This window comes from Bifidobacterium bohemicum DSM 22767 (assembly GCF_000741525.1).
GTDB classification, from domain to species: domain Bacteria; phylum Actinomycetota; class Actinomycetes; order Actinomycetales; family Bifidobacteriaceae; genus Bifidobacterium; species Bifidobacterium bohemicum.
Window position 1 is genome coordinate 173,015 of record NZ_JGYP01000002.1, and the last position, 115,343, is coordinate 288,357.

At 57.4% G+C, this 115,343-nt stretch carries 94 protein-coding genes, 1 other RNA gene and 4 pseudogenes (2 of these 99 running past the window's edge); 23 read left to right on the forward strand and 76 right to left on the reverse strand.

The window, feature by feature from the left end:
• Both BBOH_RS03000 and miaA read right to left on the reverse strand, forming a co-directional pair.
• Nucleotides 1–1,751 (reverse strand): annotated as a pseudogene (locus BBOH_RS03000) (FtsK/SpoIIIE family DNA translocase) (it extends 1,115 nt beyond the left edge of the window).
• Between the two features lie 136 nt (nucleotides 1,752–1,887).
• Nucleotides 1,888–2,919 (reverse strand): tRNA (adenosine(37)-N6)-dimethylallyltransferase MiaA, encoded by a 1,032-nt coding sequence (gene miaA / locus BBOH_RS03005; protein WP_033521206.1) that lies wholly within the window; start codon nucleotides 2,917–2,919, stop codon nucleotides 1,888–1,890.
• Nucleotides 2,920–3,311: 392 nt separating this feature from the next.
• Here miaA and BBOH_RS03010 point away from each other — a divergent pair, with 392 nt between their 5' ends.
• On the forward strand, nucleotides 3,312–4,097 hold the full coding sequence (locus BBOH_RS03010; protein WP_044098179.1) for a GTP pyrophosphokinase: 786 nt from the start codon (nucleotides 3,312–3,314) through the stop codon (nucleotides 4,095–4,097).
• Between the two features lie 87 nt (nucleotides 4,098–4,184).
• Complete coding sequence (locus tag BBOH_RS03015; RefSeq protein WP_074428466.1) at nucleotides 4,185–5,150, forward strand: Bax inhibitor-1/YccA family protein; 966 nt, start codon at nucleotides 4,185–4,187, stop codon at nucleotides 5,148–5,150.
• A 105-nt stretch (nucleotides 5,151–5,255) separates the two neighbouring features.
• Here BBOH_RS03015 and BBOH_RS09215 read toward each other — a convergent pair whose 3' ends face one another.
• The 31 genes from BBOH_RS09215 to BBOH_RS03175 form a co-directional block, all read right to left on the reverse strand.
• Nucleotides 5,256–5,621, reverse strand: coding sequence for a DUF5067 domain-containing protein (locus BBOH_RS09215; RefSeq protein ID WP_081930303.1), 366 nt, complete (start codon nucleotides 5,619–5,621; stop codon nucleotides 5,256–5,258).
• Between the two features lie 139 nt (nucleotides 5,622–5,760).
• A complete protein-coding gene (locus tag BBOH_RS03020) occupies nucleotides 5,761–8,412 on the reverse strand; it encodes an HAD-IC family P-type ATPase (protein ID WP_033521048.1) in 2,652 nt (883 codons plus the stop codon).
• A gap of 13 nt (nucleotides 8,413–8,425) precedes the next feature.
• On the reverse strand, nucleotides 8,426–9,172 hold the full coding sequence (locus BBOH_RS03025; RefSeq protein WP_033521046.1) for a type 1 periplasmic-binding domain-containing protein: 747 nt from the start codon (nucleotides 9,170–9,172) through the stop codon (nucleotides 8,426–8,428).
• 4 nt (nucleotides 9,173–9,176) lie between these two features.
• The gene (locus BBOH_RS03030; protein ID WP_033521044.1) at nucleotides 9,177–10,475 is read right to left on the reverse strand and encodes a class I SAM-dependent RNA methyltransferase; all 1,299 of its coding nucleotides are present in this window, start codon (nucleotides 10,473–10,475) and stop codon (nucleotides 9,177–9,179) included.
• Nucleotides 10,476–10,849: 374 nt separating this feature from the next.
• Nucleotides 10,850–11,596, reverse strand: a complete 747-nt coding sequence (locus tag BBOH_RS03035; RefSeq protein ID WP_044098095.1) for a DUF3159 domain-containing protein — start codon at nucleotides 11,594–11,596, stop codon at nucleotides 10,850–10,852.
• Between the two features lie 97 nt (nucleotides 11,597–11,693).
• Nucleotides 11,694–12,599, reverse strand: a complete 906-nt coding sequence (locus BBOH_RS03040; protein ID WP_033521042.1) for a DUF3710 domain-containing protein — start codon at nucleotides 12,597–12,599, stop codon at nucleotides 11,694–11,696.
• A gap of 90 nt (nucleotides 12,600–12,689) precedes the next feature.
• Entirely contained in the window at nucleotides 12,690–13,556 is an 867-nt protein-coding gene (locus BBOH_RS03045; RefSeq protein WP_033521200.1) for an exodeoxyribonuclease III, read from the reverse strand.
• Between the two features lie 56 nt (nucleotides 13,557–13,612).
• Nucleotides 13,613–14,926, reverse strand: a complete 1,314-nt coding sequence (locus BBOH_RS03050) for an FHA domain-containing protein (RefSeq protein ID WP_033521040.1) — start codon at nucleotides 14,924–14,926, stop codon at nucleotides 13,613–13,615.
• Between the two features lie 167 nt (nucleotides 14,927–15,093).
• On the reverse strand, nucleotides 15,094–15,378 hold the full coding sequence (locus tag BBOH_RS03055; RefSeq protein ID WP_033521038.1) for a hypothetical protein: 285 nt from the start codon (nucleotides 15,376–15,378) through the stop codon (nucleotides 15,094–15,096).
• Nucleotides 15,379–15,527: 149 nt separating this feature from the next.
• Nucleotides 15,528–15,905 (reverse strand): DUF4176 domain-containing protein, encoded by a 378-nt coding sequence (locus BBOH_RS08510; RefSeq protein ID WP_074428465.1) that lies wholly within the window; start codon nucleotides 15,903–15,905, stop codon nucleotides 15,528–15,530.
• A 98-nt stretch (nucleotides 15,906–16,003) separates the two neighbouring features.
• On the reverse strand, nucleotides 16,004–16,507 hold the full coding sequence (locus BBOH_RS03065; RefSeq protein ID WP_033521036.1) for a hypothetical protein: 504 nt from the start codon (nucleotides 16,505–16,507) through the stop codon (nucleotides 16,004–16,006).
• A 57-nt stretch (nucleotides 16,508–16,564) separates the two neighbouring features.
• Nucleotides 16,565–17,461: a hypothetical protein gene (locus BBOH_RS03070; RefSeq protein WP_044098096.1), complete on the reverse strand. Its 897-nt coding sequence runs from the start codon at nucleotides 17,459–17,461 to the stop codon at nucleotides 16,565–16,567.
• The gene (locus BBOH_RS03075; protein WP_156097522.1) at nucleotides 17,454–18,806 is read right to left on the reverse strand and encodes a hypothetical protein; all 1,353 of its coding nucleotides are present in this window, start codon (nucleotides 18,804–18,806) and stop codon (nucleotides 17,454–17,456) included. The genes BBOH_RS03070 and BBOH_RS03075 overlap by 8 nt, the downstream gene beginning before the upstream one ends.
• A gap of 6 nt (nucleotides 18,807–18,812) precedes the next feature.
• Complete coding sequence (locus BBOH_RS03080) at nucleotides 18,813–19,163, reverse strand: hypothetical protein (RefSeq protein WP_033522630.1); 351 nt, start codon at nucleotides 19,161–19,163, stop codon at nucleotides 18,813–18,815.
• A 180-nt stretch (nucleotides 19,164–19,343) separates the two neighbouring features.
• Nucleotides 19,344–19,979 (reverse strand): hypothetical protein, encoded by a 636-nt coding sequence (locus tag BBOH_RS03085; RefSeq protein ID WP_033522629.1) that lies wholly within the window; start codon nucleotides 19,977–19,979, stop codon nucleotides 19,344–19,346.
• Nucleotides 19,976–20,350 (reverse strand): hypothetical protein, encoded by a 375-nt coding sequence (locus BBOH_RS08750; RefSeq protein ID WP_156097523.1) that lies wholly within the window; start codon nucleotides 20,348–20,350, stop codon nucleotides 19,976–19,978. Before BBOH_RS08750 ends, BBOH_RS03085 begins: the two co-directional genes overlap by 4 nt.
• A gap of 403 nt (nucleotides 20,351–20,753) precedes the next feature.
• Entirely contained in the window at nucleotides 20,754–20,969 is a 216-nt protein-coding gene (locus tag BBOH_RS03095) for a hypothetical protein (protein ID WP_143242530.1), read from the reverse strand.
• Between the two features lie 95 nt (nucleotides 20,970–21,064).
• Entirely contained in the window at nucleotides 21,065–21,916 is an 852-nt protein-coding gene (locus BBOH_RS03100; protein ID WP_044098099.1) for a hypothetical protein, read from the reverse strand.
• A complete protein-coding gene (locus BBOH_RS03105) occupies nucleotides 21,909–23,261 on the reverse strand; it encodes a hypothetical protein (RefSeq protein WP_044098101.1) in 1,353 nt (450 codons plus the stop codon). Before BBOH_RS03105 ends, BBOH_RS03100 begins: the two co-directional genes overlap by 8 nt.
• Nucleotides 23,262–23,267: 6 nt before the next feature.
• Nucleotides 23,268–23,732 carry a hypothetical protein gene (locus BBOH_RS03110; RefSeq protein ID WP_033521262.1) on the reverse strand — a complete coding sequence of 155 codons (465 nt, stop codon included), beginning with the start codon at nucleotides 23,730–23,732 and terminating at the stop codon, nucleotides 23,268–23,270.
• A gap of 118 nt (nucleotides 23,733–23,850) precedes the next feature.
• Complete coding sequence (locus tag BBOH_RS03115) at nucleotides 23,851–24,318, reverse strand: hypothetical protein (protein WP_033521264.1); 468 nt, start codon at nucleotides 24,316–24,318, stop codon at nucleotides 23,851–23,853.
• Between the two features lie 49 nt (nucleotides 24,319–24,367).
• Nucleotides 24,368–25,345: a hypothetical protein gene (locus BBOH_RS03120; protein ID WP_033521265.1), complete on the reverse strand. Its 978-nt coding sequence runs from the start codon at nucleotides 25,343–25,345 to the stop codon at nucleotides 24,368–24,370.
• A gap of 11 nt (nucleotides 25,346–25,356) precedes the next feature.
• Nucleotides 25,357–26,787: a hypothetical protein gene (locus tag BBOH_RS03125; protein WP_033521266.1), complete on the reverse strand. Its 1,431-nt coding sequence runs from the start codon at nucleotides 26,785–26,787 to the stop codon at nucleotides 25,357–25,359.
• Nucleotides 26,788–26,791: 4 nt separating this feature from the next.
• Entirely contained in the window at nucleotides 26,792–27,109 is a 318-nt protein-coding gene (locus tag BBOH_RS03130; RefSeq protein ID WP_152595383.1) for a hypothetical protein, read from the reverse strand.
• A 146-nt stretch (nucleotides 27,110–27,255) separates the two neighbouring features.
• Complete coding sequence (gene essC, locus BBOH_RS03135) at nucleotides 27,256–31,947, reverse strand: type VII secretion protein EssC (protein WP_052118160.1); 4,692 nt, start codon at nucleotides 31,945–31,947, stop codon at nucleotides 27,256–27,258.
• Between the two features lie 172 nt (nucleotides 31,948–32,119).
• Nucleotides 32,120–32,413 (reverse strand): WXG100 family type VII secretion target, encoded by a 294-nt coding sequence (locus BBOH_RS03140; RefSeq protein WP_033521269.1) that lies wholly within the window; start codon nucleotides 32,411–32,413, stop codon nucleotides 32,120–32,122.
• Between the two features lie 1,495 nt (nucleotides 32,414–33,908).
• Nucleotides 33,909–37,631, reverse strand: a complete 3,723-nt coding sequence (locus BBOH_RS08970) for a hypothetical protein (protein WP_052118161.1) — start codon at nucleotides 37,629–37,631, stop codon at nucleotides 33,909–33,911.
• On the reverse strand, nucleotides 37,628–38,224 hold the full coding sequence (locus BBOH_RS03160) for a hypothetical protein (protein WP_033521274.1): 597 nt from the start codon (nucleotides 38,222–38,224) through the stop codon (nucleotides 37,628–37,630). The genes BBOH_RS08970 and BBOH_RS03160 overlap by 4 nt, the downstream gene beginning before the upstream one ends.
• A complete protein-coding gene (locus BBOH_RS03165) occupies nucleotides 38,224–39,945 on the reverse strand; it encodes a serine/threonine-protein kinase (RefSeq protein WP_033521276.1) in 1,722 nt (573 codons plus the stop codon). Before BBOH_RS03165 ends, BBOH_RS03160 begins: the two co-directional genes overlap by 1 nt.
• A 976-nt stretch (nucleotides 39,946–40,921) precedes the next feature.
• The gene (locus BBOH_RS03170) at nucleotides 40,922–41,194 is read right to left on the reverse strand and encodes a hypothetical protein (RefSeq protein ID WP_152595384.1); all 273 of its coding nucleotides are present in this window, start codon (nucleotides 41,192–41,194) and stop codon (nucleotides 40,922–40,924) included.
• Between the two features lie 10 nt (nucleotides 41,195–41,204).
• Nucleotides 41,205–41,684, reverse strand: a complete 480-nt coding sequence (locus BBOH_RS03175) for a hypothetical protein (protein ID WP_143242402.1) — start codon at nucleotides 41,682–41,684, stop codon at nucleotides 41,205–41,207.
• 744 nt (nucleotides 41,685–42,428) lie between these two features.
• Here BBOH_RS03175 and BBOH_RS08975 point away from each other — a divergent pair.
• On the forward strand, nucleotides 42,429–42,584 hold the full coding sequence (locus BBOH_RS08975; RefSeq protein ID WP_161786414.1) for a hypothetical protein: 156 nt from the start codon (nucleotides 42,429–42,431) through the stop codon (nucleotides 42,582–42,584).
• Nucleotides 42,585–42,876: 292 nt separating this feature from the next.
• On the opposite strand, the pseudogene BBOH_RS03185 reads toward BBOH_RS08975, so the two are convergent.
• Nucleotides 42,877–43,945: pseudogene (locus BBOH_RS03185) on the reverse strand (tyrosine recombinase XerC).
• 113 nt (nucleotides 43,946–44,058) lie between these two features.
• Here BBOH_RS03185 and BBOH_RS03190 point away from each other — a divergent pair.
• Nucleotides 44,059–44,313, forward strand: coding sequence for a DUF6725 family protein (locus BBOH_RS03190; RefSeq protein WP_033521282.1), 255 nt, complete (start codon nucleotides 44,059–44,061; stop codon nucleotides 44,311–44,313).
• 79 nt (nucleotides 44,314–44,392) lie between these two features.
• Here BBOH_RS03190 and BBOH_RS03195 read toward each other — a convergent pair whose 3' ends face one another.
• The 7 genes and pseudogenes from BBOH_RS03195 to BBOH_RS03225 all read right to left on the reverse strand — a co-directional run bounded on the left by BBOH_RS03195 (nucleotide 44,393) and on the right by BBOH_RS03225 (nucleotide 52,233).
• Nucleotides 44,393–45,400: a prephenate dehydrogenase gene (locus tag BBOH_RS03195; RefSeq protein WP_033521283.1), complete on the reverse strand. Its 1,008-nt coding sequence runs from the start codon at nucleotides 45,398–45,400 to the stop codon at nucleotides 44,393–44,395.
• Nucleotides 45,385–46,587, reverse strand: a complete 1,203-nt coding sequence (locus tag BBOH_RS03200) for a prephenate dehydratase (RefSeq protein WP_074428529.1) — start codon at nucleotides 46,585–46,587, stop codon at nucleotides 45,385–45,387. Before BBOH_RS03200 ends, BBOH_RS03195 begins: the two co-directional genes overlap by 16 nt.
• 116 nt (nucleotides 46,588–46,703) lie before the next feature.
• A pseudogene (locus BBOH_RS03205) lies at nucleotides 46,704–47,069 on the reverse strand (alcohol dehydrogenase); the annotation flags it as partial.
• 454 nt (nucleotides 47,070–47,523) lie between these two features.
• Nucleotides 47,524–49,455, reverse strand: a complete 1,932-nt coding sequence (gene typA, locus BBOH_RS03210; RefSeq protein WP_033521284.1) for a translational GTPase TypA — start codon at nucleotides 49,453–49,455, stop codon at nucleotides 47,524–47,526.
• A 238-nt stretch (nucleotides 49,456–49,693) separates the two neighbouring features.
• Nucleotides 49,694–50,335 carry an SMC-Scp complex subunit ScpB gene (gene scpB / locus BBOH_RS03215; RefSeq protein ID WP_033521359.1) on the reverse strand — a complete coding sequence of 214 codons (642 nt, stop codon included), beginning with the start codon at nucleotides 50,333–50,335 and terminating at the stop codon, nucleotides 49,694–49,696.
• A gap of 62 nt (nucleotides 50,336–50,397) precedes the next feature.
• Nucleotides 50,398–51,243 (reverse strand): segregation and condensation protein A, encoded by an 846-nt coding sequence (locus tag BBOH_RS03220; RefSeq protein ID WP_033521360.1) that lies wholly within the window; start codon nucleotides 51,241–51,243, stop codon nucleotides 50,398–50,400.
• A 150-nt stretch (nucleotides 51,244–51,393) separates the two neighbouring features.
• Entirely contained in the window at nucleotides 51,394–52,233 is an 840-nt protein-coding gene (locus tag BBOH_RS03225) for a ParA family protein (RefSeq protein ID WP_033521285.1), read from the reverse strand.
• 813 nt (nucleotides 52,234–53,046) lie between these two features.
• Here BBOH_RS03225 and BBOH_RS03230 point away from each other — a divergent pair.
• Nucleotides 53,047–53,400 (forward strand): hypothetical protein, encoded by a 354-nt coding sequence (locus BBOH_RS03230; RefSeq protein WP_033521286.1) that lies wholly within the window; start codon nucleotides 53,047–53,049, stop codon nucleotides 53,398–53,400.
• Nucleotides 53,401–53,530: 130 nt separating this feature from the next.
• Here the strand turns inward: BBOH_RS03230 and xerD are convergent, their stop codons facing one another.
• The 6 genes from xerD to BBOH_RS03260 form a co-directional block, all read right to left on the reverse strand.
• Nucleotides 53,531–54,553 carry a site-specific tyrosine recombinase XerD gene (xerD, locus tag BBOH_RS03235; protein WP_033521287.1) on the reverse strand — a complete coding sequence of 341 codons (1,023 nt, stop codon included), beginning with the start codon at nucleotides 54,551–54,553 and terminating at the stop codon, nucleotides 53,531–53,533.
• A 411-nt stretch (nucleotides 54,554–54,964) separates the two neighbouring features.
• On the reverse strand, nucleotides 54,965–55,348 hold the full coding sequence (gene rplT / locus BBOH_RS03240) for a 50S ribosomal protein L20 (RefSeq protein ID WP_033521288.1): 384 nt from the start codon (nucleotides 55,346–55,348) through the stop codon (nucleotides 54,965–54,967).
• 60 nt (nucleotides 55,349–55,408) lie between these two features.
• A complete protein-coding gene (rpmI, locus tag BBOH_RS03245; protein ID WP_033521289.1) occupies nucleotides 55,409–55,603 on the reverse strand; it encodes a 50S ribosomal protein L35 in 195 nt (64 codons plus the stop codon).
• A 94-nt stretch (nucleotides 55,604–55,697) separates the two neighbouring features.
• The gene (gene infC, locus BBOH_RS03250; protein ID WP_081930304.1) at nucleotides 55,698–56,480 is read right to left on the reverse strand and encodes a translation initiation factor IF-3; all 783 of its coding nucleotides are present in this window, start codon (nucleotides 56,478–56,480) and stop codon (nucleotides 55,698–55,700) included.
• Nucleotides 56,481–57,039: 559 nt separating this feature from the next.
• Nucleotides 57,040–57,549, reverse strand: coding sequence for a GNAT family N-acetyltransferase (locus BBOH_RS03255; protein ID WP_044098104.1), 510 nt, complete (start codon nucleotides 57,547–57,549; stop codon nucleotides 57,040–57,042).
• Nucleotides 57,550–57,623: 74 nt separating this feature from the next.
• Nucleotides 57,624–57,992, reverse strand: a complete 369-nt coding sequence (locus BBOH_RS03260) for a VOC family protein (protein ID WP_033521290.1) — start codon at nucleotides 57,990–57,992, stop codon at nucleotides 57,624–57,626.
• 204 nt (nucleotides 57,993–58,196) lie between these two features.
• On the opposite strand from BBOH_RS03260, the gene BBOH_RS03265 reads away from it, so the two are divergent.
• The 6 genes from BBOH_RS03265 (at nucleotide 58,197) to BBOH_RS09530 (ending at nucleotide 63,106) form a co-directional block, all read left to right on the forward strand.
• On the forward strand, nucleotides 58,197–58,946 hold the full coding sequence (locus tag BBOH_RS03265; protein ID WP_044098106.1) for a thiamine diphosphokinase: 750 nt from the start codon (nucleotides 58,197–58,199) through the stop codon (nucleotides 58,944–58,946).
• 312 nt (nucleotides 58,947–59,258) lie between these two features.
• Nucleotides 59,259–59,657, forward strand: a complete 399-nt coding sequence (locus BBOH_RS03275) for an arsenate reductase family protein (protein WP_033521364.1) — start codon at nucleotides 59,259–59,261, stop codon at nucleotides 59,655–59,657.
• Nucleotides 59,658–59,745: 88 nt separating this feature from the next.
• Complete coding sequence (gene gap, locus BBOH_RS03280; RefSeq protein WP_033521292.1) at nucleotides 59,746–60,801, forward strand: type I glyceraldehyde-3-phosphate dehydrogenase; 1,056 nt, start codon at nucleotides 59,746–59,748, stop codon at nucleotides 60,799–60,801.
• Nucleotides 60,802–61,307: 506 nt separating this feature from the next.
• Nucleotides 61,308–61,817 (forward strand): Cys-tRNA(Pro) deacylase, encoded by a 510-nt coding sequence (gene ybaK, locus BBOH_RS03285; protein ID WP_033521293.1) that lies wholly within the window; start codon nucleotides 61,308–61,310, stop codon nucleotides 61,815–61,817.
• Between the two features lie 93 nt (nucleotides 61,818–61,910).
• The gene (locus BBOH_RS03290) at nucleotides 61,911–62,864 is read left to right on the forward strand and encodes an aldose 1-epimerase family protein (protein WP_033521294.1); all 954 of its coding nucleotides are present in this window, start codon (nucleotides 61,911–61,913) and stop codon (nucleotides 62,862–62,864) included.
• A 167-nt stretch (nucleotides 62,865–63,031) separates the two neighbouring features.
• Nucleotides 63,032–63,106: a 50S ribosomal protein bL37 gene (locus tag BBOH_RS09530; protein ID WP_369803150.1), complete on the forward strand. Its 75-nt coding sequence runs from the start codon at nucleotides 63,032–63,034 to the stop codon at nucleotides 63,104–63,106.
• A 285-nt stretch (nucleotides 63,107–63,391) separates the two neighbouring features.
• Here the strand turns inward: BBOH_RS09530 and BBOH_RS03295 are convergent, their stop codons facing one another.
• Together BBOH_RS03295 and BBOH_RS03300 are read right to left on the reverse strand one after the other, a co-directional pair.
• Nucleotides 63,392–63,688 (reverse strand): hypothetical protein, encoded by a 297-nt coding sequence (locus BBOH_RS03295; RefSeq protein ID WP_074428527.1) that lies wholly within the window; start codon nucleotides 63,686–63,688, stop codon nucleotides 63,392–63,394.
• 50 nt (nucleotides 63,689–63,738) lie between these two features.
• Nucleotides 63,739–64,482 (reverse strand): sigma-70 family RNA polymerase sigma factor, encoded by a 744-nt coding sequence (locus BBOH_RS03300; protein ID WP_044098184.1) that lies wholly within the window; start codon nucleotides 64,480–64,482, stop codon nucleotides 63,739–63,741.
• Nucleotides 64,483–64,653: 171 nt separating this feature from the next.
• Between BBOH_RS03300 and BBOH_RS03305 the strand changes: the two genes are divergently transcribed.
• The 3 genes from BBOH_RS03305 (at nucleotide 64,654) to BBOH_RS03320 (ending at nucleotide 68,791) form a co-directional block, all read left to right on the forward strand.
• Entirely contained in the window at nucleotides 64,654–65,394 is a 741-nt protein-coding gene (locus BBOH_RS03305; protein WP_033521367.1) for an exonuclease domain-containing protein, read from the forward strand.
• A gap of 158 nt (nucleotides 65,395–65,552) precedes the next feature.
• Entirely contained in the window at nucleotides 65,553–67,211 is a 1,659-nt protein-coding gene (locus tag BBOH_RS03310) for a UDP-N-acetylmuramoyl-L-alanyl-D-glutamate--2,6-diaminopimelate ligase (RefSeq protein ID WP_033521295.1), read from the forward strand.
• A gap of 323 nt (nucleotides 67,212–67,534) precedes the next feature.
• Nucleotides 67,535–68,791: a carboxylate--amine ligase gene (locus tag BBOH_RS03320; RefSeq protein WP_044098107.1), complete on the forward strand. Its 1,257-nt coding sequence runs from the start codon at nucleotides 67,535–67,537 to the stop codon at nucleotides 68,789–68,791.
• A 173-nt stretch (nucleotides 68,792–68,964) separates the two neighbouring features.
• Here the strand turns inward: BBOH_RS03320 and asnB are convergent, their stop codons facing one another.
• Entirely contained in the window at nucleotides 68,965–70,926 is a 1,962-nt protein-coding gene (gene asnB / locus BBOH_RS03325; protein ID WP_033521297.1) for an asparagine synthase (glutamine-hydrolyzing), read from the reverse strand.
• Nucleotides 70,927–71,179: 253 nt separating this feature from the next.
• Here asnB and BBOH_RS03330 point away from each other — a divergent pair, with 253 nt between their 5' ends.
• Both BBOH_RS03330 and BBOH_RS03335 read left to right on the forward strand, forming a co-directional pair.
• Nucleotides 71,180–72,574 carry a CHAP domain-containing protein gene (locus BBOH_RS03330; protein ID WP_033521298.1) on the forward strand — a complete coding sequence of 465 codons (1,395 nt, stop codon included), beginning with the start codon at nucleotides 71,180–71,182 and terminating at the stop codon, nucleotides 72,572–72,574.
• A 319-nt stretch (nucleotides 72,575–72,893) separates the two neighbouring features.
• On the forward strand, nucleotides 72,894–73,169 hold the full coding sequence (locus BBOH_RS03335; protein WP_033521299.1) for a helix-turn-helix domain-containing protein: 276 nt from the start codon (nucleotides 72,894–72,896) through the stop codon (nucleotides 73,167–73,169).
• Between the two features lie 3 nt (nucleotides 73,170–73,172).
• On the opposite strand, the pseudogene BBOH_RS03340 reads toward BBOH_RS03335, so the two are convergent.
• Together BBOH_RS03340 and BBOH_RS03345 are read right to left on the reverse strand one after the other, a co-directional pair.
• A pseudogene (locus tag BBOH_RS03340) lies at nucleotides 73,173–77,032 on the reverse strand (AAA family ATPase).
• 538 nt (nucleotides 77,033–77,570) lie between these two features.
• Nucleotides 77,571–79,145, reverse strand: coding sequence for a bifunctional folylpolyglutamate synthase/dihydrofolate synthase (locus BBOH_RS03345; protein ID WP_081930307.1), 1,575 nt, complete (start codon nucleotides 79,143–79,145; stop codon nucleotides 77,571–77,573).
• Nucleotides 79,146–79,919: 774 nt separating this feature from the next.
• On the opposite strand from BBOH_RS03345, the gene BBOH_RS03350 reads away from it, so the two are divergent.
• Together BBOH_RS03350 and BBOH_RS03355 are read left to right on the forward strand one after the other, a co-directional pair.
• On the forward strand, nucleotides 79,920–81,518 hold the full coding sequence (locus BBOH_RS03350; RefSeq protein ID WP_033521301.1) for an aminopeptidase P family protein: 1,599 nt from the start codon (nucleotides 79,920–79,922) through the stop codon (nucleotides 81,516–81,518).
• Between the two features lie 211 nt (nucleotides 81,519–81,729).
• Complete coding sequence (locus tag BBOH_RS03355; RefSeq protein ID WP_033521302.1) at nucleotides 81,730–82,251, forward strand: NUDIX hydrolase; 522 nt, start codon at nucleotides 81,730–81,732, stop codon at nucleotides 82,249–82,251.
• Between the two features lie 17 nt (nucleotides 82,252–82,268).
• On the opposite strand, the gene BBOH_RS03360 is transcribed toward BBOH_RS03355, so the two are convergent.
• Together BBOH_RS03360 and BBOH_RS03365 are read right to left on the reverse strand one after the other, a co-directional pair.
• Nucleotides 82,269–82,880: an ECF transporter S component gene (locus BBOH_RS03360; RefSeq protein WP_033521370.1), complete on the reverse strand. Its 612-nt coding sequence runs from the start codon at nucleotides 82,878–82,880 to the stop codon at nucleotides 82,269–82,271.
• A gap of 455 nt (nucleotides 82,881–83,335) precedes the next feature.
• A complete protein-coding gene (locus tag BBOH_RS03365) occupies nucleotides 83,336–84,556 on the reverse strand; it encodes an ROK family protein (protein WP_033521303.1) in 1,221 nt (406 codons plus the stop codon).
• 161 nt (nucleotides 84,557–84,717) lie between these two features.
• On the opposite strand from BBOH_RS03365, the gene BBOH_RS03370 reads away from it, so the two are divergent.
• A complete protein-coding gene (locus BBOH_RS03370) occupies nucleotides 84,718–86,241 on the forward strand; it encodes a xylulokinase (protein WP_044098186.1) in 1,524 nt (507 codons plus the stop codon).
• Nucleotides 86,242–86,413: 172 nt separating this feature from the next.
• Here the strand turns inward: BBOH_RS03370 and BBOH_RS03375 are convergent, their stop codons facing one another.
• The 4 genes from BBOH_RS03375 to BBOH_RS03390 form a co-directional block, all read right to left on the reverse strand.
• Nucleotides 86,414–87,031 (reverse strand): TetR/AcrR family transcriptional regulator, encoded by a 618-nt coding sequence (locus BBOH_RS03375; RefSeq protein WP_033521372.1) that lies wholly within the window; start codon nucleotides 87,029–87,031, stop codon nucleotides 86,414–86,416.
• Nucleotides 87,032–87,132: 101 nt separating this feature from the next.
• The gene (locus BBOH_RS03380) at nucleotides 87,133–87,963 is read right to left on the reverse strand and encodes a carbohydrate ABC transporter permease (protein ID WP_033521304.1); all 831 of its coding nucleotides are present in this window, start codon (nucleotides 87,961–87,963) and stop codon (nucleotides 87,133–87,135) included.
• Nucleotide 87,964: 1 nt separating this feature from the next.
• Nucleotides 87,965–88,936, reverse strand: a complete 972-nt coding sequence (locus tag BBOH_RS03385; RefSeq protein ID WP_202805398.1) for a carbohydrate ABC transporter permease — start codon at nucleotides 88,934–88,936, stop codon at nucleotides 87,965–87,967.
• A gap of 90 nt (nucleotides 88,937–89,026) precedes the next feature.
• Nucleotides 89,027–90,331 (reverse strand): ABC transporter substrate-binding protein, encoded by a 1,305-nt coding sequence (locus BBOH_RS03390; protein ID WP_033521306.1) that lies wholly within the window; start codon nucleotides 90,329–90,331, stop codon nucleotides 89,027–89,029.
• Nucleotides 90,332–90,537: 206 nt separating this feature from the next.
• Between BBOH_RS03390 and BBOH_RS03395 the strand changes: the two genes are divergently transcribed.
• Nucleotides 90,538–92,490: a right-handed parallel beta-helix repeat-containing protein gene (locus tag BBOH_RS03395; RefSeq protein WP_081930310.1), complete on the forward strand. Its 1,953-nt coding sequence runs from the start codon at nucleotides 90,538–90,540 to the stop codon at nucleotides 92,488–92,490.
• A 223-nt stretch (nucleotides 92,491–92,713) separates the two neighbouring features.
• Here BBOH_RS03395 and BBOH_RS03400 read toward each other — a convergent pair whose 3' ends face one another.
• The 7 genes from BBOH_RS03400 to BBOH_RS03435 all read right to left on the reverse strand — a co-directional run bounded on the left by BBOH_RS03400 (nucleotide 92,714) and on the right by BBOH_RS03435 (nucleotide 100,577).
• The gene (locus BBOH_RS03400) at nucleotides 92,714–93,361 is read right to left on the reverse strand and encodes a sugar O-acetyltransferase (protein ID WP_033521307.1); all 648 of its coding nucleotides are present in this window, start codon (nucleotides 93,359–93,361) and stop codon (nucleotides 92,714–92,716) included.
• Between the two features lie 35 nt (nucleotides 93,362–93,396).
• The gene (locus tag BBOH_RS03405; RefSeq protein ID WP_033521308.1) at nucleotides 93,397–93,690 is read right to left on the reverse strand and encodes a hypothetical protein; all 294 of its coding nucleotides are present in this window, start codon (nucleotides 93,688–93,690) and stop codon (nucleotides 93,397–93,399) included.
• A gap of 218 nt (nucleotides 93,691–93,908) precedes the next feature.
• Nucleotides 93,909–95,144, reverse strand: a complete 1,236-nt coding sequence (mmsB, locus tag BBOH_RS03410) for a multiple monosaccharide ABC transporter permease (RefSeq protein WP_033521309.1) — start codon at nucleotides 95,142–95,144, stop codon at nucleotides 93,909–93,911.
• A gap of 50 nt (nucleotides 95,145–95,194) precedes the next feature.
• The gene (locus BBOH_RS03415; RefSeq protein ID WP_033521374.1) at nucleotides 95,195–96,733 is read right to left on the reverse strand and encodes a sugar ABC transporter ATP-binding protein; all 1,539 of its coding nucleotides are present in this window, start codon (nucleotides 96,731–96,733) and stop codon (nucleotides 95,195–95,197) included.
• Between the two features lie 120 nt (nucleotides 96,734–96,853).
• Nucleotides 96,854–97,960, reverse strand: coding sequence for a substrate-binding domain-containing protein (locus tag BBOH_RS03420; RefSeq protein ID WP_033521310.1), 1,107 nt, complete (start codon nucleotides 97,958–97,960; stop codon nucleotides 96,854–96,856).
• A gap of 288 nt (nucleotides 97,961–98,248) precedes the next feature.
• Nucleotides 98,249–99,592, reverse strand: a complete 1,344-nt coding sequence (gene xylA / locus BBOH_RS03430) for a xylose isomerase (RefSeq protein WP_033521312.1) — start codon at nucleotides 99,590–99,592, stop codon at nucleotides 98,249–98,251.
• A 349-nt stretch (nucleotides 99,593–99,941) separates the two neighbouring features.
• Nucleotides 99,942–100,577 (reverse strand): NAD(P)H-dependent oxidoreductase, encoded by a 636-nt coding sequence (locus tag BBOH_RS03435; protein ID WP_052118163.1) that lies wholly within the window; start codon nucleotides 100,575–100,577, stop codon nucleotides 99,942–99,944.
• 214 nt (nucleotides 100,578–100,791) lie between these two features.
• Between BBOH_RS03435 and BBOH_RS03440 the strand changes: the two genes are divergently transcribed.
• The 3 genes from BBOH_RS03440 (at nucleotide 100,792) to BBOH_RS03450 (ending at nucleotide 102,654) form a co-directional block, all read left to right on the forward strand.
• Nucleotides 100,792–101,967: a hypothetical protein gene (locus tag BBOH_RS03440; protein ID WP_033521313.1), complete on the forward strand. Its 1,176-nt coding sequence runs from the start codon at nucleotides 100,792–100,794 to the stop codon at nucleotides 101,965–101,967.
• A gap of 124 nt (nucleotides 101,968–102,091) precedes the next feature.
• Nucleotides 102,092–102,358, forward strand: a complete 267-nt coding sequence (locus tag BBOH_RS03445) for a hypothetical protein (protein WP_052118164.1) — start codon at nucleotides 102,092–102,094, stop codon at nucleotides 102,356–102,358.
• On the forward strand, nucleotides 102,334–102,654 hold the full coding sequence (locus BBOH_RS03450) for a hypothetical protein (RefSeq protein ID WP_143242400.1): 321 nt from the start codon (nucleotides 102,334–102,336) through the stop codon (nucleotides 102,652–102,654). The genes BBOH_RS03445 and BBOH_RS03450 overlap by 25 nt, the downstream gene beginning before the upstream one ends.
• Here the strand turns inward: BBOH_RS03450 and BBOH_RS03455 are convergent.
• From BBOH_RS03455 to BBOH_RS03500, 11 genes are all read right to left on the reverse strand, one after another.
• Nucleotides 102,651–103,172, reverse strand: a complete 522-nt coding sequence (locus BBOH_RS03455) for a tyrosine-type recombinase/integrase (protein WP_033521315.1) — start codon at nucleotides 103,170–103,172, stop codon at nucleotides 102,651–102,653. The genes BBOH_RS03450 and BBOH_RS03455 overlap by 4 nt on opposite strands.
• The gene (locus BBOH_RS03460; protein WP_081930311.1) at nucleotides 103,141–103,956 is read right to left on the reverse strand and encodes an N-terminal phage integrase SAM-like domain-containing protein; all 816 of its coding nucleotides are present in this window, start codon (nucleotides 103,954–103,956) and stop codon (nucleotides 103,141–103,143) included. The genes BBOH_RS03455 and BBOH_RS03460 overlap by 32 nt, the downstream gene beginning before the upstream one ends.
• A gap of 171 nt (nucleotides 103,957–104,127) precedes the next feature.
• Nucleotides 104,128–104,520, reverse strand: a transfer-messenger RNA (tmRNA) gene (gene ssrA / locus BBOH_RS08515).
• Between the two features lie 303 nt (nucleotides 104,521–104,823).
• Entirely contained in the window at nucleotides 104,824–105,924 is a 1,101-nt protein-coding gene (locus BBOH_RS03465) for a cell division protein FtsQ/DivIB (RefSeq protein WP_237743116.1), read from the reverse strand.
• Nucleotides 105,921–107,618: a UDP-N-acetylmuramate--L-alanine ligase gene (locus tag BBOH_RS03470; protein ID WP_044098112.1), complete on the reverse strand. Its 1,698-nt coding sequence runs from the start codon at nucleotides 107,616–107,618 to the stop codon at nucleotides 105,921–105,923. Before BBOH_RS03470 ends, BBOH_RS03465 begins: the two co-directional genes overlap by 4 nt.
• Nucleotides 107,619–107,896: 278 nt before the next feature.
• Nucleotides 107,897–109,054 (reverse strand): UDP-N-acetylglucosamine--N-acetylmuramyl-(pentapeptide) pyrophosphoryl-undecaprenol N-acetylglucosamine transferase, encoded by a 1,158-nt coding sequence (locus BBOH_RS03475; protein ID WP_033521317.1) that lies wholly within the window; start codon nucleotides 109,052–109,054, stop codon nucleotides 107,897–107,899.
• A gap of 152 nt (nucleotides 109,055–109,206) precedes the next feature.
• Entirely contained in the window at nucleotides 109,207–110,691 is a 1,485-nt protein-coding gene (locus BBOH_RS03480) for a peptidoglycan glycosyltransferase FtsW (protein WP_081930312.1), read from the reverse strand.
• Nucleotides 110,684–112,132, reverse strand: a complete 1,449-nt coding sequence (murD, locus tag BBOH_RS03485) for a UDP-N-acetylmuramoyl-L-alanine--D-glutamate ligase (protein ID WP_044098113.1) — start codon at nucleotides 112,130–112,132, stop codon at nucleotides 110,684–110,686. The genes BBOH_RS03480 and murD overlap by 8 nt, the downstream gene beginning before the upstream one ends.
• Before the next feature lie 24 nt (nucleotides 112,133–112,156).
• Nucleotides 112,157–113,260, reverse strand: a complete 1,104-nt coding sequence (gene mraY, locus BBOH_RS03490; RefSeq protein WP_033521318.1) for a phospho-N-acetylmuramoyl-pentapeptide-transferase — start codon at nucleotides 113,258–113,260, stop codon at nucleotides 112,157–112,159.
• A 69-nt stretch (nucleotides 113,261–113,329) separates the two neighbouring features.
• Nucleotides 113,330–114,988 carry a UDP-N-acetylmuramoyl-tripeptide--D-alanyl-D-alanine ligase gene (locus BBOH_RS03495; protein WP_081930356.1) on the reverse strand — a complete coding sequence of 553 codons (1,659 nt, stop codon included), beginning with the start codon at nucleotides 114,986–114,988 and terminating at the stop codon, nucleotides 113,330–113,332.
• A gap of 85 nt (nucleotides 114,989–115,073) precedes the next feature.
• Nucleotides 115,074–115,343 carry the 3' portion of a hypothetical protein gene (locus tag BBOH_RS03500; protein WP_033521319.1) on the reverse strand. It continues 618 nt past the right edge of the window, so only the last 270 of its 888 coding nucleotides appear in the window; its start codon lies beyond the right edge, outside the window; the stop codon is at nucleotides 115,074–115,076.

The following is a 115,343-nucleotide window of genomic DNA, read 5'->3' on the forward strand; positions in this document are numbered from 1 at the left end:
TGACGAAATGCCCTTCGACGTCTTTGCCTACCCCCGCAAGCATGGGGTTCGGGTCGTTCATGGCCTTGTCGCTTCGCAACACGTCGCCGAGATGCACGATTTCACGGTCGATATTCGGAATCTCTATGCCAATGGCGGATTTGCCGGGAATGGGCGAAAGAATTCGCACATCCGTGGAGGCGACGGCGTAGGCGATGTTGCGTTGCAGGTTCGTGACCTTTTCGACCTTGACGCCGGGACCGAGCTCAACCTCATATTGCGTCACCGAAGGTCCGCGCAAGAAACCGATAACCTTGGCGTCAACGCCGAATTCCTTGAACGTGTCCGTCAGCGCCTGAATGACGTTGTCATTGGCCTTCGTCCGAGCCATATGCGGCTTGCCTTTGACGAGCATATCAAGGTCGGGCAACTGATAGGGCCCTGCCGGCTCGTCGTCCTCCACAGGCTCACCCGTGTCGTCGCCGGTACCGGTGTTGGCCACGGAAGCGGGCAGATTCGCAGCGCCTCCGGCAACGCCCTTGACGATTTCCTCGGCAGGCATCGCCCCGTCACCGGACATCGCCCCGTCGCTATTGACGACCGCCCAAGGGTCGGCCTGCGAACCATTCGTCTGGCTTTCTGATGGCGCAACATATGCCCCATCAGCGCCAGTCGGCGCCACAACCGGCAGCACCTGCGTGGCACCGGCATCCGCGACGTTCGAAGGGAACGCGTCAGCGGCGTGGACGGAAAACACCTCCCCGGTAACCGGGTCGACCACCGTCCGCAACCTGTCATCAGACCCATAGGACAGCGGGTCCGTCTTCTCCGTGGCGGCGGCGTGATCGAAGGGTTCATCGCCGGCATATCTGTCAATGTCCGCATCCGCCCTGTTTTTGCCGGAACGACCGAACAAACGAGAGAAGAATGCCCCGATACCCTTATTTTTGGGTCGATCGATATCGGCAACGCGGCTCGTTCGCCTCTGCCCCGAATCGCCATCCTCGTGCATAGGTACGCCCTCGGCGAAATCCAGAGTGTCCCCCCCTACGCCCGCTTCATCGGGGAATTGCTCATGCTCCGATGCTGCGGCGACATCATCAGCCTCTTGACGAGTGCGCATATGCCCGTCAAACCAATTCGAAACGGCATCGAGCAACGGCGCGCAGAGCCTTTTGAACCGAGCGAAACCCATCATCAGAATCAGAAGGAAGAAGGTGAGGACCACATCAAGCAGGGCGGCGAACACCGGCGAAAGACCTCTGGCCAGAAGCGTGCCGGGCACATAGCCAACCAGCCCGCCCGCTCCACGCAAAGCATCCATGCTGAACGGCATGTGGATCGACACGGCAAATGAATCCGTGACCGAGCAGATGCATACCAATACAAGCGCGACACCGCCAACGATACGCAATACGCTCACTTGTCCGAAGGACTCAAAAACCGTCAAAAACAACAACAACCGCCCACACTACAAGGAACAGAGGCAACGCCAGGCTCATCACCCCAAAAAGTCCGGTGGCCAGTACATGCAGGCCATAGCCGATGGCGCCTTCGACGCGGAACCACTCCGACGCGCAGAACAGAATCGCAAGAACCAGCAGCACGAAGAACGCCGTAACACGGCAAGCGGTCGAATGTGCGATCCAGAAAGGGGCGTCCGGAGACATCACTTCGGCATCCCGCTTTTTTGAAGCGCGTCCGGATGAACCGCCGGCTTTACCGCTACGGTTTTGGGAAGATCTATTACTCGCTGATGATGTACGTGCCATAACAACGGCAATTCTACGTCAAGCCCCGCCCGCGGCCGGCAGCCGATACACTCCGGTCCGGCAAAGCGCCTTACGCATAGGAAAAGCAACCTTCCGTCGGTCGCACAACCGGTCGCCATGCAGACCAAGCGCCCCGTCAGGAGGACAGGTCGCCCAGATGATGCACGGCGAAGGGCGCCGTTTCGGCCCGCGCATCAGAATCGTCATACATTCCCCGATCGGCATTATCGACGATTTCGATCGCTTTGGACGTCAGTCCGGGGTCGAGCGCGGAAAGCCAGTGAATACGGGGATCACGCCCGAACCAACCCATCTGCTTGCGGGCCAGGCGTTTGGTCTTCTGGGCGATGTCGGAAAAAGCCTCGTCCTCGGTAAGCTCCCCGTCCAGGTACCGACAAATCTGACCGTAACCCAGCGCCCGCGCCGCCGTAACCCCCAATCGAGGCCGTAAACGCCGGACCTCATCGACAAAACCGGCCTGGCGCATCCGCTCCGTGCGAATGTCGATACGCCGATCCAATTGCTCGCGGGAAAGATCAAGGCCAATCTGCACAGCCGGAATAACATAGCGGTAGCGCGGCAGACTGGCCGAATACGGCCGTCCGGTCACCTCAATGACCTCAAGGGCCCGAATGGTGCGGCGAGGGTTGCGTGGATCCATATGGGCCGCCGCCTGCGGGTCCTTCCGTTTCAATTCATCATACAATGCTCCGGGCCCCTCGGACTCCGCCCGCCGTTCCAGCCGTAGACGCACCGCCTGATTCGTGCCGGGAAACGAGATCTCGTCAATGGCCGCCCGAGCATACAAACCGGAACCGCCCACGAGAATGGGTCGCACATCATGCTCCCGAAGCAGGGTGATCCGATCCCGCGCAAGAGCCTGAAAACGCGCCACACTCATCGCTTCTTCAGGTTCGATGATGTCAATCAGGTGATGGGGCACGGCCTCACGCTCGGCCCGACTGGCCTTGGCGGTGCCTATATCCATGCCACGATACATCTGGTAGGCATCGGCATTGACGATCTGGGCGGACTCTCCTCGCGAGCCAAGCTCCTGGGCCAACGCAATGCCAAGACCGGTCTTGCCGGAAGCGGTCGGTCCGATAATCGACACGACCCGGCGCGCACGGCGGTCACAACGTCCCCAATCGCCCTCCTGCGCTCGCATCCGTTCAACCTCAGCCGCCGTTTCCTTCGCCGACGCATCATCCACTGTACTCATATGGACGATTGTATAGTCCAGTTTGCCCGTCACCATCAAACGCAACTATTTCCGCTATTTTAAGGTCAACAATCACCTCGATACCCGTGGCCGCGTTAAATGAAGGCGTCCAGGAAGTCCTTCCGCACCGAAAGCCAAACGCACCGAATCCACACAAGCAGAGCAACGTCAACACATCAAGGCAGCCCGAATACAACGCCCTAATGCAAACACGGCCAGGCAACGACAAGCACCGCAGCGCAGCAACGCATCGCTTGTCGCGGCAAACAAGTCCAGACACCCCGATGCAGCCTCCACTTCAAGCCGATTGCTCAACGTTCGGGACTCCCCTGGCTATGATGGAGACCGTGATACTTGACCAACGTGAACGCATCAACACCTCCGAGATTCAGGCACGGCTCGAAAAGGCCGCACAGGGCGGCAAAGGCATCGATCCGAAGAACGTCTTCCCCGCCGAGGAAATCACCGAGTTCATCGACATGATGCAGGTATACGAAGGCGCGATGTATGAAATCAGCACGAAACTCGAAGTCCTCGACAGCGAATTCCACGTTCATTTCTCGCACGACCCTATTCACCACATGGAGCGCCGGCTGAAGTCGGTCAACTCAATTCTTGGCAAGTTGCAGCGCCGCGACCTGCCCTTATGCACAAAATCGATACGCGACAACCTGTTCGACGTCGCCGGCATCCGCGTGATCTGCAACTATCGCGACGACGTGTATTCGGTGGCAAACTACCTTTCCAGCCAACCGGACATCCAGGTGCTCCGCGTCAAGGACTACATCAAAAACCCCAAGCAGAACGGTTATCGCAGTCTGCACGTCATCTACGCGGTGCCCGTGTTCCTATCGAACGGCGAACATTACACCCCTGTCGAAGTGCAGTTCCGCACCATCGCGATGGATTACTGGGCCAGTCTTGAGCATGCTTTGCGATACAAGTCGGACCTGCCTGATGTCAAGCTTTCGGAACACTCGCAGACCCTGCTCGACTGTGCGCGCAGTCTGCAGAATGTGGAAACGCAAATGCAGAACATCCACCGTGACATCAATGGTGCTCCGCGCCAGGAAGAGGCGCCGGTTTCGGAGGGTCCGAATCCTGCCGACCAAGCCGATCTGTGAGTTCAAAATTTCGCCATATTGCCATTGTCAGCATTTTGCCAGACTTATACCCTAAAATGGGTAATATATCCTTGTAAGGAGGACAACATGGCATTCGGCAACAATACGAACGGGGACGGCACCCCACAAATGCCCTACGGGGACATCAACATCCAGAACCAAAAATCCATGAACCCGGTGCAGCCGTACGGACAGCCTCAAAACCAGCCATACGGCCAACCGCAAAATACTTATTATACTCAACCCCAAACCCAGCAGTATCCTGCGCCACAAGGCCAGCCCTACGCAGGAACCCGGTACACCCCAGGCATGAATCGCAGTGGTGCGACGCCTACGGCCACCATGAACGCGAACACGGCTTATACATTCGAACGGGCACGCCACATCTCAGTGGCCAAAGCCTATGGAGAGATGACGCTCGGCCTGCTGCTGACCGCCGTCGTCGCCATCGTTTCGGCATCGAGTGGTGCCTTGCCTAAGTTCGTTGAAGCCACCGGGACGGTTGGCTGGATTGGACTGGCGATTGTTCAGTTCGCCATCGCCATTGTGCTGGGCGCACGCATCCAAAAGTTGAAGACCTCTACGGCTCGCATCCTGTTCTACGCCTATGCGGCGTTGACCGGGTTCACGCTGGCCTCGATCTTCTTCGCCTACACCCTGCAATCCATCGGCGTGGCGCTTATCATGACCGTCGCCTTCTTCTTTGTGCTGACCATGTTTGCACTGACCACCAAATTGGACATGCTCAAGGCCGGCCCGATTCTGATGGTCGCACTCCTGACTCTGGTCATTGGCGAAGTCGTGATGATGTTCATCGCACCTTCCAATACCATGCTTATGGTCACCGCCGGTATCGGCCTGATCATCTTCGCCGGGCTGACCATGTACGATGCGCAGCAAACCCGCGCCTTGTACGCCCAAGCCGCATACTCATTCAACGGGGACACCACCGTGCTCGACAAGATTTCGATTCTTTGCTCATTGAATCTGTATCTTGATTTCGTCAACATGTTCCTTTACCTGCTTCAGCTGTTCGGCAGCAGTGACGACTGAGTTCAAGCCGGGCAAAACCCATCACAAAGGAGCCTTCGGCGCCGACAAGATATGAAAATCGGGAATGGCGAACACGCCATTCCCGATTTTCGTTATTCCTGACGTTTACAGGTTGTAAACATGCTTAACCTTCGCACCAGCATCAAGAGAGAGCAGATCGGTGATTTCAACCGTGACCGGCGAATGATCCTTAAGCACGTAGCCAACCGTCACCGTTCCCTGAGCCTTGGGCTGAAGCTGGGCCAAAGGCGACTGAGCGTCATAACCCTGCGGCGCCTGAGAGTATATAGCAGTGGCAAGTTCCTGCCCATCCTGGAAGGCTTTGGCGGTAGTGTCCGGCGACCATAAGTGACAAGATGCGAATCCGCTGGTTCGCAGATTTGAACGGGCCTTAGTATCGATTTCTAACGCATCAATGTATGAGGAAGCATTGAAGAATGCCTCCGTTACGGTAGCCTTCGGCCTCGCCAGGCATCGACACGGACCGTGGCATAGATATCGCTTCGTTCTTCACACTCGTCCTCAACAGACCGCGTCTACGGCAAGGCTGCATGAGTCGAAATCCGTATCGTCGTATGGAGCGCTGGAAGCAGAACCTGTCATGAGATCATCAGGACTTGGCAAAGCGCGACTTGACACGTCGATACGCCTTACCGATGAAATCACCGATGGTTTGAATGCCCGCATAGAGCACAACCCCCAACCCCACGCATACCACCATAGCCACCAGCGTCCAGCCGAGCGGGAAAGTCAGCTCAAAGAAATCGGCCACGACAGGCACGAACATACCGACGACCCCAATCGCGGCAAATGCGGCAACCAGCCATCCGCGCCATGAGTGCAATGGCCGCGCCACACGCGCCAAAACCATGATGCCCGTGACGAAAATAATCATGGCCGATATCTGGTGCAACTTGAGTTGATCTGCGGAATTCCGAAGGTCCCAACCCATCACACCCGGCAACAGCCAAGTCGTCAGCAGCACCGTCAACGCGATAGAGATGCCTCCGGGCAAGGCGAACCGCACGACACGTCCCAAAAATCCGGGGATGTAACGTCGAGTGTTCGGCGCAAGCGCAAGTATGAAGGCGGGTGCGCCAATCGTCAGCGCACCGATATAGGTGATATGGCGCGGCAAATACGGGAACGGAACGAAAGTGCACACCACACCGAGAGCAATCAGGGTCGAATAGACCGTCTTGACCAGAAACAGCGAGGCCACGCGTTCCATATTAGCCATTACCTGCCGGCCGCGCGCCACCACGTCAGGCAGATGGGAGAACTTGGAATCGACAAGCACCACGTCGGCCACGGCCTTGGTGGCCGGCGCCGCATTACCCATCGCAATGCCCAGATCGGCCTGCTTCAACGCCAAAGCGTCGTTGACCCCGTCACCGGTCATGGCGACCACGTTGTTATTGACATGCAACGCATCGACGATGGCCTTTTTCTGTTCGGGCAACACGCGGCCGAGCACATCAACGTCCTCGAGAATCCGAGCGAGTTCCTTGGTGTCGTCGGGCAATTCGCGTGCATCCATCGACACGGGATCTCGGTCTCCGGTGAGCTTGACCTTACGGGCGATGGCGGCCACGGTTGTGGGGTTGTCCCCGGAGATGACACGGCACCGAACACCCTGCTCACGGAACCATGCAAGTGTCTCCTCGGCATCTTCGCGAATACGCTCGGAGCACAGCGCCAGAGCCACAGGAACCGCCGAAGACAGGATACTTGGGTTATCGGCGAATGAGGCGGCGGTTACGGAAGCGCCATCAATAGCACCCGTGGCCCTGGCGACCAGCAGCACACGCAGGCCCTCGCCGGCATACCGTTCAACGGCGGTTCTGACTGTATCGTACTGACTGGAAAAAGCGGCCATCAACACCTCGGGCGCACCAAGGTACCACACGTCGCCATCTCGTACGATGGCGCTGAATTTACGGGCCGAAGAGAATGGCACACGAGCCTGCACCGAACCCGACACCAATCCTTCCTTGCCCAACGCCTGCAATACAGCACTGCCAGTGCCATTGGGATTCTCCTCGTTGGAAAGGTCATAGAGCGCCTGGCGCGCCAAGGCAAAATCGCCAACGCGAGCGGGTGACGACGGGTTGGACTCGCCAGAAACCTCCATGCCGTTGGCCTCCGTGGCAGTCCCAACCCCAGCGGCAGCGGCGGCATCGGCGGCGAGGGCGACGACCGCGTCCGTATCGCCTACCGAAGTGACGGGATGATCGGAGGCAACGCCCACCGGAACCAGCCCTTCGAAAACGATGCCGCCGTCGGTGATCGTGCCGGTTTTGTCAAGGTTGATGGCATCCACGCGTGCCAAGGTCTCAACGCTTTCCAGCTGTTGCACCAACGTGTGTTGTCTGGCCAGTCTCATCGCGGCAATCGCGAAGTTCAGCGAAGTAAGCAGCACAAGCCCTTCGGGAATCATGCCCACCACTCCGGCTACGGAGGAGACGAGAGCCTGCCGCCAGGCCCCGTCGGCGAAGGCCTCGCCCCATCCTCCGACGGCGCGAATCTGCGATGCCAGCAGAAGGAAGCACAACGGCACGACGACCACCGTCATGACTTTCAAAATCGTATTAATACCGCGGCTCAGGTCAGAAACCGTCTTTTTATAGACTTTGGCCTTTGCGGTGAGCTTGGCCGCATAACCGCTGTCACCCACGGCCTCCACGCGCGCCAAAGCGAGCCCCGAGACCGCGTTCGAGCCCGAATAGGCCTTATCTCCCTCGCCTTTACGGACGGTGCGCGATTCGCCGGTGAGCATCGACTCGTCCAGCTCAAGCCCCCATGCCTGAACAATAGTGGCATCGGCGGGCACCTGCTCACCTGCACGAATCCACAGCAGATCGCCCAGCACGATATCGTCATGTTGCACCTCAACGTCACGGCCGGACCGTCGTACAAGGGATTTTGACGAAACCAGAATCGAAAGCTTATCGAGGGTGTGCTTGGCTTTCAGCTCAGTGACGATGCCGATACCGGCATTGATGACGATGACCACACCGAAAACCGCATCTTTCCACTGACCCGTGATGAGCACCAGCACCATCGCCACGAAGATGATGACATTGAAAAGCGTGAACACGTTCTCCCGTACGATGTTCCAGACGGAACGGGAGCTTTGCGAATCGACCTTGTTGACATGACCGGCCTGAATCTGTTCGTTCACCTGGGCGTCCGTAAGACCGAAGTCACTCACCTCGGGAACTGCGATTGCAGCGGAACCGGCATTCGCTTGGTTGTTCATTGTATGGCCTCGCTTAGGGATTCAAGGTGACATCGATGCGTTTGGGATGCGGATTGTCATCGACCGCGAGCGCCACGGCACGCTTGAGGGTCATGGGTTTGGAAGACGACGTACTACCGAGCCTACCACCTTCTCCGTGATTACTCCAAGAGACGGATGTCGTCAATATCTCAGCATAGAGCCGGGCGTCGGAGGGTGCGCGCACAGGGTCGACCAAGATGACGGGTATACCTGCGTTACGGGCTGATTGCAACGCGGCCGTCCATGCCGGATCGTCCGTTTTGTGCCCGGCACTGCCTGCCACGGCGCCACCTTGTGCCGTTCCTTCGGATAGCTCATTTGGACCGTGAGCGACCCCGCCGTTTGGAACCGAAGAGTCTAGTGCGGCAATCACGATCGCCTTGACCGGCCTCGAGACGAAACCTTTGACACTGTCACCGGCCACGGAGGACGGCATCGCGGATTCGGGCGCGGGCGCATAGACGGCCTTGATGCCGGCAGCGGCGAATGTGCCGATCAATCGACGATCCGCATCACCATCTCCCACGGACAGCACTCCGATCAGCATATCTGAGTCGTCGACACTGTCGTGTGTCACGTTGGTGCCAGCCGTGCTGGTATCCCCCACTGCGGCATCCGGCGGCGCGCAACCGGCCAGCATTGCGAGCAGAAAAATCACGAGCATCGCAACCCATGAGAAAAGAGCAGGGCGACGCATCCCGTGCACTGCACGAAACCCATCACCATGCCACAATGCCATGAGCTCAGCTCCTCACCTTGGTGAACAGGGCCACCGTTTCCACATGATGGGTCATCGGGTATATGTCGAATGCCTGTATGGATTTGAGTGCATAGCCAAGTTGGTTGAACGTGGCAGCGTCGCGGGCAAGACTCGCCGGGTTGCAGGCCACGTAGATCACGCCGTGGGCACCGGCTTCGGCAATCTGCCGGCAAACGGAGGCCTTGGCTCCGGCGCGGGGAGGGTCGAGAACCACGAGATCGGGTTTGGAAAGCTGTTGCGGCACCTGTTTGAGCTGTCGCGACACGTCTCCGACAAGCGTGGTGACATCGCTCGCCTTGGCGATATGCAGGTTACGTTCAGCGTTGCGTACGGCGACTCGCCCGCCTTCGACGCTCAGCACGGAGGCATGCGAGAACACCCTTGCAAGCGGCACGGTAAACAGGCCGGAACCGGAATACAAATCCCAGATCTTGGCGGAACGCACTCCCGAAAGTTCGCGACTGGCCAAGCGCAGTAAGTATTGCACCAAGGTGGGGGGCGCCATACGGTGCATCTGCCAGAAGCCGTCGGCGTCGACTCCGTATTTGTATCGGTTGCCATCCGCGTCCACGACTTCGTTCAGCCGCTTTGTTCCGGCCTTCAGATGCCCGTCAACCGTAATCGCATAGTTGTCGCCGACGGCGGCCAGTAGCGACTTGCCTGTGGCGCGGGATGTGCGAATGTCGCGAGGTTCGGGCACGGCGACACGAATCTTGGAGCCCGGTTCAAAGGTCGAGTTCCACAGGTCTTCTTTTCGCGCCACGGCAAGCAGTGCTTTAGAAGCAAGCGGCACGGTGTCGACACGCACACGCGCGTGTGAGGCGCGGCGGCGCATGGAGACGCGTCCATCCTCATCCGCAATCAGCTCGATGCGGGTGCGCCAGTTGAGACCATGCTCCTCGTTATCGGCCTCGATGCGGGTTACCGGCACATCGTCGATTTCCAGATGACCCAGACGGCGCATCTGTTCGGTGACGGAGGCGGACTTCCATTTGATCTGGCCGGGAAGGGAGACGTGGATCAAATCGGCCCCGCCGACCCCTCCACCGTTCGCCAACGGGCCGGCCAGTGGCCACGCCGGCTCAACACGGTCTTCGGAAGGTTCGACTACTTCGACCACTTCCCCTGTCCAGAAACGATCGTCGCGATCATGGGGCTCGTCCAATTCGATGCGCACCAACTCGCCGGGCAAGGCGAAACGCACAAACACCACGCGCCCGTCAATATGGGCGACGCAACGCCCTTGGTCGGCATAGCGTTCAATTCGCACTGTGCTCTGCATACTCTCTCCCAGCTATTAACAACGAACAATGATGCGACGCATCGGCATTAATCCTACCAATAGCCCCTGCCCGCAAGGCGTTCGACATAAGCGCGTTCGCCTTTGGTGGACGCCGGAATGCGGAATGTCGCTTTGATTCCCCGCGTCCCCGCCTTTGACCCGAAGGACTTTATTACCTGACAGGCCGCCCGCACGGTCGATTGCACCGGATCAACCATGCGGATCGACCAATCGCTCAACCGAAGTGAATTACTTGTTCACTCGAATCTGTTGGAAACCCGCTACCTGATCGCCTTGAGCCCTTTAGCCGCAATCACGCAACCAAGCATCGGTTAAAAAAAAAATCGGCAGAAATCAGAGGCCCGAATCGACCATCATGGCAGGTTTCTGTCGACCGTGGCATGTTTGTAGGATCCGTCGGACGATGAATCGTCACCGTCCTGTGAGACGAACTTCGGATGACGCCGCATGGGGGTGGCGACGATCAGGTACGACACCCAGATGGCCAGCGCCCAGAACGGCACTCCCATCACCAGACGCGCTGTTCCGAGCCATGTGACTCGATTGGTCATATACAACGGCACCTGCACGCACAGACGCAACGCGAAAAGCACGATCCACAACACGGTCGTGATGCAATATGCGCGATTGAGCGATTTATCGCCGCGCCAGTCGTCGAGCCACGCCTTGAAACGCTCGGTCGGCAGAGAACGGATGAACTCAACCAGAAAGCCGATGCCCGGCATTCGTGCAATCAGGCTGAGCACCAGAACAACGATGAAAATGCTGTTGGTGATAAACCCGTACATGTAGTAATTGCGCGCCTCGTGGCTGGTCCACGCCCACACCAGACAGATACCCACCGCAATAAGCCCACTCAACGCGCCTAAAACGGACTGCCTCTGAAGAAGACGGAGAATGACGGCCAACACCGCAAGCACCGCCGAAACGATGACCGTCAGTTTCACATCGCCGGTGACCACGAACATCACGACGAAAACAAAGCCCGGCAACATTGACTCAATCACACCGCGTATGCCGCCGATCGCCTCAATCACCGAGAAGTCCTCACTGTCCGCCGAAGCGAGCGAGGCTAAGCCGGTGCGTTTTCTATCGTCCATAATCCTCTACCGTCGTTTATTGCCTAGTTTGAACCATCCGTCGCCCAACCACAGCATCCAGACACATGCCGGCTGCAATCCGACGACTTTTCAAGGCTTAGCGCAACTCTGAGAACATCGGTCCACGCGAAATCGTGGTCTGAACCTCGGTCTCCTGATCGGCGACGAACGGGCCGTTGATGCGCTTCGGAATCTGCTTGCCTTCGCCTTTCTCTTCCGCTTGGGCCTGAGCCTTACGCCGCTGCTCAGGCGAAACAGGCGGGTGCATCGGAATCAGATCGCGCGGGGCCAACGGCTCTTCGCCACGATCCACGACAATCTCGGAGAAGAACTGGTTGAGCGCCTTTGCCTCGGCGCTCCTCGGTTGGGTGGCTGCGGGACCGGAGAAAATGCCACGCAGCATCCAGCGCGGTCCGTCCACCCCGACGATGCGGGTCATCACTGACTTCCCGCCCTTCACTTCGATGGGCAGATTGACTTCCATTCCGAACACACCCGGCTTTTCGCTGGCCTTGGGATTGGCGGCCAGCAGATCCTCACGCACGCCGTCCCATAGGCTCATGGTCTTAGGAGCCGCAAGAGCCTCGATCTCAAGGCTCGACGACTTGTACGAAATGGTGCAGCCAAGCACGTCGCCGGTGGCACGGTTCGCCTTGATGCGCAGCTCAATGCCTTGAAGGAAGGGAAGGTAGTAGGAACCGACATCGAGGTATTCGTCATAGTCGGGGCCGTCTTCTTCGTTGATGTCCCAAGGACCGTAGTCCTGCCCACGATTGGGGTAATCCTCCTGCGGTTCTTCGGGCACAGGCCTGGGTTCAGGCTCCGTGTCCGTTGCGTCACCGGACTGATCGGCATGACCGGCCTGGTCGGTCTGGTCAGAATCGTCACCGGCCCCCTGTGCGGTCTGATCGCCCGATTCCTCCACCTTGGCGGTTTCGTCGTCATCAACGTCCTTCTCGGAGACTTTTTCAGCGTGTTTCTTGCCGAATCCGAACAATCCCATGGTTCCTCATTTCACAGCAGACAATATGCTGCCAAGTCTAACACGAAGGCATGGCGGAATGTCGATGGGAACCAGGACGACGACCCCTGTTTACAGGTCGTATACCACGCTCAGTGGAGCATGGTCGGACCACCGGGTTTCGTACGAGGAGGCGCGGTCGATGTCGAAGCCGACCGCCTTGGCCGCCAAGCCCGGCGTGGCCAGTTGATAGTCGATGCGCCAACCCACATTGTTGTCGAACGCTCGGCCGCGCTGGCTCCACCAAGTGTACGGCCCCTGCACCGGCCCGGCGAGACGACGCATCACGTCGACGAAGCCAAGGTCCTGCGAATCGAGCCATCTGTCGACATATGCGCGTTCCTCTGGCAGGAAGCCGGAATTCTTCTCATTGGCTTTGGCGTTCTTGATATCGAGCGGCGTGTGCGCGATGTTCATGTCCCCGCACAACAGGGCCTGGCGTCCGCCGTCGGCCGCGATGTCGCGCAACTGCGCCATGCGTTCCAGCATGCGGTCAAGGAAACGGTACTTTTGCGCCATTTTGTTCGGGTCGTCGGTGTTTCCGGCATGTACGTAGACGCTCGCCACCGTCAGTTCGGCACCGCCGGGCGCCGTGATGTCCGCCTCAATCCAGCGTCCCGAGTCAACGTCATCGGTCAGGTCCATCAAACCATAGCGCTTCTCGGTGATGGTGAGCGCGGAAAGCAAACCGACGCCGGCACGGCCTTTGATCCGGCAGACCTCGTTGAGGCAGTCGACGCCGTCGATGCCGTCGACTTTGCCCGAAGAAACATAGCCGGCCGCGAGCTGATCGAAAATCGGGTCGATCTCCTCCTGTGGGGCACGCACCTCCTGCATGCACCAGATGTCAGGGGTTTTCGCATCGGACCATTCGATCAGGCCTTTGCGTTTGGCGGCGCGAATTCCGTTGAGGTTGGATGTGGTGACAGTGATACTCATGAAGTAGACCTTACACCAGCGCATGCCCGCCATTGCGGACACGACGGTCATCCATGTCAACGTTCGATATGGAAGGTTTCGTCGGCGAGACGAAAACTCTCACCCAATGACACTTGCACGATCTCGCCCTGCGGCACCTTCATTCCACGCACCATGGTGCCGTTGGCGGAACCCAAATCGGTAACTCCGAATCCGCCGCCGCCCAAATCAGCCACTGTCGCGTGCCTGCGACTGATATTGGTGTTGCCGCGCACACAGATCGCGCAACTCGACGAACGACCGATGACCGCACTACTGGAAGCCGAATGCAGACGAGAACCGTCCTTCTCCCGTACCACGATGAAGCCGACAGGCGGAGAAACCGCCGGGCCCGCGAACCCTCCCGACATATCGACAGACGAAGCCATATTCAGCGGACCTGCCGAAACCGCAGCACCTTCAACAAAGGCAACCGACTCCGCCCCATGCGCCAGAGCCCCGGAAAGAGCCCGTGTGCCCAAAGGCTCGACAGACTGAACTGGTGAGTCCCTAGGCGGATAGCGCAGACTTGGAAGCGTTTGGGCGCAATCATCCGCATTCCCGCCGCCGGAAGCGGGATTGCCGTGAGGCTCCGCATCGGGTGAGAAAACGCTTTGAGCCACCTTAACAGAAACGCCACCAACCGGCGCCTGTTTCGGAGAGGGTCCGTTTTGAACCTGTGGCGAAGAGGATGTGGACGAAGCCGCAAACGGGTCAAACACCTCCTGCACGCTCTGTCCAGGCGCATTTCCGGACTGCCCGCCAGACTGAACGGACGGCCTGCCGCTGCTCACAGGAACCCCGAAGCTCCCTGAAAGCCACTGTCCGAACTCGAACGAGGAGAACACCGGGTGACGACGTACGAAATCCAGCGTCCTGCCGGCCAACTCGGCATCGCTCTGGAGAACAAAACGCACATTACCTCCTGCGAGATACTCCAGAAGCTGAAGTATCTGCATGCGCTGCGGGCTTGGTGGGGTTAGCGGCAGGCAGCAGAACACCATGCCCTCGTCGCGCACATACACGTTCTCGGGCTCGAAACGCAACATCTCGGTCGGCAACCCACTCAACGCGCAAAGTTCCCCAAGAGTCTGCACCGAGCGTAGCAGCGATATGTACTGCATGCCGGAGATCCCCATGCCCAAATACTCCGGCAGAGTCGGCAGACCGGTAATGTCGTAATACAACAGGGTTTTATGCTCCGTCGCCTCATACCGGAAAGGCAGCAGCACCGCCGACCGGGCGCCCACGAGCCACTCCGCACGCGAATAATCCAAGTTTTCGCCACGCGTGGTCCGCACCTGCAACGTTCGGGCACCCGTATGACGGTCCTTGGTCCTACGCTCCTTCATTTCGCACCCTCGCCATTCAACCAAATAATCGGGATGGGCTGGAATCAGCCGAAACAACGTCCATGGCAAACTCGGTCCGCACCACAACCGCAATACCGAGACCTGACGATTCCCACGAATCCGCTATTCGCATCACGCCCACTAGCCCACCATACCTCCAAGCGTGACTAGACAAGCACCAGCGGCGACCCATCGACCAGATCGCCTCGCGCCACCAACACGCCCACCAGCTCGTTCGGGGGCAGCAGCTGACCCGCGGGCACCCCGTCGCGACGCATCAGGTCCGCGCCACCCGAGTACGAGAACACACCCGGCTCACGCGACGCCAGCAGGCGGGCGACCATATCCGCCGCCGCCTCCACCGAAAGGCAGCAGGGCACACGCACCGAAGTCACCCTGCCCGAGGCCGGCAGCAACACCTCCACCAGCAACTTGCCATCCAACACACCCATCACAGACCACCTTCCGCATTAACAATGCAAATCCAGTACGACATCGAAACCATATGCCGATGAACGCGCTAGCGCATCGGCCAAGAAACCTCACCGGCGGGTCATCGGAATGTAGCCGAGGCACACAATACATGCCGAGATTCAGCCTCTCATGCCTCAGCCGACTTGGACTGATCATCTTCGTCCGCTTCATCGGTATCCTTATGCAAGTCTCCGCCACGACCCGCACGCTTGGCCTGCTCCTCATGAAATTCATCCTCGTGCTCCTTGAGCAGGTCGAGGTACTGGCCTCCCGCCACGTCCTGATAACCCAGGAAATACACACCATCGATGAAGTCCTTGTTGAAGAAGTAGTCCTTGGAGGCATCTGCCCTACCCTCCGGATACGGGTACCCCAAGTAATCCCAATACGTGCCGGTACCGGCCTCCTCCTGCATCTGCCCGGTCACCATCGTCAGACGCTCGCCGCCCTTCAGATGAACCAGCGAACCAATAGGAAGCCAACCATCATAATTAACTACAGCCATGACAACACTCCTTATGTTTATTGCTTATTCTTGCTTCTTTTGCTAATTATTTTTACAGAACCGAACCAGAGAGGCACGAAACGATACCGTTCCAACCACTATGAACCGGGCCGCAACCCGTCAAGCTTGGACTGGGTCGAACTGATTTGCCCATCGAGAGAATCCCTCCGAGCCTTGGCACTCACGACATCAGCTTCCGCTCCCTCGCGTTCGGACCTCAAATCACCCAACTGACCGTTCAGACGCTTAATCAGACTGTTGCACGCTGCACAGATACTGTCGATCGTACCGGCACTGTCAGATGAGATCTTCTCCACTCCGGACTGCGTCGACGACTCATCCATGCCTTTGTTCACCTCCTTCCCCGCCTTCACGAGGTCATCATGCACCTGCTTGCTCTTGGCCTTCAGATCGGCCAATTCGATATCACGGTACGACTTCGCCTTATTGATGGACTCCTGCATGGACTGGATCTCAGAGTTCAACGAAGAGACACGCTCCTCAGCCCACGACACATCATTCTGAGCGCCGGCCCGCAGCACCCTCAAACCGCCCAGCTCCGCGTTAAGTCTGAACTCGGCCAGTTCATCAAGCACATCCATAACCGCTCTCCTTTCCATATAGTCACAGCGATGAACAACACCGCGACAACACGAACCTCACTGAGCACCACCCACCTCAAGAGCCACTGCACCAGCCTCTTTGGCGTTTTGGGGGGTTGTGGTCTTCGCGGCGCTCCGCGCGCGTTCGCGGTTCAACCGCTCGCCCTGCTCAAGCCACTCCAGCTCCGGCCCCATCAACGCAAGACCCCGATCCGCCCACGAGCCACGCAACCGGCCAAGCCACGCCCACACACACGCCCGACGATACCGCCACCGCCCCGACCGCACCACACGCGCCACACGCCGCCGCACCACACGCGCGCCACCAGCACCATCCAGACACGAACGCGGCACGAAACCACCCGAACCATCCCAATCAGGACGGAACACCCAATTGACCCCCACCGAATTCCACAACGCCGAATCACGGCCCGCCGACCGCACCCCCATGAACAAAAACCGACGCGACAACACCGGACGACGCATCAACGCATACGGCAGACGCACCACCACGCCCGACGCCGTCACCTCCTCAAACCCATACCGGCACAACCACACCCGCACACCAACCTCCGACGCGCCCGCAGCCCCGCCATGATACTTCATGAACGCCGCCTCCTGCGCCCTGCGCGTCGTCAACGGCAACGGCGGCGCCACCAACAACAGAACAAAAAACAACCACAAGGCAATGAAAGCCAAAGAACACAACACATCGACCGCTCTCAACCTGCCATCATTGGCGAACCTCCGTGGATTCACCAACATCAAAAAACAAAGAACAGCATACGGAGTACAAAAGACGCACCCCACAAACCCCAGCACACGCATGTACCGGTCGTTCTCCGCATGGAACAACTCACGGAACCCATCCGAATCCACCGTGAACCCGAACGGACCCAACCACACACCAACTGAGCCGGCCGTCTCCCACAACGGCTTGTATTTGTCAGCCACGATTCTTACCTCCAAACCACTTGCCAAATTGATTCCTAACAGCATTTTTCGCATTCTTATACGAATCGGTTCCATGCACCCAGCTCACAATAGAGCCTACAGCCATGCCTCCGACTACTCCCACAACAGCTCCCAACGGACCGCCAACGGCGGCTCCGATGGCCGCCGATGCGGCATAATTGACCCCAATGTCGACCACATCAGCACTCACCTCAGTGACCACGGAAGCCCACTTGTCACCAGCATTTCCTGCAGTCAGGTGGTACGCGCCGTACGCATCGCTGCCAACACTGAACACCTGCAGCGCAGTACCGATTTCACCCAACCCCTTGGCCATGCCCTTGACCTCGCCCACCACGGCACCAGTCGATGCCTCTTCGTGAACCATTTCACCGATCTGCTTCCAAGTCGTACCCGACCCCGACTTGAGCTTTTCCACAAACCTTCTGGAGAAAGTAGCTTCGGCACTCTTCTGCCGCGAGGCGAGCAGATTATCCAATATTGTCTCTGCATCGTTCTTCGAAAGCTGCCAACCCCTTCCCTTGGCGAACTGCTTCGCGGACTTCAGTAACCTGTCCCCCAGTCCAGGATTGTCATCCGCCATCTCCGCAAGATCCATGGACATGATCAAATCCTTGAGAATCTTCTTGTCGTCATCGATTCCCTTCTTCATGTCCTTGGGCAAATTGACCCCTTTGAGAACAGAATCGAAGGTCTTCGCCGATGCCGAATCCATCATGGTCTTGTCAAGCAGAGGCCCAGCGAACTTGGCCGAATACTCATCGTCAAACTGTTGAATCGCAGCCCGGTACGTATCCCACGAGTCGCTCAACGAGTCGGCCGCCAACCGCTCAAACGAGATCTGGGTGCTCAGCATATTGAGATTCTGCCGCATAACCGACTGCTCCGGCCCGTTGCCCAAACCTGCGACACCATCCGCGGCAATCTTCCGGGCCTTGGCCAACGCACCGAACGAGTCGAGCACAGAGGACAGACACCGCCCACAGTCCGCACCGGTATCACAATAGACACGGTCACTGTCCGACGCGGTCGTACCCGCCGCCGACAGCACGTCGTCACGCTTTTGCGACAGTGCCGCCAGGTCCGAGGATGCCGACTCGCACGAATCGTGCAGGCCATCAAGCCCGTCATGCAAAGCGGTCAGGCCCGTCTGCAGCCTCACAAGCCTCTCTTCCTCGGAACGGACCCAATCTCCCCCGTTCATCAACAACGCCTGCCGACCGTGTTCCTGAACACTGTCAACTTGGCCGGAGAACGCATCGGTCGCTTTGGACAGCACCGCGACGATATCCGACAATTCGCTCTTCTTCGCCTCGAACACCATGACCACTTACCTCCCATCCCGAATGGCCGCCGCAGCGGCCGAGTCTGTATCCACAAGGTCCCTCACCGCGGAAGAGATGCCCGCGCCCTCGCCCCTGACAGAATCGGAGAAACCAGAAAGCAGCCTGCCTGCCTCATCAAGAATATCTCCGAGAGCCTTGAACGAATCGCCCTGGAACCGCCCCAAGAGATTACCCGCATTATGGAAATCCGCTGCGGTCTTGTCGATCTCGGAAGCCGTATCATCGAGCAAAGACACACCTTTCACGGTCGGCTCCTCTTCCACGGCAATCGCACCGGCATCGGGAACACCATTGGCCCCCGGATCCACACGCCACTGTTCAAAATTCACACCCATAGCTAATCTCTTTCCTCATCACCGTTGCTAAGCCTGGTTAGATAGCCAACGAACCATTTCAACAAAACCTGATACCATTAAAAGTAAGCCACCGGTCGACACCGCCCGTGCGGAGCACTCATGACAATTGGGAATTCAGTGAACGAATCTGACGGTCGACGTCATCCAACCGACTCTGCTTCAAAACCAGTGAGCGCTGTTTGTCATCATATTGGGACTCGTGGCCTCAGCCAAATCCAGTTCCTTCTGGCTGTCGCATTCAATCATCATCGGCTCACCGGCATACCGCCATAACGTGTCCAAACGCGTGCGATGCGAGAACGCGGCCCCCCATCCATCCGGCGCGCCCAGGTCCAACAACGCTATCCCCGGCTGGTCGGCCGCGAACACATGACACATCATAGTGGCGGAACCACTGCCAAAACACACGCAGAACGTACGCATGTCAGCAGCATCGGCGGCATCCGGCTCCACCCCGGCATCCGGGTCTCCGCCATCGGGAATTCTTCCATCCATCACATCGAACCGGCAGTCACGGATCGGATCGAGCAGATACGCCAACGCCCCGCAAGGCTCACCCCTGTCGTCGACCAACCCCAGCGGAGCCAAAGAGGCCACCATGTCCCGACGCATGCCGTCCAGCACCGCATCATTACCCACATAGCCCATCGGCACCTCCGAAGGCGGCACCGCGAACCTGCCATAGTCCGGACCGCCCAACAACACATACAACTGCTGGGCCGTGAAAGCCACACCACCGATGGCCTCCGCCGACCATCGACCGCCCATTTCCCGAACGACACCCACACCGCTCATAATCCCTCCTCCTCATGCGACACCGATACAGCCTCCGACGCCCTGGCGATACGCGAACGGCAATCATCCACGAAGCCGTCCACATCGGTCAACGCATCCAAACCGACCAATACGCAGCACCCAATCCCGCCAGCACTGACATACGACCAATACGGACCATTGAAACGAATACTGCCACGCGCCAACGAACCGGGACGCAACACCACGCACGAACGCGTGACCACCACCTTGTCGAACGCGGCCCAAGGCACGTCCTCGACCACCATCCGGCCGGCGGGCATACGCATCAAACGCACCCCATCGTCCATCACCACAAAACGACACGGCGTCAACACGCCCCCACGCTGCGCCGAATACAACGAGGGAAACATCGGCCCACCATAATCAAACCAATCCACCTCCGTCTGCACACGACCGGAAGTCACAAAATGTTTACGGAAACCCGGGAAACAAACACTTGCGACAAAGAAAAGCCCAGCAATCCCGAAAACGACCACAGCACATTTCAACGTAACCGTCAGAGTCGGGAAATCAGGTATGGCAAAAAACAGAAAAACACCAATAAAACACAAACACAACACACCAGCCAGTACGTCAACACCCCCCTTGCCATAAGCCTCGAAAGCGAAATCGGAGAACATAGAAGGCGATAAGGTGAATTCGTATACTTGTTCATTCTCAGATTCATGCGCTATCGGTTCACAGGTTATATCCGTGTATCCACATAACCCCAAACACTCACTCTGAGGAAAATCAGCCACAACTACCCCCTACCTAATTCTTCCAGCCAAACTTTTGAGATAACAAATCCGCACCCTTTCCGGCCAAATAGCCGCACGCGAATCCCAGAGCGACAGACGCCACGGGAGCAATGGGAGCGAATCGTGTGAAAGCCGAGGAGGCGCCTATGACCTCATCGGCATGATTGAACGCCACCTCGACGTCAAGACCGACCCCACCATCACGCCCACCGGCCGCATCCATCCCCATGCTCCCACCAAACCACCCTCACATCGCCATCGACAATCGAACACCGCCATACTAACCACAACGGTAATGCAAAGCAAACGGACGGGCAAGGGCGCTCACGCACGCGACGAACCCTCCGACCCACGCTGTTCACGCTCGCGGTTCAACCGCTCGCCCTGCTCAAGCCACTCCAACTCCGGACCCATCAACGCCAGGCCCCGGTCCGCCCACGCGCCACGCAACCGGCCAAGCCACGCCCACACACACGCCCGACGATACCGCCACCGCCCCGACCGCACCACACGCGCCACACGCCGCCGCACCACACGCGCGCCACCAGCACCATCCAGACACGAACGCGGCACGAAACCGCCCGAACCATCCCAATCAGGACGGAACACCCAATTGACCCCCACCGAATTCCACAACGCCGAATCACGGCCCGCCGACCGCACCCCCATGAACAAAAACCGACGCGACAACACCGGACGACGCATCAACGCATACGGCAGACGCACCACCACACCCGACGCCGTCACCTCCTCAAACCCATACCGGCACAACCACACCCGCACACCAACCTCCGACGCGCCCGCAGCCCCGCCATGATACTTCATGAACGCCGCCTCCTGCGCCCTGCGCGTCGTCAACGGCAACGGCGGCGCCACCAACAACAAAATAAAAAACAGACCAATCAAAAAACCACCAGTGACGCCCCAAAAATCAGACCTATTGATATGAGCCGAGGGGTCATGGGTAAAAAACGGTATATAAAACGTGACAACAGCCAGAGGCACAACCCATCCAGCACACACAGTGCCGATCAACCCCAACACACGCATGTACCGGTCATTCTCCGCATGGAACAACTCACGGAACCCATCCGAATCCACCGTAAAACCGAACGGACCCAACCACACATCATCGGAGCCGGTCGCAGGCAATAGCTTCTTATCATTATTAGTCATGATGTTTACCCCCGAACCACTTGTCAAACTGATTCCTTACAGTGTTCTTCCCAGACTTGTACCAATCCGTTTTTTTAAATTGGTCCCACACGAAGCCCACAGCCATGCCTCCAACTACTCCGACAACAGCCCCCAACGGACCACCAACGGCGGCTCCGATGGCCGCCGATGCGGCATAATTGACCCCAATGTCGACCACATCAGCACTCACCTCAGTGACCACGGAAGCCCACTTGTCACCAGCATTCCCTGCAGTCAGGTGGTACGCGCCGTACGCATCGCTGCCAACACTGAACACCTGCAGCGCAGTACCGATTTCACCCAACCCCTTGGCCATGCCCTTGACCTCGCCCACCACGGCACCAGTCGATGCCTCTTCGTGAACCATTTCACCGATCTGCTTCCAAGTCGTACCCGACCCCGACTTGAGCTTTTCCACAAACCTTCTGGAGAAAGTAGCTTCGGCACTCTTCTGCCGCGAGGCGAGCAGATTATCCAATATTGTCTCTGCATCGTTCTTCGAAAGCTGCCAACCCCTTCCCTTGGCGAACTGCTTCGCGGACTTCAGTAACCTGTCCCCCAGTCCAGGATTGTCATCCGCCATCTCCGCAAGATCCATGGACATGATCAAATCCTTGAGAATCTTCTTGTCGTCATCGATTCCCTTCTTCATGTCCTTGGGCAAATTGACCCCTTTGAGAACAGAATCGAAGGTCTTCGCCGATGCCGAATCCATCATGGTCTTGTCAAGCAGAGGCCCAGCGAACTTGGCCGAATACTCATCGTCAAACTGCCGGACTGCAGTCCGGTACTCGTCCCACGAAGTACTGAGCAGGTCGACCGTCATTTTTTCTGACAAGATCTGCTCGCTCAAAGCATCAAAATCCTGCTGCATAACCGACTGCTCCGGCCCGTTACCCAAACCTGCGACACCATCCGCGGCAATCTTCCGGGCCTTGGACAACGCACCGAACGAGTCGAGCACCGCGGACAGGCACCGCCCACAGTTCGCACAGGTATCGCAATAGACACGGTCATAGTCCGATGCGGTCGTCCCGACCACCGACAGCACGTCGTCACGCTTTTGCGACAGTACCGCCAGGTCCCAAGATGCCGACTCGCATGAATCATGCAAGCAATCAAGACCGTCATGTAAAGCGGTCAGGCCCGTCTGTAGCTTCACAAGCCTCTCTTCCTCGGAACGGACCCAATCTCCCTTGTTCTTCAACAGCGCCTGCCGACCATGTCTCTGCACGTCGGCAACTTGGCCGGAGAACGAATCGGTGGCTTTGGACAGCACCGTGACGATATTCGACAATTCGCTCTTCTTCGCTTCAAACACCATGGCCTCTCACCTCCCTTCCCGAATAGCCGCCGCGGCATCTGCGTCCGTTTTCACAAGGTCCTTCACCGCAGTAGAGATGCCCGAACCCTCGCCCCTAACGGATTCGGAGAAACCGGAAAGCAATCTGCCTGCCTCATCAAGAATATCCCAGAGAGCTTTGAATGAATCGCCTTGGAACTGCCCCAGTGGATTACCTGCATTATGGAAATTCGTCGCGGTCTTGTCGATTTCGGAAGCCGTATCATTAAGCAAAGACACACCTTTTCTGGTCGGCTCCTCTTTCACGGCAATCGTACCGACAGCAGAAGGTCCGCCGGCAGACAAGCCCCGCGACTCACGGTCCACCAATCCCAACCGTTGAGGAGGCAGAACTGTATTTACCTGACCATCCCCTGTAGCCTGCGCACCCAATCCCGCATTGACTACACCGGATTCTGCCTTAGCGCTCCACTGTTCAAAATTCACACCCATAGCTGATCGCTTTCTTCATCACCGTTGCTAAGCCTGGTTAGATAGCCAACGAACCATTTCAACAAAACCTGATACCATTAAAAGTAAGCCACCGGTCGACACCGCCCGTGCGGAGCACTCATGACAATTGGGAATTCAGTGAACGAATCTGACGGTCGACGTCATCCAACTGACTCTGCTTCAAAACCAGTGAGCGCTGTTTGTCATCATATTGGGACTGTAGTCCACTCAGTTCACGGTTCAGCCTTGAAATCAATCTGTTGCAAGCATTCTTCGCATCTCCGATGTACCCCGCATTGGAATTGTTGATTCTCAGCACCCCGAATTTCGCCCCAAGCTCCTGCGTGCCAGTCACGAGGTCGGCACCCAAGTGCCGCAACGCAGCCTGCACGTCATCATCACGACACGAAAGCTCCGACAATGTCACGTCACGAAAACGCTCCACGGCCGCGATCTCCTCCCTCTTCGCGGAAATCGACGACGACAACGACGCAAGCGTGCCCCTATAGCCATCAACACTCTGCAACAGCGCGGCACGTCGGTCATGCAACCCATCCAACTCCTCTTGAATCCCCACATCACCCATGTTCAATCCTCTCATCCTGGCAATCCGCAAACAACGACAACGTGCGCGCTCACACGCCCGGCCGTTTCGGACCACGATCACCCCCACGGGCCCGGGCACGGAACCGCACCAACACCCCGGCCAGCCAACCCGCGAACGCCTGCAACCACGGATGCAACGCACGCACCGGCACCACACGCTCCCGGCCCTCACGCACCGAACCCGACTCCCACGCCGCGTCACACGCCTCACGCACATCCCACATCTCCGACATCCACCCGCCCAACGGGCCGGCCAGACGCCGCACCTCATCCCACGACCGCGGCCCGTCCGACCACCAACGCTGCACACGACGCACCCGACGCCAACGCCGCCGGTCCTGCCGGATCAACGCCCGCACACGCCGCGACGCCGCCCGCCGGTCACCCACCACCGAAAGCGGCACCGGCACGCACAGGCCGTTCCAATCCTTACGGAACGCGGCGTCCGCCTCGAACACCGAATTCCACCAATACGACGTGCGCTTCCAGTCACGGAACAGCAACACCATGAAACCGTCCGTGAACACCGGACGACGCATCAACGCGAACGGGATACGCACCATGCCCCCGTCCGCCGTCACCTCCTGCGCGCCGAACCGGCACACCGACACCGTCACCGTCACCTCCAACCCGCACGGGTTCACCTCCTCCCGACGCGCCAGACGCGACCCCTGCGAAATGAAAAACGGCCGAGGCGACAACTTCAACGGCAACGGCGGACACACCGCAAGCCATGCGAATCCACACTCGATGAACAGCAATACCATCATCGCAGGGAAAACAGACCAAGACTCCTTCCCCCTGAACAAGTCAATACAGTAAAACACGATCATGGGCACGTAAATAAGGGCCGTCCACACTCCATACATCCCGATCTTGCGCGCGAATCCGTCGCCCTCTGCGTGACACACCTGCTTGAACTCATCCAACCCCAACACCACGTCACACGGCCCGAACAACACCCGACGCCCCTCGACCTCATCAGGACCATCAGCAATCCTACCCATCACGTCACCTCCTATACCCCGGCCTGGCGCAACATACCCGCCAGACCATCCTCGACCGCCTTCTCACCACTCTTATAACGGTCAGTATCCTTGACCCGGCCCAATATCATCCCTGCCCCAGCACCGGCAACAGCGCCCAGCAAAACGTTATCTCCAGTTATAAAAGTCACGCCCTTTACAACACCGGCCGTTATTCCTATTTCAATTAGATCGGACACTCCTACGGTTATCGAAGCCGCCACTTTCTGAGCGTTGTCCCCCTGCGTATACACATAGGAGTTGTACACATCACATACCGTCCCTACCACGGTAAGGACCGAGCCGGCCGCATCCGCGCCCTGAAGCACAGCTTTGCCCGCCCCTTTGATCGCCCCGAGCTTTCCACCCTCCTTGAACGCATCACCGACCTCCTTCCACCCGGGCGCGGTAAACCTTCCATCCTCGTACTTGAATCCGAAATGGTCCAAAACGGAATTCGAGGCCTTTCCTAGAAAACCACCCAAGCTGCCCCCACCCTTCACAGGTGCATGCTCAGCCTTGGGATGGTCAAGAGCCTGCCATGTCTTATGCTTTTGCACAACCTTCAGGGTGTCTTTGACCAAACGCTTCCATTCGACCTCCTTCCATGGAACCTTGCCCTTGGCATAGGCAATCAACTGGTCGACGATCACGTCATCGCCGTAATCGTCACGCAACTGCTTGGCTATACCTGCGTCCAGGACCATAAGTCTGGCAAGCCATTCGATAGAATCCTTGGCGTCCTCCTTGTTCTTGACCGACGCGATACGCTCAAGCACCATACGATTGATCTCATCCCTGGCGGCACCCATCGACTTCTCATCGACCAACGGCTTGGCGAACTCAGCCGAATACTTCGTCTCGAACGCATCCACGGCATCAACGAAAGCAACCCAGCGTGAGGAGATGGAATCGACACACTGTATCTGCGACAACACATCATTCCCCAAGCGATTCAACGCAGAAGCAATGTCATTACGCTCCGAGCCCGCCACCAACGAACCCACGGCGCCGTCAGCTCGGTTCACGGAGCCATGGAACGCACGTAGCGAGGTCACCACGTCATCGGCCGCCCCCTTGCAGCCGGCCCCGGATTCACAGACGACTTCATCTCTCTCCGAAGCGCTGGTACCAGCCGCCTCCAACAGGCCATCCCTGCGCGACACAAGGGTGCCCTTAAGCTCCTCCACAGCGCCCGAACACTGCTTCTGCAAGCGATTGATCCCCTCCAGAGAGGCATCCATGCCCGTCTGCAACGTCATGAACTTCTGCGCAGCAGCATCGGCCCAAGCGCCGTTGTTCCCCTCCAACGACTTCTTGTTCTGGGCCTTGGCGACCTCCACATCGGCCTCCAACCTGTCACACGTCGACTTCAACGCAGCATCGACATCCTCCAACCAGGAAATACGAGCACTGAACGTCATAGAATCACCTACCATCCATCTTCGCGGCGGCCTCTTTGTCAGCCGCGACCAGACCATCCACTGCCGACACCAAATCCTTAGACTGCCCGCCAACCTTTTCCGACATCGATTCGATATTGCTGACGGCCTCCTCGATCGCACCCCTCAATTTATCGAACGCCAAACCAGCAATGAGATTCAACCCATCCGTGGAGGCTTGGGTATCCTGGGCGACGGACTCCATATCCTTACCAACATCCGCCAACGCATCGGCTGCGCTTTTCGTGCTCTCTATCTGGACATTGATGGGCTGGGCGACCGGCTTGGAACCACTAGATTGCAAAGCACATAAAGGACTAACGGGAGCAGCGAACGGACTGCTGGGAGGAGTAGCGAATGGACTGGCGGGACCACCGAGCGGAGCACTGGCTGACCTTTCTGGCGGTACCTGACAAGCCCCTGTTCCCCATTGCTCCAAAAACAAGTCTTTCATGATTTCACCGACCTTCCTTTTCCACCGTTTTCTCCTTGCTCCTGCTTACCATCAGGCTCAATAAGTCGCATAAGCGTATTACGTCCAGTGCCATGCATTACGCCATCGTGGGGACCCATCGGCCTCTTGAACGGCTCGGCTACATTTGTATGCGGAAACACTGTCTCACTGGTAAAGCCGTCACCAATCCACAAGCCGTTCGGATTGGCCGTCACCGCCTTAAACCACGAGTCGAATACACCACGCAAACGCCACGACTCACTTGCCAAAATCATCACCGCCGCTCCTTTATACCGCTCACTTTCAAGGAACGCCTTGAAGCCATCAGAGACCGATCCGGTCAGTCCAACCATGAGCTGTACGACAGATGGAATGACAATCACATCCGCATGAAGACGCCCCGAAAGCATACCCTCGATCCATTCGGCGATTTCATCATTTTGACCAAGCACACGACTGTCCTCAACCCCGGAAAAAATACCAGTCGCATCCAAAACCACATAATTGCGTTTTTGCACAAGAAGAACCTCACGGATTCCTTCAAGCCAACCATAAAGCGCATCACCATCATCAGAAGAAACGATCATGGCGTTGCGCGATCCATCGAACTCGACAGGGAAGGCGCCTTCCTTGGCATATCCAACAGGAATCGAACGAGCATCATATCCCTCGCCAGTGTTGAACATCGACGGCACCACATGCCTCGGTAGGACGGGGATTTGCTTGGCACACGTGCCTCCCCATCCAGCAGCGAGCGAACCGCAGAAGTCCCGCACCGCCTGAACCTCACCGCTAGGATCCGCACAGAGACTCGCCCCCTGATAGACAGTCACACCCTTGCCGTTTTGGAACACACCTGCGAGAAAACCCTTAGGCGGCGTTACTCCATGCATGCCGTTGAGCACGCTGTTATAATCGTCGTTGTTGCTGAACGAAGTAACCAGTGTACGTCCCATGGACGCACGTAACCGCATGTTAACCTGACTCCACAAGCTTGCCGTGATAATCAGATGAATGCCATATCTGGGCGCATCACGAGCCAATGTATTCAAACGGTCAACGTACTTCTCATACCCCTCGTTGAACGCCGCTATATCCGCCAAAACGACAACGATACGAGGGACCGGATCTCGATCTTCAGCCGGCAGCCCATTGTAAGACTCGTAGCTGCCGCCACTTCGTGAGAAGAGCCGCCGCCGATGCGCTATCTCCTGTTCCAACAGTAGGAACAAATTATCCACACGCTCGGAATCTTCCACCAACACGACACCACCTACATGCGGCGCCTTACTGAGCGCCGACAACGAGCCAGCCCCCATATCCCATACGTATACATTCAGCTCATCAGGCGTATACTCAGCCATCAGTGAGCACACCATCGACATGGCCAACGACTCAACTCCCGAAGTCGGAGTACCATATAGCGCAACATTCCCAGCCTCAGCCACATCTACGGAAAACACATCCTGCCGCTGATGCTCGGGATCATCCAATTCACCCACCACCGCAGTCAAACCAGCATGATCAGCACGAAAATCAAACTTCTGTCGAAGATCATCCAACAGTACACGTTCGGGCAGAGGCTCCAGCCATAGTGGGCGAGCCGACTTGTTCACCGCTCGTGCCACCTCGCACACTTGCTCCAGCACCGCATTCAGCTCGGAGATACCACCGGAGCGACCCGCCGAGGGCGGCCGCAACCGGGAAACCGCACCCCCGTCCAAGCCCACCAGCTCTACCGACACGTCACGTTTGGGCTCGTAGACGTCCCGCTCTGTATACGTGCCTCCCGCATAGGCGGCCTGCCCACCGGTGAACAGCTCGTCGTACCCCACCAGCAGGTAGAATTCGCCCGGACGAGTCAGCGCCGCGGCATCCGTACGCCGTATCATCTCACGACTGTCGGCAGCATCCGCGACCTTCAGGCACACCCTGAACCGCGCGTTGCTCGCAATCTGATCCGAAACCACACCAGTCGGCTTCTGCGTGGCCAGTACCAGATGCACCCCCAGCGAGCGACCGATACGCGCAGCACTGACCAACTCGTCAAGGAACGTCGGCTCCTGTTGCTTGAGCTCAGCGAACTCGTCCGCCACCACGAACAGATGCGGGCACGGCTCGGAAAGCACGCCCTGACGGAAGTACGAGATGTACTTGCCGATATCCATGGTCGCCTCGCCCGTGGCCTCGCACGCCTTGTTGAACAACGCCTGCCGACGTTTGAGTTCGCTCTTAATCGACACCATGCTACGTGCCACGGCCGCACCATCGAGGTTCGTAATCGTGCCTGCCAGATGTGGCAGCCGCAGACGGGCGTTGTCAAACGCCCCCGCCAAACCGCCGCCCTTGTAGTCGATGAGCACGAAGGCCACCTCATCGGGCGAATAGTTCAACGCCATGGAAAGCACCCACGTGATGATGAACTCCGATTTGCCGGAACCGGTAGTGCCTGCAATCAAACCGTGTGGACCATGCGCTTCCTCGTGCAGGTCGAGCGAAACCGGCTCCCCTTTTGCACCGATGCCCACCTGGGCCGCCAATGAACGTGAGGAGTCATGCTCCTTCCAACGGTCCGCTATATTCAGCTGCAGTACATTCCCTTTTTGGAACATCTCCATGAATCCCAATGACTCCGGCATGGCCCCCTCGGACCGGCCTGTCGCAAGTCGCGCATGAGCGAGCGCAAGCACGAACCGTTCGATGCCCGCCGCGGACAACAGTATGTCCGGCTGGAAGATTCGCTCGCTGCCTCCCACATCGCTCCTATCGAACATACGCGAAGGACCGGCAAGCACGCCTCGCGTACCAAGCGCGTAGTCAGCTTTGGCTGCCTGACTTGAATCCGGCGGAGCAAGCTCTATGACCTGCGAACATTCTCGCGGCAAATCCCTGAGATCATCGCCCAGGAACAGTACGCAGAAGCCCTTGTTCTCTTCAAGATTGCCCAGCTTCGACACAGACGATGAGGCAGCCGCCAGCTCACGATTCGCACACACCACCACGTAGAATGGTATGCACGCCTTGCCTGCGTCTCCTCGGACCCCGTCACGTTCCGCAAGTGCCTTACTGAGCATGGAGTCGAGCCCCAACAGTTCGGCTTGGTCACTTGCCAGATAGCGCATCTTTCCGTCGTCGCTGCGCGCATGCGGCACATCCTTCAGGAATGCCCACTGAGCCTGGTCGGCAGGATCCACGATGGCGACGATCTTCACTTCGTTGTAACCGTAAAAGCTACACGTCTGGGCAAGCAGACCCCTCACAAAGTCCCATACGACAGGCCTGGCCCCCACCACGCCCAGCGTACCGGGGCCGGCCAAGTCCACCGCCACCGGCGCCTGCATCATGGTCGGTTTGTCGGCCAACGCCTCGGCTTGCTCCAACAAAGCGTCGTTCTCCATACTGAACCTGCGTTGCGGGGCCTGTACCTGAGCCTCCACACGCTGCTCCCCCATTCCCACCCTCAGCTGCAGAAAGTCGGCCTGTGTGGCGTTTCTGTCCATCAGATGCGGCGAAAGGTCATAGGCGCGCTGCAATACATTCTGTAGCGGAGGCCTGTTCTCATTGAGAATCGAGGACTGCCTATCACGTTCCTCAAGCAGCTTCGCCGTGATTGAATTCAGATAATCCGTATATTTGTCCTGACGGCGACGCTCCTTGGTTTCCTCTACCTTCTTGGTATACCGTTTGCTAATCATGGGCCAGATAAGCGTGCCCCCGACCATGGCCACCGCCATGGCCAAAGACGGAGCCGCCGACAACACGTTGCCTCCCCGAGAAAGGTTCGACACTGCGGAAATAGCCATGAACACGGAGCCTATGCCCATCAGGAAGGAAGGGCCGAGCTGCATCAGCGCAGGCTGCTCCTCTCTTTTCATGGCTTGTGGCGGTTCATCGACATGGAACGCCTTGACATGCACCGTATGCATCAGGCGCGGAGCGGGGTAGAAAGGCTTGGCCTCTTCCACATCATCTGCTTGCGCTGCCGGAGGGGAGGCAGCCAGGATGCTCTCATGGGAAACCATGTGCCAAGCCGGCGACTGTGCCAGCCGCACACCCTGTGGATTGTTCAATGAGATGAAACGTAACCCGACCGTAAAAATCAGATCCATGATCTGCACCAGGTCCCCAGCGTTCAGATGAACCGGACGGCCGGACGTTAGCCTGACTCCGTTGATGAACGTACCGTTGACACTGCCGTTGTCCACTATTGAGAATTCCGCGTCACGATAGCTCAACACGGCATGATGCTCGGAAACGAACGGAAGGCTATAAACCAGCGCGCTGCTTCCGTCACGCCCTATGGTCATGTCGGCATCGGAGGAAAAAGCGATTTTGCGGAACTCTCGTGCGCCAGCCGTAGAAGGACGGATAAACAACAGCGATGCAACACCGGGATTGCCCGACTGTCCAGACGAATGCGTTGACTCGGTACGCAATGTGAGCACATGCCCTTCCGAAACACCATGCATGTCATACGAATCAATGATGCCCGACTCATCAAACAACCTTGATCCGCATCCGGCACAAAGCCGCATATGCTCACCGTCAATATGAACATCAGCACAAGGATAGCCGGGGCCGCTCTCACTGAAAGCGAGATGGCTGACTCCCAAAGACTCCTGCGAAAGCGCAAAATTCTCAAGTCGTTGTGCATCAATCATCGTGACCGTGTACGCGTCTACCGACATGATTCGACCTCCGACTACAATCAATAAATCCTGTGTATCAAACTATTCTGGCTTCAGCCAACAGGGACCTGACGAATCTTCCAATCCAACGGGCCACAACCGATAAACACCAACTTCCGATGGCCGGCGACAGAACGAATCCACGCCGGCCGTCGAAAGTGTTCAACAAACATCAGCCACGGAACTGGGAGGCGATGTTCTGGTCGGTCTCCTCCAAGGACTGAGCCGTGTTGCGCAGACTTGTGGCGATGTCGTTAATCAATTGCTCGGCCTGCACGAAACTCGGGCGAAGCTCGCCAAAACGAGAGGCATATGCCTGGCTGGAGGCGCCCTCCCACTCCTCCTGCAGCTCCTGCAGCAAGGTATCCATGCGACTGATCACTTCACCGACATTGGACGCCTCGCGGTCGTACTCTCCAGCACGGCTACGCATCTGTTCCGGTGTAATCCGAATCTGTCCTGCCATGGTTGCTTCCTTTCACTTCCCTTCTTCGGACTTTCCGAAGAAGCCTACGTCGTCGCCGACGCAAAATCCTTTCCGTAGCGACCCGATAGACGGGCGGCTACATCCCTACCTGCCGAACACGTTCGTTCGATAAGCCACGGCTCTGCGGTGCCGGATGGCCATCACCAGACCGACCCCACAGAAGGCCAACATCACAATGCCCGCGAAGATGCCCGGCAGAAGCACACCGTTCGCCATCGCATAGGCCCACCAGCTGGTCGCCACCACGACACCGGAATATGTCGCGGTGCTCACGTTGCCCGCCTTGTCGGTCGCAAGAACCTCGATGTCGTGCGGCTTCTGGTCGGCCTGCAGACGATAGGTCATCGGAGAAAGGGAACTCACGTCGTTCCAGCTTCGCACAACGCGCCCGTCCACCTTGAGCTGGGCCGACTTGAGCGCAACATCGTCGTTGGCGTCAACCACGAAGACGCGGCTGGGCGAATAGGTGATCGAACCTGTTTTGAGCTGGGCCACCGCCGCGACCGGCGCCGTTTCGTCCACGGCGAAGTTGACCTGGGCGTCACGCTTGCGCTCCTTATCCTTATGACCCATCGTGTTCTGCGAAAGGTTGCCCGCTTGATCGGTGGACGTCATACGCAAGCGGTAGTATCCATCGACCGCAAAAAGACGCGCCGGGAAAACATAAGTGTCCGACTGCCAACCCGAGGTATCGTCCTCGACCAGCCTGTAGTCGCGGCCACGCTCCAGCGCAGCAACATTCTGGTCGTGCACGAGTTCGATATGGGACCTGTCCTGTTGCAGACCGCTGACGTTGATCTCCACGACCTTCACGTCCTGCGGCACTTTGATGAACCTGCCGATGATCCCCTGGGTGGAGTCGTCGAACAAATAGTTCGAACCGAAACGGTTGAGGCTGAATCTCACGGACCTCTTCGCTTCGTTGCCGGCCTTGTCCTTCACGCTGGCCGTGAGGGTGTACACGTCATCGTTGCCAACCGTATGCTCGATGTCCGGCAACGCGACCGACTTCGAAGTGCCGTCGACCTTCTCCTGACCACGAAGGTAGACCTCGTTCTCCTTGTTCTTCCCTAACTTCGCGTTACGCTTGTCGGCCTTCCCCGACGGCTCAGTCTGACGGGTCCTCGTAAGCTTCCAATCCGCGAACACCGGATCGAAGTTGGTGTCCCCGAAATCGATCTTGGGCCGGACCGCACCCGCATATGCAGTCCTATCGGTCACTCCGCTTATGGACAAAGAAGGCGAAGTGAAGTCGATCACAAACTCCGGTTCGACCACCGCTTCGGCTGTATTGCCTGCAAGGTCGGTGGCTTCGACCTTCAGCGAGTAGTGCAGTTCCCGCGTGAACGGGACCACTGCGGTGCGCCCGTAGTCTTTGTCCTGTTCCGACCACTGCCCCACGGCGGGAAGGGCAGCCGCGGCCCCGGATGCGTCCTTGGCGGAGACCGTCACCGACGTGTCGGAGACGCTGAAGTTACGCTCGACCTGCCGGATCGTAGCGGTTCGAGCCGCTTTGAAGTAACGGCCGTTTTCGGCATGATCGTTGTCGAAATGAACCGACAGGCGCGGCTTGGTGGTGTCTATGACGAACTGGCTGGAATAGGGGGGCCGACTGATGCCCGAAGGGGTCGGACAAGGAGACATCGAAGCTCCAATCCGCGTCACGATCAAACGGCACCCGGGCAACCCACACCTTGCCATCGCCACTGGGGTTTTCGAACTTGTCGGCGGTTATGTCTGTTTTCGTCTTATCCGCCGTGGTATCCGCCACCTTCGAATACTTGTCATTCGCCTTGATCAGGTCGAAGCTGGACTCCGTGATGGACACCGTCGCCGTACGCTTAGATTTGTAGTACTTTCCATTGCGCACGTTGTTGTTGTCGAAGTCGACCTTGATCATCGGCGCGCTTTTGTCTATGCAAACCCCGATCGCACCTTTCCCCAGCTCGTCCGCCTGCGGCGCGCCAGGCTTGGGTCGAGCGTTCGACCACTTCGAGGGTACGGTATCGCCAAGGTCCAGGGTGTTTGAATTGCCCGCCTTGTCGGTTATCGTCAGTCTGGAACCGGCGAAGGTTAGACGTTGGAAATCCCGGGAGAAACTGATGGAGAGATCAGAGGCATTGGTTCCATCGGAACCAGTGCCAGTGATGGAAAATGCCTCGTCTGAGCCTTTTTCTCCCGTCCACCGCCCGTCAAACGTAGGATTCGCGTTGGCTTTGGCGCACGCATTGGCACCACTGGCGGCGCAGACGCCCGAGACATTGTCCGAGGCACGCACGTCGATTCGCTGGGACTGGGCAAAGATCCATCCCCACTTCCTGTGGTCGGTGGGGGTGTAATGAATCGAGTCGAACGAGGGAGCGGTGTAGTCGACCACAAACTCAATGGTGTTGGTCGAATCGGAGGATCCGTCTTTGGCAGTCAGCCCAATCCGCTGACCACCCATTGACCTATATGAGACGCCAAGACGGTAAACACCTTCCACAGTTTTCCCGCTGTCAGGGCCGGACGAAACCGGGTTACTCGGCAACCTCACGGCATAGGTCCAAGTGTCCGTTCCCGCTTTTCGCTCGAAAACAGGGAAAGCTCGATCATCGACATCAATCGAACCTTTTGGCGCGCTGCCGAAAATGAGCTTGCCGGCTCCGATCTGATTCCTCTGCAACTGCCTGGCGACGGCGAACCACTTATCATTGACGGAGACCACTGCGGAAACGGATCCACGGTGATAATACGATGTCTGGCTGGCAGGGGTACCGTCCGCATCCTTGAGCTTGATACCGACCTTTTTATCTTTGATTGCACCTTCCATCACAAGAATGTCATAACCGGGATTGAACTGCCCGTCCTGACGTCCGAATTTCCTGACTGCAGTGTTACCCGCCTTATCCGAAACCGTCACTTTCATGTCCCTGATCAGATACGCGCCATCGGCAGGCAGCACAACGTCCTTCAAGACGTTACCCGATTCATCGAGGTCGTCCGCCGACCAAGTGACCGTTGCGGGCACCCCTGACTCCCTTGGACTCTTGCCAGAAACGGCGGCTACGGCATCCGCATATTCGCTATAGCGGACATATGAGAACTGGGCTTTCGTGACGGTGGAATCGAGCGACAGCCCGGAAGCCCCGGGCTCGTTCATTGCACGGACATTGCCGGGATCCGACCCCTTCAGCAGGTCTTGAAGTCGAATCGCAAATCGAACCCCCTGGTCGTCCTTATTCTGAGCACCGGCCGCACGCACACTAACCATAGGCAGATCCGGCAGTCGATAGGAATTCCCAATGGAAGTCTCCTCCCCTTTCGCAGTCAACCCAATGGTTGGCGCAGTGCCATCCAGAAGAACGTAGGAGGTCTCGGTGTTCAGACCCGTTGCCTGAGACGGGACGTTTACTCTCCCGACACGGTCATCGCCGCCATATGAGATAACGAATCGGACGCTATAGGAGCCCTCCCGCAGTTCCGTCAGATCACGCTCGAAGGAATGCCTGACGCTGCAATCCTTGTTCGGGTCGCAATCGGCGTTCAGATTTAAGTCCGTATTGGTCTTGAGGTCTTTGACCTCCGGCTTCAGCATAGGTTTGAAAACCGCTAAATCATCAAACCATTGCAGCATGTCACTTCGACCATCTGCCTTCAGCGAGGGCTGGGCATAGGCGATTTCGCCCTGCACAATCGTCGGATCGTCCGGCTTGGTCGAGGCGGGCAACTTTGCTGCAGGCTCGGAGCTGCGATATACGACCGTCGAGAAGTTGAAGCTCTTCATGTCGCCTTCGGTGGGAAATCTGTAAAGCTGTATCCGGTCGACAACGGCACCCTTCTCACCCTTGAAAGGTGCGCTTTGATCGAAGCGCAGGAAATCGGAAGCGTTCCCCGCCACATCATAGGCGATAACCGAAAAATCATTGATTGAGGCGGAGGCGGTCCTGCCAGCATGCACGCTTAACGGGGCTATCTTCTGCATCAGATTCCAATTGATGCAGAACTGGAATGTCTTGCTTTCAGCAGGCGGGGCCGCCTTTGCCACGTTGCAGGCAGAGGCTTGCAGATCATCATCCGTCAGAACCAAGCCTTTGTACCTCACGGCGATGTGATCGACGCCCGACTCTGCAGCCACAGGGCTTGACTCCGATGAACCGGAATCGGATGGGCGGGTCGGATCGGCCCCGGATGCTCCTGCATCCCGCACGGACAACGTCACAACAACGCCGCTTACGCCAGTGTGAAGGACCTTTTCCCTTGTTTGCAGCACGGAATGCTGGAGACCCGTGAAATCGGCACCCACCTGGACGCCCTTGCAGTCTTCGCCCTCGCAGGCGCCATCCTTGCCTTCATGCACCGTCATCGTCGGAACAGCGGGACTCGTATAGTCACGGACGACAGGCAGCGCGACAATCTGACCTCCAGAAAACTGGGGGGCGTTCGGGTCCGAAAAATCGGACGGCAGCCTTACATATATATACTTCGGTTCCTTGTCGGTAGTCGCAATGGCAGGCAATGATGTCGACTGGAACGCTAATCCCTTGAGCCGCACCTGCCCGTCAGCATCCTTCTCGACGCCCGTGGAAACGCCATAATCCGCATCCGAAACGCTGTTGACGCAGTGAGTCTTCGGACTTCCCCCGTTCAAACCGTCATTGACGCAGACCTTAAGCATGGCCTTAAGGGGATCATTGCCCTGCCAAATCTTCAGACCATCGGCACCTTCCTTGGTCCAATCGCCGGTCACACCGGCCTCCTGCGAGTCACCCACTCCATTATTCGTCATAATGGTTATGGACTTGGCCAAAGGACTTTTGACGCCATCCTTGCCGATGGAATACGGCCCCACCGGAATGCCCGTTTCGGTGAAAGCCCGGTGAACCGGCTTGTTCTCCTCCGTCTGTGAAGCCGCCTCCGCCTTGGGCCTTTGTCCCACGTCACCGTGGCCGGCTGCCACGCCGGAAGGCGCAGACGAAAGCCCCGATACCGGCTTGTCGGCCAACCCTCCGGCATGAGAGGCGCCCGGGCCGGGGACTGCCGTGCGCGCCTCGTCTTTCGGCTGACTTCCGGCGGTGTCGGATGCGGACGCAACGGCCGGCGCCATCAACGCCATTGCAGCCAACGCCGTGGCTGCCAGCGCAGTCGCCGTCAGCATGATCTTGCGTACGCCACAGGAATGCCCCTTCACCAATGCCGATTCGCTATTGTCGTTCATTTGGCGCTCCTTGATCCAAGTAGGGTCGTGAACTGTTCCTCTTCCTCCGGATTCGACGCAACGCCGGCCAACAGCGTGGTCTGAGAAAACTCCTCGGCCGTCTGGTCGGAACCGCCAGCAGCTTTTTGCAACAGCGTGGTCGAAGGCTCTTTCTGGACATCGATGCCTTTCGTCTGCCCGGCCGAATCCTCGTCGTCCCGGACAGGATGCGATTCGACGGGAGTGGACGACGAGCCGGAGCCAGCGAGCAAAGTGGTGCCTTGGTCTTCCTCATCATGAGGCTCCACGCCCTGACCGGACAGCGGATTGCCGTCCGGACCGTCTCCGAGTTGATCGGATTCGAGCAAGCCGTTCACCTGGCCGATGCTCCAATCAGGACCACGATCGGCGGTTGCGGCCGAACGCTTGGAAGCAGCCTGCCAGCGCCCGCTTTCCTTTCGAAGCTCAGCGATGCGCCTCTGGGCCGTCTTGCCGGTCAAATCGTCACGAATCTGCCTGATGTGCCATGCAAAATAGAGAATCAGCGACACCAACACGCAAACCGCCGCCAGGGAAAACAGAATCACCGCAGCTATCTTAAATCCGCTTTGCATTATTTGCCTCCATTGCCGGTAACGTCAACGAATGCCTCCGCGACCGTCTGATGCGCGGGCCCCGCCGCAGCCAAGGCCTCATTTCTCGAGGAACGCAGCTTATCCGTCGTCGGAACGACCCCGTCCGCAAGACGATATGCCGAATTCACAAAGCCATCAAGTGCATCCCTGTTGATTCCATCGGCACGAAACTTTCTGGGGTATGTGCGCGCGGCGTCCAACACCAGATTCGCGGTCGAAAGCTTCATAACGTCGTTGTCGCTTGAGGACATGAGCTTCATCAGCCTCGTCAGATTCCTGAAATAAGGCGAATACCGTCCAGCATCAGACCCCTCATCAATCAATGGGACAATGGAGGTGTTGAAATCGGCTATGGTCGCATACAAGCCGGCCAAATCCTTATCCGTGAAATCCGTTTTACTGGCCACATGCATCCAGTGCGAGGCGGCGACGATACGGTTATATTGCAACTGGTTCGTCACGCCGTTCCCTTCGGTCGCCCCGGAAGGCATATAGTAATACCAATACATCTTACCTATGTCAAAGGCGAGCTGGCCCCATGCGGAGCCGTCCTTGCTCAGAGCGTCCGAATGCTCGCCAAGCGCCTGTTGAAGTTGACGCTCCTCGTCAACACCAAACACTCCGTCCGTCTCATAACGCTTCACGAGGCCCTTATAAGGTGCCACGGCGGCAGGGCGTAGATTGGCAGCCGCCACGTACCGACCTTCAGCCACCGCATCATCGCTCGCCTGTTCAGCCAGACTCATCTGCTGGCCATAATCGGACGCCGCCACGGCCGCGCCGGCTCCAAGCGCCGCTGCGCCGGCGATCGCAAACACGACGGCAGCAACGCATAAAGAGCAGAAGACCCGCCACTTAATCTGCATGGTCTTGCGCAAACGCGCATCACGGTCGCTATAGTGCTCAAGGGCGTAGGCGAACTCGGCGCAATCCTGATACCTCTGATTAGGGTCTTTCTGCATGGCCCGAGCAAGCACCCGCTCCAAACCAGCCGACGCACCCGGCAACACCTGGCGTAACGGTGGCGCCTCATAGGGTTCGCCCTTGACGTTTTTGCCAACAAGCAACGTATACAGCGTCGCACCTAGACCATAGACATCGGTTCTCGCATCACATCGGCCGAACTCATCATATTGTTCCGGAGCGGCGAAGCCCGGAGTTCCGAGGGAGGCGTTATACCCCTCCGGCAACGGTCCTTCAGAGGGAGGCATCTCACAAGCGATGCCGAAATCAAGTACGCGGGCGGCGCCCTCGGGAGTGACCATTACATTCGAAGGTTTCATGTCCCTATAGACAATGGGCGGGGTGCGTCGATGCAGGTAGTCCAGCACATCGCACAGCTGGATTCCCCATGCGACGACATTTTCCTCACTCTGCGGACCGTCCTGCTCCAGAACCTTACTCAAGCTCCGCCCCTCGACGTAATCCATGACAATGTAAAGACTGCCATCCTCCTCAATGAGGTCGACGATACGCGGAATCGCCGGATGGTCGAAGGTCTTGATGAGGTTGGCCTCGCTGATCAGCCCACCGATGACAAGCCTACGCTGGTCCTTGTCGGAGATATGCCGAATCTCCTTGACCGCCCACTGCTTGTTCAACGTCGAATCGAGAGCCAGGTAGACCGTGGACATGCCACCCTTGCCGATCTCCGTCAGAATCCTGTATTTCTGACCCACCACACGTTCAGACGCCGCCATGGAAACTTCTTCCTTATCTCAAAATCCGACACCGCTATCCGATTGAAGACAAAACAGGATAATGATATCATACAAAGCTACACAAAACGACGCCGTGTGACCAGTTACCTGACATTTCCAACCCAGACTCCACCCCGGCAACGCGAAGATCCCCTCCGAAGACACACGGCCGAACCCGGCCAGCCTTCACAGGAAACATGGAAACAAAAGTGTTCAAAACCCTCGAAAAAATAGGAATCAGACGGCGCGTGCCCCCAAAAGCAACCGGAACGGAACGGCCGACTCGTCCACCACGCTTCCGCATCGGAACGCCCCCACCGCCGGCGGGTTGAACGTCGCGAATCGGCAGGATGCACCTGCGTACTCAGCTGTACTCCGCATCACCATCAGAAAGACCGTTACCAAGAAAGAGCTTCATCGCGCCCACCTTCTCTTCTCCGGGGGCTATTTTATTAATATATTTGAATGAACACCTTGGTCTTCACCGCCGGCCGTGGCGCTCTCGTGGCGGCGCTGTCGAAACCCATGCACGATAACGGTTCTAGGGCATTCTGGACGGCATGGAGACTACAGTCGGTTTTTCGCATTCTCGGTGTCGAATTTGCCGCCGCCGAAGCCTAAAAGACGCGTGCTCGTCTTTGGGCTCGGCGATTCATGATGCAGCCGGCACCGTCCACGGCAGTGGCTGGGAAATCCGACAAGGCCCACGAAAACCCGTCCCCAGCGGACCGATCAGGCGCGGATGCGATGCAATGAACGCGAAGAGCACGAAACGAGCGTAATGCGCCCGGACGAGCGGATAATCGACTGCGACAAACGCATGGACTAGGTCCACGAAAATGCCCGCGAACACGCAAATACCCTCGACATCCGCGACAAGCAGCGAGAACTTGTACCGTGTGAAACACGAATACGAGGAACAACACAGGAGCAGCCCAGGGGACTGATCGTCGACAAGACCGAGCTGCCGGCAGCGCTAAACCGGTCCGACCACGACATCCATAAGCGCCGGGAGGAGGCCGGGTGCGCCGTCCACATCCTCGACAAAACCACCCGCCTCCTCCACCAGAACGCCACACCGCCAACCGGAGACGACACCTCCCTCGACGGCGACACGAATACCATCATGGCCAGGCTCATCGCCTCCGACATGAGCAAGACAGACATGACCAGGATATTTCAGGACGAGTTCAATATGAGCAACGAGCAGGCCAGAAGAACTCGCCGAGTTCACCATCCGTCTGAGCAAATACGCCCAACTAACCGTTGACAATCCACTCGTCCCGCAAGGCCTGATCCCGCGCGAAGCACGAGAACGTGCCCGCCCCCGCACCGAAATACCCCGCGAACGAACGCGTCTCCACCGGACCGTCCACATCGTCCTCGCCGTCAAGGCCGCCGTCGGACCCCTCGTCACCGACGGCCGGTATGACACCATCGGCCACCGCGAACCCGCAGTCACGGATCGGGGCCAAAAGACCCTCGAGCGCCGGGCACGGCCTGCCCTCACGGTCAACCACGCCCATGCCCGCGAACGAGGACACCAGACGCCGCCGAATCCGGTCGAGCGCGTCATCCGGCCCTACATACGAGAACGGCACCAGACGCTCAGGCACCAGGAACCGCAAATAATCCGGCCCCCCGATCAACACATACAACAACGCCGGATCGAACGCCACCCCGGACAACGACCCCGCCGTCCACTCACGACCCAGACCACCAGCCAAACCCTCGGCCATTTCATTACCTGCCTTTCATAGCAAACAGACAAACACCCAGACCAACACGGCCACGGAAACAACAAAGCCGCCACACGGCACAAACCACGGCATACCGCCCCCCCCCTCGGCGGGCCGTCCAGGTACTTGTCGTCGGCCCACTTCCAACGACGCCAACGCCACCACAACAGCCGCAACCCGCCCTTGGGCGCAGGATTCTCCTCCGCGATCCTCCCCCGGCAGTACGCCACGAACCCATCCACATCAGGCAGCACACCCCGGTCCACCAGCACACAGCCGGCGATGCTCCCATTGCTCACACCACCCGAAACAGCACAGAAATCCAGATGCGACAGGCCACCCGCCGACGGCGACAGCACCACCGCATGCTCAGTAACCCGCACACACGTCAGATCCGACCAACGCACCCGCACCCTGTTCACACGCCGCTGGCCCCGCAGACGCCACGCCAACACCACACCCCGATCCGACACCGTCAGCATGCTCGGCGTGAACCAATTCCACCTGTCAAACCGCCCCGCGAAGAAATCCCGGCCAACCCAACGACTCTCCCGCAAACTCAGGCTCGGCAACGAGAACCAGCACACCACCCCCCAAAACAACTCGCCGAACAACGACATATAGTCAAGCCTTCTCGAACACAACCCAACCACCCCGAAAGCCATGAGCCCTACACACAAGCACACTGCCCAGGGAGTATCATGCTCCCGGCGGGTATTTGAATCAGACAAGAAGAGCACAAGGATGACGCCGAAAAATAAGAACGCGGTCATGCACAGGTTCCGCACGAACCGGGCGTACGCGTTCGCAGCCAGGCAGAACTCCTTCCACATCTGCCCGGTCAGCGTGAACCCGAACGACCTGCGCCCGCCCGGCCCCAAAAACACCTCGTCGGCATGATTGAGCTCCAACCCACCGTCAGAACCACGGACCGAATCGTCAATCCGCTTCCCAGTCACTTCCATCCCCACACCTCCTCGAAAACGACCTTCACCAGGACGGAATCCCATAAATCATGGACCCTGGCGCACCGCGCCCTCCGGCGGGCCGTCCAGGTACTTGTCGTCGCCCCACATCCAACGACGCCAACGCCACCACAACAATCGAACACCACCATACTAACCACAACGGTAATGCAAGGCAAACGAACGAGATGCCATCGAACAAGCCGCAGGAATCGGCGAGGAATAAGTCAAGCGCGAGGGAAAGCCTGCGAGTAACGGGCTTTAAGCTGCTCGATGGAAACATGGGTGTAACGCTGGGTGGTTTTAAGCGAGGAGTGGCCAAGCATCTCCTGCACCTGCCGCAGATCCGCGCCACCGTCAAGCAGATGCGTGGCGGCGCTGTGACGCAGAGCATGCGGTGAAATATCAGGCACACCGGCCTCGGCGGCTTTGTCATGGACCACCCCGCGCACCACACGCTGGTCGATGCGCCCACCGCGAGCGCCTAAAAACAGAGCGTCACCGGAACGCTGATTACATAGCGCTTTCCTGCCAAGCACGGGCCCATCACCCGCGCCGCTGCCGTTGAGCCACATCTCAATCGCGTGGCCGGCCGGCACTCCGAACGGCACGACACGCTGTTTGTCTCCCTTGCCCGTGACGCGCGCCGTTCGATTGACGAAGTCGATGTCGCCGACATTCAACGCCGTCAGCTCCGCTACGCGAATACCCGTGGCGTACAGCAGTTCGACCATCGCGGCATCACGCAACGCCAGAGACCGTGCTTCACGGGAGGGCTCACCTTGATCTTCCGGCTTTTGTGCAGCTTTTGATTGAGGATCGGCTGGGATTTGATCGCGAACATCGGCACCGTCCAAGCCGACACTGTCATCGTCAACGGTTGCCATAGCGGTTTTCTTGCCTTCAACGCCGGCATCATCGTCCACCACTTCCATCAGGCGTGCGGCCTGTTTTTCGTTGAGCACGGCAGGCAGCGCACTGGGTATTTTCGGGGTCATCAGCGTGGCCGCGGGGTCGGTTCCAATCACATCGTGCTGCTGCGCCCATGCGAAGAAACGACGTACAGCCACGGTTTTGCGTGCCATGCTGGAGCCGTGCGTGGCCACGCGATTCGGCGGCCATCCACGCACGTAAGTCAGCCAAGGTCACCGCATTCAAATCCTCGATGCCACGGTCCCGTAAAAACGCGAGACAACCTTCCACATCGCAACGGTACGCTTTCAACGTATTGGCCGAGAGCCCCCGGTTCGCCTTGAGATACGCGAGGAACCGGTCGACCTCGGTCGTTTGCAGCATTGCGCCTCCCTTTGACCATCGTTTCGCCGTCTTCACTTTAGCCCCACCGTTCGAGCCGCGCGGACTTCTCGCCGGTCGCGTCTACCGTTGAAGCCAGCAGAAGGAGATGAAACATGCCACTTCCAACACACATACCGGCCGGGGCACGACTGATGGTGCGCACTCTTGACGGAATCGATGAAGTGACCGGCCGTCAGCAGTACCGCGACCTGATCGGTCATGTCCGTTCGTGGGACAGGGCGACCTTGTCCATCACACGCGACCCGGCGGCCAACGGTTCACGCCCCGCCGAGGAAGTGGACATCCCCGCGGAGCGAATTCTCTTGTTGAAGCCGATCCCCGAACGCGCCCGTCGAGCCGGCAAATGAGACTACGCCCACCTTGCCCTTGCACAAGGTGCAGCTTTTAGCCTCCGCGAACCAGTCCTGACACTGCGGGCGTTCAGCCTCACTTCCAATCGGATACCGCGACTTCGGCCTGCCGGGATGTGGCGAACCGTAGAATCCACTCGCCTCGTCTGGCCGATTCAATCAGCTCATCTCGCCAGTTGGCCTCACTGATGCCGAGGGTTCGCCTTTGCCCGCCCCGACCTTGCGCGACATCGGATTGGCGGGCTTTGTACAGGCGATAAGGTTGGCCCGTGGCAAAGAACCGTTCCAAAGCCTGCTGGTTGCCGCTCTCAAGGTCATCGGCAAAGCCGCTGACCGCGGCCGAGAAATCGCGTAGCAAAACGACCACATTGGCCGGGTTCTCCTCAATCATCGCTCGCGTACGGTCCGGGTCCGTCATGGCCACGCGGGTCATGTCGCGCCACGAACCGGCAGCCAGTGCCGCGGCGACATTACGGTCGTCCGAGGTGGTGAGCATATTGACCAAAGCCGTGGAAACCGCGTGGGGCATGTGCGAAATCATGGCGGCGGCGCGGTCGTGCGTCTGGTCGTCAATCACGATGGCGCGGTTGCCGAGCGTGTCGCAGATCATACCGGCGACCTGCTGCAACCGGCTCAATGAGGTGTGTTCGTCGACGGTCAACGCCCACAACGCATCGTCGAAAATCGCCGGGTCGCTGGCCTCAAACCCGCTGAACTCGGTGCCGGCCATCGGGTGCGCACCAACGTAGCAGTCGTCCAATCCGGCTGCGCGAACCTCGGCACGCACCTGAGCCTTGACGCTGCCCACGTCAGTAAGTGTGGTCGTGCCACGGTCGAGCACCGGCGCCAGGGTCGTCAGCAGCGAGGGCATGGCTTTCAGAGGGTTGCACAACACCAGCACGTCGGGCCGGCAGGCGGCCAGGTCCTCCAAGGTCCCGACGCATTCGATGCCTTCGGCTGTGGCGGCGGCGTACGGCCTTGGGTGATGATTCCACGCCATCACCGTGCACCCGGCGTTGACCAGTCGCCGAGCGAGCGACCCACCGATCAGCCCAAGCCCCACTATGCCTACTGAATCGACCACAGCAGTTCCCTTTCCATCAGTTGCGCCATATTCATCGTAGCCGTAGCTGCATGATGAATACCGTCATGCCTAAATTGCATTGCGTTTGCGTTCGGGCCACGCTTCACCATCGTTTCATCCCGATCGTTCGCCTGTTCCTGCCCGCCAACCTCGACACCGTTTCCGTGCATGTCGCGTTTCGTGCAGATTCCGTCTTTGGGCAGCATCCACGTATCCACGGGCGGGTTCGGCCTTGCGCCGCGCTCATAAACCGCCAGCGTCTTGACCCAGTCGCCCCGGGCCACGATACGGTCGAGCAACGCATGGAAATTCGCCTCCCACGGCGCGGCGTCAAGCGTGATGATGAAGCTGTAGGTGCCGTCATGACCCTTGATCGGACGGGACATGAGACTGGTCATGTTCAGACCCTCGTCACGCATCCGGTCAAGAAGACGCGACATGACGCCTGGTCCGGTGCTCAGGGGCACTACGGCGAAAATCGTCTCGAACTCCCTGCAATCGGCGCGATCCCCGATGGATGGCTCACTCGCATCATCGCAAACGACGGGGCAACCACCGCAAATCCCACCGTCCTCGTCTTGCGCGCCCAACGCCAATGCCCTGGCGATCTTCCCGGACACTTCGTCGCGCGGAGCCACCACAAGAAAATCGGTATGGGCACCCTCATAGTCCTGCACCCCGCCTTCGAGGGTTTGCAGACCATACAGCGAACCGCAAATCGAAGGCCCCAAGGCCACCTGACCGGGCCGCAGGTTTTTGCATGCAGCGGCGTTCGAGGAGGCGGGTACCGCCTTCAGTCCCATACGGCGCGCAAACCCTTGGCATTGAGCCAATCCATGGGGATGGGCGACAATCCGCGTGGGCGGCGCATCGACACCGGGAACCACAAAGGCGTCGAAGGCCACCGTCTCGCTGACACGCGCGAAACCAGCCACATTGTGAGCGTCGATCAACGCATCGAGATTGGGAATCACCGGCCCTTCGACGTTGTTTTCCCAGGCAATGACCCCCCAGCCCTCGCCCGCCTCGACATGCTCCATGATGTCCGGCACGCTTTCGCACGGTTCGGGTTCCAAATGCCCCGCCACAGACGCAACCCCGGAATTCGCGATATCCACTGCAAACTTCAACGCCGCCTGATGGGTGAACGAACCCGACGGACCGAGGTAATACAGCATTTTGGTCATTGTGGCCCACCCCATTGCCCTTTGTCTGCGTCATCGTTACGCACCACTACACTCGCACCGGCCGTTCCACCCGCCTCAGAAGGCTCTTCCCGCATCTCTCCCTCACTGATTCGGCCTGCCTGAGCCGAATCACCGCTCTTCATGACGAACCACGATGGCGGCAGGAACAGCACGGCCATTTGCGCGACGATCATTCCTAACAACCACATATACCCAACATGCGCACTGAAAAACGGCACGCTGGCACCGAAGCCTATCGGAGTAAGCATGTCGCCTCCCAGCCCCAGCGCCAACGCCCAAGCCGTTGCCGAGGAAAAGATCAGATGCAAAGCCAATCCCACCACCCCGCTACGGGACCGCGCACACCAAGTGGAAAGCACGACGATGGCCAACGCCAGCACCAGTCCATAGGGAATATTGTATTGCGCTCCCATGCGGTGCGCCATCGTTCCGAACAGCGCTGAAGCCATACCCGCAACCATGCAGATCAAAGCGCGAACCACCGCATTCTGCCGATGCGACCAAGGCACATCGGCAAAGGCAGGAACATCGGAACCGTGCGCGGCACCCGTATCCTGCCCTTCGCCCGCCGACTCACCCGGAGCCCCCAATACAGCATCGAAGTCGTCAGACCGAACCCATGTCGAATCGCCACCATCAATACCCATACTGCCAGTATGCCGCACCGGGCGGTCAACGCCACCAATCCGCGCCAATCCGCCACCAGCCGAAACAACCAACCACGGCCAATTCGAATATCACCATCGGGCCATCGCCCGCACACCCCGCGCCAGCGATATATTACGAACCGGACGTACTCCAAACGGACGGCGAAACGCCCCCGACGGCCTTCCCGAAGTCATTCGGTCGGGCGCATCGGAGGCGCTGTTTATGGCATGCAACCGCATGCTTCCGGACTCTCTACCGGCGCAAACCTTACTTGGCGGCCCTTGCGGCGTCCTGACGGCGCTGCTTGGCTCGCCATTTGTACCACTCGTCACGCGACAGAATCACCTTGCGCACGCGAATGGCCTCGGGGGTCACCTCGACGCACTCGTCCTCGTTGGCGAAGTCGAGCGCCTCCTCAAGGCTCATGACGATGGGCGGGGTGAGGGTCTCAAGCACGTCCGCGGTCGAGGAACGCATGTTGGTCATGTGCTTGGCCAGCGTCACGTTCACATCAAGTTCGTCGGGCTTGTTGTTTACTCCGACGACCTGGCCTTCGTACACATTGGACTGAGGCTTGACGAAGAAGCTGCCACGCGCCTGCAGGCGCTGCATAGCGTACGGAGTCGCGGTGCCGGCACGGTCGGAGACCATCGAACCATTCTGACGGGTGACGATCTGACCTGCCCACGGGGCGTAGCCTGCGGAAATGGAGCTTGAAATGCCGGTGCCGCGCGTCGCCGTCAACAATGCCGTGCGGAAGCCGATCAGGCCACGCGAAGGCACACTGAACTGCAAACGCACCCAGCCCGAGCCGTGGTTCGACATGGATTCCATGACACCCTTGCGGTCGGCCATGAGCTGCGTGACCGCACCCATGTATTCCTCGGGCACGTCGATGGTGTCCGCCTCCATCGGCTCGTTGATCTTGCCGTCGATAACCTTGGTGACCACCTGCGGGCGGCCGACGGTCAGTTCGTAGCCTTCGCGACGCATCTGCTCGGCGAGAATCGCCAACGCCAGCTCGCCACGCCCCTGCACCTCCCACGTATCAGGACGGTCGGTCTGTACCACCTTGATGGAAACGTTGCCGATCAGCTCGCGGTCGAGGCGATCCTTGATCATACGGGCGGTGAGCTTGTGATCCTTGCCTTCGCGGCCGGCCAAGGGCGAGTCGTTGATGCCGAACGTCATGGAGATGGCCGGATCGTCCACATGGATCAGCGGCAACGGCTTCGGATCGTCCGGGTCGACGATCGTCTCGCCGATCATGATGTCGTCGACACCGGCCACGGCCACGATGTCTCCGGGGCCGGCTTCATCGACCGGGAAACGGTCGAGGCCCTGCGTACGCAAAATCTCGGTGAGTTTGAAGTGCTCGAGCGAGCCGTCCACACGGGACAGGCCATACTGCTTGCCCTTCTTCAACGTGCCGTTGTAAATACGCACCAGGCCCAGACGACCCAGATAATCGGAGGCATCGATGTTGGTGACATGAGCCTGCAGCGGGGCGCCCTCTTCGTACTCGGGAGCCGGAATATTGGAGATGATCGAGTCGAACAGCGGCTCGAGGTCCTTGTTGTCCGGTTCACCACCGTCCTCAGGCTGGTTCGTCGAGGCGTAACCGGCCTTCGCGGCACAGTAAATCACGGGCAGGTCCAGCAACGAGTCAAGGTCGAGGTCAACGCCCTCCTCGATCACGTCCTGCGCCAAACCCAACAGCAGGTCGGTCGATTCGCTCACCACCTCGGCGATACGCGCATCGGGGCGGTCAACCTTGTTGATGCACAGAATCACCGGCAGTTTGGCCTCAAGCGCCTTACGCAGCACGAAACGGGTCTGCGGCAGCGGGCCTTCGGAAGCGTCCACCAGAAGCACCACGCCATCGACCATCGAGATGCCACGTTCAACCTCACCGCCGAAATCGGCGTGGCCGGGTGTGTCAATCACGTTGATGGTGATGCCGTCGGGCTGTCCGTACTTGGCCGCGAGCGGTCCGGTGTACTGTACCGCGGTGTTCTTGGCGAGAATGGTGATGCCCTTCTCGCGTTCCAGATCGTTCGAGTCCATCACGCGATCGGGAACCTCCTCACGTTCGCTGAACACGTGCGACTGCTGGAGCATCGCGTTAACCAGAGTCGTCTTGCCGTGATCGACGTGAGCCACGATCGCCACATTTCGAATATCACCACGTACCGCCATAAAAGCCTCTCCTAATGCGTATGTTCCTTGGGTGTCCTCAGTAGAGAAATGTTTAACTCTTCACTCCCACACAAACCTTCACAATAGTATCCGCGTATGCCGACACGAATACGCCATCGACAAAGACACGCTGAGCCCCCGCTCCCGGCGCCGAACCTATTCGGTAAACCAAGTCGCCGACCGGCCGACACCCAGGCACGAATACGCGATACGGTTCAATCCGAGTGAGTGAGGGGGACTACTCGGCCTCGTCAAGCACATCGGACTCCTGGGGCAGGAACGGCGCCAAGGCCGGCAACCGATCCAGGGAATCAAGTCCCATCTTTTCGAGGAAAAGGCCGGTCGTCACCAACAGCGCCGCCCGCGAATCAGGATCCGTGCCCTGCTCAGCAATCAGGCCGCGCACACTCAAAACCCGCACCACCCCATCCGAGTTCACCCCGCGAATGGCGGCGATCTGCGCACGCGTAATCGGCTGCTTGTAGGCCACGATCGCCAACGCCTCAAGGGCCGCCTGCGAAAGGCGCGAAACCTGACCGTCAGCCACGAACGCGGAGACGACCGGCTCATAGACGGCCCGGTTGGCCAACTGCCAGCCGCGCGCCGAGTGACGCAACTCGAAGCCACGGGAACGGATATTGTTGCCGGAATCGCCATCATATTGCGCTTTGAGTTCGCGCAACGCCCGCTCGACCTGACCTGCCTCAAGCGCCAAGGCATGCGCCAACTCCTCGGCGTCAATCGGCCGATCAACCACCATCAGAATCGCCTCGAGGCAGGAAAGCAGCCCACCGGGAAAATCCTCCACGTCGAAATCGACGTATTCGGGACGGGAAACCGCTCGTGAACCGTCTTCGGCAATCGTTTCCGTGGCGTTCATCCGATCCGCACCTTGCTCGATTGTCTGCATGTCGCTATCGTCATCGTGCGTCATCCCTGCACTCATGCGAAATCCTCCTGCCCCACCACCATCGAAGCCTGATCCTCATCCGCGGACTCGATCCACCGCAGATGAAGTTCCTCGAACGGCCCGGATTGCTTATATTGCAACACGCCCTGCTTGAAAAACAGCAGGACGGCAAGGAATCGGGCCACCACCTCAAGTGTGCCGGAGGCGTCGGCAACCAACTGGGAAAACGTCATCGAGCCACCGGACTTCAATGCCCGCAACCGTGAGCGCACCACTTGAGACTGCTCCTGCAAGTTCACCTTCGCCACATGCAACTGCTCCACGGAAACTTTGTCGGCCGGGGCATTGAGGAACACTTCGGCCGCAAGTTTGGCCAAATCAAGCGGACCGATGCTCCATTCCAGCTCCGGCAGCATGGCGGCGATGGTTGCGTCCGTATACGCCGGATGCGCAAAACGCCCGGAATTGCCGGCAAGCCGCGCGCGAAAGTCGTCGGCCGCCGTCTTGAATGCGCGGTATTGCACGAGCCGGGCAAACAGCAGGTCGCGTTCACGAAGCGCCTCCATGCTCTGCTCGTCGCGTTCCCCGTCCTCGCCGGAGGGCAACAACGACGCGCTCTTCGCTTCAATCAACACGGAAGCCACCTCAAGAAAGCCGCTGACCTCCTCCATATTGTGGGTCATGTCCAGCGAGCGCACGTAGTCGATGAACTCGCCCGTAATGGCCGAGAGAGAAACCTCCGTCAGTTCCAGCTTACGTTCGGCGATCATGGAAAGCAGAGCATCGAACGGACCGGAATAGACGGAAAGATTGACCAGGAAACCGGAGGCGACCCCCGATGAGGCAGGCGGTGCGTCGGCGTCCGCCCCTACCGCCATGTCACTGCCGGGCAAAACGTCAGATCGGTGAGTGTCGGATTCGTAATCGTCCGAGCGATAAACATCAGATTCGTGGGCGTCAGAAACCGGTTCCCGGCGATCCGATCCCGTCGCAGTCGCAGTCGCAGCAACCATTGCGCCATGCCTATATCAGGCCACAATGCCACGGTAAATGAGCTCACGCGCGGTTTGACGATATTCTTTGGCGGTTTTGTGATTTGGCGAATAGACGGTTATCGGAGCCGCGGCGACGTTCGAATCGGGCAGTTTAATGGAACGGGAGATGACGGTGTGGAACACCTTGTCTTCAAAAGCCTCGTAAATTCGCTGGCTGACTTCCTCGCAATGGAGGGTAGGCGTATACATGGTCACCAAAACGCCGTAGACCTGCAGTTTCGGATTGATACGCGAACGCACCTTGTCGATGGACTGCATCAGCAGAGCCACACCGCGCAACGCGAAGAATTCCGCTGCAACCGGAATCACCACGCCATCGGCCGCAGCAAGGGCGTTCACCGTAAGCAAGCCCAGCGAGGGCTGGCAGTCAATGATGATGACGTCGTATTCGTCGCGTACTCCAGCGAGCACGCTGGACAGCACCTGCTCGCGTCCCACTTCGGTGACCAACTGCACCTCAGCCGCCGACAGATCGATATTGGCGGGAATAATGTCGAGGTTCTCGAATTCCGTGTGCTGCACCACATCATGCACGTTGATGGACGAATCGAACAATGCATTGTAAATGGTGGCATCCACCGCGTTTGCGTTGACGCCCAGACCGGCCGATGCCGCACCCTGCGGGTCGAAGTCGACGATGAGCACACGTCGGCCATACTGGCTCAAGGCCCCACCGATGTTGATGGAACTGGTCGTCTTACCGACCCCGCCCTTCTGGTTGCACATGGCAAGAATGCGTGCCGGACCATGCGCTTTCAACATGGAAGGTGCCGGAAAGGTCTCATATTCGCGTCCAATAAAATCCGTAGGCATACCTTTTACCTTACCAAGAGGGCTACTCACCCCGTCACCAACCGGTTGAACCTTGATCTTACCGGCGATGGGCGGGCCTCCCTGAGCCGCTTTTTTGACGGACCGACCTGCCCACACGATTGCCCCTTGACAGATTCGTCATTGACGCTGCCTACCATCGCACCGGCACCCCGCACCCACCGTTGACCACAGAGCCATATAATCCCATACTATCCGACCCATCCAAAGTCACCGCGCAACCGGATTGCCGTCAGATATAGCTCGGTCGAGCCGCGTTATGGCCGCGCCATACCATGACATACCAAGTTACACCCCAACCGAGCGGAGTCCTGCCGTGAACTACACCGACCCAGACCTAGACCCAGACCGCACCAAACCAAACCGAACCGAACCTAGCCGGGTTGTGTTGTCCTGTGTTGGGCTATACCGAATGCTGTGGCGTCCGGGCAGTGTTGCGTCGAGTCACGTTAACTCGCATCACGCTAACTTGCGTCACGTTGAATCGCGTTGTTTCCCCATACGGTTCACGGATGAACGACAAACGTCGACCTCCGTAGCCGACGCCGTATGGACATTCGGTTTACCGGCAGATCGCACGTCGCCATCGTCGCTCACATCCACCACCGCCGTCAGCATAAGACAATCCATAAAATGAAATTACTCACAGTTGGCTCGACGCTTTTCGCACGGCTCGGGCGTTCATGCACATCGGCAACGCAATTCCACGGGCACAGACACTTCGGATGCCCTATACTGGTGTAAAGACATGGGCGGAAATCGAAACGCTCGAATCGCCCGCGAAAGGAGCATATTATGGAAATAGGGCCACTGGCGGAATGGTTTACCGCAATTGCGGAGACGGCGGCAGTGCTTGTGGCGCTTTTCATGCCGTATCATGAAAAGCGCGAGTCAGAGAAGAAAAATTCGCACGCGGTCAAGGCACTGCTTCTGACCTGCATCGACCAAGCTCTGGAAGACGGCCAGACCGCAGCGCTCAACGGGTTCATCCGAACAGTGACGTTAACTGATGCGTCGCATCGTGACGCGGACATGATTGAAATCGGCAAAGCGGTGCTCAACACATTAGCCGATCAGAACATTGACGAAGAGACGAAACACAAGCGGGTGCTAGAATACCGCTCCCAGCTGTATTCGATCGACAAGTAACCTCACCGACCCATCGATTCGTCCATCGTTTACGACGAGGGACGAATCGCCTTCGATTGCATCGTTACCAGACAAGCCCTGACATCCACCGATGCCGGGGCTTTTTCATGCCTTCACAGGGCGTTGGCGGTCACCGGGCTCGCGGATGCGCACCGAGATAGGTTTCGATGAGGTTCTGCGGGCTCACATGCGTATAGATCTGGGTGGTGGTAACGGAGGCGTGACCAAGAAGCTCCTGCACCGTGCGCACATCGGCCCCACCTTCGATCAGATGCGTGGCGAAGGAATGACGCAAGGTGTGCGGGTGCAACGGTTTGGCGATATGCGCTCGCTCGCCGGCCTGTCTGACTACTTCCCACACCGTCTGGCGAGAAATGCGGCGGCCGCGCTTGTTCAGAAAAATCGCCCGGCGCTCCACAACCGGCCTGCCGGCAGTCGATCCATATTGGGATGCTTCGAGCCTGCTCGACCTGACCGATGACGTCGATCGGTGACTGACGGCCTTGACCGCTTTTGCCTGCAACAGTGGACGGCCCGCATCGATATAATCACGCAACGCCTCGATGGCGTATTGCCCGAGTGGCACAAGCCGTTGCTTCGAGCCTTTCCCCGTGAGAACCACAACCCGCTCGTCGTAGTCCACATCATTGAGATCCGCTCCGCATGCTTCGGAGACACGGCAACCAGTGGCATACATGAACTCAAGCAGCGCCTTGTCTCGCAACGTCACCGGATCGACGGGCACGCCGGACGTATCGGGTGAAGGTACGGGCGCGGCATCAAGCAGACGCGCCACCTCATCGACGGAAAGCACGTCTGGCAGATGATCCCCGGCCTTGGGCGCCTTGACACGCGCCGAGGCATCGTCCAGGGTCACGCCTTGCGACAACGCGAACTTGTGGAACTCGTGAATGCTTGCCAACCGCCGCGCCTTGCTCCGGGGACTCTGGCCCGCCGCGTCGAGCGCTGCGACGTAATCCTCCACGTCCTGCGATTTTACGGAGTCCAGACCGGTGATGCCGCGCCCGCACAACCAATCGAGATAGGCGCGTATGTCGGACTCGTAGGCCTTCACCGTGGCGCGCGCAAGCCCTCGTTCCACGTCGATATGCGCCAGAAACTGTTCCAAAAGCCTTGCCGATCCGTCATCCATAACGCACATTCTAGCGCCACGCGGTTCGCCGATGGCACCGGGAACGAACAGAGCGGAAAACATCAATGTGCAACTAGCGATCACCGGAGTAAAACGTATGGCAGAGGCACACTAACGGTGATCCTGAACTTCACATGGATGCCAGTTTCCGCCGAACCATACTCCAGTGGCTACGACAACAAATTTTCCTGTGATATCAACCACCGGATGCATCCCCCAAGTCAAGACCCATTGTGGAACCACCAATCGGCGTCAAGGCAGAAGTGACGTCAGTTGCAACCATTGCGCCTGACCGCCCGGGCGGCTGGACAGTCTAGCATTATTCAGCCCTGAGACCGGGCTGTGACGCGCACACACGCAAAAGTCCCGCACCACGTGACGTAGTGCGGGACCTAACGACGTAAACGGGACTCAGGCAGCGACCGGAGCGTTGACATCCTTGGGTAGAGCGGCCTTGGCAGCGTCCACGATGGTCTTGAACGTGTCGGGATCGCTTACGGCCAGCTCGGCGAGGGCACGACGATCGAGCTCAATGCCCGCGGCATGAATGCCTTGGATGAAGCGGTTGTAGGTCATGCCTTCGGCGCGGACGGCGGCGTTGATGCGCTGAATCCACAACTTGCGGAAGTCGCCCTTGCGCGCCTTGCGGTCGCGGAAGTTGTAATTAAACGAATGGAGCAGCTGCTCCTTGGCCCGACGGTAGGAACGGGACCGCTGGCCACGGTAACCCGAAGCCCTCTCGAGAACGACGCGACGCTTCTTGTGGGCGTTCACTGCGCGCTTGACACGTGCCATAATATTTCCTCTAGCTTTCTATTGACTTTGAAGCCTGTATTCGATAAGCGATTTGGACGGTCAGCGACCGAGCAGCCTCCTGAAGTTCTTGGACTGTGCGGTGGCCAACACCTGATCACGCGAAAGATTACGACGCTTGTGGGCGGACTTGTGCTCCAGGTTGTGGCGCATTCCGGTGCCAGCCTGCATCAGCTTGCCCGTGCCAGTGACGCGGACGCGCTTCTTGGCGGCGGAATTAGTTTTCATCTTCGGCATTGCTGCCCCTCCTTGTGTTCGGGATTGCAAATCTTGGCTTTGCGATCCTGCACCGGCTGCCATGCGGCAAAAACCGGCGCAAAGTATTGGTTGATTATTTGTCACCTGTGGTGCGAGGACGCGACTTCAGTTTAGCCGGTGCCGACTTGTCAACAGGTTTGGACTGGCTCTTTGAGCCGGTCTCCGGTTTTGCGTCAGACACGGGCTCGGAGGCCGGAGCGGAGGAAGCCGACGTTACGGATTGCACTTGCCCTTCGGTTTTCTGCTTGGCCTCGAGACGCGCCTTTTGACGAGCCTGACGCTCTGCACGTGACTCGGCCCCGCGACGGCGCTGCTCGGACTGCGTGTGCACCTTCTTGGCCTTGGGAGCCAACGTCATGAAGATATTGCGCCCTTCATGCTTCGGATAGGCCTCAATGGTGCCATATTCGGTCACTTCGTCGGCGAGTCGCTGCAACAGTTCCACACCACCTACTGGTCGTGACTGTTCACGACCACGCAGCATGATGGTGACCTTGACCTTGTCGCCGCCCGAAAGAAAGCGGATCACATGGCCCTTCTTCACTTCGAAGTCATGTTCGTCGATCTTGAGACGGAAACGAATCTCCTTGATTTCCACGGCGCTCTGATTGCGGCGTGCCTCGCGCTGCTTGATCTTTTCGGTGTACTTGTACTTGCCGTAGTCGATCAGCTTGGCCACAGGGGGCTTGGCGTTCGGCGCCACCTCAACCAGATCGAGATTCGCTTCCTTCGCGAGGTTCAACGCCACCGAGGTCGCGATGACACCCACCTGCTCGCTGTTCGGGCCAATCAGGCGTACCTGCGGGACATGTATCTCGTCGTTAATGCGTGGTTCTGCGCTGATGATGAACTCCAATCCTTGTTGCCCTTGAGCCGCCCAACTAGAGGACGCAACGCGTATGAAACGAGTTCAAAACATGCACGCCGAAATCGGTGCGCAACGACAGTCACACTCATGGCCGTCAGCCTTGCAAAGTCAAATGACCAGCGCGGTTTTCTGAACCCGAAGCCATAAAAAGCCTCCAGGTGGGGCGTACCCACTTTCTTGATTTCTCAAGCCAACTGAAAACTATAACACAACCCTTGACATAATCGAATCATCTTGCAAGGCCGTGTCGCGAAGCCGTGTCGCAGGGTATGTTGCCAAGCCGAGTCGTCGACATGTAGCCGCCAGTTTTATTCCCAATCCACGGCAACGTTCCGTGTCGTCGAATCATCAGAACGTAGTGTTTGGCCAAATCCCCGGCGCACGCACCGGACCGTGCCGCAAAACGATGATTCATCGACACCCCCCCCCCAATGAACCCGTGCAGTCTTTCCTCAGGGCGGCAACCAGCGGAGACAGCGCAATCCACGCGCCGAACCACCCTGATGCCACGCCCAATCAACTCACCCAACCATGACCAACCGACCGTTCACGCCGAGACGGACGCATCGAAGTTGGCGAACTCCGACGACCGGAGCTCACCGCCGTCCTCAAGCTGAAATCGGCCGGTCGGTTCGAAACCCATGTGTCGATAGAAAGCCTGCGCTTTCAGATTGCCGTCGAACACCCACAACACCAGACGGGGCCTGGACACGGCCGCAAACACTGATTCAACCAACCGGCGGCCGATCCCCAACCCTTGGCATTGCTTAAGCACATAGAGCGATGCCAATTCAGCGGTCTCCGGGTAATCGCTCGGCGGACGGGCCGGGTCGCAAAACTCTGCGAACCCCACCAACCGACCATCGACAAACGCGACGAACACCGTGGCCGGGTCATGACGCTTGGTCACCGACAGCGCGAATTCCGGGGTGATCCTATCCACCAGCCACTGCGGCAACAGCCCTTTATACGTCTCGCGCCACGTCTGAGCCTGCACCGCGGCTTTCGTCTCGAAATCCTGAGACGCGATGTGCCGCACGATGATACGGTCTTCCATAACACACGGTCCTTTCATCCGCTGAAATGACCGGTTTTGCCCACTCAGTGAATCGGCCGTCTCTGGCTTGCGGACTACTTGTTGATCACGGCCTCGATGTTGTTGCCGTCAGGATCGTGCACGAAGGCGGCATAGTAGTCGGGTCCATAGTTCGGTCGGGGCCCGGGCTCGCCATTGTCGGTGCCTCCGGCCTTCAGACCCGCTTCGTGGAAGGCCGCAACCGCTGCTTTGTCGGGTGCCGCGAATGCCAAGTGGATCGGCGAGGGAGCTGTCCCCTCCTGCGCCGACTCAATCCAGACCGCGTCCCCGTCGCTTTCGTCCGCGAACATCACCGCACCCGGAAATTCCGCACCCTGCACATAGCCGAGCGGAGCCAAAGCAGCCGCGTAAAACGCCTTCTCGGCATCGAAGTTCGTCGTGTAAACACCAATGTGACCGATCATGATGGAACCCTTTCTGGAACAAATCAATACCGCAAGCCTACCGCATAATCGTCATTTTCTCGGTTCATTTTCGGAAAAGGACACATACGACCACCTGGCGAAAGAGCCTGTCGGTCATTTTGCATAATGCAATAGACCGACAACGGTCAGACATTGACAAGTGGAGCGATATAAAAGTGACTACAGGCCGATAGACTCTACAACATGAACTGTTTCATCTTTGCGGCGGGAACGTATTATGGCAACGAGCCCCGTGAACTGCCTAGCGATTCACTGGTGATTGCGGCCGATGGCGGGCTCGACCATGTTCATACGCTCGGAATCGCACCGGACATCGTGATCGGGGATTTCGACTCCGCCGAGGCAAAGGCGCCGGCGGGTGCAGAAACAATTACGCTTCCGACCGAGCATGACGACACCGATATGCTGTCGGCGCTCAAGATCGGATGGTCACGGGGATGTCGCAGATTCCACATTTACGGGGGTCTTGGCGGTCGCATCGATCATTCCGCGGCCAATCTCCAATACCTGGCGTTGCTCGCCCGACGTGGCGGCATCGGGTTCCTGTTCGGCTCAACCACCGTCGCCACCGCCGTATGCAATGGCTCGCTCGACTTTGCCGCCCCCGCGACCGATGCCCCGCTTTATCCGGTATCAGTGCTTTCCGTCGACAACCTATCGCATCACGTCACCGAAGCCGGGCTCAAATATGAATTGCATGACGGCGAACTGACCAACAGCGGAGTGACGACCCTCGGTATCTCTGGGGTGAGCAACGAATTATTGCCTGGAAAGCCGTCCAGTATCAGCGTCGGCGACGGCACACTGCTGGTCACATTCCCCATCGGCACGACACTGCCTGAAGTCACTACCGTCGTCGCGACGGCGGACAGCCTGGGACCACTGGCCGACCACCGTTCCAAGCTGCTTATGACATCCGCAGACGAACGATAGACGGACAAAAGGGCAGCGGCGATGGGCCTACGAGTGGACCGCGCGCGGTTGACGGCCAGAAGCCGTCACGATAAACAATCGCCAGCCGCCGCGATGAACAACCAACGGTCGGCGGCCTTCGAACAGGATACGGACGACACTCCCGACACGCCACCGCCCCGATCCGCCATGTATGTGTGGTTTATCACAACCATGTCAAAACCATTCAAACACCGACTGAAAGCCTCTCCCGAAGCGGCATGATCGTCAGGAGCGAACACGGCGACATTAAGATTGTCATCACGCAATGGTTTCCGAGTGAAAGGCCCGATGATGACGCAAGCCACACCACAAGAGGGCGTACAGTTTGTCTGCTATACCCGCTGCTCCACATGCGCCAAGGCCCGCACCTGGCTCAATGAGCATCATGTGTCCTATACTGAGCGCGACATCAAGAGCGACAATCCCACAGCCGAAGAGTTGGAAAGCTGGTGGCGGCGCAGCGGGCTGCCGCTGAGGCGCTTTTTCAACACCTCAGGTCAGCTTTACCGCAGTTTGAGCCTTAAGAATCGGTTGCCGAAAATGAATGACAAAGAAATGCTGGACTTGCTGGCTACAAATGGCATGCTTGTCAAACGTCCCATAGTTGTTAGCGCTAACAAAGTGCTCGTCGGTTTTTCCCCAGAAGCATGGGAAACGACCTTCTTTAGTACAGCTGACCATATAAAGTAGGAGTTGTTGGTAAAAAGGGCCGTCACAGTTCGTGCGCCGTTCCAACGGAGCACGAGCAACGACGGCCGATCCTGATTAGGGAGATTTCATGACAGTAAAGATTGGCATTAACGGCTTTGGCCGCATCGGTCGCCTTGCGTTCCGTCGCATCTTCGAGCTCCAGGCTCGCGGCGGCGAGGCATCCGACATCGAAGTTGCCGCGATCAACGACCTGACCACCCCTTCGATGCTCGCCTACCTCCTCAAGTACGACAGCACGCAGGGCACCTTCCGTCACGACGACGGCACCCCGGTCGAGGTTTCCTCCACCGACGACGCCATCGTGGTTGACGGCAAGGAGTACAAGGTCTACGCCGAGCGCGATGCCCGCAACATCCCGTGGGTGAAGAACGACGGCGTCGAGTTCGTGCTCGAGTGCACCGGCTTCTACACCTCCGCCGAGAAGAGCCAGGCCCACCTTGACGCCGGCGTCAAGAAGGTGCTTATTTCCGCCCCGGCCAAGGACGATACCACCCCGACGGTCGTCTTCGGTGTCAACCAGGACATCCTCAAGCCTTCCGACAACATCGTCTCCTCCGGTTCCTGCACCACGAACTCCTTCGCGGCTCTGGTCAAGATGATGGACGACAACTTCGGCATCAAGGTCGGCTACATGACCACCATCCACGCCTACACCGGCACTCAGATGCTGCTCGACGGCCCCCGTGGCTCCAAGCCGCGCAGCAACCGCTCCGCCGCCGTCAACACCATCGAGCACTCCACCGGTGCCGCCAAGGCCATCGGCAAGGTCGTTCCTTCGGTTCAAGGCAAGTTGCAGGGCCATGCCCAGCGCGTGCAGGTGCCGGACGGGTCCATCACCGAGCTGTTCACCGTGCTCGAGAAGGATGCCAGCGTTGAGGACATCAACGCGGCCGCGAAGAAGGCCTTCGAGAACAACGAATCCTTCGGATACAACGCTGACAGCATCGTATCCTCCGACATCATCGGCGACACCCACGGTGGCGTCTTCGATCCGACCCAGACCGACGTCAACACCGTTGACGGCGTGACCATGGCTCGCACCGTTGTATTCTACGACAACGAGTATGGCTTCACCTGCAACATGATCCGCACCCTCCTCTACTTCGCTGAAATCAGCAAGTGACCGGGTCGCGGCATAAGCTGCAGAACGATTCCCGTTTCCAGACGGAGACGTGATTCATAACGAAAATCCCCTTCCGCAAGGTTGGGGATTTTCTCATATTTAGATGGTGGTAAACATTACGGAACCCGGTCGGGCACCGCCACGGCACTGTTGCGGACCACAAAAATCAGACCGCTCATGGAGTCGCGCCCCGTTCGACCGCCATGACCTCCCAGCCTCAGAGCTGCCGGCGCAACCATCCTCGACTCATCCGGCGCCACCACCCGAATAACGCAGTCCTGCAGACCAAGCATTTGCCGACCGTGTTTTACTCTACGCCTATTCCACGGCGGAAACGGCGTCGTATCAGTACAAGTCCAACTTTCCAACGCAAACGCAGCTGCAACTCGGCAATCGCCATCAAAACCCTGCACCATCACAATTTCTGGACAGCAAAACCGACAGTGCCCGAAAGCTGGGATCACAAGCCAGAAAGCACTCGCCCGGAACGAGTAGACTGGAGCATCATGAGCAAGAACCACAAGAAGGCGGCCGGAATCGCCTCCACTCCAGCCACGCGTGAACTGACCGAGGCTGGCATACCTTTTAAGATCTACGAGTACGAACACTCCTCCGATCACATGGACGAAGGCTACGGGCTCGAGGGCGCCGAGAAGCTCGGCATCGACCCGCACCGCTCGTTTAAGACCCTGATGGCGGATACGGGCGAGGAACGGGTGATCGGCGTGGTGCCGGTCAGCGGTCACCTCGACATGAAACATCTTGCGGCCGCAGTGGGCGCGAAGAAGGCCGCAATGGCTGATTCCAAGGTGGCTGAGCGCGAAAGCGGGTATGTGGTCGGCGGCATCTCACCGCTGGGCCAGCGCACCAAGCACAGGACCGTGATCGACCAAAGCGCCATGTCGTTCGGCGAAATCATTATTTCCGGAGGCAAACGCGGCTTCAGTATCGGTGTCAATCCGACTGATTTGGTAGGCGTGCTCGGAGCAAAAGTAGCGGACATCGCCACTTGGTAATCGGGTAAATTGCGTCACCGACCGGAATAAAGGGCACGAACCGCGTAGAATAGTGAGCGATAACAACAACGTTACTTTCTTTCAGGAGTGATAATGGCTTCATCCGTTCTGCCCCCTCGTTCGGGCCAGCAATACACGATTCACCATGGCGATTACACCTCAGTGGTCACCGAGCTTGGTGCCACACTGCGCAAACTCACGTTCCGCGGCGAAGATATCATCGCCACCTGGGATCCCGACCGGCCCGTGCCGTGCAGCAACGGGCAATTGCTCGTGCCCTACCCAAACCGCATCGCCGATGGGGTCTACACCTTTGAAGGCAACACGTACGAACTTCCGGTCGACGAACACGAACGGAACAACGCCATCCACGGATACGGCTATCGCGCATTCTGGAATCTTGAACGTCTGACCGACGATGCCGTCACGCTCACCTGGCGCACGGGCAGCATGCACGGATATCCCTTCGATCTGAGCGTAAAAGCCAACTTCAAGCTCGACGACGAAGGCCTGACTCTGACCTTGGACGCCACCAATAACGACAGCATCGACGCACCGTGGGCTCTGGCCATCCACCCGTGGATCGCCAACGGTTTTGACGGTTATGGCGATGAAATCGACGCACAGAACGCCCAATGCAAGGTTTGCATCCCGGCTCGCACGCATGTAACGGTTGACCAACGACTGCTGCCCGTCGGCACTGAACCCGTGGATGGCACCAAATACGATCTGCGCAAGCCCACCGCGCTTACCGAGCAGCCGTTCGATGACGCATGGACCGATGTCGAACGCGACCCTGAAGGCAATACATTCGCAACACTCACCCGCCCGGACGGACTGACGGTCAGCGTAGGCGGAGACCAGAGCATCACCTCGTTCCAAATGTGCACCGGAACGGGCTTTCCGGCCGACAAACATCCCTCAGGAGTCGCCATCGAGCCGCAAACGGCCTACGCCAACGCCTTCAATACCGGCCGCGACCTCACCGTCATCAAGCCCGGCGACACCAGCACCACAGCCTTATTCATTCGCGCTGATCGATCTTGAACGGACTGAACATTGGCAGCGACACCGGCAACCGTACGGCGGCGAACGGTTGATCAACGGATGCGGGCGGCTGGCGACATGGGGGCATCCGTAAAGCACCGGAGCGAGAAGTCGTAGCACCGTGGGATAATGCCATAGGTCATTCATTGAACGTAAAGGAGTCCATCATGGGAATGCGCGGACGCAAGCGTAAGGCACGTCGCAAAAAGGCCGCCAATCACGGCAAAAGGCCAAATGCCTGAGTTCAGTAGTCTATAAAAAGCAAAGCCCTGCATCATGCGGGGCTTTTTCATATTCCTTCAACATAATCCCCACACGATGTAGCCCTACGCGATAGCCGGATTCCCGAATTCAGGAACACAAAGTCATGGCCTTCGGCCCTGCGCCATTGAACGACGAAGAACAATCCTCAGAGTTCCGCAAAGGCCGAATCACCCATGAACGAAGCTGCGTCTCCAAAAGCCACATGATGGCATAACCGAGCCGCCGGGGACGTCTTGCTTGGGTTCGGCCCCGACCATCCGTACTCACACTTCCGCATCGTCGCCTTCGCCGATCTCACGACCGCTTTCAACGCAGCAGCGATCAAGGGTGGCTTCGATTCTTTCGATCAGGCAAACGGGCGCGACGACCGGCCTTAACAGGCTACGCAACTGAGCGATAAGCGCCCTTTCACGTGCATCGCAACTGGATTCGGGGTCGAAATGATCCTCTTGGGAGGCTTCGACCTGCAACGGAACATTCGCCGCTTGCGCAACAGAAACGACCTCGGTGACATGTCGAGCCACAACCATGTGTCCACGACTCTCCGTTGGCCCGTTCATGACATGTCCCTTCCCTCGTCCAATGCTCGCTCCGCTCCGATGACGAAACCTTATTGCTCTTCCATTGTATGGTGTGCAGGCGTGACCTCCTGCCGGTTCGCGGATAGTGAAGATTCGTTGACACCATCCAAGGCACCGACTCCATCCGCACCTTCCGCCTGATCCGAGACATGACCGGACGGATCCCGCAAAGACGAGTCCTGCCCATAGCCACGCGCGACGGCATACTCGGCAAGATCCTTCTTGAGCTGTGCGCGAGCCCTGTTGAGCCGACTCATTACCGTGCCGATCTTGACACCCTGCTCGTCCGCCACCTGTTTGTAGGATTTGCCGTCGATGGCAGTGTCGATGAAGACCTGCCGGCGCTCAGGGCTGAGCCTATCGAGCGCGGCCATGATCTCCTGTGGCGCAAACCCGTCGAGATACTCCTGCTCCGCGGATTTAAGCCCTTCGGAGGAATGGTCGGAGGCGGAGTAGATGTCCCAGTCATCGTATTCGCCGGTAGAATCGTTGGCCCGTTGGGGGCGACGCTTGGCTTTGGCGTATTGATTGAAATACGCGTTCCGTTCGATGGTGGTCATCCAGGCTTCGAAATTGCTGCCGGGCCGGAAACTGTCGAACGCTTTGAACCCTCGCTCATATGCGTCCTGCACCAGATCCTGCGCATCCTCGGTGTTGTTGGTCAGCCTCATCGCCTGCCGGTACATCGAATTCAGCGCAGGCATGGCAAGGGACTCGAACCGCTCGCGTTTCTGACTGACGGTCTGTTCACCGGTAATTTTCTGCGCTTCCATATGCGCCACATTGTACATGCTGAGGTACCTCAAACGCGACACAACACGACACAGTCACGACATCTGCCCATGACCGGCCCAGCCAAGTCCATGACAATCGTTCAGCCGTTTCATGTCGTTTCGCCGTCGCCAGGGCGTGTCAATGTCGGTTTACCGATACACAATATAGGCATGACACGAGTCGACGACCCCATATCAACGGCCATAGCCGCCGCCCCAGCACAAAACGACGACACTCTGTTGGGTGATTCGTGGTTGCTTGGATTCGACACGGAAACCACGGGTACCAAACGCGACGACGCCATCGTGTCGGCATCGCTTGTATTGCGAAATCCGGACACCGGCTTCGAGGGTGACACGGTAGCCGAATGGCTCATCAATCCACACCACCGAATGAACCCGGCGGCCAGTAAAGTCAATGGTTTCACCGACACGTTCCTTGAGCAAAACGGAGAGGAACCCACCCAAGCCCTGGCGAACATCGCAACCGCGATCACTATGGCGCAGGACAAAGGCATCCCACTGCTCGCCTACAACGCACCATTCGACGTTCGCATGCTTTCCGGCGACCTGGGCCGTTGGAACCTCCAAGGCCTGCCGGAAAGGCTTCTTGTGGCGGACCCGCTGGTGATCGACCGCGAAATATCCCATCGAAACGGCAAACGGAACCTCGCCCACACCACGGAATACTACGGCGTTGACCCTCACGGCGACTTCCATGACGCAACGGCCGACACCATAGCCGCGGTGGATCTGATTCAACCGATGAGCCGGCTATACCCACAGGTCGGCGCCTTGCGGCTCGGCGAATTGATGGATTGGCAGAGGCAAGCGCATGAGCGATGGCTTGTCTCCTTCAACCAGTGGCTCGTTTCACGCGGACGAAGGTCGATCAACGACACCTGGCTGTAGGATGGTCGGCGAGGGCGCTGATGTTCGACGGCTGGGTCTCCAATATGACATGTGACGCCACGCCGCATCCCGCGGACACAGGTTCGGGGCGGAATGAACAAGCCCGCCAAAGCCCATACCTCGCGGTAGCGTAGGGTTCCGGCAGGAAAGGTTGTGACATGGCTCTAACGTTGTCTCAGGCTGTTCAAACCCTTGAGGCGCACCATCAGTTGCGCGAAATCATACAAGGAGATCGATGGTCACGCGATCCCTCACATTTTGCATCCGCGAACGACCCATACAACTCAATAACGTATGACGCCAGAAACATCGTTGCGGGCTCATTACTGTTCTGCAAGGGGCGATTCCGCGCCGAATACCTCAAAGACTGCGATGCCCGAGGCCTCAAAGCCTATGTGTCGGAAAGCGATTTCAGCGATGCGACCGCCGCCTGCGGCATCATCGTCAACGACGTGCGCAAATCTATGAGTCTGCTTTCCTCCCAATTCTACGGCGACCCACAAAAGGAGCTGACCCTCATCGGCATCACAGGCACCAAGGGCAAAACCACCACCGCCTATTTCACCCAAGCGGTATTGAACGCGGCCAGCGGCGGCAGGGCGGCGCTCTTCTCATCAGTGAGCAACTGTCTGGACGGACGGACGTACACCGACTCCGAACTCACCACGCCGGAGTCAATGGATGCCTTCCGCATGATGCGATCGGCCGTGGACAACGGCATGCGATACCTGGTGATGGAAGTCTCGTCCCAAGCCTACAAGGTCGATCGGGTCTACGGCCTCACGTTCGACATAGGCGCCTTCCTGAACATCTCGCCCGACCACATAAGCCCAATCGAGCACCCGACCTTCGAGGACTATTTCCATTGCAAGCGCCAGCTCACGGCCAACAGCCGGGCCTTGGTACTCGGCGCGGACTGCGCGCATGCGGATCTGATCGAACAGGATGCCAAAGCGGCCGGGATTCCGGTGACGACATTCGCACTGCATGACACACTGAAGGATCAAGGCACCCCCGCAGACACCATTGCATGGCCGGCCGATGCCGACCACACCGCCTTCCACATCGCGATGCCCCGCAAGGACAGGCAAGGGTCCTTATCCGAGCCCGGCAACCAATCCACCGAATCATGTGCATCGAAAGACGCCCGGACCAGCATGCCTGAAGCGAACACAGGAGACCCGGCGTCAGCGGACACCTATGCCCTTGCCATGGATGGTGATTTCAATTATGCAAACGCCGCCGCCGCCCTGACCATCGCAAGCTTGGCAGGGGTGGACATCCGGCACAATCCAAAGGCCGCACACCGCTTGGATCAAGTTCGCATCGCCGGACGCATGGAGCGTTTCGAAGACACACACGGCTCCAATGTGGCACTGATCGATTTCGCACACAACTACGCCAGCGTCTCAGCCGTCATAGACTACGCTTTGGAGCGCTACGGCAAACAGCACCCTCGTCTGACGCTGGTGACGGGCACCGCAGGCGGGAAAGCCAATGACCGTCGCCGCGAGATCGTCGAAGCCGCACAGCATCGCGTTGACACCCTGATTCTCACCACGGACGATCCGGACCATGACGACCCGGCCGAGATCTGCCGTGACATGGCCAGCCATGTCACCGACCCGAAGCTTGACATACGCACGATTCTCGACCGTGCCCAAGCCGTCGAGACGGCCGTGTCTGAAGCCCGAAGGCACGACGGATTCGATGTGGTGCTTATCATAGGCAAAGGCGAGGAGACCTGGCTCAAGATCAACGGACGTCACGACCCCTACGAAGGCGACACCCATATCGTTCAACGGCTGTTCTCGTAAGCACGGATGTTCGATCCCATTAACAGCAGATGAGGCGGCCACGCCTGATTGCTTCCGGCCAACACATCTCTGAAGACCGTGACAAGTCATCCTTACGGTTTCACGCATGACTCCGTCCAGGGCCATCAAGGGACCGCTCCGTGAGATTCCAAAGCTGACGCTATGTCCTCCACGAAGGGGACAATCACAGTATCGTTGCGGCCGCTCCCAGCAATCACGGCCGCACGGATGTCAAATGACCACAGGCGTACCGCAAATGCCTTCATCGGCGTAAAACCCGGTGCCTTGTGCCAGGCGACCAACGACAGCGGAAGGATGAACACTTGGACGCACAAAGTCTGATCCATACCGAGGCGGATGTGGAACGTTACCTGCAACCCGTCATACTTGGCGCGGACACCCTTGGATATTCATATGTACGTTGCTTCCACGAAGCCTATGGCATCAACAGCATTGTTCTGGGCTCCGCAAATCAGCGTTTCGTTTCAAGCAGCCGATTCGCTGATTATCGTGTCGTACAGGGTGTCGATCAGGACGAGGTCTTCCTCGACTATCTTGAACGGCTCGGCAAAGAGTTTGAGGGTCGCAAAGTACCGATCCTGCTCGGTTCCGGAGATTGGTACGCGCGTAACTTCTCAAAAAACAAAGAGCGTCTCAGCCGTTACTTCATCGTACCTTACATCGATTTCGACTTGCTTGACCGGATCACGCAAAAAGGCGTTTTCTACGACATCTGCGAAAAACTCGACATCCCCTACCCCGTCACACACAGCTTTGACTGCTCGAACCAAGACGCCGTCATCCCCGTCGACGAATTCACTTACCCGGTCATTGCGAAACCATCCAACTCCGCACGATATCACTATGCGGAGTTCCCCGGAAAAGAAAAGGTATACACCATAGAAACGCCGGAACGGCTGCAGGAGGTTTTCGAACAACTCAAATCATCTGCATACGACAAAGAATTGCTGGTGCAGGACTTCATTCCCGGCGACGATTCGCACCTCCGCTCCATCACCTGTTTCTCGGACGCCGAGGGCAACGTCAAGGTCTCATGCATGGGACAGGTACTGCTTCAGGACCACCTTCCGTCCGCAATCGGCAATCCGCTGTGCATCATTGACGACGTGCAACCGCAATTGCTGGAACAGGCGGCAAGATTCCTCAAGTATGTGCATTATGAAGGGTTTTCCAATTTCGACGTGAAATACGATGAGCGTGATGGCACATATCGATTCTTTGAGATCAATACCCGTCCCGGACGCAATACATATTATATGAACCTTGCGGGATCGAACTTCGCCAAATTATTCGTCGACCATTATGTCCTTCACAAGGGACTCGTGTCCACCGTCGCAGACAAGCCGTTCCTGTTCCAAATGGTTCCGAAATCGGTCATCAAAGAATACGTCGCCGAACCCGCCCGCAGCCGGGCGCTCGACCGCATCCGTTCCGGCGTTTCCGGAAATCCCTTGTTCTACCGCAAAGACACCCTGCGGCACTGGTTCTGGTCGGCCGTCAACTATTTCCACCAGACATCCAAGTTCCATCGCATGCTGGGCAGACCGTCAAAGCACTGAACCCACGATTAAGACACGACACGGCACCGATCAAGGACACGAATCCGGGCGTCCTTGATTTCGGCAAGCCGTGACCGCCGCCGTTTCCAGACGGATCATTCTCATCCGGAAATGACAGTGGTCACCGCAAACAGGACACTACATGTTCACTGTGTACAATACATGTCTTCCAATCACACCAGCACGCCCTCATCCATAAACGCCTGCACATCGGGCTGCAGACGCTCGTATTTGAGGCGGGTCTGATCGAAATCGATGAAGAACAGCTTGTACCAGACCAGGAACGTATAGATGTTCCAAATCTGGCGGCGTGCGTCCACTTTGCACTCGAAGTTGTCTTGCAGTAGTTTCAGTATCTTCTTCTGATCGAAGAATTGCGCAACCCAGTCCTCGGAATACAGTTCCCGAACCTGTGCGCAATGGTTCTCTTCACGAAGCCAGGTCTTGATCGGCGTGGGGAAGCCGAGTTTAGGACGCTTCGACCACTCCTCCGGCAGATGCCGATTGGCGGCTTTACGGAAAATATCCTTGGAATCGTTGCTATTGAGCAGCTTCGCGGAGGGTATGGTCTGGGCAAGCTCGGCCACTTTGCGGTCAAGGAACGGCACGCGCAACTCAAGCGAATGGGCCATGGAGATCTTATCGGCCTTCTGCAGGATGTCACTAAGCATGAAGTGCTTCAAATCGATGTACTGAATCTGCTTGAGTTCTTCGACCCCCTCGACCTTGTCGAAATCGGACTGGTAGAGGCCGTTGACGGTAAGATTGTTGCGGTACCGGGGCTGCAGCACGGCATTGGCCTCATCGGAGGAAAATACGGTCGGCCGCTCCATCGTGTAGATATACGCTTGACCGGCATAATACTCACGCGGATGCGCAGCCTGCGTATAGATCTGGGTGCGTCCGGGGAAATTCGGCATCGCCTTGACGGCGTTTGCCACAATGCGTCGCATTCCATTAGGCAGTTTATGAATATCGGCGGCGAAGTTCCAGATGAACTTGTTACGGGTGTGCTCGCCATAATTCACGTACCCGGCGAACAGCTCGTCGGCGCCCTCTCCGGAAAGCACGACGGTCACCTTCTTGCGGGCGAGCCTGCACAGATACCAGAGAGGAATGATCGATGCGTTCGCATCTGGCTCGTCCATGTGATACTGCATCTCGGCGAAATCACGAAAAGCCTCGTCTCCGCTGACGCTGTATTGGTTGAAGTGCAGCCCTTCGTGGTCCGCAAGCTCCTTGGCCTTGCCGACCTCGTCGAACGGACCCTCGTCGAAGTTGACGCTGAAAACCTCATTGGGTCTGAGAATAGTGGTCACATAGCTCGAATCCACGCCCTCGGAAAGGAACGCGCCGACTTTAACATCCGCCACACGATGAGCCTCGACAGAATCGATCACGGTCTTGTCGATGGCATCGATGGTCTGCTCGTCTCCACGCTCATAATCCACATGACGGTAGTCGACATCCCAATACTCGTGGGTGAGCATCTGATCATCATGGAACTCGAACCAGTGCCCGGCCGGGAACCGGTAGACGTTTTTGAAGAAGGTCTCGTTCAGGTCGTTGTATTGGTTCATGAGGAACGGTTTGAGCGCCTTCTCGTTGAGTTCCTTCTTAAAGTGCGGATGGACGAGGAACGATTTGATCTCCGAACCCACGATGAAGGTGCCGTCCTCATGGTAATAATACAGCGGCTTGATGCCGAAGAAATCACGCGCACCATACATCGTCTTTTTGTTGTCGTCCCAAATCAGGAACGCGAACATGCCGCGCACGCGGTTGAGCAAGCCATCCATGCCCCACTGCTCATAGCCGTGTAGCAGGACCTCGGTATCGGCCTTGGTGCGGAAGGTGTGGCCCGCCGCCAGTAGTTCCTCCCTCAGGGACTGGTAATTGTAGATCTCACCGTTGAAGGTGATGAGCACCGATTCATCCTCATTGAAAATGGGCTGCTTGCCGCCGGCCAAGTCTATGATGCTCAGACGCCGGAATCCCAACGCGGCTACATCGTTTGTGTAATATCCACTGCCTTCGACGCTTGGCCCACGATGCTGAATCATCTTCATCATCGACTGGATCGTATAGTCCTTGTCGAGTACGTCCCTATCGCAAAACGCGACGATGCCACACATGCGGTCTCCTCCAAAGCTGATTGTCCACGAACGACAGATCGCGGTACGACTGTCGAATTGACTCTTATCAAGAATAGTAGACTCTCAGCCTTTTCATCGATGTTTCTGTGACCATTTGATGCAGATATCCGAACGTTGCCCCATAGATTCACAAGGTCGCCTTTCCGACATCGCCGACGCCGTTGCGAACGAATCGCAATAGCGTCGGCAATGCCTCCTATACTGGCAACCACGGCTAAGAAAGGCAAAACGTATGCGTATAAGCAGACCGATGAACATATTGCTCACCGTATTCCTGACACCAGCCATGTTTTTGGGGGTCACAGCGCTCACCATGACCGTAGACCTACCGATGGCCAACGCATCGGTACAAGACGATTATCAGCGCAAACTCAACGATCAGGCGAATCTCAAGAGCCAACTGGCCGGTGTGGACAGCGCCCTGGCGGCCAAGATCATCGCTCTCAACGACCTGACCGACAATCAGATTCCCGCGGCGCGCGCAGCTGTGGATTCAGCCCAGCAGAACGCCGATCAGGCCCAGAGCCTGGCCAAGGCGACATCCGATCGGCTTGAGGCCGCCAAAAAAGACAAGGCCGACCTTGAAGAGAAAATCAAACAGACCGGAATCGACTATGACGACGCCAAGGAAGGTGTGGCCGAACAGGCCAGATCAAGTTTCCACGGGTCCGATGCGGCAAACGTGATGGACGTGGTCACCGGTTCGACGACCACCAAGGACTTCGTGGACAAGATGCAGTCGCAGGCCGCTGTGGCACGCAGCGAAGCGAACGCAGCTTCCGATGCCGCCAACACTCTCGGCACTTCGAAGAACCGCAAGCAGCGGTTGGCCGCCATCGAGTCCCAGATCGAAACATTGAAGACCCAGGCTGACGAACAGGCCGCCAGCGCGCAGAAGGCCAGCGAAGACGCCCGGGCACGACAGGCGAGTCTGCAGACGTTGCGTGATCAGGGCGCTACAGCGCGAGCGAGTCTTGAGGCTCAGAAAAGTTCGCTCACCTCCGAATCGGCTCGGCAGGCGCTTGATTTGGTAAGTTTGAAATCGCAGGTCGACGCGGCCAACCAGATGCCGTCCGCCCCCAGCTATAACCCCGGCAACGGCAGCGGCCAGCAAGGCAACGCAGGCAACATCAACAACAATCCCGCGCCGCCCAGTTCAGGAAACAGCGGCGGTGGCGGCGGTGGCGGCGGTGGTAACGCCAGCGGCATGAACTACGAGGTTCCAGGCGGGTGCTGGGGCGTTAACGGTTATTGCTATGGACACCCCACCGGAGACTCCGGCAACGCGTACGCGTATGGTCAGTGCACCGAATGGGCCTATCGTAGGCGACACCAGCTTGGACTGCCTGCAGGCTCCTATATGGGAAATGGCGGCCAATGGGCCGCTACTGGTCGGCGTCTGGGGTATCTGGTCAACAACACTCCGCATGTGGGCGCGGTTCTGGTGGTCGCCCCCGGCCAACGCATCGAGAACTGGTACGCCGATCCGCAATACGGACATGTGGCGGTAGTCGAAGCAGTGTATGACAATAGCATCCTCATCTCCGAAGGCGGCACAGGGTTCCCTGGCTGGTGGCATCAGGGACCGATTTACAATCCATACGACTACCAGTACGTTCACTATTAAAAAGGGCCGCCAACGAGTACACTGAAAACGCCTGCCGCACCGTACATGGTGCTGCAGGCGTTTTCAGTGCCGGACGGCTGGTCCACTCGCGGCTCTTTCAGACATGAAGCAGACGAACCACATTCTCGGCAGCAATCCGCCCGTGGCGTCCGAGCCTCGGCATTGAATATCATTCAGAATCTGCCGAGGTAGGCGATCGTAAGACCGATAACGAACCGGACGGAGCGGATGCCGACGCGTGACAAGGTCCGAGCACACTGAACACGATTGAGGGCTTGAAATCCACTGCTGTCCACGGACTTTGGCATCACGGACAGGCATGGAGTTCAGCGCCGGCTCCGGCTTTTCGAGCCGCGACTTCGCAGCGTATACCTCCCACAACGGCAGCGTCATCCACGCGGCCGAAGAACTGTTTATTCACAAGAACACGTTGCAGAATCACCTGAACCGGATTGGGGAGGACACAGGTTACAATCCACGTGAATTGAGCGACTATGCAGTTCTCAGCCTGGCCCTGATTCTCCATGATTATCTGGCATTCATCTCCAAACCGGCCACCGGTGCCGAACCGACGAAGGGCAACGCCGCCTACTGAAGCCTAACGTTGTCCACGTTCAAGCTTCTGGCTGATGACGGCCGTGACACCGTCGGAACGCATGGTCACCCCATAGAGGGCATCGGCGATGGCCATGGTTCGCTGCTGGTGCGTAATGACGATAAGCTGAGCATGCTGACGCAAGTCGTTCAGAGCATTGATCAGTCGGGTCAGATTGATGTCATCAAGCGCGGCCTCAACCTCGTCCATGACGTAGAACGGACTTGGACGAGCGGTGAATATGGCAAACAAAAGCGCCAAAGCCGTAAGACTGCGCTCCCCTCCCGAAAGCAGGCTCAGCTGCTTGACCCGTTTGCCGGCCGGACTTGCTTCGACGATGACACCGGTAGATAGGAGATCGTCTGGATTTTCCAAACGTAAACGACCCGTGCCCCCGGGAAAAAGCGTGGCGAACACCTTTTCGAACGCCTTAGCCGTGTCATCGAAAGCGTCTTTGAACACCTCAACCATCGTGTGGTCCAAATCCTTGATGAGCTTGAGCAGGTCTTCACGGCTTTGCGCTACGTCGTTGCGCTGGTCGTTCAGATACTGGTTTCTGGCTTCTAGCGCGTCAAACTCCTCGGTGGCCAGGGGGTTGATCTTCCCCAAGGCGTTCAGGTCACGTTGAGCCTTGGCCAGACGTTTGACCTGTTCATCGCGCACGTAGGGAACGGTGCGGAACCGTTCGGAGTGGGCTTGACCGTTACGGCCGTCGGCCGTGTCGCTGCGGCCACCGGTCTCAATGCTGACATCGTTGCTCACGCCATCACCGTCCACATCATTAACATGGTCGGCATCGCGAATACCGTCGCTGCCACTTGCCTCGTCGGCGTCATCAATCGGCACAGGCTGGCCGCTGTCGTCGAGCACCGGCACCGGCTTGTCCGGTCCGTAACCTTCGACCAACTCCGCAATGCTCATGCCGAGCACATCCGATACTTTCTGCTCGATCTGCCCATACTGCGCCGCGAGGCGCTCCCGCTCAACGTCAAGCCCGTGCTCCTGATCCCGCAAACGGTCGACCTGCGGTTCCACTTCATCACGTTTGGCACGCAGATCCTTTAGCTCGGCATCCTGGCTTGAAGCGGCAGCGGTCATCTGATCCCGCTTAGCCTTCACCGCCTTCAGCTCCGTTTCAACCAGCGCCACCATGCCCCGCGCATCCGCGGCAATAGCCCGATCGTGAGCGCATTCACGTTCGCGTTGTTCGTTCAATGCCTTCAACTGGGCGCGTCGCTCAACTGCCGCACGGGCGTTATCGTGCAGGAGTCCCGCCTGACGAACCAATGAATCCGCTTTGGTCTTGGCATTGTTCCATTCGACCTTGGCTGAAAGTTCACGTTCACGCGTCGCGTCAAGTGCCTTCTCCAACTGACGCACCCGCTGTTCAAGCTCATCCAGATCAACGCTGCCGGCGCCCTCACCTTCGGCCTGGCTCAAGCTGTTGTCCAAATCGGCAAGCTTGACTTCATGCGTCCGACGCTCATCGTCAAGCCCCTGGATTTTCAGGTCGAGACCGGCTATCTGCCTATCGAAAGAGGCCACACGGTCGGCGGCGGCTTCAAAGTTGGCACGGGTCTGCTTAGCATCCATTTCGGCTTGGATACGCGCCTGCGTGCAACGATCGACCTCAGCGGCAGCTCGATCGCGCAGAACCTTCGCCCCTTCGATCTGTTGCTCGAGCGGACCCGCTTGTGCTCGAAGCTGCCCTGCCTGACTTGTGGCGGCGTCACGTCGGGCAGCCAACGACAAATCGCTTTGCGAGCGAGAGGAACCGCCCACCGCACCAACGGCATTGACCAGCTGACCGGAAATCGTCACCGCAGTGGTGAACCGACCGGAATCGACGACCTTGGCAGCAGTATCAAGGTCTGCCACGACGGCGACCCCGCGCAACAGCCGACGCACTGAATCGGCCACACGCTCAGCGAGCAGCATATCCCCGGCCTTACGATTGGCGGTCACGAGATGACTGGCATCAAAGGTCTGCCCCGCCGCAAGAACCGGTATGCCGTCGGAATCAAATTCAAGACTTTCCTCAGCATCGTTCATACTGTCAGGATCCGCAGATTCATCAGTGCTCTTGCCGCGACTGGCTGCGTCAACAAACCCAACGCCCTCGACCACTTGAGCGCGCGTCCGCGCCGAGGCATCATCAGGATGCAGTACAACCGCCTTGCCCAACTTCTCGCTTTCGGCCAGACGCAACGCCTCAAGCATACGGTCACTACCTGCTACGACCACGGCACTGGCAAACTGGTCGAGTGCATGCGCTACCGCCTCTTCGAATCCACTGGCCACATGAATGAAATCGGTCAGTCGCCCCAACGTCTCCACACGCTTGTCGCCTTCCAAAGCGCCGGAGGCATTGCGGCTTTCCAGGGTGTCACCAAGCGCTTCGGCCTTCGCCTCGAGCGCCGTAATCGTGCCGTTGATATCACGCAACCGCGCCTGCAAGTCCTGCAGTTGCTCCCGACGCTGCGCGAGATCGGCCTTCGCCGCATCCAGCCCATCATTTTGTGCACCGGAACTCTCTGTACTACACCGAACATCGAGTTCCAACTGCTGACGCTGCCTTTCGGCCACGTTGCGCTGTTCGACAAGCGAAGCACGCTGAGAAGCGAAATCCTTTGAACGCCGTTCGGCCAGCTCGATTGCCGCCTCCTGCCTGGCTTTCAACTCACGCAGACTCGCCACCTGTGACGTGTGGCGCTCAGTGGCTTTCCGAAGTTCCGCAAGCGTTTGACGCGAAGCCGCAAGCTGCTTTTCATCGCCTGCACGAGCCTCAGTTGCCTTGTCGAACGCCAAGCGCGCGTCGGCGACCACGCCTTGCTGACTTTCGGATTGCTTGTCAATCTCGGCGGCCCGGTATTCCAGCAGATCCGGGTCTTCGCCGAAATTAGTGACCTTGCGCCCAGCCGCCGAGCGAGCGCGTTCATCGGCCAGCGAGGCCACCGATCTGAACTGCTCTGCGAGACGCGTCAGATCGCGCCACGTATCATTGACCTTTGCAATGGCAGGATTGGCTGAACTCGAAAGCGCCTCAACCTGCTCGATACGCACTTTTAACCTTGCCAGCGATTGTTGGGCCGTTTCAAGCTCACCACGCACCTGGCCAAACCGTTCACGCATATCGACCCGAGCAGTCATGGCACATTTCGCGTCATCGGCGTAGATTCTGGCTTGCGCGTCGCGCAATGAGACCTGGATGCCGGCCGCCCGCCGGGAGATTTTCGCCTGTCTTCCCAATGGGCCGAGCTGCCGGTGTATCTCCCGTAGCAGATCGTCGGTACGGGCGAGGTTGTCTTCGGTGTTTTTCAGTTTTTTGAGCGCTCGTTCCTTGCGCTTGCGGTGTTTCAGTATTCCCGCAGCCTCTTCGATGAAAGCGCGGTGGCCGGCGGGGTCCGCCTTAAGAATCTCGTCAAGTCGACCCTGCCCCACGATTACGTGCATCTGCTGGCCGAGCCCGGTATCGGAAAGGAGCTCCTGAATGTCCAGAAGTCGGCATTGAGAGCCATTGATCGCATATTCGGAGCCACCATTGCGGTAAATGGTGCGACTGATGGTCACTTCGGTATAGTCAATGTCGAGCGTGCCATCGGTGTTGTCGATTGTCAGGCTTACCTGAGCACGACCCAACGGCGGACGAGAGGAGGTTCCCGCAAAAATCACGTCCTCCATATGGAAGTACCGCGCAAGTTCTTGACACCCTGCTCCCCCATGACCCAGGTCAGCGCGTCGACGATATTGGACTTGCCGCTTCCGTTCGGCCCCACCACCGCGGTGATGCCCGGCTCGAATCGCAAGGTCGTCGCCGAAGCGAACGATTTGAAGCCCTTGAGCGTCAATTCCTTCAGATACATGGGTACCTTGCTCTCCACTACTCATCGTTTACACCGCAACCATCACTGACCGCCACGGATGATTGGCACATCACCATGATACCTTCCGTTAGCCCCACCGCCCATCAACGGTGACACTGCCACTCAATCCGCACTACAAGTCCGGCTCACCCTGCGGCAACACCACACCGCACGCCATCACCGTTGCCCCCCCCCCAACAACCGGTTTCACCCTCCCCGTAATCGTCTCAGCGTACTTGCCAAAGTTCACAGCCGCATCGCCGACACGACTGAACCCACCCCACAAGTCCCGACCATGAGCCCCCCCCCCAAAGATACAGACAAATGGCGGTAGCAAGATATGTGAACGTCCTGATGCCCACAAAAATACGGGAACCCCCTGCCCGAAAATGGCAGAAACAGGTCATTGATGGCAGAAAACGTACATTTCGAAGGGGCAATTCATCCTATTCCCGCCACCGACGACCTGTTTCTGCCACCTAATCCACGTCCGGCATGAATCACCGATGTTTTATTCGACCGGCTCAGAGCACAGGTTTCAGCCTTCTCGATCTTCACCCTCGAACGGAACCCGTTTGACACCGAAATCGCCGAACGTGTCACCGAACACCTCGGAGACGACATCCTCATCCTCCTGCTTCGACTTCGCAAAAGCGGCAGCGGCATCAGTGTCCTCAAGAGGCTTACCGGCACCCTCCTTGCGCTGATCCTTCGGCAGACCAAGTTCTGGATTCTCATGCTCCTTAAGCAGGGTTCGCGCGTCTCCGGCGGTGACGAAGCTGCCGCAGATCAGCACACCGTGGCCATAGCCGACTCCCAGCTCGTCGGCCTCGTCCACCATGTCCACCGCCGCCTGAATGGCATCGGGCAGTTCATCCACCCGCGTCACACGGTCGCGCCCGAACACGCCTACAGCCACCTTTTCCAGATCCTCGGCCGGCATCACACGGTCGCGCCACGAATTTTCGGTAATGATGATGTGGCTCATGATCGGCTCAAGCGTACCCAGATATTCCTCGACCTGCTTGTCCTTCATCATTGCCACCACGCCCACGAGCTGCTCGAAACTGTAATTCTCCTCGATTGCCGCACGCAGGGATTCGGCCGCATTCACATTGTGACCCCCGTCGATGATGATCGTGGGCGAAGTGCGCACCTGCTCGATGCGCCCCGGTATTTTCACCCCGCCGAGCGCCTCCGAGACGACCTCCTGCGTGAGCTGACCCGCCACGGGAATCACCACCTCACAAGCCGCGAGCGCCGCCAAAGCGTTGTGGGCCTGATGCTCGCCGAACTTGGCCACGGGTATGTCTTCGTAAAGGCCGCCCGGCGTGCGGAACGTGACCACCTGACCACCCACGGCCGGCGCACGCGAGACGATTTCCATCTCTTCTCCGTCACGAATGAGCGTGGAATGTTCCGCCACCGCGGCCTGCTCGAGAATCGGCATGACCTCGGCCTCGTGCGGTTGCGACCCGATAATGGCAGTCGCCTCATGCTTGATGATGCCGGCCTTCTCGGTGGCGATCTTGGCCGGGGTGTCACCCAGCCACTGCATGTGGTCCATGTCGACCGGGCCGATGATGGATGCGTCGCCGTTCAGGGCGTTGGTGGCATCCCACTTGCCACCCATGCCCACCTCGATGATGGCCACATCCACGGGGGCGTCCGCAAACTTCCAGACAGCCATCGCGGTCAGAATCTCGAAGTAGCTCATCGGGGCCTTGCCGTCGGACTTCATCTTCGCGTCCACCAGCGCCACGAAATCCTTGATCTGCAGCCACGTATCGACGAAATCATCGTCGGAAAGCTGCTGGCCGTCCACCGCGAGGCGCTCGTTGATCCTCTCGAGATGAGGCGAAGTATATAGCCCGGTGCGCATGCCGTATGCACGGCAGATCGCCTCGGCCATGCGGGCGGTGGAGCCCTTGCCGTTGGTGCCGGTGATGTGGATGATGCGGAACGAGTCCTCCGGGTGACCAAGCACGTCGAGCATCAGGTTCATGACCTCGAGGTCGTGGCCCAGATCATCATGTGAAGTGGGACGACTCATGATTTCGCGTTCGACTTGACGAATGCCGATTCCACCGGTGTTCGGATGCTCGTATGACATAAAACCTCGTTTGTATGTAAGCACGCTTGGATAATCAGATAAAACCATTCTAATCGGACTGCCGAACCAACTAAGCCCCGCGAAGAACAGGCACGCAATGCCTCGAATGGCACACATTCAAGCCGCAAGCACGCTTCAATGCCAAAAGCGCCGTTGAGACCATGCAGCAAGCCTCAAGGGCAGACAAACCGTTATACGAGTTTTCAAGCCAACTCAAACCAGCTACAAATCAATGAAACATAGGGCCAAACCAATCATGAGCATAAGCACGAGTAGCGCAACCGCAAGAATTATTACCAAGACGGTCGGTTTTGTGTCTGCGGGAGTCATCACTACGACGAATACACCGGCAGCTCCGATTCCCAAGAGCAAACCAGCAGCGAAATACAATATCGATTATCGACGATGAAACACCATCAGCAGCACAGACCACACAATGCCAGTAGCAAGTTGGCCTAGAAAAACATTTAAAAGCCCTTTTCCGTCAGACTCCGTCACCAGCCACATCAACACTCCCCCATCATCAATCTTTCGCTGGCGATTCAGCTAGCATCGAGTCCACCCCGCCCCGATCACAGCGCCGGCTACAAAACCGGCAATGCCACTGTTCCAACCCCGGGGCAAGCGATGCCGATTATACACGATTTGCACACCACATCAATACATTATCAGCGTCCGCGTCCGACAGCGAATGAACACGTCAGCGATTTATGCAGGCCATATCACTAGAATAAGTGTCGCAACCAGCTTTATAACGTTGATTCAGGAGAGGACATGGCTCGAAAAGTGACCGAAAAAGACAAGCAATACGAAGCCGAGGAGATGTCCGCGGCACCGGGCGCGGAGCAGCCGATGAGCGACAGGATCAACAACCGCACGTTGCGTCCGACCACATCCAGGAAATTCGCGGAATTCATGAAGTCCGGTTGGGACAATCAGGAACCGGACATCGAGCCTCTGGAATCCAGCAAATTCACCCCTGACAGACTCAAGGCGCTGGGGGCGCGGTTCCCCGGCGAGCGCATCGTCATTCCCGCCGGGCAACCCAAGACGCGCAACAACGACGACGACTATGCCTTCCGCCCCAATACCGAATTCTCCTATTACACCGGACTCGGTCAGGACTATGAGGCCGGAGCGGTGCTCGTGCTCAACCCCATCGATCCCGAAAGCAACGAAGCCAAGGCGGGCATGACCCACACCCCGGTGCTGTTCGTCACCCCCCGTGCCGACAACAGCACCGAGGCCTACTACGCCGACGCCCATTATGGCGAATACTGGGTGGGGCCGCGAGCGGGCCTCAAGGAACTCAAAGCGATGACCGGCATTGAAACGCACGACATCGCACAGCTGTCCGACGCCCTTGGCAAAGATGTAGGCACCGAGGAGGGGGCCGTGAAGTTGCGGGTCGTGCGCGAGGCCGACCAGGCAATCACGAACGAGGTCGAAGCGGTACGTGAAGCCAATGGATTCCCCGATCCGAACACCAACGAAAAGGCCGACGACGAACTGGAGGAGTTTGCCTCTACCGCCCGCATGCTTAAAGACTCCTATGAAATTGGTGAGATACGCAAGGCCGTCAATGCCACCAAGCGTGGATTCGACAGAATCCTTACCCGTCTGCCTGAAACCATCGGCCAGCCGCGCAGCGAGCGCATGCTCGAAGGCGCCTTCACCAGCGTCTCGCGCGAGGAAGGCAACACCGTCGGCTATGACACCATCGTCGCCTCAGGCGAGCACGCGCCCATCCTGCACTGGATGCGCAACACCGGTGTCGTGGGTCACGGCGAGCTGCTGTTGATCGACGCGGGCATCGAGGTCGACAGCCTCTATACCGCCGATATCACCCGCACCTTCCCGGTGGACGGCAAGTTCACGCCGTTGCAGAAGAAACTCTATCAGGCCGTGCTCGACTCGCAGCAGGCCGGCTTCGACGTGGCGCAGGTGGGTGCCACCTATTCCGACATCCACCATGCCTGCATGCGCGTAATCGCCGAGCGGCTGCACGAGTGGGGCATTCTGCCGGTCGACGTGGAGGAGTCGCTCTCCCCCGAAGGCCAGCAGCACCGGCGTTGGATCGCCTGCGGCGTGGCGCACCATCTCGGCCTGGACGTGCACGACTGCGCTCAAGCCCGCTACGAATCGTATCAGGGCGCGAAAATCACCCCGGGCATGGTCTTCACCATCGAACCGGGGCTGTACTTCGCCAAGAACGACCTCTTGATTCCGGCCGAACTACGCGGCATCGGCATCCGAATCGAGGACGACGTGCTGATGACCGAAAACGGCCCTGAATGGATCTCTTCGGGCATTCCCAAGCAGATTGACGAAGTCGAGGAGTGGATGGCGCAGCGCGCGACCGCCAGGAACTGACTCCACCGAATTGCGGGCTCCGATAATGCGGGAGGACCTAAGCGCAACGTTCAAGGGACTCGAGGCCCGTGCGGTCAGAGCAACGCTTGAATATCGCTATTTCGACCTTCCGCACTCGCATGTAATAGTTGAACGAAAACCGATTCCGCGTTGAAACTGCGAAGTTGTCGATGACACGAACATAGACAGGGACTGCGCACAGGAGGACGTAATGACTACACCTACATTCATCGTCGAACTGCGCAAAAAGATCGGACATGACCTGTTATGGCTCAACGGAGTTACGGGACTTGTGCTGGACGGCCAGGGTCGAATCCTTTTGGGGCAGCGCGCGGACACCGAGCAGTGGGCCTTGGTTTACGGCATCAACGAACCGGGCGAACAGCCGGCAGATACCGTTGTACGCGAAATCAAGGAGGAGACCGGCATAGACGCCGAAGTCACCGATCTGGTGGCGGTGGTCTCCTCTTCCGAAATCATCACCTACGCCAACGGCGACAGAACGCAGTACATGGACCATTCGTTTTTGTGTCAGCTGAAGCCGGGCGGCAACGCCGAGCCGTTCGTGGGCGACGACGAAAGTCTTTCGGTTGGTTGGTTCAGCCCGGACGCACTGCCCCACCCACTGGCCGCCAGCACCATCGAACGCTTGAAAATCTTCGATCAATACCGATCCGACAAAACCGCAGGCGACCCGCACGCCTTATTCATGTCAAACGGACGGCTTTACTGAACGAGCCGGCACTCCCCTCACACCCTACGCACGGCACGTCCGGATGCGAAATGGTCGAGGGCGCCGGTCTTGGCGATGGCCCGGTAAAGAAACCAACTCATCACTCCGGCGATCAGAACGCCGCCGATCAACTCGCACGCCATGTGCGTGATGCCGCGCGGGCTGAGGAAAGCCACGCCCTGGAATTGAAACAGCATCAGATACACGCCGTATTCCAACGATGTGAGCAGCCCGGAAACAATGGAAAGACCAAGATTATATTTACGGTAACGCGACAGCGCGAAGGGCAGTTCGGTGAAAATACTTTGCATCAGAGCGGATATGACGACGAAGCTGAGATCATACTGGTTGCCGAACAGGGTTTCCGTCAGACTGCCGATCACGTTGACGTATACCGCCGCCCCAGGCTTACGGATAATCAGCATTGCCAGAGGACCGGAGAAGTACCAGAATGCGTGGAGCAGGCTGGCGACACCGGGCAGCACGGCCTTGAGGATAGGAGAAACCCATACGTAGGCAAAGTTGAAACCCCAAAAGATGACGCCGCATGCGACGCCCAGAGCGGCTCCGACGGCGATATCTGCCGCACGCCAACGCAGGCTGCGCACCACACGGATCGCAGGCGTCATGGTGGCGGATGCGCGCCTGTAGGAATCATGTTGATTATCTGAATCCGGGGCAGAGCTTGCCATGCGTGAACCTATCTCTCAAACCGTACACAGTATTGACTCATACATCAAGCGTCCCTTGACCTGCACGGTTCGGGCGGAGACGCCGACGCATATGGCCACCCTACCACGCAGTCCGTTGGGCACGCCGTATCCGCGCTATCGGCACAATTTATATCCCGCATCACGCAACAAGTCCATCCCACCATCCGTTTGAACTTGATACCCCTTGTTTTTGGGTTAGATGGGTAACTTACTACGTCCGATACACGATAGCCATCAACGAGAATGACGGAACTCCGAGACCTTGGCATGCATCCAACTGCAGAGTTGACCAACAAAGCTCCCGCACAATGAAATATCGCCCCCCCCCATATTGACCTCATCGGGTTCGCAGTTTGCGCATTACGGTGTTTTTATTCCTCAATAAACGGCAGTGGAACATCGATGAACTGGCGCAAACCGACTTGGGCCGCACCCAGCAGAGCCGGACGACCGTTGACATCAGACAGCAGAACCCTGGGACGAACCTTCGGATAGCTCAGAATCTGCGACTCAAGCTCGTCCTGAAGCCGTGAAGCCAGCTCTTGGCCGAACCTCTCCAAGATTCCGCCTAAAATCACCGTGTCGATATCGAGGATGTTGATGGCCGAGGAAATTGCCGAGCCCAGCGCCCGGATCGCACGATCCACAGCCTCAACGGTACGCTTGTCCCCGGCATTCCAGCGGGCAAGCAGCTCATCGACAGCCTCGATACGCGTGGCCCCTTCATTGCTGGCCACCCCCGCGGATTCGACAAGCGCCTGTCGACCGGCGTAAGCCTCAAGGCAGCCGTGTCGGCCGCATGCACACAAAGGACCATCAAGCGAGACCGAAACATGCCCCAACTCTCCCGCAAAGCCGTGGTCACCCGATTCTACGCGGCCGCGCCGCACCAACGCTCCGCCGATACCGATATCGGTGGAAACGTAGAGGAACGAATCCGATGGCGCCACGATGCCATCATCACGCCGCTGTGTGGCATAGCCGGGAATCTGTGCAAGACCTGCCATGTTCGCCTCGTTGCCCGCTTTCACGTTCAGCCGCGAGACCAGAGGAAAGCGCTTAATGTCAATTCGTCGCCAACCCAGATTTCTAGCGGAAAGCAACTGCTCGTCGTCAGTGACGAGTCCGGGCAAGGCAAGTCCGGTCCCGGCAATCTCGAGACCACGCTCTCCGACCACTCGTTCAGCTTCCAACGCCAGACCGTCAAGCCGACCGAAAACCTCGTCCGGATCACTGCCTCCCATCGCCTCAGCGACCCAGCGCTCACAGACCACAGACCCGTCGACACCGAGCACGATGACCCCGAATCCATCGGTATTGACCTGTAAACCCAGACCACAGAACCGTTCCCCAGAGATGCTTAAGGGCGTACTTGGCCGCCCGTGCGTGGCATAGGAGGCAGGTGCCCCTTCTTTGACGGCACGCGCTTTGACGAGCATGGGAACCAGCAGTGACATCGTCGCCTTCGTAAGCCCGGTACGTTTGGCCAGATCCGCGCGACTCATGGGTTGCGGCGACCGCAACAACGTGTTGAGCACTACAGAAAGATTGTGATTGCGCAAATCGTCCTGATTGATGCTGGTTAATGCCATGTATCGCCTTGCCTTTCGTTACCCCCAACTCTATCAGGCGGTATACGAGTTCGAGAAACTTGAAATAGTTTATTCGTTTAACTAATATAATGGGTACAAAGACGATAGAGATACCGTGATTCATCACAACGTAGTACATGAAAGGCATTGAGGGCTTCACCATGAACGCACAGCACTCCCAGAACCCGCAACCCAATGAACGTGTCCTCGTGGCCGGAATCGACACTTCCACGCAATCCACGAAGGTTCGCGTCACCGATGCCGCAACCGGAGAACTGGTCCGTTTAGGCCAAGCAAAACATCCGGACGGCACAAGCGTCGACCCGGAATGCTGGTGGCTGGCCTTTCATTCGGCCGCCGAAGCGGCAGGCGGACTTGGCGACGTGAAAGCCCTCTCCGTCGGCGGCCAGCAACATGGCATGGTGCTTCTGGATTCGCGTGGACGGGTGATCCGCGACGCGTTGCTCTGGAACGACACACGTTCGGCTCCACAGGCCGAATCCCTCATTGAACGGCTCGGCCGAATTGAACCGGTGACTGCGGAGGAACCAGAGGACGTTGTCCAGCGCGGACGCCAGCGCTGGGTGAAGGCCGTCGGCTCCTCCCCCGTTGCCTCGTACACTCTGACCAAACTTGCCTGGGTGGCCGAAAACGAACCGGAGAACGCGGAGCGCATCGCCGCGGTGTGCCTGCCTCACGATTGGCTCAGCTGGCGCATCGCCGGATTCGGACCGGTCGAAGAAGGTCAGGACGCCCATCTTGAAGCCCTGTTCACCGATCGTTCCGACGCTTCCGGCACCAGCTACTATGACGCCGCCGCCGACCAGTACCGCCCCGACCTCATTGACATGGCCATTGGACGGCACGACGTCATTCTGCCGAAAGTGCTCGGTCCTCGCGAGGCGGCCCACGTCAAAGCCTCGCCGGAAATCGCCGGAGCGAATGTGGCAGGGGGCTGCCTGATTGGACCGGGGGGCGGCGACAACGCGATGGCCTCGTTGGGACTTGGCATGAACGTCGGCGACGTAAGCATTTCTCTCGGAACGTCAGGCGTAGCCGCGGCCGTGGCCGAAAAGCCGGTCTACGACCTGACCGGCGCGGTCTCGGGCTTTGCCGACTGCACCGGTCATTTTTTGCCTTTGGCCTGCACCATCAACGGCTCACGCATTCTGGATGCAGGACGCAGCGCGCTCGGAGTGGATTACGAAGAACTGGGCAGGCTCGCTCTGCAAAGCGAGCCCGGCGCCGGCGGTCTGACGCTCGTTCCATATTTCGACGGCGAGCGCACGCCGAACCGGCCGGACGCCAAGGCCACCCTGACGGGTATGACGCTGGCGAACACCACGCGGCAGAACTTCGCTCGCGCATTCGTCGAGGGACTGCTGTGCTCCCAACGAGACTGTCTGGAATTGATCAAACGGCTGGGCGCAAGCGTCAACCGCATTCTGCTCATTGGCGGCGGATCCAAGTCCGAAGCCGTGCGCATCCTTGCGCCCGCAATCCTGGGCATGCCGGTCAGCAGACCAGCCACCGACGAATATGTGGCCATTGGCGCCGCCCGCCAGGCCGCTTGGGTGCTTGACGGCGGAGTCGAACCGCCGGCTTGGGATTTGTCAATCGACGGCACCGAAACCGCCGAACCGACGCCTGATGTCTACAAGGCATACGAAAGGGCGCGCGGATGAAGGATATGGGGGGGGGGAGGTGTATGCAGTTGCGCTGTCATTCCCACACATATTCACGAGTCCGACAACATCGACGCAGCTCTACACCTTTGAAAAGCGGCAAGTTGGATGTTGTGAGTCCGGTCAATGAAACGACCAGCCCGGCACACAACATTCAATCCGCCAGTCGCGACTATCTACTGGGCAGGATGAGCTCGAGAATCTTGCGCCATTCCTCTACGAAATCCATGCCATCGATATCGTGCAGCCAACGAAATTGCAACCCATCCATCGCGGCCAAAACCTGACGAGCCGTCTCGGCCGGATCCTCGGCGCCATCACGCTCACAGGCCATGGTGTACTCATGTAGAACACGTCGTTCTCGGTTGAGGAAGAACTCATGTGCCGGGTGATGTTCGTTGAGAGACTCCGCCTGAAGCAACGTATATAGCCGCACAAACTCCGTACGCTTGGCGTTCACCTTAGCCGTCGCGATAGTCAGGTCTCTGATACCAACCGGATACTTTGTACCGATGACGGCAATTTCATTCAGAGGTTCATCAATATTCAACTGTTTCGCTATGTCACTGCTGACAAGCAAATCATTGTATTTGACCACTTCACTGAGCAGTTTTTCCTTCGAGCCGAAATGGTAGAGCACCCCCGCCTCGGTGATGTGCTCGGCCTCGGCCACATCACGTATGGTAAGTCCCCAGAAACCATAATTCGAGATCAGAGAACTGGCCGTACGCAATATGCTCAGCCTGCGTTCATCTTTGGTCATTTTTTGTGAGGAGTTATGCCGAGGCATACGTTCACCTTTCATCGTTATTCACTCCATGATAGTCCGACGCACACTACAACGGGAACATATGACGATATGACACATGTTCCCGTTGGACAACCGATGGACTACTTGGTGAACCCGGCAGTCAAACCCGCCACCATCTGTCTTCTACCGACGACATATGCCACCAGAATCGGGAGCACGGAAATCACCACAGCCGCCAATATGCCTGGCACATCAACGGTAAATTGACCTTGGAACTGCCACAACGACAAAGGAATCACACGATTGTTTGCACTCTGTGTCAGGATAAGCGGGAAGAGGAACCCATTCCATACGTTCAACGCGTCGTAAATCGACACTGTTATAAGCGCGGGCTTGACCATTGGAATAGCCAAACGCCACATGATCGAGAACTCGGAGGCACCGTCAACCTCCATCGCCTCGAACAATGAAGACGGGATATCTCGCAGGAAATTTACGAGAATCATCACCGTAATCGGAATGACGAAAGCCGCCGACGGCAAGATCAGCGCCCATAAAGTGTCATATAAACCGATCTTCACAATGATGTAATAGATGGGCACGATGGTGGCCTGCATTGGAATGGCGAGACCTGCAACAATCAGTTTGTAGGCTCGACGCGACCACGCATCCACCCGGCGCACAATCAAATAGGCCGCAGGAATCGTAACCGCGAGGATAAGCACTACAGTGGCAACAGTCACGATGATGGAATTTCGAACATAAAGCAGAAAGTCATTCTGGAACACGCGCTGGTAAGCTGAGAATGTTACATGCCTAGGTATAGATAGCGGATTATCATTGAAAATCTCCATCTGATCACGCAATGAAGTCACCACGATGTAATAGATAGGAACAACAACGACCAGCAACCAAAGCCATCCGAGCAGACCACCGATGACGTTATAGCGCTTATGACCAATGGTAATCATGTCACACACCCTCCATTTGACTTTCCATTTTGTCCGTTCCCGAGAGTTTGTTCAGCAGCTGAGAGACAACGATGCCAAGCACCAGGATGACTACTCCGACCACACTGGCCCCACCCATGTCATAGCTGCTGAATCCTCGAATATACATGTCCAAAGGCAGTATTCTCGTCGAGTTTGCAGGCCCTCCCCCGGTCATTACATACACCAAGTCGAAATAAGTAAGCGAACCGACAATCATGAGTGTGGAATCCGTGGCGAAAGTATATTTCAACTGCGGCAAGGTGATGGAAAAGAACTGGCGCATTTCTCCTGCGCCATCAATCTTTGCGGCTTCGTACAGACTCGTTGGAATCTGACGCACCGCTCCCTGATAGAGCAAAGAATGCAGCGGGATGAAGCACCACGAGACCACAAGGATCAATACCCACAAAGCCGTTTTAGGGTTACCCAAAAAATTTTGTTGAAGCCACGGGAGCCCAAATGCCTTGCCGATTCCATATTGGGGGTCAAGCAAGTTCTTGAACGAAATGGCCACTGCCGTAGAGGAAAACAGCAAAGGCAAAAAGAAGAAAACCGCCAACACCGCACGATACCGCTGCGAACCGGCCATAAAGACCCCCAACAAAACGGACATGACCGTCTGTAGCAGCCAACTGACCACGGTCAATACCAGCGTCAGCTTCAATCCGTTGAAGACCAGCGGATCTGACAGCATTCGCTTCCAGTTGCCCAGCCCATTCCACGTAATGGCGCCAAGACCATCCCAATTCATGAGCGAAAGCACCACCACCCCGATCAGAGGTACAACCGCAAAAACTCCGAACAAAACAAGGGCCGGAACCGCGTACCACATCGATGGCCCCTTCGCCACCTGAGTGCGGTTTCCGGCCAAACGCCTAGCTGGAACCCCTTTGCGAAGTCTGCAAATCGACTTCCTTGGACTATTGCCGTCCATTTGATTAGTATGTTTCATGTCTTTTCCTCGCCACCGCCCCCAACCGGCCGTTCGGGCAATAAACGTCACAAGGCATCCGCCACAGGAACGGCCATAGGGAGACGATCATCACCTGATGGTCGCGTTCATCTTTTCAACGAACTGATCCGGGGTCTGGGACATAAGGAAGACCTGTTCCAGATTGTTGAGCACAGCCTCGGCTTGGTCGGTTGGCAAGGATTGGTCCCACGAAAGACGGAATGCCGGGGTGTTGGCCATTGACTGGTACACCCACGAATAGAATCCCATCTTGCCATCGGCGGCCTTGACTTTAGAGTCAATATTCTTGACTGGCGGCACCGCACCTATTTTCAACAGGTCACTGACCATAGTGTCGTCATAAGTCGTGTTTTTCAGGAAGGCGACAGCGCTTTTCTGCTGCTTGGACCTGGCTTTCGCGGAGACAGACCAGTAGTTGGTGAGATTACCGGTCAGATCTTTCGAATCTCCCTTACCGCCCTCGACCACAGGGAATGGGGCGAAAGCGAACTGACTGGTGCTGAAATCCTTAGAAAGCGATTTGAAGTCAGGAAATGCCCATGAACCCATCAGCTCCATACCAGCGCCGCCATTGACCACCATCGAAATGTCCTTACGGTCATCAGCCGTCATTGACGTGTACACATTGCCGAAAGCACCTGCCTTGACCAAATCTTGGATCATGCCCATAGCCTTTTTCACAGACGGATCGCTCCATGCGCCCTTCTTGCCTTCGACTACGTTGTTGAAAACCTCAGGCCCTCCGATGCGATCGACCAAGTACGCGGCCCACATCAGATAAGGCCACTGACTGCCACCTGCCAACGCGATCGGTGTTTTTCCTGAAGCTTTTATCTTCATGACAGCGTCAAGCAGATCGTCCCATGTCTTCGGCACCTCATTAACTCCAGCATCCGTCAACACTTTTTTGTTCACATAGAGCACCACTGGTTGAACGCCCTGAGTTGGCACGGCATACAGTTTTCCATCGACATATCCGGCTTGCGCCACAGAATCAAAGACTTTCGACTTGACCGTCGATTCAAGATCCGAGGTCAGATCCGTAATCTGATTTGATTTCACGTATTCACGGAGCGTCGCGCCGCCCCATCCATAAATCAACGTAGGGGCATTGCCTGCGCCTACTGAAGTACGGATCTTCTTTTTATAGGAGTCATTCGCGAAGTACTCCGTATCGATCCTCTGATCCGCATGCCTGCTGTTCCAGCGCTCTACAGCCTGTTTGGTAGGGGCGAAATTGCTGTCACTGATGCCCCACATCGTCGCTTCATCACCGGATGCCGCAACGGACGAAGTCGATGCGCCACACGCGGCCGTTCCCGTCAACATCGCCGCCGAAAGAGCCAGCACGGCGATTCTCCTGAAACTTTTCATAGTACTCCTCCTCGAGTTAGAACCAGACATCATGATCTATTACCAACATGCACTCTCTATGAGTACGGGACTGATTATATACTTAATGATTACTAAGTGCAAATTACTCAGTGAATGCTGTACAATAATTAACTGTCAAAAAATCGTCAAAGCCGAATGCGCTGCTGAGCGGCTACAACGAAGTAAAACATCGAAAGGACACCCACATGTCATCGACAAACACGACCCATACGACGCTGCATGTTGCAGCCCAGGCCCCGCAAGGCGGGGATGGATCTGAAGCCCGCCCCCTCAACCGCATCCAGCAGGCGGCCGACATCGCGACCGCCGGCGACACCGTGGTCGTACACGAAGGCATATACCGGGAAAACGTAAATCCAAAACACGCGGGCACCAACATCGAACGCATCACCTACACGGCCGCTCCCAACGAACATGTGACGATTGCCGGTTCTGAAATCGCCACGAACTGGCAATCCGATGGACAAGGCATATGGCATGTTGAAATACCCAACACACGTTTCGGAGAATTCAACCCGTATGCTGAGCCCCTGGAAGGAGATTGGCTAATCGCTCCAAAAACATGGAAACCAACCTTAGGCGAGATATACATCAACGGATCGTCAATGTATCAAGCAAGCTCATATGACGAAATGCTCACAGCCAAACCACGCACAACCGGACTCGGACCTGAATGGGTCACGATTCCCACACCCATCAAAGCCCCAGAAAAGACCATTTATCAGTGGCATGCCCAAGTCGATGAAACAAAGACCACAATTTGGGCTAATTTCCATGACATTGACCCCAACCATGAGTGCATCGAATACAACGTTCGCAAAACCTGTTTCTACCCGGACCAGACCGGTATCGGCTACATCACCGTACGCGGTTTCGAACTACGACAGGCGGCCTGCCCGTGGGCCCCGCCGACAGCCGACCAACCCGGACTAATCGGTCCGCATTGGAGCAAAGGCTGGATCATCGAAGACAATGACATCCATGACGCGAGATGTAGCGCTGTAAGCCTCGGGAAGGAATACTCCACCGGTCAAAATGAATCATATTTCATCAAAGACAAACCGGGTTACCAATACCAGCTTGAAGGCGTGTTCCGTGCCCGTCATATTGGTTGGGATAAAGACACGATCGGCTCCCATATCGTAAGAAACAACACCATACACGACTGTGGACAAAACGGGATAGTCGGCAACATGGGCGGCGTGTTCTCTACTATCGAACACAACAAAATATATAATATAGGCACCAAATACGAGTACTTCGGCTACGAAATCGCTGGCATCAAGTTGCATGCGGCAATAGACGTACGTATCGTCAATAACGACATCCATGACTGTGCTTTGGGTACATGGCTCGATTGGCAGGCTCAAGGCACGCGAGTGAGTCGCAACATATATCGCAGCAATGATCGCGATTTCATGATCGAGGTGACGCACGGACCTTGCCTGTTTGACAACAACATCTTTGCATCGCCCTACAACTTCGACAACGTGGCACAAGGCAGCGCCTTCGTGCATAATTTGTTCGCCGGCTCCACACGCAAGATAACCGTGCCCGACAGGTTCACCCCCTACCATTTGCCGCATTCAACCACACTTCTAGGCACAGCGCCAGTATATGGCAACGACGACAGGCTTTTGCAGAACGTCTTTACCGCCGCCCGAACGATTCCGGACACCCAAACCCGTGGCACCGAGATTTACGACGGGGCTACCGAGGACATGAGCGAATATATTGATGAGGTCATGAAACTAGGTGGAGGTGATGTGGATGTCTATGAACAAGTCACACAACCGGCCTACGTAGAAGGCAACGCATATTTTAATGGCACAAAGCATTATAATCGCGAGGCGCACAGCTTTAGCAGTTCTCACAGTCTTGGACTGTCCTTCGAAGAACACGACGATGGCGGTCTTTGGTGCTCGTATGACGTACCCGAAACACCGGAAGTGCCGACATGCCTGATCGACTCAGTACGATTGGGAACACCGCGAATCACAAAGGAAGCTTACGAAAACCCTGACGGGACGCCACTCTGCATCAATCAGGACATCACCGGAAGCCCTCGTGACACACAGCCCGCCCCGGGACCGTTCATGAATTTAAGTACTGGAAAGCACATCATCAAGGTGTTCTAAAAATTGCAAACTTTTTGGTAACAATAAATAAGAACACTGTCTGTAACTGAGAATCGGGGGCAACCCACAAAGAACTGCCATCGATTCTCAGTCACAGACAGAAACATCAGGGGCGAATAAAACAGTTAATTGAAGGAGCCTTCCCTTCAACCGATGGCGTTCGGCGTTGTAAGCACTTAGGTACCGGCATGACCAACCAGGACGATCGGACTATAAGTCATGTCTACGCGGCGGCATCTCCTATAGCGGCCGCATACTGCTCCGGAGTCCAATCCTCGGGAACCACTCCAATAGCATGGCATGGGTTGCCTACAGCCACACTGTTCCGGGGAATGTCACCGACAACGACAGATCCGGCACCTATAACGGAGCCATCGCCGATGGTCACTCCAGGGCACACCACCACATTGCCACCAAGCCACACATTATCGCCAACGGCGACATCAGCATTGCGCTGCCAACCCTCCAACCTCGGTTTGGCAGGCACGGCATGATTAGGCGTATAAATACTGCACCTCGGTCCGATCAGACAGTTGGAGCCGATTGAAATCGAACCTCCCCCGACAATCAAAAAATCCATGTTGATGAACGTACCGTCGCCTATTTCCAACCCCAGCCCGTAATCCAAACGGATCGGCGGGCGAAAATCCACTCCCTCGCCAGCGGCTGGCACCAATTCACGAAACAGACGCATGGCCTCCTGGGGATTGTCAAAATATATTCGATTGATTCTGTCACAAGTCGATTGAGCCTGCCAGGTGAGCCGTGGAAGAATCTCGGACTTACGATATTGCAGCCACTCCTGCGCGAACAATCGCTCCACGTCCAAGTATCTGCGTCTCAACTGATTCACTTCGTCACTATCCGACATAGACCCTCTCTCCTTTCGACCGCACCGCTGTTGCTTCATTTCCGCGAATCGCTCTTTTGCCGGGTTTCACCGGCTCTGTCTTCTTTACTTGGACGACTTTTTTCAAACATGTCGACTTCCTTGACGTTTCCATGACGACCAACACGCCATAATCGCCATGCTCCTACAGCGAAATAGATAGTTGCGGAAAAGATGCATACGGCCAAAAATATGGTTGAACCCACAAACAGCGAACCGTCTTTTTGCGATTGATAAATCAAATCCACCAACCAGAGGGCACCACCCACCGCCCCGACGGCATAAAACCTTTCCCGGACAACGTTATTCACAGCTCCTCCTTGGTTACAAATCAACAAATCGCCTCGCAATGCACCCCGCTTCAGCAATCCAAAACTCAAATACGCCAAGCGGGAGCAGACAACAACCAAAATATCTACTCCCGCCCATTGCTCTAACTTGCAGGCACAATTCCGCGAATCACATCAACGTGCCGGGAAGGTGCATGTGGAAAGTCCTCAACGGAGCAGCGCTGCAAGCCTCAATCAACTCAACCCTTCTTCTTTTTGCTGACCAGATCGTAGGCAACCGCCGCAATGACAACCAGACCCTTGATGGTCTTGACGATGGCCGCATCCGCGCCCATAATCGAAAGACCTTGGTTCAACACACCCATGATCAAGGCACCAACCATCGCACCCGGGATGGTGCCCACACCGCCGGCAACCGCGGCGCCTCCGATGAAGCAGGCAGCGATGGCGTCCATTTCGAATTCCATACCTGTTGAAGCAGTGGCGGAGGCGAGGCGAGAAAGGGTGATGATGGCGGCCACAGCCGTAAGGAATCCCATATTCAAGAAAATCTTGAAATCAACCATCTTGGTATCGATTCCTGAAAGGACGGCCGCCTTGCGGTTGCCGCCCACCGCATAAATGTCACGTCCAAACACCATTCGATTGAGCACAAACCAGTATACCGCAACAAGCACACCGATGATAACGAGCACGATTGGAATACCGCCAACATTTGCATTACCGGAAGTCGCAAACAGATAAGTCACGAATCCGATGCCAAGAACCGCCAATATGCACTTCAATGCAATCCAAGCGGTAGGCTCCACCAAGGTTCCGTTTTTGATGGCCCGGCTGCGCTTGCGGATCTGCATCCAGATGACCAAAGCCATAGCCAAAACACCGACCACGATGGTCAATCCGTCGAACGGTCCCCAGAATCCGAGTATATTGGGCAGATAATCCTTCGCTATGGCGCGGAACGGCTCAGACTGCAATGGAATGGACTCACCGGCCACTACCGTAGCCAGACCTCGGAAAATCAGCATGCCACCAAGTGTGGTAACGAATGCGGGCACACCCACATACGCGATCCAGAATCCGTGCCAGCAACCGATCAGCAGTCCGATGACGATCATGAACAGAATGGCAACCATCCAATTCATGCCCCAGTTTTTCATGGCGAAAGCTCCCACCCCACCAATGAAAGCGACCACTGAACCCACCGACAGGTCGATATGGGTACCGATGATGATCATCAGCATACCGATGGCGGCAATCAAAACGTAAGCGTTTTGTTGGAAGAGCGCGACTACATTGTTCGGGTATAGCAGCCTGCCCCCAGTCAGAATCTGGAAGATGATAATCACCAGGACAAGAGCCAAATAAATGCCGTATGAACGAACGTTGCCAAGGAGCAGATTTTTGACCGAAGCCGTCTTCGGAACCTGATCGTTACTGTTTTTAAGCGCTTCCTGCGCTTGTGCTGAAGCCATAATTGCTTTTCCTTTCTTAAGCCTTATCAGACACACTCATGACGCGTGGCTCAGGCGAACGTCTCGCTAAAACCCATGCGCTGAGAGCCGGTCATGTAACGCATAAGCTCTTCTTGATTGGTGCCTTCGACATCACGACAGGCCGTGATGACACCCTGGCTCATGGTGTAAATACGATCGCAAATGCCCAGCAGTTCAGGCAGCTCCGAGGAGATGATCACCACCGCACTGCCACTGTCCGCCAGTTGATCGATGATCTCGTATATCTCGTATTTTGCACCCACATCGATACCTCTGGTGGGTTCGTCAAGTATCAGCACTTTGGGACTGGCCGACACCCATTTTGCCAGCACGACCTTTTGCTGGTTACCGCCTGAAAGATTGCCCGCAGGCACATCAATCGAAGGAGCCTTAATACGAAACTCACTACGGTATTTCTCAGCGATCCGCACTTCTCGGTTCCGATCAATCACTCCGTAATGACTCAAGGCCTTAAAGTTCGCCATCGAAGTATTTTCTTTGATGCTGGCCAACAAATTCAGCCCATACACCTTTCTGTCTTCGGTCGCATACGCGAAGCCATGATCGATAGCGGCACCCACATTGGGGAACTTTACCTCCTCTCCTTCCACGAATAGTTTTCCGGTAGCACCAGTACCGTACTGACGACCGAATATGCTCATGGCCGTTTCGGTTCTTCCGGCCCCCACCAGCCCGGCAAGGCCGACAATCTCTCCAGCGCGCACGTTGAAGCTCACATCATTGGCAATCAGCCGGTCTTCATCGAGAGGATGATGCACTTTCCAATGTTCCACCCTGAAGATTTCCTTCCCGATTGTGGAGGCGTGCATCGGATATCGATTGGTCAGCGACCGGCCAACCATGTCACGAATCAACGCATCCTGGTCAAGCGGGTGCTGGGCATTAATATCAAAATGAGATATGGTGTGCCCGTCCCGAATCACCTGAACCTTGTCCGCCGATTCGGCAATCTCATTCAGTTTGTGCGAAATGATGATGGAGGTGATACCCTGCTCGCGACGCAGACGATCGATCAGCTGCAACAGCTTCTCGGAATCCTCATCGTTCAAAGCGGCTGTAGGTTCATCCAGAATCAACAGTTTTACATTTTTGGTCAATGCCTTGGCGATCTCGACCAACTGTTGTTTACCTACTCCGATATTGGAAATAAGCGTGTCCGGATTTTCATCGAGCCCAACCGCATCCATTACCGATTTGGCCACTCTGCGCTGCTCGCGATCGTCAACGAAGATTCCTTTTTTGATGGGATTACCCAAGAATATGTTTTGTGCGATGGTCATATAAGGCACCAACGCCAACTCTTGGTGGATAATGACAATACCAAGTTTTTCCGAATCGCGAATCGTTTTAAATTGGCAGGTCCGACCATCATAAACAATGTCACCTTCATAGGAACCATAAGGATAAACCCCTGAAAGCACATTCATCATCGTTGATTTTCCGGCGCCGTTTTCACCACACAAGGAAAAGATCTCTCCCCTGTTCACACTGATGTTGACATCCTCAAGCGCCGTAACCGGTCCAAAACGCTTGGTGATGTGCCTCATCTCAAGAATCACGTCCTGTTGATTAGGCAAAATTACTCCTTCATAGATTTCTGATATTCATGAAGTGCGGCGCATGGGCATGAAAGCACGACCATGCACCGCACCCTTCAGCGACAACCATTACAAACCGGCATCCTTGGCGGTGATGTAACCCGAGTCAACCAGTTCCTTTTTGGCGTTGTCCTTATCAACTGAGACTGGCATAAGCAACGCCGAAGGAACCTTCTTCTTACCGTTGTCAAATGTGTCCTTAAGGTCGGGCTTCCTGCCATCTACCAATTGCTTGATCAGCTGGGCTGTGGCCTTTGCCAACTGACGTGTGTCTTTGTAAACAGTCATGGACTGCTTGCCTTCGATAATCGCGCGGACATTGGCTTTCTCGGCGTCCTGACCAGTAATGACCGGGAAATAATTCCAACCGGCACCTTCAACGGCGTTTACCGTCCCTAGGGCGATGGCATCGTTCGGAGCAAGCACCGCGTCAAGATGCGTACCATTGTTGTAGAAGGAGTTGATACGGTTCTCCATCTCAGCCTGGCCTTTTTGACGATCCCAGTCGTCAATGCCGATGGATTGCCAGTCATTTAAAGACTTGGGCACTTTGCCGGATTTGGATTGCAGCACTCCGGACTTAAAGTAAGGTTCAAGCACACTCCACGCGCCCTCATAGTAATACTTCGCGTTGTTATCGGCAGGTGAACCGGACATGAGCTCCACGTTGAACGGACCCTTCTTGCCGTCTTTGAGGCCAAGCTTTCGTTCAATATATTCGCCCTGTTGCCTACCGACCTCCGTCAGAGAGAACGTGGTGTAGTAATCCACCGCATTGGTGTTCATGATCAGCCGGTCATAAGCGATGATTTTCGCACCGTTGGACTGCGCCTGCTCGGCGGCCGCACCCGTGGCGGTACCATCGATGGAAGCTATCACCATGTAGTTTGCACCTTGGTTCGCCATGTTCTGGATCTGCGACGATTGCAAGTCTGTCTTACCGTCGGCATACTGCAATGTAACCTTATACCCATAGCTCTCGAGTTGCTTTTTCAGGTTGGCGCCATCAATCTGCCAACGTTCAAGTTGCTGCTCAGGCATGGAGATTCCGACACTCACTTGGCCTTTGCCGTCAGAGCCTGCCCCAATACCGGTTCTGGCTCCACCGCATGCCCCGACAGGCAGGATCATGGTCGCAGCCGCAGCGATTGCAACGGCTTTCATCGGTTTTCTCATATTGGATTCCTCTCTTCTTTGAAGGAACTACTGGTAATTACAGAAAACTGCACAACATCCTTAAGGTCTTGCGAGGTCAGAGGGCTCGTCACTATATAATAAAATGATTTTACTAAAAAGAACGCTTTTACCCGCATCTTCGTCAAGTCAAGGGCGCTGAGCAATAAGATCTTGACCCGCCGGAAAACAACGTCGCTCAGACCGGCATACCATTTCAAGAGCTCCGCGCACCCCGCACAAAGCGAGGCGCACGAAGCAAACACCACAATAGGGCATGAAGCCCGTCTTTTACTCGCTCAAAGCCTCGATCATGTAGTTATTGATCGTGGCCTTCACGGACTCAAGATGATCGGACTTGGTGGCGGCGATCAGCTCGCTCTGCGGCTTGTCGATCGCGTATTCCTCAAGGCTTGCGAGCGTGGCAGTGCCGTCCTCGACGGTCTTGCCGATACCGGAGTCGAAGGAGCCGTAACGATTGGACACCAGATCCTCGATGTAGTGGTCCTCATGCATCTTCGCGGCGACCAGCAGACCGGCGGCGAAGGAGTCCATGCCCGCGACATGCGAACGGAACAGATCCTCAGCATCGAAGGAGCTACGGCGTGGCTTCGCGTCGAAGTTCAGGCCGCCATGAGGGCCGATCTGGCCTTCGTCCAAGACCTCCCACATGACAGCAGTGGTCTCGTACAGGTCGGTCGGGAACTCGTCCATGTCCCAGCCGATCAGCTTGTCGCCCTGGTTGGCGTCAAGCGATCCAAGCACACCGGCGTCACGTGCGACACGGATCTCGTGCTGGTAGGTATGGGTGGCCAGGTTGGCGTGGTTGCCTTCCAGGTTCAGACGGAAGGTGCCCATCAGGTCGTTCTTCTGCAGGAACGAGATGGCGGTGGAGGCGTCGAAGTCATACTGCAGCATGCAAGGCTCCTTGGCCTTCGGCTCGATGAGGAACTGCGCGTCCATACCGATTTCCTTGGCGTAATCCACGCACATATGGAAGAAGTCGGCCATATGGTCCTTTTCGCGCGCCATGTCGGTGTTCCACAGGTTCTCGTAGCCCTCGCGGCCACCCCAGAACACGTAGTTCTCGGCCCCCAGGCGCTTGCCGATCTCAAGGCTGTGCTTGAGCTGAGCCGCGGAATAGGCGAATATGTCGGCGAACGGCGAAGTGGAGGCGCCGTCGACGAAGCGGGGGTTGGTGAACAGTGAGGAGGTGTTCCACAACAGCTTGACGCCGGTGGACTTCATGTTCTCCTCGATCTTGTCGACCACCTTATCCAGGTTGGCGTTGGTCTCACGGAGGGTGTCACCCTCCGGAGCGATGTCGCGGTCATGGAAGCAGAAGTACTCGACGCCGAGCTTCTGGAACAACTCAAAGGCGTAATCGACCTTCGCCAGCGACTGATCCATCGGATCGGTGTACTTATAATATGGGCGATGGGCGGTACCATCACCGAACGGGTCGACCAGCTGCTGATCGAAGGTGTGCCACCAAGCCACGCCGAAACGCAGCCAGTCCTTCATCTTCTTGCCGGCCACGACACGGTCGGCGTCGTAGTAATGGAAGGCCAAACCCTCGCCCGGGCCCTTGTCGTGCCCAACGTACTCGATTTTGTCAACGTCCCACAGTCCCATGGGTGCTCCTTCGCTAACCAATTCCTTCATTGTCCGGACGAGTCCCTACTCGTCGCTAGGTGACATGATAGACGATTCCGACTCACTTTGTCAAATCAATTAATTATATAGGATACGCGACATCACCTTTGCACTGCACCTACATATCGCCAATAGACCGCAAAAGCGCCGACGAGGTTAATCCAGCTAACACGAAGGGCAACCAAGCGACCCAACGCCCCCCCCCGCCAATCCCAAGACCCATCGTTCGAACCTTGGATAACGGCCATCACCGCCCCCCAGCGCAAACGCACGATGCCGTTCAATGCTTTTAACGCCCGGCAAACAAACCATCCATAACGAGATCTGCCTACCAGCGGTCACCCTCACTGCCCGAAATACCAGCCGAAGGTCTACGCCGAACGCCCGAAAGCACCAAAGCGCCCAGCTCGCTGGCCGCACGCAACTCTCGGTCTATCAGTTCCTGGGTGTCGAACGCATCCTTGGTGGCCATGATGCTCGTCGGAGTCGGCACCGCCCGGAAAAACGCAAACAGTCCACGCATGACCACATCGGGAACCATTGCGTGACGATCCGAGCCGCCGGTCGCGCACAATACCACAGGCATGTTCGTGATCGTATCCTGCTCGACAATATCCCAGAATTCTTTGAACAAGCCGGAATACGAAGCCTTGTAGATGGGCGAAGCGACGATCAGCGCGTCACTGTTGACCACCCGGTCGATCATGGACGAAAGACCGCCATCGGGATTGAACGTGAGCGACGCATCCGCGATTTGGCGGGCATATTCCTTCAGATTCACGGTTTCAACGGCTACTTCCTTGCCGTATCCATGCAGACATTCGACCACTTTTTCAGCGACTTCCGTCGCCAAACGCAAGGTGTTTGAAGGTTCGGATATGCCTGCACTCACAATCGTAATATGATACTGGCGAGGCTTGGTATCCGCCTTTGCGGCCAGAGTGACGATATCTGTCTGTTCCATACTCAACCCCTTAAACGCAGCTCATGATCCATCCGCTCCGCGCGACCTCCGTAAGGCCACACAACCACTTCGAGACGAACCCCTTCCCTCTGGACAATGTAGCACGAACCCGTACACCGACGACAGCCATGAAAAGGTTATTTATCCCACAAAACTTGTTATCATGGTCGATGGCAGGCACAGTCAACCGGCAAAGTGAAATTCGAGGGACCGCATGACCACCACGCTACACACGATCGGAGCCCCTTCCTGGGTTGAAAAGACGTTCAGCGACTACCCGAGAACCTGCACAGCCTCAACGGATAACCATGTCGCACGACAGTGGACGATCAAGCATGACGACGGGTTGGCTCCAGTGACCGACCTGAAGGATTCCGAAGCCATCTGGATCGCCCCGGAATCGCTGATTGCCCTGAACGCATGGCGACAAAGGCACCATCTGTCGCCATTGGACCTTGAATCACCGTCGGCAAACTGGCTCAGCGGACTCGGTCCGGCCTTGACGGGGCGTGCCGTCATCACCACCACGGCAAGCGACATTCGCAGTTGGACGGAAATTCCTTCGATACTTGGACCACGCCCATGGTCACAACTGAGTCAGGGCCGCGTGTCCGAATTCCGCGCCGCACGCAGGAATTTCCACCAGCTGCAAATGGCTCTGACGAGCGCACCCGCGAACGCTTCAATCACCTTGAGCGGTCATATACCGACCATCACCGAAGAATGGTGCGTCATCATCAACCATGGAATGGCCGTGGCCGCGAGCGGGTACTGCGTACACCAATCAGCCGAGGCTTGCCATGCTCACACTGCGCACCAGACCGACAAGAGCACACACGCCTCCGCCGGACCAACAGCACCTCCAGAGACCAAAAACCAAACAGAGCAAGCCGATACGCGAGCCAATGCCGACGAATCTAACCTCACCAACAGCAACAAGAAGCACGACGGATCCAACAATGTCACCACGGCCCAATTGTCCATTGGGCGCAACAACAACCCGGAATTCAACCCTCTGGAATCACACGACATCCTGACCGTATTCGACGGGGCTCGGTTCCACGAGCAATATCGTGAACCGGCGATCAAGATGGCGCAGATTGCGGCGATGACCAGCGGTCTGAACCGTGCCAGCATCATCGTTGCATTCGCTGCCGGACGGCCTCACATCATCGAGGCCGATCCGTTGTGGTGCACCGCCCCCTACCCTTTTGAGTCCGACGGTGAGATTACAGCGTTCCTTTCAGCAATCGCCGGTTGTCGGATGAACAATGACAACGATCACGAACAACAAACTCGAAATCACTCTCCCGAGAGCACAGTCACGGCTTACGAGCCAGACGCATGGATGCTGTTTCACAACCAAAAACGATATGCCGGGTACAGCTAGATCCCGCTATCTACCAGCCAATCCAGATACTCTCGCCAAGCCCAGCCGGGATTCTGCTAATCTTTATTGACGTTTATCGCTTCACGAGTTCACGTTCGACGTCACCGACTACAACAAGATACCGATGGAGACGCAGGGCAAGGGCCGCGTCTACGTGCTTGTCAACAAGACCAGCAAGGAGCTGAAGGCGACCATCCATTTCGACGAGAACGGAATGCGCAGCAAAGAGATACACTTGGACCATAATCACAAAGTGAACGGGAAAAGACTAAAACCGCACACCCATGTAGGTTACGAACATGAAGAGTCCGAAGGCCGAGACGTCACACCGTTCGAGCGTGAGGAAATCGAGAAGGTAAACAGGATATGGCAGAAGCATCGGGAATCATGAGCAAGCCAGCCAAAGACGGCTGGGGTACTCCGATGTCATGGGACGAGTTCATCTGCGATTGTCTCCCCTGCGCCGACCTGTGGCTTTCCTACAAAGACCAGACGTTCATGATCCAGACGATAAGGGGCGGCTACTGGGCATTGGTCGATTCGACCCGTTACGGCGAGGACGGCAACTATCTGGTCCTCTTCCTGGGAACCAAGGACATGGACGAGTTCACCGAAACGCCCATTCCTTTGCTGGACGGCCGTTCCCTTCATGAAGCTTGGCCGGACATCGTCTTCGTCAGCGCCTAGCCAAGTAAAGCCGCAAGTTTCTTCTTCTCTTCGCCACGCTGCTTTTCCAGCGTGGCGATTTTTTCGTCTAAGGCCTTGATACGCGCCAAGACGATTTCCGGAGTATCGTCGGACAGCAAACGGGCACCCATCTTCTCGGCCAACGTTTGCCTGCGCGTATCCACGGAGTGCTGGTAACGCATGGCGGTCTGAACGTCGGCATGACCGGCCGCGTCCATAAGCTCGCGTACCGTTGCGCCTTCCTCCGCCAACCATGTCAGGCCGGTGTGCCGCAAGTCGTGGAAACGCAGATCCGGACGCCCGGCGCTCGCCCGTGCGGTTTCATACCATCCTCGGAGTGAATTGGGATGTATCGGACGGGATTTGTCTTTGACTGCTGGGAACAGCCAATTATCGGGGCGCGCGAGACCGTACTCGTCGAAAAAGGCCGCCAGCTGTGGCACCAACTGCGATGGTATAGTCTCGTCTCTTACGCTGTTTTCGGTCTTAGGGATGTCCACGACCTTGGCGTGGTCCATGGTGACCCTGCCTCGCCGCACGTGCATGATACGCCGGTCGAGATCGATGTCCCCCCGCCCGCAAGGCGCAGACCTCCCCGATCCTCAGCCCATCGCCGAACACCGCCAGATAGATTGCCATAGCATAGCGTTCCGGCATGGCGTCATGGATGTTTTTGACCTGCTCTGGGGTGGCAGGAATCGTCTCGGACTTGCGTTTCGGCCGTGGCAGGCTACGGGTGCATGGGTACTGGGGTATCAGTGGAGGCTCGCCGTGTTCGCCGGGTTTGCTGGCCGTCTTCAGAATTGATTTCAAAGCCCTGAGGGCATTGGACTTCATCGCCTCCTGCTCGTCGGGCATGGTGGCAAGCCAGCAGTCGATATCCGCTTGAGTGATATCGATGAGTCGCATGTTGCCGAAATACGGGATGATATGGTTCTCGATGTCCTTGCGCAGGCGATACTGCGTGCCGGCTTTCAACGGCCTGCCCTTGAACGTCCTATGCTCCAGCCAGGTCTTATAATATTCACCCATGGTGAGCCGCCGGGTTTTCTCTCGGTGCCTTTCGATTGTGGGAGGCTCCCAGCTTCCGGCCTCAATCCGTTTCTGTTCATGTGCCAGCCATGCGCGCGCTTCAGCCTCCTGGGAAAGCGGAAAAGACCTACTTTGTCTTGCAGTGACTCTCGGCCATTGCTCAAAAGCAAAACCGGGGGTCTCATAGCTGACCACAATTCTTGTTGGGTGCTCCGCATTGGGTCTATATTTGAGATTTCCAAACACTCTTGCCGACCTTTTACCGACCATCAGCCTATCCTTCCTTCTTATCGAAACGACCCATGAAACGACCCATGAAACACCACCGAAAACCCATTAAAACCATATAAAAAACATTTTAGTTCGCCCTCTAGAAACCGCTTTATAACACCACAATTCCAACGAAAAACGCCACCAAAGCGAACCTTGGTGGCGTTTAATGAGTGGAGATGCGGGGAATTGAACCCCGGTCCGATGACCGAACCCTCAGTCTTCTACGTGCGTAGTCCGCTGGCCGTAAGGCGGTTTTTCTGCCCCCATCCGTGGCGCGGACGCTGGATGGCGAGCATATTCGCAGTTAAAGTCCCCAAGCCACCCTGTGACGCAATGACTTGAGCAAGTCCTCTAATGACGCCCGACATCCTCCCGAAGACAAAAAGGAGCGGACGGAGTCACACTCGCTGGTTTATCTGGCGCTAGGCTCAGGCAGCGAGGGCGAACTCAGTGCGGTTAGATTTAGCACTTGTTCTTTTGTGGAGGTCATCTCGAGTGGACTCCACATTCTCGGCACGCTTCCCTGCGACGAACAGGTCACCGTCGAAACCGATCATCCCCATTTTGAATTATCAAACTCCGGTTCACACCGGAGTTCTTCATATTACCACCAAGTGCGGAACTACATGACGAATCATTCAAAGAGCGTACTTCAACAGCGAACCCAACCCGCATCGACCCATCACTCTCACATGATGCATAATGGCACCGCGCGGGCTGGCTCGCCAGCACTATCAGCGAGCCAAAGAGCACTTTGAACGACACAAAGCCGCCATGCAGTCACGCTTCGCAATCAGGTAATCCGAAAACATGCCCGAACACCGATACCCATCACAGCCCCCCCCATCAGACCAGAATCCGGAATCACTTAATGATCGGTCGTAGCGGTGCCGAGACATCCACCTGATGTTTGTCACCGATTTTCGTCGGATCGTTAATAATCTTGTCAACCACTGCCTTTTTCAAATCCAACTGGGATGAATCGCCCCACACGATCACACGCTCCCCGCCGTTGAGCTCAGTGGTCACGGAGTCCTGCGTCTGCGCACTGACTTTGGTGATGCCTCGACGCATGGACTTTGGCAATTGACTGAGTATCTTCAAAGCCTGCTGCACAGCACGTTTGTTGAGCCCGGCACTGACCTGACTGACTTCAATGACGGGGATGCCTTTGACGTCGACGTTCCCAACGGAGTTGAGCACGCGGCCTTTGCCATCCACGGCAGTCATCCGGCCCTCCGGGGTCTTGAGCATGGCGGCCGGTTCCTGCGCCTTGACGGCGACGGAGAGACCCTGGGGGTACCGTTTGTCGGCTTTGGCTTCGAATACGCCCGGAATCTCCTTCAGCTGCTTTTCAACATCCGTTGAGGAGACGAGGAAAAGCGACTTTCCCTTCTGTTTTTCGGCGATCGACATGATCTCGGACTTGCTGACCCAAGCATTGCCGCCCGATATCGAAATCTGGCTACGTTCCAAAAGGAACACGGGCGAAAAGAAAAGAAACCACACAAGGCCGGCCACGACGGCCACAGCAGCCGCCATTGCGCACAGTTTGACGGCAAGATGACGCACACTGGCTTTGCGTCGTTCCTTGACGCGCTCATTGAAGTCAATGACCTTCGGCCGTGCAGCCACACCGAGTGTGCCGGTGGTCTCCTGAAGCGTCTTAGCCACCAGATCCTCGTTCTGAAGCGCGCTCGGATCGACAAAGGCGCCGGGAGCGCTGCGGGAGCGTGAAGGCGCCCCAGTCAGGGAGGCAGCAGAGGAAGATGCCGCCAACCGCACGGCCTTTGACCTGTCGGATCCGGCACGCTTGTCGGATTCGACACGTCTGCCGGATTTAGAGGAACTCATACGTTCAAGCGATTCGGAAGACCTGCCAGATCGCCGCCGTGCACCATGTTTGTTCGATGTGCCACCGGTCTTCTTGCCTCCGCCGGAACTGACCACGCGCCTGCCGGTCACCGATGCGCCTCACGAGTGCGTGCATTCAACGCATCCAGCATTACGCCGCCCATGGCTGTTACGTCACCAGCTCCGACGGTGATGATCACGTCACCGGACTTCGCCTGACGAGCCAGCGTCAGTGCGGCCTCGCGCATGTTCTCAATCACACGGATCCAGCGATTTCGAGGATCATGATTCAAACCGTTCGCGGCCACGACGATATTATCCGGCCTGACTTCAGCGAAGTCCTCCTGCCGTTCGCGAGCCGGGTAAATCGACGTGACGACCACATCGTCGGCCAGACCGAGTGCCTGAGCGAACTGCTGGGTGAAGAACTTCGTGCGACTGAAAAGATGGGGCTGGAACAACACATGGATGGTCGCCTGCGGATATCGCCGCCGCGCGGCTTTGAGTAGCGCCGTGATTTCGGTGGGATGATGCGCGTAATCATCCACGACGGTCACACCGTTTGCGATGCCCTTGATTTCAAATCGCCGAGAGGCGCCAAGAAAACCGGAGGCGGCTTGGGCGGCGCGGCCGGCATCCATGCCCAGCAGAACGGCCGCGATGATGGCAGCGGTGGCATTGCGCGCGTTGTGGGCACCGGGCACTTGCAACGCCACTGGAATATCGGTCTGTGACTCCATGCCGTTGAAACCCTTCGGAAGCCGGATTGCAAAACGTTCAATCCCGTCCCCTGCATGTTCACGCTCGGCGAGGATTCGCACCACATGCGCACCCTTTGACATGGCCGCGCGTGCGGCTCGAGAGGCATCGTCGTTACCGATTCCGTTCGAACCGGTCTCAGACACGACCTGAACCGCTGTCCGACTCGCCGAATCTCTGGAAGCGTTAGTTCCGACGGCATTATCATCCTCGGCCATCGTGTAGCAAATCGTCCTGTCGGCAACCTCGTTTGGCAACGCGGCGAAAATGGCACGTGACCCCTCGTCGTCAAGAGACATGACCACCTGACCACGCGAATGCCCGGCATACGCGACAAACGCATTCCGATAATTGTCAACATCACCATAATGGTCAAGATGATCCGCCTCGGCGTTCACCATCAAGGCGATCTGCGGGCTGTACTTGCCAAAACTACCGTCCGACTCGTCAGCTTCAGCCACCAGCACGTCACCGTCACCGGCATGACCGCCTTCCAGGGGGGCACCCTGCGATGTCTGAATCGAACCACCGATCGCGTAACTCGGGTCGGCCAACGTACCGGTGCCGGCGTTGACCAGAATATGCGCCAACAGCGAGCTTGTCGTGGTCTTGCCATGAGCCCCGGCGACGGTGACGGCACGCTTACCGGCCATGAGCAAGGCAAGGATGTCGCTTCGATGCACGATATGCGTTCCGAGCCGAGCCGCCTCGACGATTTCGGGATTATCCGGTTTGATGGCGCTAGAATACACGACCGTGGTCGCCCCTCGCACATTCTCGGAACGCTGCCCGAAGAAAACGCTGATCCCTAAAGACTGCAAACGTTCGGTGTGCACGCTTGGCTCACGGTCGGAACCGGTGACCTCCACGCCTTGTTCATGCAGCATTTCGGCAAGTACGCTCATGCCCGCGCCGCCAATGCCGATGAAGTGCGTGCGCCCAAGGGTGTTCAAGGTATCCTTCGAACCGAACGCGGCGACGGTCGGATCGAGCACGACCGGCGCATTATTGGTGAAGTCAGCGCTTGTTTGCTTGCTTTGCGACACTACCAGCTCCTTGGATCCGTTCAGCCGGGCTTTAGGCCGAGCCACTATTGTCCATTATGGCGACACCTCTGGCCTTCACCGATGCCCGGCGACGGCACAACACACTTGGCAGCCATGCGACACACGTCCAAAACTTGCAGAGAACACTCAAATCGTAGGTTTTGTATGTGGCGCATTTTGCATTAGACCCGATCCCGCAAGGCACCGATGGCAGTGACCGCGACCGATCCGAAGCCGAACGAGGCTGATATAAGCCATCTAAGATATTATGACGTTCCTTAGGCGAGCGCCAAAACCGCACGGGCCATGGTGTCGGCGGCGTCACGAATGCCATACGAATACGCCCTGGCCCCCATGCCCTGCAAGGCCGAAGAGTCGGTCAGCAAGCCGGGCACGCGAGCGCGCACCCAGTCGGGAGTAAAGTCCGAATCCGCCACCATCAGGCCACCACCGGCGTTGACCACGGGCTCGGCGTTGAAACGCTGCTCTCCGTTGCCGATGGGCAGGGGCACATAGACCGCCGGCAGGCCGATTGCCGCCAGTTCGCACACCGAACCGGCGCCGGCCCGGCAGATGACCAAATCCGCCGCGGCAAAAGCCAGGTCGATGCGCTCGAGATACTCTGCGACATGGTAATCGCCCTGACCGGCATGGTTGGGATCAAGATCGTTCAGTGAGTCATCCCCCGCCAGCTGTTTGACTCGTTGGCAGACCTGCCCTGCCTTGCCACGCCCGGTCAGATGGATGACCTGCGCCACGCCCAGCAGATCGACGCACGCCTCGGAAACCGCCTTATTGAGGCTCAATGCGCCTAGTGAACCACCAGTGACAACCACCAATGGACGCGAGGGATCAACGCCAAGACGTCGAGCCGAGGCAACCTTGGTGCCGGTCGGATCCTCGGCTCTTCGACCGCACAAATCCGCGATGGTCTTGCGCAAAGGAAGCCCTACTCGCTCAACGGATCCACTCTTAGGTACGCAAAGACCTGTGCCTTCGAAGGCCGTTCCCACATATGAAGCCCAGCGCGCCCCGAGTTTATTGGCCATGCCGGCACGAGCGTTCTGTTCATGTATTACAATGGGTATGCCCATGCGATGCGCCACCGTATAAACCGGAGCCGACGCATAGCCTCCAAAACCAACGACCACATCCGCATGACGATTCCGGAGGATATCGCGGACACGACGCTCCTCTCGCCGCCAGGCTCCTGGAAAACGGAAAAGACCGGCATTGATTCTACGCGGAAAAGGCACTTTTTCTATGGTATCCAGCTGGAATCCAGCCTGAGGCACCAGCTGGTGTTCCAACCCCACCTCGGTGCCGATGGCCGTGACCTGGGCCCCATCATCCAAACTTGTAATAGCGTCGGCGACGCTCAATAGCGGATTGACATGCCCTGCGGTACCGCCGCCAGCCAATACGATATGCTTCATGCAGTGTTTCCTCCACAGCAACGAAAATGAAACCGATCATAACCATCATAGCCGGTAGGCTTCTTCAGAACGCGGAAGTACCGGGGCGCGTGTTTGGACATGGCCGGGCCTACCGGCACGCCCCCGAGCGTTTCGTTCTCAAAGGCAGGCAGTCACGCCAGTCGCGGGACGCTAATGGCCACCTGCGGTTGCAGGCGCATCATGGCGCTGGCGGCCCCCGCCGCCGCAAGACACATGACCAAACTCGACCCACCCGCGGAGACGAACGGCAATGGCACCCCCATCACAGGCAACAGACCGACGACGACCATAATGTTAATGACGGCCTGCCCCACAATCCAGATGGTGATACACATGAGCACCATCGAAGCATAGCGGTCGGTAGATTTGACAGCGACGACGATCATGCACCAGCCGATGACGATGAACAGCAGGATGACCACCACCGCACCAATGAAGCCCATTTCCTCACCGATAATGGCGAAGATGAAGTCATTATGCGCAGCCGGCAGATAGTTCCATTTTTCACGTGAATTGCCGATACCAACTCCGAAAAGGCCACCGGAAGCCATAGCATATTTCGAATGGATGGACTGATAGCACAGACTCTGCGAGCTTTCGGGGTCACAAGGCTTATATGCCGCCACAATACGGTTCATGCGGTTTGGGCTTTTGACGACGAAAAAAGCGACCGCCGCAACCATGGCCACGGCCACCATGCCCAGAATCCTAATCGGGAAACCGCTGGTGATAAAGGCCACCGCTCCGATAAGCAACAGAATCATGGCCGTTCCCAGATCATGCCCAAACATGACCGCGGCAAGACTCGCGACAAAAACTACAACCAGAAGGGCATAGATTTTGAGCACGTCACGATCGAAAACGACCGTACCTGCGGATTTTTCAGCACCAGCAGACGAAGCGGAACTACCGGCGCGCTCGCTCAACTCACGTGCACGAGACAGCTCCAATGGCATCCAGATGCATAGAGCAAGCTTCAGAATTTCAGCCGGTTGAATAGTGACACCGCCAATGCCGATCCATCCTGTATTGCCCCCCACCGAAACGCCCAGAGGCGTCATGGTGACCAGCTGCAACAGTATCGAGCCAATCATGAAGACCAACGCAAGCTTGCGATAATATTTGACGTCCAGCTGTGTTGCGCCAAAACCAAGCAGCAACCCGACAACACAATACGAAAACTGCCTCAAAGCATTCATCCACGGAGACAAGCCGTTGGAGACCATGGTGACCGTCGACGAGGAGAACACCATGATGACCCCGAAACAGGTCAACGCCAAAACGCAAATTCGAAAAGCGTAGTAGCACACCAAAGGGTTGACCAGAGCATGAATGCCGCTGCCACGCACCGAATCGATGCCCGACACGCCTTTGGCACTAATCTGGGCACGTGTCTTGCCGTTGCGCGCAACATCAACCTTGCCGCCTGTGATGCTACTTGACGAGTCATGACGCGACCGGCGCTCGCTGACCACAGCCTGTGCGCCGGAGCGACGGGGAGACTGCACGCGACGCGCATTTCGCACAGCACGCTTTTTGGCTCCATGACCGTCGCTCTGTCGCTTGCTTACGCTCCTACCCTTACCGGATGTTCTACGAGGCTGTCGCTCAGCCATGGTCACGCACCCAACGACCAGCCGCGTTCGCGAAACGTTGCCCACGATCGGCGTACGAAGCGAACTGATCCATTGAGGCGCACGCAGGAGCCATCAATACCACATCGCCATCGGTCAGATAGCGGCCAGCCGTCTCGACCGCGCGATCCATCAGGCTCTCGTTTGGCACCGGGCCGATGAATTCAACGGGAATATCCGGAGCGCAGGTCGCAAACGCCTGACGCATCGGCTCCTGATCGACTCCGATGATAACGGCCGCCTTGATGACACCGGCCTGTTCGGCCACCAACTTCTCGAAACGAGCGCCCTTGGCCAATCCGCCGGCAATCCATACCACGGACTTTGGTCTGAAACTGGACAGGGATGCCCGCGCGGCATGGGCGTTGGTCGCCTTGGAATCATCCACAAACCGTACCGTGCCGCCATCAGGCAACGTAGCCGTGGCCACCGTGGCGATGCGATGACCATCCGGGCGGAATGCGCGCAGACCCTCGACGCATTTCGACGGATCGACACCGGCACCCAGGGTCAGCGCGAACGCCGTAAGGGCATCGGCCAGAAGATGGGAGTATATGGTGCCATCAGGCTCAGTCAAGCGCGGAAAATCAGTGACTTTCGCCAATCGTGTCGGCGTACCGACAGGTGAGCCAGAAAGACCGGCGTCATCCACGATCCAACCGTCCGCCACACCGATCTGACCGGCTTGCGGAACCTGAAGCGTAAAGCCGACCTTGCGGCAATGCTCGCCTACTTCTGCCTGCTGAGCCAAATCCCGAACGCGTGCATCCTCGGCATTATAGACAAGCGTATTGGAAACATCGCGGAAGACCTTGGCCTTGTCGGCCGCATAGTTCTCCATGCCGCCGTGCCAGTCAAGGTGGTCAGGCGCGATGTTGGTGATGGCGGCGCATGTGAGTGCCAACGAGTCCGTAAAATGCATTTGGAAACTGCTTAATTCCACAACGAGCGCATCGTTGGAGGGGTCTCCGGCCGACACACTTACGGATTTGCCGATGTTGCCGACGGCCGAGGTCTTCAATCCTGCCGCCCCAAGCATAGCCGCTGTCATTTCGGTGGTCGAGGTCTTGCCATTCGTGCCCGTTATGCCTATCCAAGGTGCGGGCTTGCCGGTGTGGTTGTTGGCGACACGCAGTCGCCACGCGAGTTCGACCTCACTGATGACAGGGATCCCCCTACCTTGGGCCTCGACGATAAACGGAGTGCGTGGATTGAAAACGGGCGACACCACCACCATGCCGATTTCATCCCACGGAAGATTGTTGAACGAATCAAGATCGGCGGGCTTCTTCTCATCGACGGTTATTACGCGAGCGCCACGGGCGACAAGGGAGCCGACCGCACCTTCTCCCGAAACGCCAAGTCCCGCGACCAAGACAGCGGCTCCTATCCCGTTGCCCGTTGCGTTAGTATGACAATTCATAAAACCACGTTCCTCATAGAGTCATTAAATCAGCAGCCCCGACAGGGAAGCCCAATTTGCATAGAAAAGCATGATGCCGATAAGCACGAAGATGAACTCGATCATCCAAAACCGGACCACGACCTTCGCCTCGCCCCAACCCAACAGTTCGAAATGATGATGAATCGGCGCCATTTTGAATACCCGTTTGTGGGTCAGTTTGAAGCAACCGACCTGAATCACATCACTGCACGCCTCGATGACATAGAGTCCGCCGATGATGACGGCGAGAAACTCCGTGTGGGTGGCGATCGACAGGGCTGCGAACAGGCCGCCGAGCGCCAACGAACCGGTATCGCCCATGAAAATGGTGGCCGGGTTGGAGTTGTACCAGAGGAACCCGAAACATGCCACAGCCGCACATGCCGCAATGATGGTCAAATCCAGTGGGTCGGAGACGGCGTAACCGAAACCGGGGTGCGCTGCCCCCTTGACGTGATAGCTCTGCCAGAAGGCTATGATGGTGTATCCGCCCAACGAAATCATCGAAGACCCGCAAGCCAGTCCATCGAGCCCATCAGTGAGGTTGACCGCATTCGTCCATGCGGTCATCAGGAAGTTGACCCATAAGATGAACAGCACGATTGCCACGACGCGCCCGGCGAATTCAAAGCTGATGAATGGCCTCTCGATGAAGCTTATGCCGGCCTGCGCACTCGGGAAGCCCGACTTGGTCGGTACCACCAACGCGAGCACGGCATAGATCGTGGAAAAAACGAACTGGCCGAAGAACTTGCCGCCTACAGACAATCCGGTGTTTTGCTTTTTCCGAACCTTGGCGAAATCGTCGATGAAGCCTAGGCAACCCATCGAAAGCATGGCGAAAAGCACCAACACGGCAGACCATGAAACCGGCGTGTGACGGGTAATGTAACGATAAATCGCGGAAGCACCCCAACCTGCGAGCACCGCGAGATTGATGACCAAACCGCCCATCGTGGCCGTGCCACGCTTAACCAGATGCGACTGGGGGCCATCCTGGCGAATGTACTGCCCGTAATGCAATCGGTGCACCAGACGTATGAGCATCGGGGTGCCGAGAATCACGACCAGAAGCGAGACCACGATGCCGATAATCAGGGAAATCACTGTTCGATCTTCACTTTCTGTACGCCGGCACGTTCGCCGGGAAAGGTTTGAACTCCATGCTTCCTGCCATTATGCCCCAAGCCCTTTATCAACCGATTCGGATAAACCACGAGTCGAATCGCTCGCAAAGGTGGCCTTCAAGGCTTCGGGCCAACGATCGGCCAGCCGGGAAACGCCTGAGGCATGGGAACCCTTGAGCAGCACCGCCATGCCTGAACGGCCTGGCTGCCATGCATTGACGAGGGCGGCGGCCTGATCGATATCTTGCACAAGCCGAACAACGGTTGGCCGCCTCCCCGTTGCGTTCTCGGTTTTTCGATGAATCACGGCCCGCCGGGCTTCGGTCTCGCCTACGCCATGGTCCCGGCGATCCGCAACACGGGCGGCCTCGTCGTACAACGCCTGTGCGAGAGATTGCACATGCGAATCCAATGCACTGCCAACCACGATGATGCCGTCAAGCCCCAATTCGACCGCATTCCTGCCGATCTGTCGGTGCAGGGTCAATTCCTCATCGCCCAATTCCAACATGCAGCCAAGCACCGCGATGCGATCGACGACACCGCCTTCCGTGTCTTCCGTTCCACCACGCCACGAGGCCAGACCCATCAATCCGGCGCGCATGGAATCAGGATTGGCATTAAAAGAATCGTCAATAAGCACAAACTGCGATCCGTCAGGACGAACACGTCTGGAAATCGCCATGCGGTGAGCACTGATTTGAGTGACCTGACCCAAGCCCCGTGCTATCGTCTCGAGCCCCATGCCGAAGAATCGCGCGACCGTCGCCGCGGCCAAGGCGTTGATGACATTATGATCACCACTGAGCTCCAAATGAGTCCGGGCGCGAGCACCTTCGGAATCCACAAGAGTGAAGTAGGGTTGATCGAAGCTGTTGACGCTGATCTGCTCGGCACTCATCGTCAAGGTTTTTACGTCCGCGGCATAACCATTTAATCCGAACCACAACACCTTGCCGGGAGCGAGGTTCCGCATCGCTGCCACACGCTCGTCATCCGCATTCAACACGGCAACGCCGTTTGGCATAAGCCCTTGAACGATCTCGCTTTTAGCCTGTGCAATACGATCAACCGAACCGAACTCTCCGAGGTGCGCCACCCCGACTTTGAGCACCACGGCCACGTCCGGCGGGGCGATGCGGGTCAACCCTGCAATCTCACCGACATGGTTCGCACCCATTTCCGCCACGAAGAACCGTGTAGAGGCGTTGACCTTCAAAGCCGTCAACGGCAGGCCGATGTCGTTGTTGAATGAGCCGATCGGCGCAACCGTAGGACCGAGCTTCGACAGCAACGACTTGAGCAGGTCTTTGGTGGTGGTCTTGCCTACGGACCCGGTGATGCCGATGATCGAAAAATCGTCATCCGCAGCCCGACGCCTGTCGATGTTGTGCCGAGCCAAAAGCCCCAAGGCCTTAACTGAGTCAGGCACCACGATCTGCACGATATCGCCGGCGTCTTCGACCTCATGCTCCACCAGCGCCGCCAGAGCACCCTTGGAGGCGGCGACACGCACAAAATCATGACCATCGACCCGCTGACCAGGGATGGCCACAAAAACGCCGCCTGGAACGATCAGCCGCGAATCGCTTTCGACGGATGTGAGCAGAGGCGATTGCGCATAGGGCGCATCGAAGGTTTGCGCATCACAGGTCACCAGCCTGCCATGCACCGCCTGCACGACCTCGCAAACGGTCATCGGCATCATGCCCCGACCGGCGTCTTTGTTGATATCGCTACTCATCATTCCCTTGTATTCCTTGTTACTGACTGTCTGTGGCACGTTTAGATATTCAAGCCATGTCCCCCGACACACGCAATGCGTTACGGATATTGCTTTTGCGCACACCAACGGCCATAGCCATCGCAATGGCCAACGCCAATCTCCGTCTTCCGTCCAAATCACCGGCGACGTGTGCCTGACCGGCCAACCACAAAGATTCCTCGGAGCAAGTCACAATCGGCTTGTCCGAAGGAAGCGAAAGCCCGTATCGGGCAATTACGCCACGGCGCAGCCTCTGTCCGGCAAGTGCCGTGATTCGATCGGCCGTGCCCAACACATC

What these genes read in the sequence shown, in the direction of transcription:
- miaA (WP_033521206.1), bottom strand. Translation starts at nt 2,919, where the DNA reads ATGCGAGCGCAGGAGGGCGATTGGGGACGTTGTGACCGCCGTGCGCGC.
- BBOH_RS03010 (WP_044098179.1), top strand. Translation starts at nt 3,312, where the DNA reads ATGGAGACCGTGATACTTGACCAACGTGAACGCATCAACACCTCCGAG.
- BBOH_RS03015 (WP_074428466.1), top strand. Translation starts at nt 4,185, where the DNA reads ATGGCATTCGGCAACAATACGAACGGGGACGGCACCCCACAAATGCCC.
- BBOH_RS03020 (WP_033521048.1), bottom strand. Translation starts at nt 8,412, where the DNA reads ATGAACAACCAAGCGAATGCCGGTTCCGCTGCAATCGCAGTTCCCGAG.
- BBOH_RS03025 (WP_033521046.1), bottom strand. Translation starts at nt 9,172, where the DNA reads ATGGCATTGTGGCATGGTGATGGGTTTCGTGCAGTGCACGGGATGCGT.
- BBOH_RS03030 (WP_033521044.1), bottom strand. Translation starts at nt 10,475, where the DNA reads ATGCAGAGCACAGTGCGAATTGAACGCTATGCCGACCAAGGGCGTTGC.
- BBOH_RS03035 (WP_044098095.1), bottom strand. Translation starts at nt 11,596, where the DNA reads ATGGACGATAGAAAACGCACCGGCTTAGCCTCGCTCGCTTCGGCGGAC.
- BBOH_RS03040 (WP_033521042.1), bottom strand. Translation starts at nt 12,599, where the DNA reads ATGGGATTGTTCGGATTCGGCAAGAAACACGCTGAAAAAGTCTCCGAG.
- BBOH_RS03045 (WP_033521200.1), bottom strand. Translation starts at nt 13,556, where the DNA reads ATGAGTATCACTGTCACCACATCCAACCTCAACGGAATTCGCGCCGCC.
- BBOH_RS03050 (WP_033521040.1), bottom strand. Translation starts at nt 14,926, where the DNA reads ATGAAGGAGCGTAGGACCAAGGACCGTCATACGGGTGCCCGAACGTTG.
- BBOH_RS03055 (WP_033521038.1), bottom strand. Translation starts at nt 15,378, where the DNA reads ATGGGTGTGTTGGATGGCAAGTTGCTGGTGGAGGTGTTGCTGCCGGCC.
- BBOH_RS08510 (WP_074428465.1), bottom strand. Translation starts at nt 15,905, where the DNA reads ATGGCTGTAGTTAATTATGATGGTTGGCTTCCTATTGGTTCGCTGGTT.
- BBOH_RS03065 (WP_033521036.1), bottom strand. Translation starts at nt 16,507, where the DNA reads ATGGATGTGCTTGATGAACTGGCCGAGTTCAGACTTAACGCGGAGCTG.
- BBOH_RS03075 (WP_156097522.1), bottom strand. Translation starts at nt 18,806, where the DNA reads ATGGTGTTCGAGGCGAAGAAGAGCGAATTGTCGGATATCGTCGCGGTG.
- BBOH_RS03080 (WP_033522630.1), bottom strand. Translation starts at nt 19,163, where the DNA reads ATGGGTGTGAATTTTGAACAGTGGCGTGTGGATCCGGGGGCCAATGGT.
- BBOH_RS03085 (WP_033522629.1), bottom strand. Translation starts at nt 19,979, where the DNA reads ATGAGCGGTGTGGGTGTCGTTCGGGAAATGGGCGGTCGATGGTCGGCG.
- BBOH_RS08750 (WP_156097523.1), bottom strand. Translation starts at nt 20,350, where the DNA reads ATGTTTCCCTCGTTGTATTCGGCGCAGCGTGGGGGCGTGTTGACGCCG.
- BBOH_RS03095 (WP_143242530.1), bottom strand. Translation starts at nt 20,969, where the DNA reads ATGGGGATGGATGCGGCCGGTGGGCGTGATGGTGGGGTCGGTCTTGAC.
- BBOH_RS03100 (WP_044098099.1), bottom strand. Translation starts at nt 21,916, where the DNA reads ATGACTAATAATGATAAGAAGCTATTGCCTGCGACCGGCTCCGATGAT.
- BBOH_RS03105 (WP_044098101.1), bottom strand. Translation starts at nt 23,261, where the DNA reads ATGGTGTTTGAAGCGAAGAAGAGCGAATTGTCGAATATCGTCACGGTG.
- BBOH_RS03110 (WP_033521262.1), bottom strand. Translation starts at nt 23,732, where the DNA reads ATGGGTGTGAATTTTGAACAGTGGAGCGCTAAGGCAGAATCCGGTGTA.
- BBOH_RS03115 (WP_033521264.1), bottom strand. Translation starts at nt 24,318, where the DNA reads ATGGGTGATGTGGGGATTCAAGAGGAGTTGGATGGGTTGCATGACCGA.
- BBOH_RS03120 (WP_033521265.1), bottom strand. Translation starts at nt 25,345, where the DNA reads ATGGGTAGGATTGCTGATGGTCCTGATGAGGTCGAGGGGCGTCGGGTG.
- BBOH_RS03125 (WP_033521266.1), bottom strand. Translation starts at nt 26,787, where the DNA reads ATGACGTTCAGTGCTCGTATTTCCTGGTTGGAGGATGTCGATGCTGCG.
- essC (WP_052118160.1), bottom strand. Translation starts at nt 31,947, where the DNA reads ATGTCGGTAGACGCGTACACGGTCACGATGATTGATGCACAACGACTT.
- BBOH_RS03140 (WP_033521269.1), bottom strand. Translation starts at nt 32,413, where the DNA reads ATGGCAGGACAGATTCGGATTACACCGGAACAGATGCGTAGCCGTGCT.
- BBOH_RS08970 (WP_052118161.1), bottom strand. Translation starts at nt 37,631, where the DNA reads ATGAACGACAATAGCGAATCGGCATTGGTGAAGGGGCATTCCTGTGGC.
- BBOH_RS03160 (WP_033521274.1), bottom strand. Translation starts at nt 38,224, where the DNA reads ATGCAAAGCGGATTTAAGATAGCTGCGGTGATTCTGTTTTCCCTGGCG.
- BBOH_RS03165 (WP_033521276.1), bottom strand. Translation starts at nt 39,945, where the DNA reads ATGGCGGCGTCTGAACGTGTGGTGGGTCAGAAATACAGGATTCTGACG.
- BBOH_RS03175 (WP_143242402.1), bottom strand. Translation starts at nt 41,684, where the DNA reads ATGGCCGAGGGTTTGGCTGGTGGTCTGGGTCGTGAGTGGACGGCGGGG.
- BBOH_RS08975 (WP_161786414.1), top strand. Translation starts at nt 42,429, where the DNA reads ATGACGCCGAAAAATAAGAACGCGGTCATGCACAGGTTCCGCACGAAC.
- BBOH_RS03190 (WP_033521282.1), top strand. Translation starts at nt 44,059, where the DNA reads ATGCCACTTCCAACACACATACCGGCCGGGGCACGACTGATGGTGCGC.
- BBOH_RS03200 (WP_074428529.1), bottom strand. Translation starts at nt 46,587, where the DNA reads ATGACCAAAATGCTGTATTACCTCGGTCCGTCGGGTTCGTTCACCCAT.
- typA (WP_033521284.1), bottom strand. Translation starts at nt 49,455, where the DNA reads ATGGCGGTACGTGGTGATATTCGAAATGTGGCGATCGTGGCTCACGTC.
- scpB (WP_033521359.1), bottom strand. Translation starts at nt 50,335, where the DNA reads ATGAACGCCACGGAAACGATTGCCGAAGACGGTTCACGAGCGGTTTCC.
- BBOH_RS03220 (WP_033521360.1), bottom strand. Translation starts at nt 51,243, where the DNA reads ATGGCGGTAGGGGCGGACGCCGACGCACCGCCTGCCTCATCGGGGGTC.
- BBOH_RS03225 (WP_033521285.1), bottom strand. Translation starts at nt 52,233, where the DNA reads ATGCCTACGGATTTTATTGGACGCGAATATGAGACCTTTCCGGCACCT.
- BBOH_RS03230 (WP_033521286.1), top strand. Translation starts at nt 53,047, where the DNA reads ATGGAAATAGGGCCACTGGCGGAATGGTTTACCGCAATTGCGGAGACG.
- xerD (WP_033521287.1), bottom strand. Translation starts at nt 54,553, where the DNA reads ATGGATGACGGATCGGCAAGGCTTTTGGAACAGTTTCTGGCGCATATC.
- rplT (WP_033521288.1), bottom strand. Translation starts at nt 55,348, where the DNA reads ATGGCACGTGTCAAGCGCGCAGTGAACGCCCACAAGAAGCGTCGCGTC.
- rpmI (WP_033521289.1), bottom strand. Translation starts at nt 55,603, where the DNA reads ATGCCGAAGATGAAAACTAATTCCGCCGCCAAGAAGCGCGTCCGCGTC.
- BBOH_RS03255 (WP_044098104.1), bottom strand. Translation starts at nt 57,549, where the DNA reads ATGGAAGACCGTATCATCGTGCGGCACATCGCGTCTCAGGATTTCGAG.
- BBOH_RS03260 (WP_033521290.1), bottom strand. Translation starts at nt 57,992, where the DNA reads ATGATCGGTCACATTGGTGTTTACACGACGAACTTCGATGCCGAGAAG.
- BBOH_RS03265 (WP_044098106.1), top strand. Translation starts at nt 58,197, where the DNA reads ATGAACTGTTTCATCTTTGCGGCGGGAACGTATTATGGCAACGAGCCC.
- BBOH_RS03275 (WP_033521364.1), top strand. Translation starts at nt 59,259, where the DNA reads ATGACGCAAGCCACACCACAAGAGGGCGTACAGTTTGTCTGCTATACC.
- gap (WP_033521292.1), top strand. Translation starts at nt 59,746, where the DNA reads ATGACAGTAAAGATTGGCATTAACGGCTTTGGCCGCATCGGTCGCCTT.
- ybaK (WP_033521293.1), top strand. Translation starts at nt 61,308, where the DNA reads ATGAGCAAGAACCACAAGAAGGCGGCCGGAATCGCCTCCACTCCAGCC.
- BBOH_RS03290 (WP_033521294.1), top strand. Translation starts at nt 61,911, where the DNA reads ATGGCTTCATCCGTTCTGCCCCCTCGTTCGGGCCAGCAATACACGATT.
- BBOH_RS03295 (WP_074428527.1), bottom strand. Translation starts at nt 63,688, where the DNA reads ATGAACGGGCCAACGGAGAGTCGTGGACACATGGTTGTGGCTCGACAT.
- BBOH_RS03300 (WP_044098184.1), bottom strand. Translation starts at nt 64,482, where the DNA reads ATGGAAGCGCAGAAAATTACCGGTGAACAGACCGTCAGTCAGAAACGC.
- BBOH_RS03305 (WP_033521367.1), top strand. Translation starts at nt 64,654, where the DNA reads ATGACACGAGTCGACGACCCCATATCAACGGCCATAGCCGCCGCCCCA.
- BBOH_RS03310 (WP_033521295.1), top strand. Translation starts at nt 65,553, where the DNA reads ATGGCTCTAACGTTGTCTCAGGCTGTTCAAACCCTTGAGGCGCACCAT.
- asnB (WP_033521297.1), bottom strand. Translation starts at nt 70,926, where the DNA reads ATGTGTGGCATCGTCGCGTTTTGCGATAGGGACGTACTCGACAAGGAC.
- BBOH_RS03330 (WP_033521298.1), top strand. Translation starts at nt 71,180, where the DNA reads ATGCGTATAAGCAGACCGATGAACATATTGCTCACCGTATTCCTGACA.
- BBOH_RS03335 (WP_033521299.1), top strand. Translation starts at nt 72,894, where the DNA reads ATGGAGTTCAGCGCCGGCTCCGGCTTTTCGAGCCGCGACTTCGCAGCG.
- BBOH_RS03345 (WP_081930307.1), bottom strand. Translation starts at nt 79,145, where the DNA reads ATGTCATACGAGCATCCGAACACCGGTGGAATCGGCATTCGTCAAGTC.
- BBOH_RS03350 (WP_033521301.1), top strand. Translation starts at nt 79,920, where the DNA reads ATGGCTCGAAAAGTGACCGAAAAAGACAAGCAATACGAAGCCGAGGAG.
- BBOH_RS03355 (WP_033521302.1), top strand. Translation starts at nt 81,730, where the DNA reads ATGACTACACCTACATTCATCGTCGAACTGCGCAAAAAGATCGGACAT.
- BBOH_RS03360 (WP_033521370.1), bottom strand. Translation starts at nt 82,880, where the DNA reads ATGACGCCTGCGATCCGTGTGGTGCGCAGCCTGCGTTGGCGTGCGGCA.
- BBOH_RS03365 (WP_033521303.1), bottom strand. Translation starts at nt 84,556, where the DNA reads ATGGCATTAACCAGCATCAATCAGGACGATTTGCGCAATCACAATCTT.
- BBOH_RS03370 (WP_044098186.1), top strand. Translation starts at nt 84,718, where the DNA reads ATGAACGCACAGCACTCCCAGAACCCGCAACCCAATGAACGTGTCCTC.
- BBOH_RS03375 (WP_033521372.1), bottom strand. Translation starts at nt 87,031, where the DNA reads ATGCCTCGGCATAACTCCTCACAAAAAATGACCAAAGATGAACGCAGG.
- BBOH_RS03380 (WP_033521304.1), bottom strand. Translation starts at nt 87,963, where the DNA reads ATGATTACCATTGGTCATAAGCGCTATAACGTCATCGGTGGTCTGCTC.
- BBOH_RS03385 (WP_202805398.1), bottom strand. Translation starts at nt 88,936, where the DNA reads ATGAAACATACTAATCAAATGGACGGCAATAGTCCAAGGAAGTCGATT.
- BBOH_RS03390 (WP_033521306.1), bottom strand. Translation starts at nt 90,331, where the DNA reads ATGAAAAGTTTCAGGAGAATCGCCGTGCTGGCTCTTTCGGCGGCGATG.
- BBOH_RS03395 (WP_081930310.1), top strand. Translation starts at nt 90,538, where the DNA reads ATGTCATCGACAAACACGACCCATACGACGCTGCATGTTGCAGCCCAG.
- BBOH_RS03400 (WP_033521307.1), bottom strand. Translation starts at nt 93,361, where the DNA reads ATGTCGGATAGTGACGAAGTGAATCAGTTGAGACGCAGATACTTGGAC.
- mmsB (WP_033521309.1), bottom strand. Translation starts at nt 95,144, where the DNA reads ATGGCTTCAGCACAAGCGCAGGAAGCGCTTAAAAACAGTAACGATCAG.
- BBOH_RS03415 (WP_033521374.1), bottom strand. Translation starts at nt 96,733, where the DNA reads ATGAGGCACATCACCAAGCGTTTTGGACCGGTTACGGCGCTTGAGGAT.
- BBOH_RS03420 (WP_033521310.1), bottom strand. Translation starts at nt 97,960, where the DNA reads ATGAGAAAACCGATGAAAGCCGTTGCAATCGCTGCGGCTGCGACCATG.
- xylA (WP_033521312.1), bottom strand. Translation starts at nt 99,592, where the DNA reads ATGGGACTGTGGGACGTTGACAAAATCGAGTACGTTGGGCACGACAAG.
- BBOH_RS03435 (WP_052118163.1), bottom strand. Translation starts at nt 100,577, where the DNA reads ATGGAACAGACAGATATCGTCACTCTGGCCGCAAAGGCGGATACCAAG.
- BBOH_RS03440 (WP_033521313.1), top strand. Translation starts at nt 100,792, where the DNA reads ATGACCACCACGCTACACACGATCGGAGCCCCTTCCTGGGTTGAAAAG.
- BBOH_RS03445 (WP_052118164.1), top strand. Translation starts at nt 102,092, where the DNA reads ATGGAGACGCAGGGCAAGGGCCGCGTCTACGTGCTTGTCAACAAGACC.
- BBOH_RS03450 (WP_143242400.1), top strand. Translation starts at nt 102,334, where the DNA reads ATGGCAGAAGCATCGGGAATCATGAGCAAGCCAGCCAAAGACGGCTGG.
- BBOH_RS03455 (WP_033521315.1), bottom strand. Translation starts at nt 103,172, where the DNA reads ATGGACCACGCCAAGGTCGTGGACATCCCTAAGACCGAAAACAGCGTA.
- BBOH_RS03460 (WP_081930311.1), bottom strand. Translation starts at nt 103,956, where the DNA reads ATGGTCGGTAAAAGGTCGGCAAGAGTGTTTGGAAATCTCAAATATAGA.
- BBOH_RS03475 (WP_033521317.1), bottom strand. Translation starts at nt 109,054, where the DNA reads ATGAAGCATATCGTATTGGCTGGCGGCGGTACCGCAGGGCATGTCAAT.
- BBOH_RS03480 (WP_081930312.1), bottom strand. Translation starts at nt 110,691, where the DNA reads ATGGCTGAGCGACAGCCTCGTAGAACATCCGGTAAGGGTAGGAGCGTA.
- murD (WP_044098113.1), bottom strand. Translation starts at nt 112,132, where the DNA reads ATGAATTGTCATACTAACGCAACGGGCAACGGGATAGGAGCCGCTGTC.
- BBOH_RS03495 (WP_081930356.1), bottom strand. Translation starts at nt 114,988, where the DNA reads ATGATGCCGATGACCGTTTGCGAGGTCGTGCAGGCGGTGCATGGCAGG.